We start from the raw sequence: 92438 nt of genomic DNA on the forward strand, positions 1-92438 counted from the left end.
ACCGGTATAATCGCCGCTGCGAAAATACCCCTGTTAATAATGAGAGATACGCCATGGCCCTGCTAATCACACGCAAATGCATCAACTGCGACATGTGCGAGCCGGAATGCCCGAACCAGGCGATTTCGATGGGCGATGAGATCTACCAAATCGATACCGACCGCTGCACCGAGTGCGTTGGCCATTACGATACGCCAACCTGTCAGCAGGTCTGCCCCATCGACAACACCATCATTACCGATCCGCAGCATCGCGAGACTAATGAGCAGCTGTGGGATAAGTTCGTGGTGTTGCACCACGCCGATCGCATTTAACCCGCCGCAGGACTGACAAGGGCGCCATAGGCGCCCTTTCTCTTTTCAGCTTTCGACGATCACCGTCGCGCAGGCATAGCGCCTTTCATCGGCCAGCGAAACGTGGATCGCGGTGACCCCCATCTCCCCCGCCAGCTCGGCGGCGCGGCCGTGCAAACGAATATTCGGTTTGCCCAACGCATCGTTGAACACCTCGAACTGGTTGAACGCCAGGCCGTTGCGAATGCCGGTGCCGAACGCCTTGGCGGCGGCCTCTTTCACGGCGAAACGCTTGGCCAGAAAGCGAATCGGCTGCTGGTGCTGCTGGTACAGCGCCCACTCGGCGTCGCTCAGCACCCGGCGCGCCAGACGATCGCCGCTGCGCTCCACCACCGCTTCGATACGCGCCATCTCGACGATGTCGGTACCCAGCCCGAGCACCGCCATTACCGGCGCGCTTCCCGCATCAGCACTTTCATGTCGGCAACCGCGGCCGGCAGCCCGCTCATCACCGCCTGGCCGATAATCGCATGGCCGATGTTCAGCTCGTGCATTTCCGGCAGCGCGGCGATCGGCTGCACGTTATGGTAGGTCAGGCCGTGGCCGGCGTTGACCTTCAGCCCCTTCTCGGCCGCGTAGACGGCGGCGACCGCGATGCGGCGCAGCTCGGCCTGTACCGCCAGCTCGCCCTGCGCTTCCGCGTAGGCGCCGGTGTGGATTTCGATATAGGGGGCGCCCACCGCCACCGCCGCGTCAATCTGGCGATGATCGGGATCGATGAACAGCGAAACCAGAATGCCCGCCTGAGCCAGGCGCTCGACCGCCACGCTCATTTTGTCCATCTGGCCGGCGACGTCCAGGCCGCCTTCGGTGGTCACTTCCTCGCGTTTTTCAGGCACCAGGCAACAGAAATGCGGCTGCAGCTCAATGGCGATGTCCAGCATCTCGTCGGTCACCGCCATCTCCAGGTTCATGCGCGTCTGGATGGTCTGGCGCAGCAAGCGCACGTCGCGGTCGGTGATGTGGCGGCGATCTTCGCGCAGATGCACGGTAATGCCGTCGGCCCCCGCCTGTTCGGCAATGAATGCCGCCTGAACCGGATCCGGGTATTGGGTTCCGCGCGCGTTACGTAACGTGGCGATGTGATCGATATTGACGCCCAGCAGCAAATCAGCCATGACAACCTCTAAATACGATTTTCAGTGCCAGCAGTTTACACGCGGGCGCAGGGCGGAAAAAGGGGAAAAGGTCAGGCGTCGTCAACCGGCGTATTCGGCTGTTTGCGCACGAACTGGCGGAACAGTTCGCGGCTCTTCAACGGTTTGCCGCCGAGGTAGGGTTTCAGCGCCATGCGGGTGAAACGCTTGGCGGCGCGCAGCGTCTCGGCATCGGGAAACTGCCGCTCCGCCAGCGCGCGCAGTTCACGCCCGGTGAAGCTGTAGTGATCCACCACCAGGCTGGCGATAAAGCCTTTCTCTTCGCGGTAACGGTAGGTCATGGCGTCATCCACCGGCAGGCCGCTGCCGGCGCAGTGCAGAAAATCGAGGCCGTAGCCGAGATGATGCAACAAGGCCAGCTCGAACTGGCGCAGCGCCTGTTCCGGTGAACTGTCTTCCGCCGCCAGCGCCTGCAGGCATTGCAAGTAGTCGAAGAACAGCACCGAGTAGTTGGTTTCCTGCTCCAGCACGCGCGCCAGCAGTTCGTTCACATACAGGCCGCTGTAAAGCATCATGCCGCTGAGGGGTAAACCGAGAGAGACCGCTTCGGCGTTGCGCAGCGTTTTCACTTCGCCGCGGCCGCCCCAGCGCACTAACAGGGGGGTAAAGGGTTGCAGGCAACCCTTCAGATTGGAGCGGCGGCTGCGCGCGCCTTTCGCCAGCAAGCGCACCCGCCCATGACCTTCGGTAAACAGATCCAGCATCAGACTGGTTTCACTGTACGGCCGCCCATGCAGGACGAAAGCGCGCTCCCAGCCGTCCACGGATCGTTACTTCAGATCGTCAACATAGCCCAGGCTGCGCAGCGCACGTTCGTCGTCCGCCCAACCGGATTTCACTTTCACCCACAGCTCGAGATGCACTTTGGCGTCGAACATCTGTTCCATGTCCTGACGCGCTTCGATGCCGATGGTTTTGATCTTGGCGCCCTTGTTGCCGATGACCATTTTCTTCTGGCCTTCGCGCTCAACCAGGATCAGGCCGTGCACATCGTAGCCGCCGCGATCGTTAGCCACGAACTGTTCGATTTCCACCGTCACCGAATACGGCAGCTCTTCGCCCAGGAAACGCATCAACTTCTCGCGAATGATCTCAGACGCCATAAAGCGCTGAGAGCGATCGGTGATGTAATCTTCCGGGAAGTGGTGTTCCGCTTCCGGCAGCAGCTTGCGCACGATGCCGGCGATGGTGTCGACGTTCATCCCTTTCTCGGCGGAAATAGGCACCACGTCGAGGAAGTTCATCTGCTGGCTGAGGAACGCGATGTGCGGCAACAGCTTGGATTTGTCGGTAACGTTATCGACCTTGTTGATCGCCAGCAATACCGGGCAGCGCAGGCTGCGCAGCTTGTTGACCACCATTTCGTCGTCGGCGGTCCAGTTGGTGCCTTCGACCACGAAGATCACCAGCTCAACGTCGCCGATCGAGCTGCTGGCCGCGCGGTTCATCAAACGGTTGATGGCGCGTTTTTCTTCAATGTGCAGCCCTGGGGTATCGACGTAGATCGCCTGATAGGCGCCATCGGTGTCGATGCCCATGATGCGGTGACGGGTCGTCTGCGGCTTACGCGACGTAATGGAAACCTTCTGCCCCAGCAGTTGGTTCAGCAACGTCGATTTGCCCACATTCGGGCGGCCGACGATGGCGATAAACCCGCAGTGTTGTTTTACTTCGCTCATTCAAGCTCCAGCTTTTTCAGCGCTTGTTCCGCTGCCGCCTGCTCGGCTTTACGGCGGCTCGAGCCGGTGCCCACCACGGGCTCGCTCAAACCACTCACCTGGCAGTGGATGGTAAACTCCTGGTCGTGCGCTTCACCGCGAACCTGCACCACCAAATAAGAAGGCAACGGCAGATGACGCCCCTGCAAAAATTCCTGCAAACGGGTTTTCGGGTCTTTCTGCTTATCGCCGGGGCTGATTTCGTCCAACCGGCTGCGATACCAGTCCAAAATCAGACGCTCGACGGTCTGGATGTCGCTGTCCAGGAACACGCCGCCGATCAATGCCTCCACCGTATCCGCCAGGATTGACTCGCGGCGGAACCCACCACTTTTCAATTCGCCCGGCCCAAGCCGCAGACATTCGCCCAGGTCAAACTCGCGCGCCATCTCCGCCAGCGTGTTGCCGCGCACCAGCGTGGCGCGCATGCGGCTCATGTCGCCCTCGTCTACGCGAGGAAAACGGTGATAGAGCGCATTGGCGATGACAAAGCTCAGAATCGAGTCACCCAGAAACTCAAGACGTTCATTGTGTTTACTGCTGGCGCTGCGGTGAGTCAAAGCCTGCAGTAAAAGCTCCTGCTGTTGAAAAGTGTAGCCCAGCTTCCGCTGCAGCCTGTTTATTACGATGGGGTTCATGAGTTACCAATAGATCAAGAATGCGTCAAAAACTTGCAGCACACGGAACAGGCCTGCTTCGCCGAAAGCCGATCCAAAGCTGTTTCGTTTGCAGTGGCTCCCAGCAGGAGCCAACTTTTATCGCTCGAGAAGGTATTCTACAACGAGTGGAAACATAATGCTGTGTTTATATCCTCTTAATCTTTCACGCCGCAGCAGGCTGCGGCGTGAAATTGACAGGGAATAAATCAGCGATTAATGAATGCCGCCGATCCGGCTGAAACGCACGCCGGTAGGCCACTCGCCTTCCTGTTTTTCAAAGCTCATCCAGATGGCCGTGGCTTTGCCCACCAGATTCTTCTCCGGCACAAAGCCCCAGTAACGGCTGTCCGCGCTGTTGTCACGGTTGTCGCCCATCATGAAGTAATGCCCGGCCGGCACCACCCACTCCGCCAACGGTTTGCCCGGCTGTTGGTAGTAAGCGCCCACCCGATCCTGCGCGTCCGGCACGGTCAGGATGCGGTGCGTGACGTTGCCGAGGCTTTCCTGGCGCTCACGCATGCGAATGCCGCCCGACGGCACGTTATCGTTCAGCGGGATCTGGTAGAAGCCGTTGCTGGCCTCGCCCATGCCGCTGCGGCTGAACAGCTGCACGAAGTCGCTCGGCTGCGCATCGGCGTAGGTCACGGCCAGCGCGGTATCACAGGACTGCCCGCTGTTGCAGGACGGCTGCACCGTGACGCGCTTATTCACCGGATCGTAAGTAATACGGTCGCCCGGCAGGCCAATCACGCGCTTGATATAATCCAGTTTCGGATCCAGCGGATATTTAAATACCGCAATATCACCACGCTTCGGATGGCCGGTTTCAATGAGCGTCGTCTGGGTAATCGGATCTTTAATGCCGTAGGCATATTTCTCCACCAGAATGAAATCGCCAATCAACAGCGTCGGCATCATTGAGCCGGACGGGATCTGGAACGGTTCGTAAATAAACGAACGCACCACAAACACCAGCAGCAACACCGGGAAGACCGATGCGCCGGTCTCCACCCAGCCTGGCTGCTTCGCCACTTTCGCCAGCGTTTTATCGTCTACGGCGCCCGCGGTCTGTGCGTTGACCGCCGCAATCTTCGCGCGGCGGGCCGGCGCCCATTTAAAGCGCTCGAAGCACCAGATGATCCCGGTGACCAGGGTGGCCAACGCCAGGATCAGGGCAAACATATTCGCCATGCAAACTCCCTCGTTTCGCGAACTCGTCGCGGTTACTTGCCGTCTTTACCGACGTGCAGAATGGCCAGGAACGCTTCCTGCGGCAGCTCGACGTTGCCGACCTGCTTCATGCGCTTCTTACCGTCTTTCTGTTTCTGCAGCAGCTTTTTCTTACGGCTGACGTCACCGCCGTAGCATTTCGCCAGCACGTTTTTACGCAGCTGCTTCACGGTGGAGCGCGCGATGATGTGCGTGCCGATCGCCGCCTGAATCGCGATGTCGAACTGCTGACGCGGGATCAGATCTTTCATCTTCTCCACCAATTCACGACCGCGGTACTGCGAGTTGTCGCGGTGAGTGATCAGCGCCAGCGCATCCACGCGCTCGTTGTTGATCAGCACGTCCACGCGCACCATGTCAGAGGCCTGGAAGCGCTTGAAGTTGTAATCCAGCGACGCATAACCGCGCGACGTGGACTTCAGGCGGTCGAAGAAGTCGAGCACCACTTCCGCCATCGGGATTTCATAGGTCAGCGCCACCTGGTTGCCGTGGTAGACCATGTTGGTCTGCACGCCGCGCTTCTCAACGCACAGGGTGATGACGTTGCCCAGGTATTCCTGCGGCATCAGCATGTGACATTCGGCGATCGGCTCGCGCAGTTCCTGGATGTTGTTCAACGGCGGCAGCTTGGATGGGCTGTCGACGTAGATCACTTCCTTGCCGGTGGTTTCCACTTCATAGACTACCGTCGGCGCGGTGGTGATCAGATCCAGATCGTATTCACGCTCCAGACGCTCCTGAATGATCTCCATGTGCAGCAGACCGAGGAAGCCGCAGCGGAAGCCGAAGCCCAACGCGGTGGAGCTTTCCGGTTCGTAGAACAGGGAGGCGTCGTTAAGGCTCAGCTTGCCCAGCGCATCGCGGAAAGATTCATAGTCGTCGGAGCTGATCGGGAACAGACCGGCGTACACCTGCGGCTTCACTTTCTTGAAGCCCGGCAACGCTTTATCCGCCGGCTGACGCGCCTGCGTCAGGGTATCGCCCACCGGCGCACCGAGGATGTCTTTGATCGCACAGACCAGCCAGCCCACTTCGCCGCAGTTCAGCACGTCGCGATCGACCTGCTTCGGCGTGAAGATGCCCAAGCGATCGGCGTTATACACCTGGCCGGTGCTCATGACCTTGATCTTGTCGCCCTTGCGCAGCGTGCCGTTCTTGACGCGCACCAGCGACACGACGCCCAGGTAGTTATCGAACCAGGAGTCGATGATCAGCGCCTGCAGCGGCGCATCCGGATCGCCCTGCGGCGGCGGAATGTCGCGCACCAGGCGCTCCAGCACGTCGGGCACGCCGACGCCGGTTTTGGCCGAGCAGCGCACCGCATCGGTGGCGTCGATGCCGACGATGTCTTCGATTTCCTGCGCGGCGCGATCCGGATCTGCGGCCGGCAGGTCGATTTTGTTCAACACCGGCACCACTTCCAGATCCATTTCGATCGCGGTGTAGCAGTTGGCCAGCGTCTGGGCTTCTACGCCCTGGCCGGCGTCCACCACCAGCAGTGCGCCTTCGCAGGCCGCCAGCGAGCGGGACACTTCATAGGAGAAGTCAACGTGGCCGGGAGTGTCGATAAAGTTAAGCTGATAGGTCTGCCCATCCTGCGCTTTATAATCCAGCGTCACGCTCTGCGCCTTGATGGTGATGCCGCGCTCGCGCTCCAGATCCATGGAATCGAGCACCTGCGCAGCCATTTCACGGTCGGTCAAGCCACCGCAGATTTGGATAATGCGGTCAGACAGCGTCGACTTACCGTGGTCAATATGGGCAATAATGGAGAAATTTCGTATATGCTTCATTATAAAAGTTTTTCTGCCTTGGTATTTCTGAATTACTCGCCTATAGAAACCCGCATGGACCTAAAGCGACAGTGAATGGGTGAGGCCGTCTTGCACCTGAATCGCTGCATTCTACATGCCACACCACTGAAAACCTAGCGATCGGTGCAGTGAAGGCACTCTATTATGCGCCGCTAAATGTTACAGGGCGCCCCGGCGGGTGAAAACAGATGTTAACGCGGACGATGCGGCCTGAACCCAAGGCTTGCCGGTGCTTCGTGGCCGTCAAACTTCGGCGCTAATACATAACCGGCCACAGCGCAATAAACCCTCTCCGAAATTATAAAAAAAGAATATTTGGATCAACCTCTTAGAATTCCATTTTGCCTCACTTCCTTTAGGAAAAACCCCATATACGCCACCACCGTCCCTCGGATAGAAAGGGCATGAGCTCCGCGACAAAACATTATTCAGGGCACTACATCGGCAGCCCACCGGGGTTCACCAGCATATCTGCGTACGTTGATTGGAAGGTGCATTATGATCGATAAAGGGCAAATGCTGAGCCGGCACGATTTTTCAAAGGTCAACTGGGGCATACTGGCGGCGGCGGCACTGCTGTTTAGCGTGGGGGCAGCGCTGTTGGTGCTGCCGCTGCTGAGCAGCATTGACGAGAGCCAGGTCATCACGCTGTTGCAAGCCGGCGCGGGCACGATTTTACTCGGCTGTACGCTGCTGGCGCTGCGGCATTATCTGCGTCCGACGCTGACCTATCGTCTGTACGAGCACGGCGTGCGGGTCTTTGACAGCCACCATCACAAAGAGCGTTTTATCCCGTTTGAGAAGATCGGCGACATCTATCGTTTTCGCGGCGGCCAGGCTTTTGGCGGGCTGTTTGACGTTACGGCGTTCCGCGCCGGTGCAGATCAGCCCTGGTGCACGGTTTTCAGCAACGTCGCCCACTCGTGGCGATTGGCGGACGTGATCGTCGACCAACAGCTGCAGCAGCGCGGGCCGCTGGCGCTGAATGCGCTCTATCAGGGGGGAACGGTATCGTTTCACACCATAGAGGGCGACGCGCGCTGGCTGTGGCAGTTGCTGCTCGGCAAGCAGCAAGGCACGCCGACCGAAACGCTGCGGCTGAGCGCCACCCTGCTGACGACGGAACGGGGAAACGTGCCTATCGAACAGATCCGCGCGTTGGAAAATCATCCGCAGCGCGGCATCCGCTTATTCGACGGCCAGGGAAATGTGCTGTTCGCGATTAACTACGATTCGCTGCTCAGCGCCGATCTATTCATCGCGCTGTTGGAGCATATGATCCACAACCGCATCCCCGCCTATCACAACCCGGCGATGACGCGGCCATCGGTTTAAATCAGCGGGGAGTTTTCCGCCTGCATGCGTATCGCGGTAGGCGGCAACCCAATTTGCAGCACCACCGGCTGGTAATCCGCCTGCTCGCCCAGACGTCGGGCCAAGCGGCGAGCCAGCATAAAGGCCGCACCGCCGCCCAACACGGCGCCAACTGCCGCCGAGGCGTCGCTGCCGAAACAATATTGCAGCAACGCGCCGCCCACCATCATGCCCAGCAGCGGCGTCAGGTAAACCAGCATGGCGGAGCGCAGCAGGCTGCCTTCCGCGATGCCGACCTCGACGCGCTGCCCCGGTTCGAGCGGCTGATCGATATGTACCTGCAGCTGATGCTCGGTTTCCGGCACCAGCTCGTTCAGCGCACGCGCGCCACAGCCGGAGCGCGCAGTGCAACTGCCGCAGCCGGCCTTGGGTTCACAGCGCAGCAGCGCTACGCCCTGTTGCCACGAAACCACCGTGGCCCACTCTTTCATCATTACGGCGATACCTTGAAAGAAATGCTGTCGGCGATGCGCTTGGCCGTCGCCGGCGGCAATTCGCCCACAATCGTGATTTCGTTGCCCGCGCGCACTTCGGTCTGAATGGTGCGGCGCCCCTGACGGTAGTACTGCTGCCCGGCGCCGCTGCCCGCCGGGCTGACGTTGACCGAGAAACTGAACAGGCCGTCGCTGTAGAGCCGGGATTCCACCGGCACGGCGACGTTCGGCAATTTGCGGCGATTGCGCGCCACCTCGTCCACGCCGGCCGGCAGCCAGCCGGTGCTCCAGCTGAGCTGGACGTTTTCCACCGCCGGCAGCGACAGCAGCGGCGGCAGGTTGGCCTTGAGCAGCCCCTGCATCGCGCCCTGCACCTCGGCGCCGACCGCAAAGGAGATCACCCGATATTGCTCCAGCGTTTCGCCGTCGCGATCGAGCAAATCCACCCGCAGCGGCAGCTTGGTGTCTTCGTCCATCCAGACGATGTAGCTGTAGCGGGAACCGTCGCGCGCCACCACGCGCAGCACTTCACACGGCCGATCGGCGATGCGGGTGCTGCCCACGGAGATGAAGTCGTAATACTTCGCCAGACGGGTGAAATCGGCATAAACGATCGCCGGCAGCGCATCGACGATGTGATCGCCAGTGAGCGTGAACGGCTCCAGACCGGGTTCGAAGTAGCTGATCCCGCCGCCGCGCTGCAACACTTCGCGGCGCGGGCCATCCATATGCAGCAGCTGGCCGAGCGGCACGTTGCCGATCACCGCATGGCGATAGCGCAACGACTCGATTCCCTGCTTGCTGACGCTGATGTAGGCGAGCTCGTAATTGAGAGAACGGCTGGCGCTGCTCATCTGTTGCAATAACGCCCCGGACGCAGTTGGCTGCGCCGGGGCGATGCTGGAATAGAGCAGGCTGCCCGTCAATAAACAAACGGAGAACCAGATTTGCTTCATTACTGCTGTTGCATTCCTAAAGACTGAGTTCCGGGAACCTGAATGGCAGCCTGTTGCGGGTTGCCTTGCTCAAGCTGCAGCTGATCCGAATGCAGGCGACGTTGCAGTTCATAGTCCTGCAGCATGGCGTTGATACGCTTGCGCTGTTCCTGCACCTGCTGCTGTTGGCCGCTGCCGGTGGAGAAACTGTCGGCAGGAACGCCCAGGCTGACCGGCGAGGCCTGCCCCATGATCGGCAGCGTGGTGAAGGCCGGCGATTCGGACGCGTTCGATGTCGCAGAAGGCTGGTTGTAGTGCTGCACGCCGACGATCACCGCCAGCGACACGCAGGCCGCCATGCCGATTTGCGTAATCTGGCTCGCCCAAGGACGCACTTTGTCCCAGAACGGCATTTTCTGCCAGGTGTGAGGCTGCGGCTGAGATTCCTGAACGGCGGAAGGCACCAGCCGGGCGGGTTCTTTCTCAAGTGCAGCGGCGACGCGATCGGCGATGTCGAGATGCATCACTTGTCCGACATCACCTCGCAGTGTGTCACGTATCAGGTGATAGCTCTGCCAGCTTTGTTGAAGCGTTCGATCTTGCGACAGAGAACTCAACAGCTCGCTGTCGAACGATTCACCATCCATCAGAGCGGAAAGCTTTTCTTTCTGCATGCCTAAGTACCCTTCCTGTGCCCGCCATTGCTAACGCTGGATCAGCGGTTGAACTTTATTATCGATAGCTTCCCGGGCGCGGAAAATACGCGAACGTACGGTTCCGACCGGGCAATCCATGATGGCGGCTATTTCTTCGTAGCTTAGACCATCCAACTCCCGCAGGGTAATCGCCATGCGAAGATCCTCAGGGAGAGACTCTATGGTACGGAAAACTATCTGTCTCAGCTCTTCTGACAACATTAAGTTCTCAGGGTTCGAAATTTCTTTCAGTGCGCCCGCACTTTCGTAATTTTCCGCATCGTTGGCGTCCACATCACTGGATGGCGGACGGCGCCCCTGAGCAACCAGATAATTCTTTGCCGTGTTCACGGCGATTCGATACAACCAGGTATAAAAAGCGCTGTCGCCACGGAACGATTCCAGTGCGCGATAGGCCTTGATAAACGACTCCTGCACCACATCGGGCACATCGCCCTGCGGCACATAGCGGGAAACGAGACTCGCCACCTTATGCTGATAGCGCACTACCAGTAGGTTAAACGACTTCTGGTCGCCCTTTTGGACCCGCTCGACCAGAACTTGATCCGTTAACTGCTCGCTCATCCGAGGTAAACTCTCCCCAAATCCGTCTCCACGCGTAAAATTGTACTGCCAGCCATACATTATTTTCCTGAGCAAGCACTCGCTTGGAGTTCATATAGAACACGAAGTTCCATATCGCCATTGTTTTTTCTGTTGATGTCACCCTATCCGTGGCTTTTGCCCGGACAGTTAGGCTAACATGAAATTCACTCTTCTTCTGCACACATCATACGTTATGCAACCATCATCTGAACATGTTAGCGATGTACTGATCGTCGGCAGCGGCGCTGCGGGCCTGTCACTGGCGCTGCGCCTGGCGCAGCATTGCAAGGTTACCGTTCTCAGCAAGGGGCCGCTCAGCGAGGGAGCCACCTTTTACGCCCAGGGCGGGATCGCCGCGGTGTTCGATGAGACGGACAGCATTGCCTCACACGTTGATGACACTTTGATTGCCGGCGCCGGCCTGTGCGACAAAGAGGCCGTCGAATTCATCGCCGGCAACGCGCGCCACTGCGTGCAATGGCTGATCGATCAGGGCGTGCTGTTCGACACCGAGGTCAACGCGCAGGGCGAGGAGCATTATCACCTCACGCGCGAAGGCGGCCACAGCCATCGCCGCATCCTGCACGCCGCAGACGCTACCGGTAAGGAAGTAGAGACCACGCTGGTAGGGAAAGCAAGCGCTCACCCCAATATTTACGTGATGGAACGCCGCAACGCGGTCGACCTTATTACCTCGAACAAAATCGGCCTGCCGGGCACCCGCCGAGTGGTGGGCGCTTACGTCTGGAACCGCGAGCTGGAGCGGGTGGAAACCTATCGCGCCAAAACGGTGGTACTGGCCACCGGCGGCGCGGCCAAGGTGTACCAATACACCACCAACCCGGACATCTCCTCCGGCGACGGCATCGCCATGGCCTGGCGCGCCGGCTGCCGGGTCGCCAACCTGGAGTTCAACCAGTTCCACCCGACCTGCCTGTTCCACCCGCAGGCGCGCAACTTCCTGCTGACAGAAGCGCTGCGCGGCGAAGGCGCCTACCTGAAACGCCCGGACGGCAGCCGCTTTATGCCGGATTTCGACCCGCGCGGCGAACTGGCCCCGCGCGATATCGTCGCCCGCGCCATCGACCATGAAATGAAGCGCCTGGGCGCCGACTGCATGTACCTGGACATCAGCCACAAGCCAGCGGAATTCATCACCCAGCACTTCCCGATGATCTACGAAAAGCTGCTGACGCTGGGCTTCGATCTGACTCGGCAACCGATCCCTATCGTCCCGGCGGCGCACTACACCTGCGGCGGCGTGATGGTCGATCAGCACGGCCGCACCGATCTCGACGGGCTGTACGCCATCGGCGAGGTCAGCTACACCGGCCTGCACGGTGCCAATCGCATGGCGTCGAATTCACTGCTGGAGTGCCTGGTTTACGGTTGGTCGGCGGCGGAAGACATTCTGCAGCGCCTGCCGTTCATCCAGCAGGCCAAACAGGTGCCGCACTGGGATGAAAGCCGGGTGGACGATGCGGACGAACGGGTGGTGATCCAGCACAACTGGCACGAGCTGCGGCTGTTCATGTGGGATTACGTCGGCATCGTGCGCACCACCAAGCGCCTTGAGCGCGCCCTGCGCCGCATCAATACGCTGCAGGCGGAAATCGACGAGTACTACGCTCACTTCCGCATCTCCAACAACCTGCTGGAGCTGCGCAATCTGGTGCAGGTGGCCGAACTTATCGTGCGCAGCGCCATGGCGCGCAAAGAGAGCCGCGGCCTGCACTACACGCTGGACTACCCGGATTTGCTGCCGGAAGCGCAGCCGACCATTTTGCAGCCTTAAACCATGCGACAGGGCGCCTTATCGGCGCCCTTTTCCTTTCAGTAAAACAGATAGAAGTCGGCGATCAACCGGCGGAAATCGTCGGTATAGCTGCCGTCGGCCTGTTTGATCGCCAGCGCCTGCTCCCGCAGCGGCGTTTCCTTACGCGTCAGCGCCAGCAACATCCGGTGCGGCGGCGTATCGGCCCGATCGCTGACGTTCACTTTCGCCGCCGTGTGCCAACCGCTTTGCTGCGCCAGGCTTTCAAATTCGGCGCCTATGTCGTGCGGCAGCACCACGCAAAACGTTCCTTGCTCCACCAGCAGCTGCGCCGCGCAGGCCAACAGCGCGTCGTGCGTCAGGGTTTCGGTGTAACGCGCGTTGTGGCGCGCCTGGTCGCGGCAGGCCACCGCCGGCTCGAAATACGGCGGGTTGCTGACGATCAGATCATACTCAGCGACATGCTGCTGCGCATAATGATGAATATCCTGCGCATGCACGCGGATGCGCTGCGGCCACGGCGATTCCGCCGCGTTTTCGCGCGCCTGGCCGGCGGCGGCTTCGTCCAGTTCCACCGCGTCGACGGTCACCTCGTCGCCGCTGCGCTGCGCCAGCATCAGCGCGATCAGCCCGCTGCCGCTGCCGATGTCCAGCACCCGGCGCGCCTGCCCCACCGGCGCCCAGGCGCCGAGCAACACCCCGTCGGTGCCCACTTTCATGGCGCAACGATCGTGGGCGACAAAGAATTGTTTAAAGGTAAACCCCCCGCGACGCGGGGTAAAATCGGCTTTCGATCGCTTGCTCACACTCACCACCTGGCTATAAAACTGGCGTAGCATAAGGCAATCTGATCGGCGGGAAAAGAGCGGCTTTCCGCTTAAATAGGTGAAGATCGCGGCCAACCCGTCTATAATCGGCGCCCCAAGTAGAGGTAGACCATGACAGCAACCACTTTTTCCGAACTCGAACTCGATGATCGCCTGATCGACGCGCTGCGCGACAAAGGCTACGATCGCCCCACTGCCATTCAGGCCGCTGCTATCCCGCCGGCGATGGACGGGCGCGACGTCTTAGGTTCGGCTCCGACCGGCACCGGCAAAACCGCCGCCTTCCTGCTGCCCGTGTTGCAGCACCTGCTGGACTTTCCACGCAAGAAATCCGGCCCGCCGCGCGTGCTGATCCTGACGCCAACGCGCGAGCTGGCGATGCAGGTCGCCGACCAGGCGCGTGAATTGGCTGCTCATACCTCGCTGGATATCGCCACCATCACCGGCGGCGTCGCTTACATGAACCATGCGGAAGTGTTCAGCGAAAACCAGGACGTGGTGGTCGCCACCACCGGCCGCTTGCTGCAATACATTAAAGAAGAGAACTTCGACTGCCGCGCGGTGGAAACCCTGATCCTCGACGAAGCCGACCGCATGCTTGACATGGGCTTCGCGCAGGACATCGAAACCATCTCCGCCGAAACCCGCTGGCGCAACCAAACGCTGCTGTTCTCCGCCACGCTGGAAGGCGAAGCGATCCGCGAATTCGCCGAGCGCATCCTGAAAGAGCCGGTGGAAGTGGAAGCCGACCCGTCGCGCCGCGAACGCAAAAAGATCCTGCAGTGGTACTACCGCGCCGATGACGTGCAGCACAAAACCGCGCTGCTGATCCACCTGCTGAAACAGCCGGACGTGCAAAAATCGGTGATCTTCGTGCGCAAGCGCGAGCGCGTGCACGAACTGGCCACCTGGCTGCGCGAAGCGGGCATCAACACCTGCTATCTCGAAGGCGAAATGGTGCAGGCCAAACGCAACGAAGCGGTCAAACGCATGATGGATGGCCGGGTTAACGTGCTGGTGGCCACCGACGTTGCCGCGCGCGGCCTGGATATCCTCGATATCACCCACGTATTCAACTTCGACATGCCGCGCACTGCGGATACCTACCTGCACCGCATCGGCCGTACCGGCCGCGCCGGGCGCAAAGGCACCGCCATTTCGCTGGTGGAAGCGCACGATCATCTGCTGCTGGGTAAAGTGGGCCGTTACCTGAACGAACCGCTGAAAGCGCGCGTGATCGACGAACTGCGGCCGAAAACCAAGGTGCCAAACGAGAAGAGCAACGGTAAACCGTCGAAGAAAGTGCTGGCAAAACGCGCGGAAGAAAAAGCGAAAAGCAAAGAAAAAGCCAACAAGGTGAAAGTGCGCCATCGCGACGCCAAAAACGTCGGCAAACGCCGTCAGGCGAAGGCCAAACCGGCCGGCGACGCGCAATAACCGCCACTGTTCAAGAAAAAACCGCCTGTGCAGGCGGTTTTTTTATGGGCGTTTACTGCTGCGCGTAATGCGTGGCCAGGCGGTGCCCCTGCAGCCATTTATCCAGCTCGCGGAACTGCGCCTTCAGCTCTTCATTCTGCAAATGCGCCGGCGTTTGCGAGAAATAAAACTGGAACGCAAAACCCTGCTGATTGCGCGCCCGGGCATCGGCCCCAGCCTGCAACAGCAACAGCGCCAGATGCGGCGCATTAATCTTCGCCGCCAGATGCAGCGGGGTATCCCCCAGCCGATCGCTCAGGGTGGTGTCCGCCCCGGCCGCCAGCAGCAGCCGCAGTTGCTCCTCACGCCCGGCCAGCACCGCCGCCGCAAGCGGTGTGGCGCCGGTAACGGCATTACGCACGTTCACCTGCTTAACCTTGGCCAGCAGCAACCGCAGGTACTGCGCATCGTGCAATATCGCTGCGGTGTGCAGCGCACTGTTGCCGTCCAGCCCCGCCGCCGCCGCATCGGCGCCGAGATCCAGCAACGCCTGCACGCTGGCCGGCTGCTGAGAAAGCACCGCCCACTGCAACAGCGTGACCTGCCGATCGCCCCGTTCGCGCAAACGATCCTGCGTAGCCTGCGCATGGATACCCTGCGTATCGCCGCGCGCCACCGCCTGAGCCAGCGCCAGATTGCTGCAGCCGTCAAACGGTGAAATCTCCTGCCCCATCTGTTGCTCCTTAGCCATCATCAGTAAACCGGTCACCGCGACCAGCGCCAGTAAGGCTATCGCCAGCGCCCGCCGCAAGCGACGCCCTTCAGGCATTGGCCTTCGCCTCCCACGGCTTTTGTTCCGCCATCGAGCTTATCACCTTGTCGATGCCGTGCGCCGTCAGGCTGCGATCGAGATGTTTGCTCGGCCGCCAGTCATCGATACCGGTCAGGGTATCGCTGTTGGCCAGGGTGATGTTGTGGCCAATGGCGTCCGGGATCAGCGAAGTCGACTCCTGGGTGCTGGTCAGCATGTCATATTGCTCGCTGTAACGACGGATGCCGCCGGCTTCGGCATCTTTCTTCGCCGCCGCCGGATCGATACCCAGGCGATTCAGCGTGTAATCCGACACCCCGGCCGCATTGAAGGTGACCGCGACGGTGCCGGTCGCCAGCGCCGCCGTGGCCGCCAGACCGCCGCCGAGCGAATGACCGGCGATCACCAGCGCATCGCCGAAGGCCGCCTTGGCGCTTTTGGCGGCGGCAACCGCCTGATTGTACTGCACATCGTCATAACCCGTCGCCTGCCGCACGTTGCTCAGCCAGTCGCGCCAGTCGTTGGTGCCGGCGAACGCCAACACATACTGCTTGTCGTTGCTGTAAATCCCGGCCTGGAAACCGCTGCCCGCGTCGTGCAGGCTGGCGGGATCGATGCCGAACCCGAGCAACGCGCTGTCGCTCAGACGGTTGAACCCGGCGGCGCCCTGGCCGTTCAGCGAGTAAACGTCCTTGGCCAACAGCGCCAACGCATAATCGCCCTCTTGCGATTGCTGCCCCCGGGTCACGCCCGGCACTGCCGCCGCCGCCGTCGGCGCCGCTGCGGAGAGATCGCCGACCAACGTATTCAACAGATTCTGCGCATTGAGCGTGTTCTGAGAGGGGGTGGCCACCGGCGCGGGACTTGCCGGCGCGGCTGCGGGCTGCGCCGCCGGTGCCGTCTCGGCGATGGCGCGAGATGTAGGGATCGCGGCCACCGGAGATACTGCAGAGGTAAAACTTAAAGGCATACTCATGCCGACTCCTTGTCGATAGACTTTTTATTGAGCACCTGAATAGGTACTGACTTAGCTATCGGCAGGTCGGATGAGTTCTGTATCAGGAATGCTTAACTTTGTGCAAATTGTGATCCACGTTTGGTTTTCGGCCGCCAAACGCAAAAAGGGAGCCGAAGCTCCCTGATTGACTGCGCCGCCGATTACAGGCTTTCGGTAAAGGTGCGGGCGATAACGTCGCGCTGCTGTTCCGGCGTCAGGGAATTGAAACGCACCGCATAGCCGGACACGCGGATGGTCAGCTGCGGGTATTTTTCCGGATGCTTGACCGCGTCTTCCAGGGTTTCACGGCGCAGCACGTTGACGTTCAGGTGCTGGCCACCTTCCACACGCACGGTCGGCTGCATTTCCAGCGGCACTTCACGGTATTCGATCTGGCCCAGATCGCTCACCGCGACAACCTGATCTTCCGCGTAGTTAGCCTTGGCGCACACGCAGCGAGCTTCCGCTTTTTCATCGTCCAGCAGCCAGAAAGAATTCACCAGCGCCTGGTCGTTCGCTTTGGTAATTTGAATACCGGTAATCATTATGTTGCCTCCGTACAAGGGCGTAAAAATTCACGTCGTGAGAAAACCCAATTCTGGTTTCGGCCATTTGGTAAAACCATTGTTGTCTTGTTGTTCTGTATACCAGCCTGACCGGGCCAGTTCTTTGATTAAAGTCAATTTTTACCGGGTAGGCACAGGGCGTGAAGGGGCAAATTTATGTTTTATATCAATTTTCCCGTCGCGCTAAAAAACAATTATTTTTGTAAATTTTCAAAAATAATTGCATTGCAAACGGCGGCGAGAAATGAAAAGCGGGTTTCGCTGCGCGGGCCGACACGGTAAGCTATAGACCATGAATTGCTAAAGAAAACAAAGGAGAGCGTTTATGGCCACCTCCCTCACCTGGCATGACGTGATCGGCAAAGAGAAAGAGCAGCCCTATTTTGTTGAAACGCTCGCCTTTGTTGCCGCTGAGCGCCAGGCCGGTAAGACCATTTATCCACCGCAGAAAGACGTGTTCAACGCGTTCCGCTTTACCGAGCTGGCGGACGTTAAAGTCGTCATCCTCGGCCAGGATCCGTATCACGGGCCCAATCAGGCGCACGGTCTCTCTTTCTCGGTGCGCCCCGGCGTGCCGGCGCCGCCATCGCTGGTGAACATGTATAAAGAGCTGGCGACCGACATTCCCGGTTTCGAACGCCCGGATCACGGCTACCTGCAAAGCTGGGCCGAACAGGGGGTGCTGCTGCTCAACACCGTGCTGACGGTGGAAGGCGGCCGCGCGCACTCGCACGCCAACCTGGGCTGGGAAACCTTTACCGATAAGGTGATTGCCGCCCTGAACGAGAACCGCGAAGGTGTGGTGTTCCTGCTGTGGGGCTCGCACGCGCAGAAGAAAGGCAACTTTATCGACCGCAACCGCCACCATGTGCTGAAAGCGCCACACCCATCGCCGCTTTCCGCCCACCGCGGTTTCCTCGGCTGCCGCCACTTCTCGCAGGCCAATCAGCTGCTGGAGCAGCAAGGGCTCACGCCGATCGACTGGATGCCGCGCCTGCCGCAGGCGTAGTCCAGAGACAAAAAAGGCACCCTCGGGTGCCTTTCTTTATGCCGTTGCCGGGGCGATTACGCCTTGGCCTTGGAGACCGCGACCATCGCCGGGCGCAGCAGGCGGCCGTTCAGCGTATAGCCTTTCTGCATCACCATCATCACGTGGTTCGGCTGGTGATCGGCGGATTCCATCATGCTCATCGCCTGATGCACTTCCGGGTTGAACGGCACGTTGACGTCGCCGACGATTTCGATGCCATACTTGCGCACCACGTCCAGCAGCGATTTCAGCGTCAGCTCGATGCCTTCAATCATCGCGGCCAGTTCCGGATTGTTTTTATCCGCCAGATCCAGCGCGCGCTCCAGGTTGTCGATCACCGGCAGCAGATCGCCAGAGAATTTCTCCAGGGCGAACTTGTGCGCTTTCTCAACGTCCAGTTCGGCGCGGCGACGGATGTTTTCCGCTTCCGCTTTGGCGCGCAGCAGGCTGTCGCGCTCTTGCTGCTGAGCTTCCGCCAGTTGGGCTTCCAGTTCGGCGATACGCGCATCGCGCAGATCGACGCCTTCCGCCGCTTCCGGCAGCGTATCCTCGTGATGAGCGTGTTGTTCCATTTCTTCCGAGACTTGCTCGTTTGGCGTCTTCTGTTCTTTACTACTCATGAATATCTCCGCGTTTTAGCATTAATCTCGCAACTTGGCTTATTATGGGGATCAAAACCGGGGTTTCAAGTCAACCGGTCACAATGTGGGGCATAAACGGGTCCCGGTGAGGAAAATCACAGCAAATGAATAAAAAATTCGCCTGTATTGGCATTGTTGGCCACCCGCGTCACCCTTCAGCGCTGGCAACCCACGAGATGCTGTTCCACTGGCTGGTCGCCCGCGGCTATTCGGTGATGGTAGAACGCCAAATCGCCCATGATTTGGGGCTGAAAGACGCCGTGACCGGCAGCCTGGCGGATATCGGCCAGCGGGCCGACCTGGCGGTGGTGGTCGGCGGCGACGGCAACATGCTCGGCGCCGCGCGCGTGCTGGCGCGCTACGACATCAAGGTGATCGGAGTCAACCGCGGCAACCTCGGCTTCCTTACCGATCTCGATCCCGACAACGCTCTGCAGCAGCTGGCGGACGTACTGGAAGGCGAGTACATCGACGAACAGCGTTTCCTGTTGGAAACCATCGTGCATAAAGAGCACCAGCAGTGCCGCATCAGCACCGCCATCAACGAGGTGGTGCTGCACCCCGGCAAAGTGGCGCACATGATCGAATTCGAGGTGTACATCGACGATCGCTTCGCCTTCTCACAGCGCTCCGACGGCCTGATCATCGCCACCCCGACCGGTTCCACCGCCTACTCGCTCTCCGCCGGCGGGCCGATCCTCACCCCGTCGCTGGAGGCGATCGCGCTGGTGCCGATGTTCCCGCACACCCTCTCCGCCCGGCCGCTGGTGATCAACGGCGACAGCACCATCCGCCTGAAGTTTTCGCAGATCGGCAGCGATCTGGAGATCAGCTGCGACAGCCAGATCGCGCTGCCGATCCAGGAAGGCGAAGAAGTGCTGATCCGCCGCAGCAACTTCCATCTGAACCTGATTCACCCGAAGGACTACAGCTATTTCAACACGTTAAGCACCAAGTTGGGCTGGTCGAAAAAATTGTTCTAAAATCTGCGTCGGCCACTTTACTGTATATAAAACCAGTTTATACTGTATGAAACTACAGTTATGTGTTTATACACAGGAAGGTTCCCATGCTGGCGCAATTAACCATCAGCAACTTTGCTATCGTTCGTGAGTTGGAAATCGATTTTCAACCGGGCATGACGGCGATCACCGGTGAAACCGGCGCCGGCAAATCCATCGCTATCGATGCGCTGGGGCTGTGCCTCGGCAACCGCGCCGACGGCAACGTGGTGCGCCTGGGAGCCGCCCGCGCCGACATCTGCGCCCGCTTCTCGCTGGCGGACACCCCGTCCGCGCGCGAATGGCTGGAGCAGAACCAGCTGGACGACAGCAACGAATGCCTGCTGCGGCGGGTGATCAACGCCGACGGCCGTTCGCGCGGCTTTATCAACGGCACCGCCGTGCCGCTGTCGCAGCTGCGCGAGCTAGGGCAACGCCTGATTCAAATCCACGGTCAACACGCCCATCAGCTGCTGCTCAAGCCGGAGCACCAAAAAGCGCTGCTCGACGCCTACGCCGACGAACCCGCCCTGCTGGCGGCGATGAGCCAGGCCTACCAACGCTGGCATCAGAGCTGCCGCGAGCTGGCGCACCATCAACAGCAGTCCATCGAGCGCGAAGCGCGCAAGCAGCTGCTGCAATACCAATTGAAAGAGCTGAATGAATTCGCGCCGCAGGCCGGCGAGTTCGAGCAGACCGACGCCGAGTACAAGCGCCTGGCCAACAGCGGTCAGCTGCTGACCCTCAGCCAGCAGACGCTGCAGCTGCTGGCCGACAGCGACGAGAACAACATGCTCAGCCAGCTTTACAGCGCCAAACACCTGCTGCTTGAGCTGGCCGGGTTGGACGATAAGCTCAGCGGCCTGCTGGACATGCTGGAAGAGGCCTCTATCCAGATCAGCGAAGCCAGCGACGAGCTGCGCCATTACGCCGATCGCATGGATCTCGATCCCAACCGCCTGCACGAGCTGGAACAACGCCTGTCGCGCCAAATCAGCCTGGCGCGCAAACACCAGGTCGCGCCGGAGGAGCTGCCGCAGCTGCATCAGCAGTTGCTGGATGAACAGCAGCTGCTGTCGCAGCAGGAAAGCGATCATGAACACCTGAACGAGGCGGTTACCCTGCATCACCAGCAGGCGCTGGCGCTGGCGGAAGAGCTGCACCAGAAACGCCTGCACTACGCCGCCGAGCTGACCACGCTCATTACCGACAGCATGCAGGCGCTCTCCATGCCGCACGGCAAATTCAACATCGACGTGCGCTTCGAACCGCAGCATCTGAGCGCCGAAGGGGCCAGCCGCACCGAGTTCTGCGTCTCCACCAACCCGGGGCAGCCGCTGCAGCCGCTGGCGAAAGTCGCCTCCGGCGGCGAGCTGTCGCGCATCGCGCTGGCCATTCAGGTGATCACCGCCCGCAAGATGGAAACCCCGGCGCTGATCTTCGATGAGGTGGACGTGGGCATCAGCGGCCCAACCGCCGCCATCGTCGGCCGCCTGCTGCGCCAGCTCGGCGAATCCACCCAGGTGATGTGCGTCACCCACCTGCCGCAGGTGGCCGGATGCGGGCATCAGCACCTGTTCGTCAGCAAGCAGACCGACGGCACGGTTACCGAAACCCAGATGGCGCCGCTGGATAAACGCGCCCGGCTGCAGGAGCTGGCGCGCCTGCTCGGCGGCAGCGAAGTCACCCGCAATACGCTGGCCAACGCCAAAGAACTGCTGGCCGCATAAAAAAGCTCAACTTTTTCACTTTCCTGCGGTCTGACAGTGACGCTGTTGGCCCGAGAAATATCTAAAGTGCGGCGCGGCGGTGATCCGAAGCCATCTCAACAGCCTGAAAAAGGCCAAGCGCTTGAGGTGCTAAAGGAAAGCCAATGCGTCGCAACGTGAAAGATGAAGGGTATAAAGGTTTCCAACTGCCGCAAGGTCTATTATCATCGGCATCCTATGCCCTAAAGGAATGTGATTACTATGCGCTGTAAAACGCTGACTGCCGCCGCTGTAGTTCTTGTGATGCTGACTGCAGGCTGTTCTACTTTTGAAAAGGTGGTTTATCGTCCTGACATCAACCAGGGGAACTACCTGACGTCGACCGACGTGGCGAAAATCCAGAAAGGGATGACCCAACAACAGGTCGCTTACACATTGGGCACCCCAATGCTGCAAGACCCGTTCGGGACTCAGACGTGGTTCTATGTGTTCCGTCAGCAGCCTGGCCATGAAGATATCACCCAGCAAACGCTGACGCTGACCTTCGACAGCGCAGGCGTGTTGACCGATATCCAGAACAAACCGGCGCTGACCAAGTAATCGGTGCCGCCCGCTCTTCCGGCCCATGAGGGGGCATGATGTTCCTCATGACAGTCGCAGGCTGCAACGCGGAAGAAAAATCAGCTTCAGATAAAAAAATAAGGCGCTTATAGCGCCTTATTTTTTTGCCTTTTCTGCCCGTTGCCGGCGCAGCTCTTTCGGATCGGCTATCAAGGGCCGGTAGATCTCCACCCGGTCGCCGTCGTTCAGCGTATCGCCCAGCTTGGCCGGGCGGCTGTAGATGCCGATTTTGTTGCTCTTGAGATCGATATCCTGGCGCAGCTCCAGCAGGCCCGAAGCCTGGATCGCCTGCTCGACGCTGCTGCCCTCGGCCAGCTTCACCTTGCGCAGGTACTGCCGCTCCGGCAAGGCGTACACCACCTCGACCTGGATGTCAGACACTGTAGACCTCTTTCGCCCGCTGGGTGAATGCCTGCACCATGCTGCCCGCCAGCTCTTTGAACACCTTGCCGAACGCCAGCTCAATCAGTTTGTTGGTGAACTCGAAGTCCAGGTGCAGCTCCACCTTGCAGGCCTCTTCGCTCAGCGGCGTGAACTGCCAGCCGCCCATCAGCTTGCGGAACGGGCCATCAACCAGCTGCATATTGATGCTCTGGTTATCCAGCAGCGTATTGCGGGTGGTGAAGGTCTTGCTGATACCGGCCTTGGCGACGTCCACCGCGGCGGTCATCTCGTTGGAGGTAGCGTTAAGCACCCGGCTGCCGGTGCAGCCTGGCAGAAAATCGGGGTAAGAATGAACATCGTTAACCAACTGATACATCTGCTCGGCGCTGAACGGCACTAATGCAGACCGACTGATCTGGGGCATATCATTTCCTGTAAGACATAAAACGTACAGATAATACCATTTATCTGGCGGCAAACAAAAAATCTGCTACGGGATGAGGGCACCAAAAATGCGAAAAATTGCGCAGGTGCTGAACGGGAAAGGATTTCTTTCGCTGAAGCATCCAGTATAATGAACGCACTATGACAAAGAAAAAAGCACACAAACCCGGTTCCGCCACCATTGCCCAAAACAAGCGCGCGCGTTTCGAATACTTCATTGAAGAAGAGTTCGAGGCGGGCCTGTCGCTGCAAGGGTGGGAAGTTAAATCGCTGCGTGCAGGCAAAGCCAACCTCAGCGACAGCTACGTGACGTTCCGTGACGGTGAAGCCTACCTGTTTGGCGCCACCATCACCCCGCTCAACGTGGCTTCGTCGCATGTGGTGTGCGATCCAACGCGTACCCGTAAACTGCTGCTGAACCGGCGCGAGCTGGACACCCTGCTCGGCCGCGTCAACCGCGAAGGTTACACCGTGGTGGCCTTGTCTCTGTATTGGAAAAATGCCTGGAGCAAGATCAAGATCGGCGTAGCCAAAGGCAAGAAAGAGCACGACAAACGCGATGACATCAAAGATCGCGAATGGCAGACGGCGAAAGCCCGTATCATGAAGCACGCCAATCGTTAAGCCGCTGGCTTATCGAGGTAAACTTCTGGTATACTGCACAAAGTTACTTGGGGCTGATTCTGGATTCGACGGGATTTGCGAAGCCCTAGGAGCATGCCGAGGGGCGGTTGGCCTCGTAAAAAGCCGCAAAAAAATAGTCGCAAACGACGAAAACTACGCTTTAGCAGCTTAATACCCTGCTTAGAGCCCTCTCTCCCTAGCCTCCGCTCTTAGGACGGGGATCAAGAGAGGTCAAACCCAAAAGAGATCGCGTGGACGTCCTGCCTGGGGCCGAAGCGTTAAACTCAATCAGGCTAGTCTGTCAGTAGCGTGTCCATCCGCAGCTGGCCGGCGAATGTAAAGATTGGACTAAGCATGTAGTGCCGACGGTGTAGTAATTTCGGACGCGGGTTCAACTCCCGCCAGCTCCACCAAATAAAACAAGGGGTTACGTGAAAACGTAGCCCCTTTTTCTATTCCAATGGTGGCAAAATTGCGACAAGCTTTTGGACTGGCGACAAAAGAACCCGCTTTGAAAGCGGGTTCTTTTTAAAAAATCATGTGCCCTTGCCCATCTTTTCCCGGATGTGGGGGCGCAGAAGAAATCACATTAGGCTTAATGATATGCCTAACAAATGTTTCCATGGTCAGCAATGCACATGCGGAGGCGTTTACGTTTGGCGATCCGATCCCCGTTATGGACCGCCGGGAATTATTTGATTACCTGGAGTGCGTACAGGTGGACCGCTAGTACGAACCACCGATCAGCATGGATGGCCTAGCGCGAACTTACCGCGCCGCCGTACATCACTCCAGCGCCATTCAGGTAAAACGCAATATTCTTACCAGTACCTTCATCCCTCACCGCTGGCTGTCTAAACAAGCCTTTTCCCGGTTCGCCCAGGACTTTCTGGTATTTGGTAACGCGTATCTTGAAAAACGCTTGAACCGGTTAGGCCAGATCTTGGAGCTGCGCGCCTCGCTTGCCAAATACACTCGCCGCGGCATTGACCAGGACACCTACTGGTTTGCACAGTATGGTCACAACTCACAGCCCTATCAGTTCGATGAGGGAAGCGTGTTTCATCTAATGGAACCTGACGTTAACCAGGAGCTATACGAAATGCCGGAATACCTCTCTGCCATTCCTTCCGCACTGCTGAATGAATCGGCCACGCTATTTCGCCGTAAGTATTACCTAAACGGTAGCCATGCTGGTTTCATCATGTACATGAGCGACCCCGCAGCAGATCAGAAAGACGTGGACAACATACGCGAAGCACTTAAAAAATCGAAAGGGCCAGGCAACTTCCGCAACCTGTTTATGTACAGCCCGAACGGCAAGAAGGACGGCATTCAGATCATCCCGCTGTCAGAAGTCGCTGCGAAAGATGAATTTCTTAACATCAAGAATGTGAGCCGTGATGACATGCTGGCTGCTCACTGCGTGCCGCCGCAGTTGATGGGGATTATTCCAACGAATACTGGGGATTTGGTGATGTGGAGAAAGCAAGCCGAGTCTTTGTCCGCAACGAATTGATGCCGCTGCAGAAGCGAATGCAGGAGTTAAACGAATGGCTAGGAGAAGAATTGATCCGCTTTGATACCTATACTTTAGAACCCGTAGAAACATAAAAAAAGTGCCTGCATTAGCAGGCACTTTTTTATTCTTTTATCAAAGTATCCCAAACGCCTTCGTCATCAACTTCTTCGACAACAATATTGATGCTGCAGTGTACATGAGTGTCGCTAATCCTCACGTAATTAAACAGTCTTGATTTGACTTTACCGTTAAACTCCTCTCGGCCACCACGATTTGCAATGGCCACATAATCTCCCACGTTAGGAAGCATCAGCAAGGGATTATGGTCTGAATGGCTGCTTACGATATCTCCATCATCAATTGGCCTCTGATGTCCCTTTGGAATGTATTGAAAATCATAGCTGTAGGTAGTTTTCATACTTAGTCCTTTGTTTAGGTTGTAGTTCTTACTAAAACCAAATGTAATTAGTTTTAATACAATGCATTTCAAAAGGCGTCAACCACAGGATGACATCCGTGTGAATGAGGCAGAAATAGAAGAATTTAGAATGTCTGATAAAGGTCAATCATCTCACTATCAATCCCCTTCTGCCTGCTGTACCTGGGATAGATTTCAACATTTACCTCACAAGCGCGCGCTCGTAGCCCCGCCACGCCTGCCCGCTTTACGTAGTGGTTTTCATGCACCTGCATGATATAGGCGAAAACCCGCCAGAACTGGCGGGCTTGGACATAAACGATCCTCTAACGACCATTCATTTTCATGCAGCATAGTCATGCATTCAGCAGATGCTTAAAATTTAATCGTCTAACTTTTTTACAATCTCAGCAATCCGAGCAACGGTGGCTTGCTTCTCGGTGTATTCCCGATACGAATTTTGAGCACTGTTGATTAAACCGTCATAGTAAACAACTCTGCCATTAACAGACTGTAACTGAAGGTTAGTGTATGAAGGGTCGAAAGAATAATCTGAAGGTTCACGACCCAAAACAAAAATGACGTCTATTGATGGCGTTGATGATGGTTCCATAGTTTTAGCGCATTTAATCACAGCTTGTCTGTATTTATTTCCTTGGGCTACCAACGTTGCAACAGAAGTCAATACACTTGCTCTTTTAAGCTCAATGATAATATGCTTACCTGCCGATGAACGATATTTTATATCAATACGTCCTTTTCGCTCATCATCAGTAAGCCCAGCATCAATTTTATCCCACTCTTGGTTAACTCTAGACTCCATAATTTGGGAACCATCAATTCTTTCCCAAGAAGGGTCTAATAACCAAAGGTGCTCAAAAAGATAACGTTGTAAAACCTTTTCCTTTTCATCGTTATCAACCAGCCCCTTGAAGCTTTGAATAACATCCACTCGACTTTTTGCAATTTCATAATATAGCGTAGCCTCTAGATCATCTTGTTTTTCTAGAAGCGGCAACAGTTTTTCAGCATTAAATATAACTGCCTCGGCTAATTCCCGTGACATTTCTTTTATTCGTAAACGCTCAAACGCAAAGATAGCGTGCTTGAATAACTCCTTTTTCTCTTGAGGCTTATCTTCTAGAGGTAAAGACTCAATCTGAGCAATCATTTTTTCCGCATATCCTTGTGAAGCTGGCTTTAATGAGCTAATCCATTCCACAAGAACAGGGTTTGACTCTTTTGCTTCCTTAGCACCTTGCATTTCACGTAAAGCGCTCCATTGACCAGCAACTTTTCGCAATGCAATTTTAACTAATGATTTAAGGTATTGATATCTAGGATCATCCTCAACAACACGTTGTCTATCGCTTGTTGCAATATCTTCATCTTCATCTGTATCTAAAAAATCCGCCTCAAGCTGACCAGTTAGATATTTTGTATATATACCGCCATCATTGATATCATCCAAAATATTTTCTTGGAACAGTCTTCCCCTAGACAAAACAACTATGCTGTTAAGATTCCCTTCTGGGGTATTTAATTGACTAGGTTGTTTAATACTTCCAATCCATCCTTTGATGTTCCATTTTGGATCGAAACGCGGACTCTCTACCAAGGCAGAGGATATATCAGTTACTGTAATTAGCCCTGGACATTCCTTTAAAAAATCTATTCCAGAATTAAGATCCCACACAAACTGAACATGCTTTAAATCTTCACGCTCTTTTGCAGTAACCTCAACCCCATCTACATAAACTTTAAAATCGTTGCTACCAATAATTGAGAATCGTCTGGCTAATTTTTTACGCAGCGCTGATGCAGTTGCAGGTATTCGGGAACGATTTAAATCTCGTAAAGTTACAAGAGTGCCTTGGCTAACAGTAACCTGAGATGCATCAAGCGGCTCCGGGTAATATCTACCTGCGCCACTATTAATAGCATGTTCAATTGCGGGCACTTCCATAATTAAGCCGTGTTGCTCGCCATCTTTAATAGATTCAACGATTACTGTCTTTGCAATCGAAAATAATGATAATTTACCTATACCTTTCCTTCCCATGGGCAAACGCCCCTTGGGAGTTAAAAGTTGGTCTTTATTATTTCTTTTTTGGTAACCAACAGTTAGGTATTTTGAATTCATATCATTAATGGTCATTCCAAAACCATTATCTGATATAGTGATCTCGTCAGGTGTAAGTTTTATATGAACCTCGGAAGCATCAGCATCCCAAGCATTAGCAACAGTTTCAGTAATCACTGCAGCCACATTACTATAGAGGTTGATACCCAGATGCCCTAAGACGCTCAAACTTACCTGCATCTCATAGGTATGCGTAGATAATTCACCCTGCGGTAAAACTTCACTGTGCTCCGCCATCAGCCCTGCTTCCCCTCATAGACTATTAATAAGTGACTTCCCAACTACCTCCCCTAGTTTTACCGGAACTGCATTTCCGATCAAGCGGCCCACAGTAGCAAATGTGATCTTTTCGCCAGGTTCAGAAAAAACATAGTTGCCCGGAAAGCTTTGAAGGATTGCAGCCTCACGTAAAGAGATAGCCCTATCCTGCTGTGGGTGACCAAATCTACCATTACCAAATCCGAAACAAAGTGTGGTCATTGTAGGAGCTGGCTCGTCCCATTTCATACGTCCGTAAACACTAGTATAGGTTTTACCGCTACTTTTTTTATGGCACGCTGCCACCAACTCTGGATCCCAATCCCTCCATGTTCCACCGGGTTTTGATTGGCGTATCCTTTCTAAGTTCAATGGACTCATACCTTGAGCCACATGCAGGGGGTCTTTAGCATCAGACTGACCTGGTTTTATCTCTGGCAAATGCGAAATGACATCTTTAACTGTCACGTAATTGTCTTCTGAATGAGTTGGAGGGATTAACGCAACGTCGTTAATCTTTGAAGCAAGTAAAACTAATCGCTGTCTTTTCTGAGGAACACCGTATTGTTGGCAATCTACAATACCATGCCAAACTTTATACCCACTGGTCTTAAGGTCTTTTACAAACTCAGTGAAAATCTTATGCTTTTGTAACCTTGGAACATTTTCCATAGTTATCAGATCAGGATCGCACTCTTTAACCAAACGACCAAACTCACCTAAAAGCTTCCACTTACCGTCCTCAGACTCAATTTTACCCTTGCGATAGCTCGAGAATGGTTGGCATGGAGCACAACCAGCAAGCAACCTTAGACCATCTGAGGGCCACAAACGCATCAGATCCTGTCCGGTCACATCGCTAATGTCCGAATTTATGTATTTAGTCTTATTGTTATGCTCATAGGCCCACTGGCAATCCGGATCTAAATCAATACCAGCAATTACATTTATCCCAGCTTGTATTAGTCCATGGGTCAAACCACCCGCACCGCAAAAAAGGTCAATTGCATAAATTTTAGACATAACTTCCTCTCCGTTAACGCCTCCTATTTTAGCTAAGAATGGCTAAGACATCGAGCGACTTCAATACCATAAAGCAATCATTCATAAGCTATTGAAATAGTTGATTTATAGATATAAAACGACTACTAAAGGCAGAAATGTATCATCAAAAGCATGTTTATCATAACCTTTCGACTCCAACATCAATGAAGACTGACCTGCCCCCAGGATTAGATACAACCTTCAGTTAGTAATGTCGGTTGGTTTTTCTTCATATTTCCTGTTTCGCCAGTCCGTTGCGAATTCAGCTGGTGTCTGGTAATCCAGCGATGAATGGGGACGGCACTCGTTATAATCCTGCCGCCAGTCATTAATCGTTTTCCGGGCATGAAGAATATCGCTGAACCAGTGTTCATTCAGACACTCATCGCGAAAGCGTCCGTTAAAACTCTCAATAAATCCGTTCTGCGTTGGCTTACCTGGCTGGATAAGCCGTAGTTCCACACTATGCTCAAAGGCCCATTGATCGAGCGCGCGGCAGGTAAATTCCGGGCCCTGATCGGTTCTTATTGTCGTCGGATACCCCCGAAACAACGCGATGCTGTCCAGAATACGCGTGACCTGAACGCCTGAAATACCGAAAGCAGCGGTGATCGTCAGACACTCCTTCGTGAAATCATCCACACAGGTCAGGCACTTGATCCTGCGACCGTTGGCCAGTGCGTCCATAACGAAATCCATCGACCATGTAAGGTTCGGTGCATCCGGGCGCAGAAGCGGAAACCGTTCGATCGCCAGCCCTTTACGGCGTCGTCTGCGTTTTACGCTCAGTCCATTAAGGTGGTAAATACGGTATACCCGCTTGTGATTGACGTGAAGGCCCTCCCTACGCAGCAACTGCCAGATACGCCGATAACCAAAACGTCTGCGTTCAAGCGCCAGCTCAGTAATACGCCCTGATAAATGTGCATCAGCAGCCGGACGCTGAGCATCATAACGGCAGGTCGACAGGGACAAACCTGTAAGTCGGCAGGCACGACGTTGCGACAGACCGGTCGCATCACACATCAACACCACGGCTTCCCGCTCTGGCCTGTCGTCAGCACTTTCGCCCCAGAGCCACCTGAAGCGCCTCCTTATCCAGCATGGCTTCGGCAAGCAGCTTCTTGAGCCTGGCGTTCTCTTCCTCAAGCGACTTTAGGCGCTTAACCTCGGGCACCTCCATACCGCCATACTTCTTGCGCCAGGTGTAAAAGGTGGCGTCGGAAATGGCGTGCTTACGGCAGAGCTCACGGGCAGAAACCCCGGCTTCAGCCTCGCGGAGGATACTGATGATCTGTTCGTCGGAAAAACGCTTCTTCATGGGGATGTCCTCATGTGGCTTATGAAGACATTACTAACATCGGTGTGTATTAATCAACAGGGAGCAGGTCACAAGTAACGAAGACATACGCGTCCCTTATTTTTCTCCTTTTTGACCATGTATTTAGCCAATTGGCCATGATGGATTTTTTGATAAACAGAGCCGCGAGAAATGCCTTCCCATTCCGCGAACTCTGCAGGTGTAGCCATCTCTTTTGGTACTCGAATTGAAATATCTGTGCTCATAGTGCAGTATCTCTTAGTTTGTTTTCGTTTCATCTCGTTTTATGTGGTTTGGTTTTGCTTTTCAAACCATGAGCGGATATTATGGTCACTTTTTATATGCATCAAGGGTTTGATTATGAGTTTAATCAAGGCAGGGAATGACAGTGGTGGCCGTGATGCGATCAACAGGCTTATTAAGGCCTACAATTTCAGCTCACGTCAGCAGCTCTGCGAACATTTGGAAGTATCTAAAAGCACCATGGCTAACAGATACTTAAGAGATAGCTTTCCCGCTGAGTGGGTAATTCAATGCGCCCTAGAAACAGGAATTTCCCTTCTATGGCTGGCTACCGGCCAGGGGGATATGTATGCAAGTGAGAACGAAGAAAAGAATCTCAAAAACTACTCCCCCCTCACGGTAAGACCACTTTCTAAAATCGTTGCTCCCAGTATCAAACATGCTGAGCTGAAGAACGGCGAGCTGCAGCCGTGTGATGAAATCCTTCTCGATAGCAGACTGCTGGATAGTGAATCTTCCAACTCTCTTTTTGTAAAAACAGCTAGTGATAGTTTCGTTGTGGATACGTCTGTGAAACAAATCAGCAACGGTTATTGGCTGGTAGACATTGACGGCGTTAAAAGCTTCGTTAAGATTGCCCGTATTCCTGGCAATAAAATTGTGGTTCATCAGGATGAAGCATCCTTTGAGGGCGCTGTAGATGATGTAGAGGTAGTTGGCCGCGCAGTAAAAGTCATTAAGAGCATCTAACCATGACGATTAGAAAGCAGCCGAACGGAAAATGGTTGTGCGAATGTTACCCGAACGGGCGTGACGGCAAGCGCGTGCGCAAGCAATTTTCGACGAAGGGCGAGGCTATAGTATTCGAAAACTTCACCATGGATGAAGTGAACAAAAAACCGTGGCTGGGTGAAAAGGAAGATCGGCGACATTTGTCAGAATTGATTGAGCAGTGGCATTCACTTTATGGCCAGACGCTCACAGATCCCAAGCGCCTAATGGCGAAACTACAAATTATCTGCCATGGTCTAGGCGATCCCGTGGCCTCTGAGTTAACCGCCGGTGATTTTACTAAATATCGTGAAGCACGATTAAAAGGTGAGATACGTCACGAAGACGGCACGCTAATGTCGCCAGTAAAGCCCCGCACGGTAAACCTGGAACAGCGTAACTTATCATCCGTTTTTGGCACCTTGAAAAAGCTGGGTCACTGGTCAGCGCCTAACCCGCTCGCCGGGCTACCAACATTCAAAATCGCAGAAGGTGAGTTGGCGTTCTTGGCCTCGGACGAAATTAAACGCCTGCTTGATGCCTGCGCTGATTCTCAAAGTCCTAGTCTATTGATGATCGCAAAGGTATGCCTGGCTACCGGCGCGCGGTGGAGTGAAGCCGAAAACCTTCAAGGTCATCAGTTATCAAAATATCGAATCACCTATACCAAAACCAAAGGCAAGAAAAACCGAACTGTACCGATATCTCAGAAGCTGTATGACGAACTCCCCAAAAACAGGGGAAAGCTATTCACGCCATGCAGAAAAGCTTTTGAGCGAGCAGTAAAGCGGGCCGGTATCGACTTACCTGAAGGCCAATGCACACATGTGCTTCGCCATACATTTGCCAGTCACTTTATGATGAACGGCGGAAACATACTGGTACTTCGAGATATTCTGGGTCACGCCGATATAAAAATGACGATGATTTACTCTCATTTTGCACCAGAACATCTTGAAGATGCAGTTACAAAAAATCCACTAACAAACTTGTACAAATAAAATGACCGAAATAAAATTAGCCAGCAAATCATTAACAGAGTTATTAGAGAAGTTATTCTCTGACGAATCTTTAAACCCTCCATTTGAATTAAAAAAAGATATTGTTTCAGACTTCAATGAGCGATGCAATAAATTCATACAACTAATTAAAGAGTACTCAAGCAGTAACAAAACAAAACTCAAAATAGAATTACTTTTAAATAGAGTTCATGAGTTAAAAGACGGTATAGAAACATGTCTTCAAAAATTTTTATCCGGTGATATTAAAGCTGCTTATGAATGTTTTGAATCAATGCTTGAGCCAGATAGAATCAACAAGCACATTCTATATGTTACAGTTCCATTAAAGTCTATTTGCAACGACAAACAACCGTTGTATCGCGTGAGAAAATCAGATACTCCACTATCAACAAGAACTGATATTTTTCATATCCCATTTTCAAAGCGCCATTTAGTTAGTGCTCAGCGATATTCAGTTGCGGGACTACCATGCCTCTACTTAGGAACATCTTTGTACGTTTGCTGGCAAGAAATGAAGAAACCGGATTTTGATAAATTATATATTTCGGCTTTCACAACAGAGGATTCAAACTCCAGAATCCTAAATTTTGCTCCGAGCCTACTAAATAATATTTATAAAGATGATGAATCAGCAATATCTCTCGTTCAAAGAAAGGCTTCCTATCTCACACTTTGGCCGTTAATAATCGCCTGTAGTTTCATTAAAAAACATGACAATTCACACTTCATGCAAGAATACATAATCCCAAACTTACTAATGCAATGGATAAGCCAGCGTATCCAATCCCCTATTGTAGGAATATCCTATTTCTCAACTAGAATGAAAAAAAGCAAAGATTCATTAAGATCGATAAACGTTGTGTTTCCGCCCAAAGCTACTTATAAGCAAACTGAAGAAAATGATTTTAGCCCCCGCCTTTCTTCTTTGTTTGATTTTACACCTCCGATTTCTTGGCAAGTACTTAAAACATTAGATTACCAGAATTTCGGTGATAAAACGGAAGAGCAAATTGAAGCAATGGAGCACTTAAAATTTCGAGAGAAACGGTTTGGAATTACAGACTTCGATGAGGACCTTGTGAAACTGTACCCCTTGACAGATTTTTATAAACTTGAAGTATGCATCGATAGCATTTTCGATTACGACAAAATCGACGCGCTGACCTAGATTCAATGGCGACAATTTGGCGGCAGAGAGTTAAAAACTGATAAACACCGGAAAACACTAAGAAACTGTTTTTAAATGCAAATACATGTTTTCATTATAGTAGAGATGGTATGTAGAAATTTCGGACGCGGGTTCAACTCCCGCCAGCTCCACCAAATACGTCGCCAGTGAACCAGATAGACCCGGCGATAATAGCGAAAAAGCCCACAACTTCGGTTGCGGGCTTTTTTGTTTTTGTCGTATTCCGAAGGCTCGCCCATTGGCCCGGGCTGTTCCGGGCCAATGCGGGCTAGTGATCCAGATAGAGGTAATGCAGCCAGCTGGTCATGCGCAGCAGCACTTTGCGCATCACGGAGACGTGCTCGAAGTGCCCGGTATAGACCGCCGCCTGGGCGCTCACGCCGTCGGGCAGATGATCCAGATCCGGGTTGGCTGCCAGATCGATCATTACGTACACCCCTTCCCGGCCCGGCGTGGCACTCAGGCCCTGCAGTGCGCCACTGGCCTGGTAGCTGCCGTCCGGTATCGCCGGTAGCACCCGGCTCACGGTGCCGCCATAAACCTGTCCCGGCAAGCCGTTGAACACCACTTCAGCCTGATCCCCCTGCGCCAAGCGCAGGATGGCGTTCTGGCGGAATACCGCCACCACCTGGCGCTTTTGCTGCGGGATAAAGATCATCACCGGTTTGAACGGCAAGCGAACCGCCGCCGTGCCCGGCCGCGCCAGCACCTGCGTGACATAGCCATCGCTCGGCGCACGCACCACCGTTTGTTCCAGGTTGTAACGCGCTTCGGCTATTTGCGATTTCAGGCTGGCTATCGTGGCGTCTTCGCCGTCATAGCGTCCGGACAACCGAGCCTGTTCCTGTTGGAACTGGGCTTTCGCCGCCTGCAGTGCGGCGGATTGCGCCTGGTACTGCTGCTGCGCATGGCTGACGTCCTGCTCCGAGAATGGGTTGACCGGCATGGCCGCCCCTTTCGCGTAGCGCTGGTAATCCTTACGGGCACGCTCGTATTCCGCGTTCGCCCGCTGCACGTTGGCGGCGGACTCGCTGAGCGCCGCCCGTCGCGTCCTGATCTCTGCCTCTGCTCCGGCCAAGTCAGCCTCCAGTCTGGTGAGCCGCGCGCGGTAGCGGCTGTCGTCGAGCCGGAACAGCACCTCGCCTTTGCGCAGAAGCACGTTGGTTTTCTGCGTCACTTCAACGATCATGCCCGAGACCTGCGGCACCATCGGCACCGACACGGCAATTTTCTGCGCCCGATCGCTGTACGGATGGTTGTAGTTCATCGTCAGAATCAGCGCGCCGACGATAACGATCCCGCCGAGTACGGCGGTCGGCACGGTCCATTTGTTGACCGGAATGCGGAACAGTTTAAATACGCCGTAGCTCAGCGCCACGTAGCTGAGAATAATGAGCAAATCCATAGGCTACGCTCAACTTACCGTGGGGCCGGGAACCGCCGTCGGCTTTTCCTGCAGGCGTTGTAATTCCGTTTCGAGCAGCGCGATGCGCGCCTGCAGATCCGTTGAGGGTTCCGCCCTTTCACTCATGCCCCAGCCGCGTTCCGGCCGATAGAGCGTTGCCCAGATCCACAGCAGCGGCCAAATGGCGTGTAGCGTAAACAGGCTGACCCAACCGGCAACGTGAATCGCATCCTGATGCGGGTGCCGGCGCTTTTTCGCCAGCAAATAAGGAATGTCATGAATAATAATGACGCCGTAGAATAATATCAGGAATACCGCAATCAGTACGCCTAACGCAAAATAGTTAAGAAACATGTAAAGTCCTGGTTGAGAATAATGGAAATAAATAATCTCTATAGCGTGTTATATTGTCTGATGTCGTTGGCGATGGTATCGATGGCGTTCTTCACGTCGGTGACTTTCAGCTGTGCTTTCTCATTATTAAGATTTTTTCCCGAAGCCTTACGCACCACTTTAATCACTGGCTGGTTGGTCGCGGCATCGATAAACTCGCCTTCCATATAAACCGCACTCTCCATGGTGCGGTGCCCGGTTACGCTTTGCGTGGCGGCGATCAGCAGCGTGATTGGCAAGACTTCATAGACCTGCAGCCCTTTCTTCTGCGTGTCGATCGCCGTGATGGCGCCGCGGAAGATCAGCGTATGCTCGCGCGGCATGTCCACCAGCGTAAAGTGGGTGCCCATCGCCTGTTTAAACTGCTGGTTGGTGTAATTCAGGATATTGTCGAGCGCGCGTTGGCTGACCATTTCGCTCGGTTTCGGCCGCGGGAAATAGATCATCGGTTGATACACCAGATATTGATAACGGGAAAAATCGACGCTCTGATCTTTCCAATATAAAACGTCTTTACCGGACGCGGATTGGCCTTTGTTAATATCGTTATAATTGGTCAGAAAGGTCGAATATTTTTCTTTTTCGGTCACGGCGGACGAGCACGCGGCCAATAATAACAGCGCAGGTAAAATCACCGTTCTTGTTACTTTCATTGACGGATTTCTCTTTATTTTTGTGGATAGCAAATAATCAAATCGAATGATACCTACCCGCCCGTGATAAGTCATATGACAATGCCGCCAAAGATGTATATCATTTTTGATATACATACTCATACGAGCCAGCCAGTGAAAGAGAAAGACTTCCGTATTGAAGAGCTCAGGATTGTAAGCGTCATTGCCGAAACGGCGAGCGTCAGCAAAGCGGCGCAGCTGCTGGATATGCCGCAGTCCAACGTGTCGCGCGCCCTCACCGCGCTGGAGCGGCGGCTGGGTCTGGAGCTGTTCTTGCGCGGCCCGCGCACGTTGTCACTGACCGAGTTCGGCGAACAATTCTTGCGCCGCGCCTCGCAGTTGCTGAACGAGCATAGCGATCTGCTCGATATGGCCGGCACCTATAAGCGCAGTATGAGCGGCGTGGTCACGCTCGGCGCGCCGATAGGCATCCACGCTTTCCTGGCCAGCTATTTGCTGCCGCCACTGCTGCACGCTGCGCCGGCGCTGACTGTCGATCTGGTGACCCGCAACCCCGACGAACGTGAGAAAAAATATGGCGCAGTATTCGACAGCGACTGCGATTTGCTGATCAGCTTTTTCCAGCCGCAAAACGAAAGCCTGATCGCTAGGCCCTTTACCCGTTTTCGCGTTGGGCTGTTCGCCGCGCCGGATTACATCGCCCGCACGCCGCTGAAGGAGCTGGATGAACTGTCGCAGCATCGCTGCATTACCTTGCGCATGCTGGGCGGCATCCGCAATACCTGGAGCGGCTACAATGCGCAGGGGGAGTTGGTGCAGGTCGAGATCAACGGCGCCAGCGTCTGCGATAACATTCTGCCGGCGATCGAGCTGGCCAAACAGGGCCTGGGCATCGTCTACGCCCCGTATTATTCCGTGGCCGCCGAGCTGGATGCCGGCACACTGCAGCCTTGCCTGGCGCGCGAGCGCGGCATCGATATGCAGGCCTACCTGATCTACCGCCGGCGAGGCGTGTTGCCGCACCGCGTGCAGGTGACGATGGACAGCATCATGGAAAGCGTCAAACTGCACGCGCACCGGCTGATGTAACCAAGAAAAACCCCGCCACAGCGGGGTTGAACGCCTCACATCGGCGCAAAATACCTCACCGCCCCTCTTTTTCCCCCAGGAAGAAATACCACAGCGGAATGGAAAGCAGCAGGGTGAACACCAGCGTATACAGCAGCACCATCAGGCTCTGCATGATCACCATCTGGGCGCTCCAGGCGCCGATCGGCAGCTGAAATTGCTCGACGGTACCGCCGAGGATCGCCCGGCCCATCACGCAACCGACCGCTACCGCCACCGTCGCCACCGCCGCGCGGAACTTGCGCACCTCGGCGCGGCGGGCGGCCGCTTCCGGCGTTTCGTCCCGAAGGCCTTGCCGCTGGCCGCGCCAGCGCCACACGTCCACCAGCAGCAACGCCGCGAGGCTCACGCCCATTACCGGCAGGCAATAACCCAGCGCCGCTGCCACCAGCAGCGTGACGGCGCGCGACGGCACGGAAAGCGCCAGCCAGGCGGTGACCAGCGTATGCACCGGATGCTGCGCACCCGCCGCCGGGCGGCGCATCCACCACATGCGGTAACCCAGCACGATCGTCAGGCACAGCCCTAGGCCGAACGCCGCCAGCAGCAGCTGATTCGGCAAGCCGAACAGAATGCCCATGTGGGCGTCGATGCCCCAGCGGGTCAGCTTGGCGATGAGCGGGAAGGTGCCGAACCGCACCTGGTCGACGACGGCGAAGCTTTGCGGCGCGATGGCGACCGCGTCCACCTGCGTTGGCCAACTGCGATCCACTTCGGTCACCGTCCAGGCTTTGCCCTCGCCCTTCGGCTGGCGCAGCTCTATCTTGGCGGCATCGATCCCGGCGGCGCGCGCGGCGTGCAGCGCCCGATCCCAATCGCCGTTCAGCGCATTGGCCTGTGCGGCAGGGTTCATCTTCATGCCCGGCATCATCCCGCGGTGCTCGGCGTGCGGATCGGCCGGCGTCTGCGGCGCATCGGCCTGCAGGCTGGCGTTGACCTGCGGCGTCAGCCAGCCCAGGTTGGCCCGCAGCGCGTCGATGTTGCCGCCGGCCCACTGCGACCAGGTCAACCCGGTAACCGAGAAGAACAGCAGCCCGGCCAGCAGCGCTACGCCCAGCGTGATATGCCAATGGCGGTTAGCGGCGAAGCCCCCTTTCACCCTTTTCAGCTTGCGCTTCGGCCGCGTCGCCAGCCACAGCGCCACGCCGCCCAGCGCGGCCACCCACAGCCAGGATGCCGCCAGCTCACTGTAATTGCGGCCCATATCGCCGAGCAGCAGGCTGCTGTGCAGCTTATCCAGCCAGGTGCGCAGCGGCAGTACGCCGGAGGTGCCGTACACCGTCATGTCGCCCTTGATCGCCAGCGTGTAAGGATCGACAAACAGCGCGCGCGACTCGGAAGCGCCCAGATCGGCTCCCACGAACTGTACGCGCGTGGTATCCGTCGCGCCGGGCGCCGGGCGCACGGCGTAAATGCGCGTCTCGGCACCCGCCACACGGCGGGCGGCGGCGATTTGGTCGGCCAGCGATCTCGCCTGTCCGTGCGGTTCGGTGAAAAGCGCATCGCGATACAGCGCCTCTTCAAGCTGCGGGGTTAGCACATACAGCGTGCCGGTCAGTGCGGCGACCAGAATAAAAGGGGCAACCAGCAGGCCGATATAAAAATGCAGCCGTCTGATCAGGTTCAGCATCGCGCCTCGCGGCGATGCGGCAGGTGGAGTTTTGGTTATTGAAGACATGGCCTTTCTCGTTTTTCAAACTGTGCACGCAGGCAAACCGTCCGCAGCGATACGGACGGCGTTACCCATGATCAAGCAATAAGGAAAAACGGCTGGCCGGGCGGCCCGCGCGGGCTTGGCCGCAGAGCAAGGCGCCGAATGGGCGGGGGGACGATGCGTGGCGCGCAAGGCAGGCGCGCAATACGCGCCATCAGCCACAGCAGCGGGACGAATACCCACAACAGCAGCGGCACGTGGATCAGCAGCTCACAATAGCCGCAGAAAATCATCTCCGCCGGATCCATGCCATGGTGGCCGGCATGCTCGGCGGCGGGCATCGCCATCCCATGCATGTCATGCGGCATGGCGGCTGCCGGCTGCGCCATGCCGCCCATCATCTGATGGTGCATCAGCGATTTCGACACCACCGGCGCAACAAACAGCAACAGCACCGCCATAATGGCGATGCAGGCGGTAAAGCGTTGCGGTAGCTGGCGTGGCACTCTCATCGCGGCGGCGAATTAACCCGGTCGGTGGCGAACAAGCGGCCAGTGTAACCCGCTCTACCTCCGGGGTGAACGAAAAAACGTTTCATTTCTCGCGGCATTCACCATGCCTAACTACATCTCTTGCTTATGCAAGGCGTCTGATTTTCATCCAAATCACTTCACCGTCAGCGTCACCGCATCCTGCTTGAAGCCATAGCGGCTCAGCGGCGTGATGACAACCGACGTCGGCTGCCCTTCCACCGCCAGCGTCTGTGTCTCGCCCGCCATCAGGTAGTAGTTCTCCAGCGTCACCACCTTGCCCGACGGCTGCAACGTCAGCTGCGGCGCCAGCCGCACCACGTGCAACCCGCCGTTGGTGAGCGTCAGCCGACCGGCTCCTGCGCTCAACCGTAGGTCGTCCCACGGCGTCTTGCTCACCGCCACCGCTTTCGGCTGCAGAATCAGCCCGATGCTCTGCCGTACCGGCATCCGCGCGCTGTTGTCCACCGCCTGCCCTATCCCCTCGAACGACGCCTTCAGCATCACCTCGTGCGGCAGCGCCGTACCCGGCTTCAGCACAAAGTTCACCTGCTGGCTCTGCCCCGCCTCGATGCGCGCTATCGGCGGCGACAGCAGCACCGCCTTGCTGAACCCTTTGCCATCCAAATCCTCCACCTTCGTCGCCAGCAATATCGGCTCCGACGAGCTGTTCCTGATGCTGAAGCTCACCCGCCCCGGGTTCTCCTCCAGCACGATGCCCATGCTCTCCAGCTGAAACGACGCCCCGGCGGAATGCGCCAGCCCCAGCGTCAACCACAGCCCGCCCAGCAGTTGCGCCAGTCTCCGTTTTATCGTCATGATTGCTCCTCTCTTCTCATCCATTATCGGACGAGCCGCCCACCGCACGGCAGACGCCATCGCCCTCTTCGTACAACACCGACGGGTCGAACGCCGCCGGCACCGCGTAACTCACCACGCATTCGTTCATGTTCAGACGCCGCACCCGCAGCGCCTTGCCGATATCGTCGTTCACCAGCATCAGGTTGCCTTCGCCTATCAGCGTGCCCAACAATTGGCCCTGTTCATCGTACACCGACGCCCCGGTCGGCAGCGGAGCGCCGCTTTCATCACGCAAAGTCAGCAGCAGCTGGCGCACTTCGGTCACCCGAAAGCGCCTCTCCGCCACGGTGCCGCGCGCCAGCTCAAGCGCCGCATCCGTGCTGTCCAGCCGTAGGTTCAGCGGTAGCGACAACGTATCGACCTGAGCACGCAGCGGCATGTAGGGCATCAGCACCGGCAGCAGCGCGTCACCGGCGAAATCCGTGACGCCATTGCCGCTGCCCGATATTTTCACACCGGACTGTCCTGGCACCTTCATCACCGCGAAGGTGTCGCCGATGCGCTGCGGCGACGTCACCCAGGTGCCGTTGGCCACCCCCAGCCCTCCCGACGACGACAGCGACAGCGATGTGCTACCTTGCCCGCTGCGCGAGGCGCCCAACCCAAGCCGGGTATAGGGCGTCTCGCCGTTCAGGTTGCCGGCGCTCTGATAGTCACCGTCCGCGTCCCGCGTCACGTCCAGATAGCCATTGAGCCGTTCGCTCAACGGCCCCTGCCAACTGCCGCCCAGCGTCATTTGCTTGTTACGCCGCGCCTGCAACCGGCTGCTAACGCTGCCCCCCCCCCAAGGCAGACTCAACCCGGCATAGACCGCAGCACGATCATAAGCGGAAGACTGTAGGTTAACGCTTAACGTCGCCCGGCCCAGGCTCGCACCATATGCCAGTGCATGCGTCCAGCTGCGCCGGCTGCCGCGGTAATAGCGTTCATGCGACAGTGAGTAAGCCAGCACGCCGGCGTTCAGGGCCCGCCAGGAAAGTGCCAGCCCGCCGCTGTAGCGCAACCGTGCCGTCTCTGCCTCTACTGAGGACGGGTTTAGCAGCCCTTCGTCCGCCTCCCGGAAGCCTTCCGTGCGGTACTGTGACGACAGAGACAGCGCCAGACTCCGCCCCATAGCCACCTGCCCTTGGGTCTCCAGCTGCGCGCCAGGCTGCCGGCCACGGGTGAAAATAGCACTGCCCGATAACCAGTTGCCGCCGTCGTCTCCCAAACTGCCCTGCCAGCCCAGTCGTTTATAGGTATGAGCCAACAAACCGCCCACCGTTATCTGCCCCTGGCCGAGACGGAACGCCTTCTCCCCCAGCAGCAACGCTGGCGGCGATGCCCCATAATGGTCGCCCCCGTAGGGCTGATAACGCCCTGCCGCCAAACGATAGCCGCCCGAGCGATCCGCTGGGTCGCCTGTATCGGGCGTGACCGTAAAGCGTTGCCGCCGCCCGTCGGTTTCGATAACGGTGACCTCTGCCTCCACCCCGGCCATCACCGGCCCCAACTCGCTCAGCGAAAACGGCCCGGCTGGTAGCAGGGTGCGGAATATCAGTTGCCCGTGCTGTTTGACCTCTAACGTCGCCGGGTTCACAACGCTGCCCTGCAGCGGCACTGTCAGTGCAGCGTTGTGTCCTCCGATATCCACGGACGCCAGTTGCCCACCGCTCAGCGGCACGTTACCACTTAGTACGCCGCCGGCACTGAATTCGCCGAGCTGCACAAACGCACCCCAGCCAGGAAAATCTTTGCTCGCCGAGGTTTCGTACACCTCGAGCCGGCTACCGTTCTCGTCGTTGCTGTAGCTCGAACGGTTGCGCAGTACCCAGTTGCTGAGGTTGATGCCCGGCTCCAGCATCGCCTGCAGCGTCTGCTGATTGCCGTAGCGCCCCTGGCGGCGGTTGGCGTAAAGATCGTAGTTCAGCAGCAGCGCATGGCCACCTGACTGCTCGGTACGCAATTTATCCGGGTCGAACGCCACCTCCGGCAGGGTTATTTCCACCCGAAAGGCGCCGGGAAATACCCTCACCACCGCCTGCGGCCAATACGTCTCAAGACGTTCGCAGCGGCCTGGAGGCGACGCAACCCGTAAACGCAGCGTCTGTGCTAGCCGTTCATCCAGGCATAACTCACCTTCAGAGTCGAAGCGCACCTCCTCCTGGTAGCGCTGCGCCGCGTTGACCTCCAGCATCACCCGGTGTACGCCCGGCAAAAACCGAGCGGTATTGAAAAAGGCAGCGATGTCCGCGTTATACCCCAGTTGCGCCAGGGTTTTGACATCGAATCCGGAGGCAGCAGTTTTCGTCATCGGCCAGACCAACAGAAACAGCAGTGCCGATGCGCTTTGCCTGATAGACACGTCATCTTCTCTGGGTTAATTCAGGGAGTGATAGATTCAGAAAAAGGGGGAGAGAGCTCCCCCTGCGCTATCTATCCGGTATTACAGCCCGAAGCCGAACTCCAGCGTGGTAGACCCATCCAGACTAACGTCTTCACTCACCCCGCCGTGCATATCGCCGCTTTTGGCCAGGAAGGCTTCAACCAACAGCTGAGCGGTGAAGTTTTTACCGATAGCTAACGTATTGCCTGAAGCTGAGGCCCAACCCACACGCTTACCGTGCTCAAGATTAACCACGGTTTGAGGTGAAGTGATCGACGTGTCTGAAGTAACGAACAATCTGCCAGTCACCCCATCAATCTGAGGGAAATAGGCCTGAATCGAATAGAACCCCAGCTTACCGGTAGTATTGACGTTACCGAGGCCAAAGGTTTTTCCTGTCTCACTGGCGCTGCCCAGACGGTTGTCGATAACGTTAAAAGTCATCGGTGTTTCAGCATCGCATTTCACCTCCATGGTACTGCCGCCTTTAACTCCCAGGCTAACCGGCTTGTCCTTGCTGATTCTCGTATGGCTGATGCTGCCATAATCGAAAATGCCCTCGTTAGGGAGTTTGACCTCACAGGTCGGCGCTATCAGTTCACCCACTACTTTAATTTCCGCGCTCGGGCCGGCGGCCAAACTCCCCCCGGTAACAAGCAGCGTGGCAGCTACCATCATGCGCAACGCAATTTTATTCATTAGTCGACATCCTTATATCGCTACAATCCAAATAACTTTTTCAGGCACTCAGATGCCGTACGCAAAATTAAGGGTGGAAGATCCATCCAGTTTTACGCTATCGGTAATAGGACCGTTCATGTCTTTAGAAGAAGCCAAATAAGGTTCAACCTCCAGCATTACGGAGAAGAGTCTTCCGCTGTTTTGAACATTACCCGACTTTGCCCAACCCGTGACGTTGTTTTTATCGACATAGGCCGAACTGACGGTAGAGAATGTCGTGGCGCCTTTCTGAACGCTGTACAGTGCTGAAGAAACGCCGTTAACTGCGGCATTAAGGGCATTGACTTTATAATAACCGAGTTTGCCGGAGCCATTGACACCACCCAGGCCAAAGTTGGCGCTGCCCGTTACGCTGGCAGTGCCTTCGCGGTTATCGACCACGGTGAAATTCAGAAAGGTTTCGGCTTCACAGTCAACGACCAACTGTTTTTGCGATTTAGCCAGCGCGGTGGCTGTTGTGGAGCTCACCAACGCATTGGACAGCTTGCCAAGATCGAAAACGCCATCGTTAACAATGGATACCTGACAAGACGGTACCGCCATTTGCCCTTTGACCTTCAGCTCTGGTGACATAGATGCCGCAGAAACCTGATTCGCCATCATCAAGACTGCGGCGATGCTTGCAGAGATTACTGTTTTTTTCATCATGAATATCCATACTCATAGTTAATATTATCCTGTTCAAAAAAGATGGCAGGATGTTAAACGAGGATAAATCCCCTCTTGCTCAATCAAATTCGTTGTCTTCACCCGCACAGGCGTAAAAACCAGGTATGAATTTGACACTGCGCATTTATTGCTTTATTCAGAGCCCAAAAACAAAATTCAACGTTACCGAACCGTCCAGCTCCACTTTATCGGCAGTGGGAATGTCGGCAGCCAGAACCGGCGTCACCGAAATATCCATGGTATAAGTACGACCAAAGGCTCGCGTCGAATCCGCCAGCAACCAATCGGTACGCTCACCGGAAATCAACGCCACTTCGCTACCTGGTGAAGTCCCGGCCGCATTATGTGCGCGCAAAGCTGCCGGAACACTGTTCACCGTAGAGCGAGACAGGCCCAACATAAAATACCCAATGGAGTTCCCATCGGACGCATTCCCCAGCCCGAAACGACTCAGGTCCGACCCGTTGCGGCTGGCAGAGCGGTTATCCATCGGAATGAGCGCCAGGTAAGCATCGCCCTCACAGCGCACCTGCCAGGTTTGTTTCAAGGCCGGCAATCTCTGTACCTTCCCCCGGGGGCCTTCCCGCACGGTGCCAAAATCATAAACGCCATCGTTACCGGCAATAACGGTGCATCCTGAATGCTTTATTTTCCCGGACACTTTCAACTCAGCAACAGGCGCGGCAATAAGTTGACCGGGAAAAAACATCAACAGGCTAAATACGCTTATTGGCCATAATTTATTTTGCAACAGTCTCTTTTTCATCACAGTGTGGTTTCCGTTCCCATTAGTCCATACCCTTTTAATCACACAAACCATTGACGAAATAAATACTTATTCATTCCAATGCGGAGGCGAAAAAAACATTCTCTCATTAGAGAGTCATCAATTTATTTTTCGAGGTACAGCTCAGTCGCGTCGTTTTCGCCACCGATACAGTAAGCGCTAATCTAGCGTCCCAGAGCGGGGATTAAAATATAAACCTATACACCATCAACAATTCAGAACATAAGGTAAAAAAAATAGGTAAAAATAGATAAAAAGACATGAGAGCAGAAAAAAAACAACAATACAGCAGACAAACACCCATGATAATTATGCATAATTACCCAGCACAGATGTCAGTTAATGACATAAACAAAGCATTAAACTCAAATGAAATAACCAAGATGAATCTTTTCATTAGTTTCAATACAATAGCGAATAATATACCGTCAGTCAGACGCTCCCAATTCAGATTCAAAGAAAAAACGGCTCGCTTCTCCGCGTGCCGTTTTTTCCGTTGCAGATAATAAGCTGAATCTTGGTAAACAGCGGATCTGTTTACAGCACCCGCGAATAGACCCGCGAGGCCTCGCCCCAGGGGTGATAGCCGAGCCCGTTATAAACGAAACCGCTGCGCTCGTAGTAACCCTCCAGATCGGTGCACAGGTGCAGCTGCGGGAAGCCCAACCGGCGAGTTTCCGCCGCCACATGCTCAATCAGCTTGGCGCCGCAGCCCCGGCCGCGCTGCGTTTCCTCTACGTAGAGCGCACACAGCCAGGGATACAGCTCACCGCGGCTGATAAAGTCGTTGGTAATCAGCCCCGCACAGCCGAGGATCTGGTCATTTTCCATCAGCAGGTACCACTGCGGCAGCGGGTTGGCGGCGCCGAGGCTGCGGTTGATAGCGTCTTCATACATCATCAGCGTCTCTGCCGTGGCCCAGTGCCGCTGAAAATATGCAATGGCGCGCTGCGCCAGCTCGGGCGCTTGCCGCACCGAAATCATGTCCATCGTCATTCCCGTTATTCATGTTGTCAGCGTAGAATTATGCAGCAATATGCAGAGTATGGCAGCGGCATTCCGCCGCCGTCATTCATCCCAAGGAGTCATCATGACGCAAAACATCTATGACAATCAGGCCTTCTTCGACGGCTACGCGCAGCTCAGCCGCTCGCAGCACGGCCTGGACGGCGCGCCGGAATGGCCCGCCATCCGCCGCATCCTGCCGGACTTGCAGGGAAAAAGCGTGGTCGATCTCGGCTGCGGCTACGGCTGGTTTTGCCGCAGCGCGCGCGAACAGGGCGCAGCCAGCGTGCTGGGGCTGGACGTCTCGGAAAAGATGCTGGCCAAGGCGCGGGAGATGACCGCCGACGCGGGCATCGAGTACCGCCGGCAAGATTTGGCGCAGCTGCAGCTGCCGCCGGAAAGTTACGATCTGGTCTACAGCTCGCTGACGCTGCACTACCTCGAGGATCTGGCCGCGCTGTTCGCCACGGTTTACGCCGCGCTGAAACCCGGTGGGCAGTTCATCTTCACCGCCGAGCACCCGATCTACACCGCCCCGGCGCAGCAGGGCTGGCTGACCGACGGCAACGGGCAAAAATCCTGGCCGGTCAACGGCTACCAGCGGGAAGGCCAGCGCGTCTCCAACTGGCTGGCGGAAGGCGTCATCAAGCAGCACCGCACGCTCGGCAGCTATATCAACCCGCTGGCGCAGCAAGGATTTATCATCCAGCATTTGAACGAATGGGGCCCCAGCGCGCAGCAAATCGCCGCTACCCCGGCGCTGGACGAAGAGCAGGAACGCCCGATGATCTTTATTCTCGCCGCCCGCAAACCCGCCTGATTCTGATCTGATTCACCCGCAGTAAACCGTTCACACCACCACAGTTGGGGAGGCCGCCTCCCCCCAACGGCTATTGCGCCGGCAGCGCCTCCCCGTGCGCCGCGAAGTGCGTCAGCGCATCGCCCTCCATGCGATAGCGCACCCACTCGCCCTGCGGCTGCGCGCCGATGCTGAGGTAAAAATCGATGGCCGGCTGGTTCCAGTCCAGCACGCTCCACTCCAGGCGGCCGCACTGCCGCTCGCACGCCAACTGAGCGATGTGCCGCAGCAACTTTTTACCGGCGCCCGCGCCGCGATGCTTCGGCGCCACGTACAGGTCTTCCAGATAGATGCCGTTTTTACCCAGCCAGGTTGAGTAACTCATAAAGAACACCGCATAACCCGCCGGCTCGCCGTTCACCGTACAAATCAGCGCTTCGGAACAGGCGCCAGGCCCAAACAGGCTGCGTTCGATATCTTCCACGCTGGCCAGCACCTGCTCGCGCGCCTTTTCGTACACCGCCAGCTCGATAATCATATCCAGAATCAGTTTGGCGTCGCTTTTTTGCGCCGGGTAAATCTCGATGGTCATGGCAAATCCTGAGTGTGTTGATGACTGTGCTTGCCAGCATATCGCGCCTCAAATACTGTATGAACTGCATTTTCATCAACAGGTAATGAATATCATGCATCTGGATTTGAAGCGCCTCGATCTCAACCTGCTGCTGGTGTTCGAAGCGATCTATCGCCTGCGATCGGTGACGCGCGCCGCGGCGGAGCTGGCCCTCAGCGCGTCGGCGCTGAGCCACGCGCTGATCCGGCTGCGTAAGGCGCTGGCGGACGAGCTGTTCTACCGGGTCGGCAACGACATGCACCCGACGGTGTATGCCGACAGCCTGGCCCCGACCGTCAGCGAAAGTCTGGCGCTGCTGGCCAAAGGGCTGCATCCGCGCCCGCGCTTCGTTCCCGCCGAAAGCCGGGAGAGCTTCACCTTCGCCATTACCGATTACACCGCCTTCGCGGTGTTTCCCGCGCTGATGGCGCAGATGCAGCGCCTGGCGCCGGGGCTGTCGTTCCAGCTGCGCTATTCCGAGCGCAAGGTGGCATTGAACGATCTGTTGGCGGGGCGCATCGACTTCGCGCTGGGCTTTACCGAAACCGACGGCGAAAGCTACCCGGAGATCGACGAGGTGAGCTGGCTGGAGGATGAGTATGTGGCGATTTGTTCACCCGCCTTCAGCGTAAAATACGGCGAACTGACGCTGGAAAACTATCTGCGGGCGCGCCATCTGGTGGTGACGCCGTGGAACGAACAGCGCGGCGTCATTGACTACCAGCTCGATAAGCTGGGGCTGCAGCGCGATATCGCCATCCGCACGCCTTCGCTGCTGGGAGCGCCGTTCATCGTCGCCGACAGCGAACTGGTGATGAGCATACCGCGCTACGCCGCGCAAAAATTGCGGCAGGCGGCGGCGCTGGATATCCACCCCCTGCCGTTTCCGGTGCCGCCGTATCAGATTAAAATCTACCTGCACCGCAAGAACGGCCGGCCGGAGGCCTGCCGCTGGTTGCGGCAACAGCTGCAGGCGCTGGCGGCGTTATAACGCGGGTTCGCCAATCGGCAGATACCCCTGCCACAGCGGCCGGGCCGGTTTGCCGTGCGGGTTAGCCCGCAGATGAACGTGATAACCCTGCAGCGCCTGCAGCAGCAGGCAGTCGTCCACCTCGGCCAGGTCATCCTTGTGCTGCTGCGCGCTGTCGGTCAGCAGCGCCCGTTTGGCTTTGTCTTTCGCCTCGTCGGCGGAGCGCGCCACGAACAGGCCGAACTGGTGCAGTTCCGCCAGCTTATCGCTGCGGTAACCGCCCACGTTAACGAAAAACAGCTTCTCTTCACCGGCGAACGGCGCAGGCTCCAGGCTCACGTCGTAACCGTCCGCCCAGTCGATGCGCGCATAGCCGTCGACATGCACCTTGCGCTTATCGCCGAACCACTTTTCACGCAGCAGCGGATACGCCTCATCCGGCCGATCCGCCGCCGCGAACTGCACGTCGTGCAGCTCAATATTGGCGCCCGGCGCCGTACCGCCCACATAAAACATCAATAATCCCGGCATGTTAGTCTGCTCTCCCTGATGATAATCGCTGTGTAAGTTAATACATAACGAAACATCTGCCAACGGTAGCGCCATTCTGTGTTATCAATAGGTGAGGTTTAATCTGTTGTGGAGGAACGCATGGCATTCAATATCGGTGATTTTGTACAACGCACCACCGGCGGCCCAAAGATGACCGTGGTGGCGATCGACGGCGAAACCCTGGTTTGCAGCTGGAATGAACTGGGTAAAGAGCAGCGCACGGAGGTGCAGGCCAGCGAGGTGGCGCTGTACCACGAAGACGGCGATTTCGGCGTCTGCTGAACGCTCGGGGCGCGCCCCGCGCCCCGTTATCGCCTCAGGCGCGAATGTCCTGATAGGCTGGCGTGGTATCAAACTCATGCTTGGCGAACGGGCACAGCGGAATGATTTTGCGCTGCTCCGCGCGCATTTTCTCCACCACCAGCGCCACCAGCTTTTTGCCGACGCCCTGCCCCTTCAATGACTCATCCACCCAGGTGTGATCGATAATGGTCAGCTTGTCACCGCTCGGCACGAAAGAGATCTCGGCGATCAGCTTGCCGTGCTCGTCATTGATATAAAAACGCTTGTCGTCCGCCAGTATTTTATGATCCATATTATTTCTCCCTATATTTCAGTGCGCCGCTGGGGCAAGTATCGATAACGCGTTTCACTTCGGCCACGTCGGCATTGTCCGGCATAATCCACGGGCGGCGATTCAAGGTAAAAATAGCCGCGTTGCCATGCACGCAGTTGGCGGAATGGCGGCAAACTGCACTGTTAAAATAAACGTCAATCTTATCACCGGAATAACGGCGGTAACCGGCGGCGGTCAATTCCTCATCCATCATGGCCTCACATTGCCTGTTTTATTGTTTTTGCTCCAGAGTCAAGTATAGGCAATACCGCCGGCTTCACCACGCGTCTCGCCCATCGAAAAAAGTGGCGCAACCGCCCGTCGCCGCTAGAAAAAAACGTAAATTGTTCTAATCTTTATACAGTAAGACAACATAATTCCGACAGTGGCTAAGGAGTTCGAAATGGGTGATAGCTCAAAAGACGGCGTAATTCTGCTGTCCCGCATATTGCTGATGATTCTGTTTATCATTTTCGGCTGGATGAAACTGGTCAACTTCGGTGCGACCGTCACGGCGATGGAAGGTTACGGCACGCCGATGCCTTATTTGGCGGCGATCGTTGCCGTGGTGGTGGAGTTTATTTTCGGCATCGCGCTTATTCTCGGCCTGTTTACTCGCCCTATCGCGGTCATTTTCGCCCTCTATGTTTTGGGCACCGCGTTTATCGGCCATCCGTTCTGGAAAATGACCGGTATGGAAATGATGGGCAACGAAATCAACTTCTTTAAAAACATCAGCATCATTGGTGGTTTGCTGTTGCTGGCGGTGACCGGCGCCGGCCGTTATTCGCTGGACTATAAAATATTTAATAAATAATTCATCGATGGCCGGCGTCTATCGCCGGCCATTTTATTTCGGCAATCCTTTCAACGGCTGCGCTTGGCGTGGCGCTCAAAGTTTTCCGCCCTGGCCTGCGCCGATTTACGCAGCGTGACGTAGCAGGCGCCCTCGCCGCCGTCGCGCGGTAAGGCGCGGCAAAACGCCTGCACCTGTTCAAACTGCGCCAGCCATTTGGCGACGTAACTGCGCACGATATTCGGATGGCTGTCGTTCTGCCGCCCGCGGCCATGCACGATCAGCAGCGAACGCAGGTTTTGCGCCTCCGCCTGCACGATGAAGCGAAACAGCGCCTGCCGGCTGGCTTCAACCGGCTGACGCAGCAGGTTCAGCGACGCCTGCGGCGGGTAACGTCCGTTGCGCAGCTTGTCCAGCACGCCCTGCTGAATGCCTTCCCCTTTGAACTCCAGCGGCTGTTCGCAGGGGATCACCTCGAGAAAATCGGTGCTGAGGAAGTTTTCCTGCCGCAGCCGCTGTGCTTCGCGCCGCGCGCTTTTGTCCACCGTCTCCTGCGGCCGGAGGTGCAACGTCTGCCGCCCGTTCGCCAGCGGCACCACGTCCGCCATCGCCTGTTCAAAAAAGTCTTTTTCCTGCTCGCTCATGTTCCACCTCTCTTGAACGGCAGCCTTTACGGCCGGGAATGGGGTCGATTGTAAGACGCCTTGCCACGGTTGCAAGCCGGGAATTGTCAGCGGCATGTGTCTCATTTGTCGTCAACGGGTGAGCTTGCGAACAGTTTTCGCTATACTGCTAAGCCATCATTGAGTGCCGCAAAGGATCGAGCCCATGACAATGCGCGAGCTGGAAATCCAGTTTCAAAATGCGATGAATGAGTTGCAGAGCAGCTTCGAACGGCAACACCGCGAATGGCAGCAGAGCTACCAGGCGCTGCAGCAACTGCTGGAAGAAGCCAAACAGCGCGAAGCCGCGCTGCGGGCGCAGAATGAACAACTGGCGCGCAAACTAAGCACCGCCAGTTCGGTGCCGGAACAACATGCGCTGGTGAAGCAGATCAAAATGCTTGGCGCCCATCTCGACGCGTTGGCCAAAGACGCGGCCACCTTTAACCACCATCTGCGCCAGCAGAGCGCGGTCGGTAATTTCAGCGGCGAACAGCATTGATAGCGGGCGCTGTCGCACAGCGCCTCTCCCTCTTCTGGCGTATTGAGAGTGTAATAAAGCCTAAATGACCTGGATCATCCTCGCCGTCCTGATCGTCGTATTTATTATCGGTTACCGCATTCTGACGTCCGACACCCGCAAAGCCATCGATTCGCTGGCCCATCTGCTGAGGGTCAAACCGATGCTGATCGAATCGATGATCCAGGAAATGGGCGGCCGCCAAAGCCAGACCTTTATCCGCATGCTGAACAATGGCTACACCGAAGAGATGCACCAGGCCGCTTACCTGCTGTTCATCTATCTGACGTTCATCAAACAGGCGGACGACGAACAGATTGCCCTGTGGCGCGACGTGCTGCTGCGCGCCGGGCTGTCGCCGGAGCTGCACGCCGAGCACACCGAAGCGGCGCTGTTTTACTTCGCCGAGCTGGATATCGATGCATTTGAACTGGCGCAGTTCCGCCGCGCCTACAATGAGCGTTTCAACCGCGAAGCGTTGGCCCACGGCTGATCGCGTCCCCCGGGCGGGGGACCGATTACAGGAACATGCTGTAGAGGTAGCGCGACAGCGCTTCGCGCGAGCTGAAGCCGTGTGCGATGCCGTAACGCAGGTTCGGGGCGTCGCTGCTTAAATCCAGGGGAAACTCCAGATACTGCTCGCTGGTGCGCACCGGGGAGGTCGGCGTGGCGAAATGCACGCTTCTCTCTTTCAACGCCGGGTGGATCACCAATGCGGTTCTGCCCATCCGCGCTTCGCGATTCACATACACATAATGCGTACCCTTGCGGTAGCCATAGGCCTGATCGGTGACATAATCACGCTCAAAGCCGGTATTCTCCAACACTTTAGCCACTTCATCCGGCCGTAAATACATCGATTCCTCCTCTCATTCTGGACCGCTGAGCGACCTTACCGTAATCATTCACCGAAACAACGATTTTCTGGGGAGGAATCCGGGTTTCGGACTATTCCTGAATCAGCGCCGGCTGCGCTGCAGCAGGCGCAGGGTGAGCAGCACCCCGAGCGCCACCAGCAGTGCCGCCGCCAGATAGATCGACGGCACGCCCGCCTGCCCAATCAGCAGCCCGGCCAGCGGGCCGGTGATGCCCAACGCCAGGTCGAGGAACGCCGAATAAGTGCCGAGCGCCGTGCCCTGGTTCTGCGGCGGCACCTGTTTCACCGCCTCAACGCCCAGCGCCGGGAACACCAGCGAAAAACCGGCGCCGGCCAGCAACGCGCCGGTTTGCACCATCCAGGGTTCGCCGGCCTGCCAGATCAACAGCAGCCCGACGATCTCGACCAGAAACGATGCCAGCGTCACCTTCAACCCGCCGTGGCGGTTGATGACGTTGCTGAAGATCAGGCGGATGCCGACGAAGGCGCAGCTGAACAGCGTCAGCGAAAACGCCGCGCCGCTCCAGCCCTTGTCGGCGTAGTAAAGGGTGATGAACGTGGCGATGACGCCGAAGCCGACGGTGCCCATCGCCAGCCCGAGACCATAGGCCCAGATGCGGCCGAACACCGCGCGAAAGGCGATGCGCTGCCCGGCGGCGATCGAGACGTCCGGCTTGCCGCTCGCCAACAGCAGCGCCACCGCGACCGCCAGCACGATCAGCGCCGCCACTCCGGCCAAGCCCCACTGCTGATTCAGGTACACGCCGAGCGGCGCGCCGGCCGCCATCGCCCCGTAGGTGGCGACGCCGTTCCAGGAAATCACCCGTGCGGTGTGCATCGCCCCGACCCGGCCGATGCCCCACAGCGTGGAACCGGTGCTGGCGAAGCTTTCGCCGACGCCGAGAAACACCCGCCCCACGCACAGCAGCAGCAGGCTGAGCCACGGATAACCGTCAACGCCAAACGCCAGCGCGTAAAACAGCCCGCTGGCGCCGCAGCACGCCAGGCCGAACAGCACCACCTTCTTCGGCCCCAGCTGATCGGCGTAGCGCCCGGCATGCGGGCGGCTGAACAGCGTGGCGAAGTACTGCGCGCTGATGATAAGGCCCGCCAGCACCGAGTTGTAGCCCAGGTGGTCATGCACAAATCCCGGCAGCACCGCCAGCGGCAGGCCAATGGTCAGGTAGCAGACGAAGGTGAACATCACCACGGACAGAATGCGTCGGTTCAGCTGGAAGTTATTTTCTGCAGTCATCGAAGGTGGCTCGCATCGGACGGGGTAGACGAAGCCCTCCAGCATACCCCGATGAGATTTGATGATAAATGAGAGAGTAATAACGAATTATTATTTCGCTAACGATTTTGCCGCCACCCGCGCGCGCAGAAAATCGATAAACGCCCGCACCTTCTCCGGCACGTGGCGGGTGTTCGGGTAGAGCGCATAGATGCTCTGCTCGGGGAAACGGTGATCCGGCAGCAACCGTTGCAGCCTGCCGGCGTCGATCTCGGGCTGCGCCAGCCACGCCGGCAGCAGCGCCACCCCGGCGCCATGCAGGGCGAACGCCAGCAATGCCGCGGCGCTGTCGCCGGTAAGCGTGGCGGCGTCCGCCACCTTGAAAAGCACCGCTTCGCGCTGCGGCGTAACCACCTGCCAGCTGAGGGGCGAACTGAGCCGGCTGTGGGCGATCCACTGCGCCTGCGCCAGATCCGTCAGCGAATGAATCGGCCGGTCGGCCAGATAATCCGGCGCCGCCACCGGAAAAATGGCGAAGCTGTCGATCAGCGCCGCGCGGTGGCTGGAATCCGCCAACTGACCCAGGCGGATCGCCACGTCGAAGCGCTCCGAAATCAGATCGGCATGATAAGAAGAAGAGACATGCTGGATGCGCAGGCGCGGATGCTGCCGCGAAAACGCCGCCAGCGCCGGCGCCACCACCTGCGCGCCGTACTCCGGCGTGCTGGTGATGCGCAGCACGCCGCTCAGCCCTTGATGATCGCGACGCACGTCGTCGAGCACGTTCTCCGCCTCCTGCAACAGCTGCAGGCTGCGCTGGTAGAAGCGTTCGCCGGCATCGGTCAGCGATAATCGGCGGGTGCTGCGCGCCAGCAGTGAAACCCCCAGTTCGTTCTCCAGCTGCTTGACGTTAAAGCTCACCACCGCCTTGGTTTGCCCCAGCGCCACCGCCGCTGCGGTAAAGCTGCCCGCCTCCACCACCGCCGCGAAGATCGCCAGGCGCTGCAAATTCAGCATTTCACCGCCCTTATTGTCAAAAACATTTTGACAGTGTAATCGCCAGCCGCCGATTTATCCGCACTTTTCCCCCCGATACACTGCTCGCCTTCAACCGGAGGCACCATGTCTTATCGCAGCAAAGTGGCAATCGTCTATCTGCTCGGCTTTTTCGTCGATCTGATCAATATGTTTATCGCCAACGTCGCCTACCCCGCCATCGGCCAGGCGATGCGAGCGTCGGTCAGCCAGCTGGCGTGGGTCAGCAACGGCTATATTCTCGGCCTGACGCTGGTGATCCCGCTCAGCGCCTGGCTGGCGCAGCGTATCGGCGGACGGCGGGTGTTTCTGCTCTCGCTGGCGCTGTTCATGCTGGCCACCCTCGGCGCGGGCAACGCCGACAGCATCGGGACGCTGATCGGCTGGCGCACCCTGCAGGGCATGGGCGGCGGCTTGCTGATCCCCATCGGCCAGACGCTGACCTATCAGCTGTATCGCAGCCATGAACGCGCCGGGCTGTCTGCGGCCATCATGTTAGTCGGGCTGCTGGCGCCGGCGCTGTCACCGGCGCTGGGCGGCTGGCTCGTCGATCGGTTGGACTGGCGCTGGGTGTTTTTCGCCAACCTGCCGCTGGCGGCTCTGGCCCTGGCGCTGGCGGCGCTGTGGCTGCGCGCGGAAGCGCCGACGGCGGCGCGTAAACCGCTCGACGCCACGGGGCTGCTGAGCGGCTGCGCGGCGCTGACGCTGCTGCTGCTCGGCCTGACCCGGCTGAGCGAGGCCGGCCATCAGGTTTCCGGCGCGGCGCTGCTGGCCGCCGGTCTGCTGGTGCTGGCCTATTATTTGCGCCATAGTCTGCGCACCCCGCAGCCGCTGCTGAACCTGCGGCTGGTCGGCGATCCGCTGCTGCGCAACGCCATGACGATTTATTTGTGCATTCCCGGCCTGTTCATCGGCGTCAGCCTGGTGGCAATGCTGTATCTGCAAAACCAGCTGGGGATGCCCGCCGCACAGGTTGGCGGCCTGATGCTGCCCTGGGCGCTGGCATCGTTCCTGGCCATCACGCTGACTGGCAAAACCTTTAACCGCCTCGGCCCACGGCCGCTGCTGATCGTCGGCTGCCTGCTGCAAGGCGCCGGCATGCTGACGCTGGCGCAGATCGATCAGGCCGGGCAGCACGCGTTGCAGATCGCCGCCTTCGCCCTGATGGGGTTCGGCGGCAGCCTGTGCAGCAGCACCGCGCAGAGCAGCGCGTTCCTGCAGATCCCCGACGCTCAGTTGGCGGACGCCAGCGCGCTGTGGAACATCAACCGCCAACTCAGTTTTTGCCTCGGTGTGGCGCTGCTCAGCCTGCTGCTGAATCTGCTGCTGGCCGTGTTGCCGCCCGCGGCGGCTTACCGCACCTGCTTCATTCTGGCGGGCGCCAGCGTACTTATCCCGCTGCTGCTGTGCCTGCGCCTCGCCAACCGCGCCATCGTGCGCCAACTCAACGCTCAACAGGATGCTTTATGAACCCGTATTTTACCGAAGTGATCGACGCCCACATCGCCATTGAACGCTGGCTGGGCAAAGGGGCCGGAGAAGAGCAGGCGCTGCTGGCGCGCTTTACGCCGGATTTCAGCATGATCGCGCTGAACGGCGCCCCGCAGGATTTCACCGCGCTGTGCGCTTTTTTCCGCGCGCATCGCGCCGCCAAACCGGGACTGGAAATCGAGATAGAAGAGATGAAGCTGGTGGCCGAATGGCCGACGGGCGCGGTAGTCAGCTACCGGGAAAAACAGAGTCTGCCGGGACAAAGCGCTACGCTGCGCTACTCCACGGTGGTGTTTGAACGCCAGCTCAACGCGCTCGGCTGGCGGCATTTGCATGAAACCGCCGCGGCGCAATGATCACAGGAAGCTGCCGGCCAAAAACAGTTCCCAACCGACGATCACCCCGCACAGGGTTACCGCGCTGAAAATGACTTCAAACAGATAGCGATTGATCATCGTGCGTCGCCTCAAAAGAAGACACCCGGAAGAACCGGGTGTCTGGAGTACGGACTGGAGCGTGCGGAACCTTTCGGTTCCGCAAACATCACTTAATTATGCTTTTTTACCGGCTTTTTTGTGGTGTTTTTTAGCGGCCTGAGCTTTCTGCACTGGCGCTTTTTTGTGGTGTTTTTTAGCGGCCTGGGCTTTCTGAGCCGGCGCTTTTTTGTGGTGCTTTTTAGCGGCCTGAGCTTTCTGGGCTGGCGCTTTTTTGTGGTGCTTGGCTTTCTTGTGGTGCGTCGCTTTAGCTGGCGCTTTTTCAGCAGCCGCCGCTGGCGCAGCGGTAGTGGTGGTGGTGGTCGCAGCTGGCGCGGTGGTGGTAGCCGGAGCAGTAGCTGCAGTATCAGCAGCGAAAGCAACAGAAGACAGACCCATAGTGGCAGCAACGATCAGCGCTAATACTTTTTTCATCTTTAAATCCTCAGAGTGTTGTTTCGGTAAGCTCCGGTGGAGCCGTTGAAACAGATACTAGTGGAATCAAACCGCCGCTTCCGTGAGTGATTGGTTTCGCCGAGTAACCAAATGTACAAAGCCCAGGCGCCGGCAAACACCTGCGTGACGGCGGTTTTTTTCCGTGATCGGCCACGCAAATCTCGACATGGTCTACACTTAAAAGACATGTGTCGAAATGGAGAGCTGAATGTTTAAGAAAGCGGAAAGAACAGAACGCGACATCGATCAGGACGTCACTCTGTTGGCCGATACGCTGGATGAAGTGTTGCGCGAGTCCGGTGACAAGACCAAAGAGGAACTGAAAGAGCTGCACAGCAAGGCGAAAGGCGTGTTGCGCGACGCCCGGGCGCGGTTCAATGGCTCCACCAGTCTGACACAGCATGCGCGCGACGCGGTCGATCAAGCCGACAGCTATGTGCGTGACAAACCTTGGCAGGGCGTAGGGATCGGTGCCGCCGTCGGCATCGTGCTCGGCGTGCTGCTGGCCCGGCGTTAACACCCCTGCAGTCATAAAGATAAAACAGATGTGCGTCTGGCCCGCGGAAATCGCGGGCCGTTTAATTTGCGTGTTTAAACAGCTGCGCTAGCCCCTGCACCGCCCGCTCCGTCTCCTCTCGCCGGCTGAAATTGGCGAACCCCAACAGTAACCCCTGCCCCGCCGGACTGTCGATGCGCCAGTCTGAGAGCGCCTGCACCGACAGCCCCTGTTGCCACGCCTGCGCCGCCAAGGGCGCATCCGCCATGTCGTCGCACAGCCGGGCCAACAGCTGAATGCCGCCCTGCTGCGGCACCACCGTCAGCCACGCCTCCAGTCGCCGTTCCAGCGCCTGCGTCAGCCACTCGCGCCGCTGGCGGTACAGCGGCCGCATGCGTTTCAGGTGGCGGTAGAAATGCCCTTGGCGGATGAAATCCGCCACGCTTGCCTGCAGCAGCGGTGGGCAGCCGCAGCCGCGCAGCCGGCTGCTGCGCGCGAATGCCGCCGTCAGACCGGCGGGCACCACCAAATAAGCCATGCGCAGCGCCGGGAACAGCGTTTTGCTGAAAGTGCCGGCGTACAGCACCCGCCCCTGAACGTCGAGGCTTTTCAGCGGCGGCAGCGGCCGCCCGTGATAGCGAAACTCGCTGTCGTAGTCATCCTCGAGGATCCAGGCCCCGCGCTGCTGCGCCCAGTCGAGCAGCGCCATCCGCCGCGCCAGGCTGAGCGAGACACCGAGTGGGCTCTGATGAGTCGGCGTGACCACCGCCAGCCGCGCCTCGGGCTCCGTCAGAATACCGGCGGCCACGTCCATGCCCTGTTCATCCACCGGCACGGCGACCGGCCTCACGCCGGCGGCCCGCAGCAGCGGGCGCGTAACCGGATAACCGGGATCTTCAATCCATACCGCGTCACCGGCGTGCAACAGCGTCTCCACCACCCAGTCCAACAGCGCCGGGTAGCCGGCGCAGAGGAAAATCTGCTCCGGCTGGCAGCTGATGCCGCGCGACAAATGCAGATAATGGGCGATCGCCTCACGCAGTTCAGGCAGGCCGCCGGCCGGCGGCAGCGCCAGGGAAGCCACCGTAGAACCGCGCAGCTGGCGGGCGACAATGCGCTGCCACAGCGCACGTGGAAACGCATCCAGCGCCGGCACGCCCAGTTGGAAAGGCTGCAGCATGCCCTGCGGCTGCAGCGGATCGGGCGCCACCGCCGGCAACGGCGGTGCAGCGGACGCCGCCCCCTGCATGGGCGGCAACTGCGGCGAGACATAGGTGCCTGCCTGCCCCCGGCTCTGCAAAAAACCTTCGGCAATAAGTTGCGCGTAGGCGCTTTCCACCGTGGCGCGCGCCACGCCAAGATCGCTCGCCAACCCGCGCACCGAAGGCAGCCGGCTGCCCGCCGCCAGGTTGCCCTGGGCGATGGCGTCTTTGATTCGCAGATAAATCTGCCGGTACAGCGGTTCGGCGAGCCGGCTGTCCAAACGCAGCGAGGTCAGGAAAGTTGGCATCATGGCCCGGTTAAATAATCATTTTATGGCCCTATAGCATAGACCATAAGGCCGCTAAAGTAGCGGCATGATTTCGTTACTATCGATTGAGGTTGACCATGATTAAGCAACGTTTGAATTACGCCGAGCTGGCGCCCGCCCCGTACAAAAATATGGTGAGCGCGCTGATGGCGCTGGAGAAAGGCGCTCTGGACAAAGCGACCATCGAGTTGATGTTTATGCGCGTTTCGCAGATCAACGGCTGCGCCTACTGCCTGGACATGCACGGTAAAGCGCTGCGCGAAAGCGGCTTCAGCCACGCCAAACTCGATACGCTGGCGGGCTGGCGCGTCAGCCATGAGTTCAGCGAGCGCGAACGCGCCGCGCTGGAATGGGCCGAGTCGGTGACGCTGATCGCCGCCACCGGCGCGCCGGACAGCGCTTTTGAGGCGCTGAAAGCGCACTTCAGCGATACCGAGATCGCCGATCTGACCTTCGCCATCAGCATCATGAACGCCTTCAACCGGCTGGCCGTCAGCATGCGCCAATAATGCGTTCGCCTCCCCCTCTTCTCTGAAAGGGGGAATTTCCCACCCGCAAAAAAAATTTTCCCCTCGCCTTCCCAGCTCCGACGCGGTCTGCGCACCCAACCCCACAAAACACCATATATAGCGTGGTTGATAAAGCAAATATCAACATATAGTATTTTATAGGTCAACCGCAGGGAGTGTCGTTCGGTTGATAACGCCGTCAGAAACGCCAGGAACGATGCTCCGTTATCTGACTTGTCCGCCTTTCCTTCAGCCTAAAGGTAAATGCGAATCATGAGCATTATTATTTACAGCAAGCCGGACTGTGTCCAGTGCAACGCCACCTATCGCGCATTTGATAAGCAGGGGATTGATTATCAGGTGATCGATCTCACCCAGGATCAGCAGGCGCTGAACCACGTTAAATCATTAGGTTATCAGCAGGTTCCGGTGATTATCGCCGGTGACGATCACTGGTCCGGTTTCCGGCCGGACAAAATCGGCGCGCTGGCGCTCACCTGCTGAGGCTCGACGATGAATCCGCTGGTCTATTTCTCCAGCAGTTCGGAGAACACCCACCGATTCGTTGAGAAACTGGGCCTGCCGGCGATCCGCATTCCGATCGCCGGCGCCCGCAGCAAATTGCTGATGGAACAACCCTATATCTTGATCGTGCCCAGCTATGGCGGCGGCAGCGCCGTCAGCGCGGTGCCGATCCAGGTGATCCGCTTTCTCAACGTTCCGCAAAACCGTTCATACCTGCGCGGCGTCATCGCCGCCGGGAACACCAACTTCGGCGCAGCGTACGGCATCGCCGGCGACATCATCGCCAAAAAATGCCAGGTGCCTTTTTTGTACCGCTTCGAGCTGCTCGGCACCGCGCAAGACGTTGAAAACGTTCGACAGGGAGTAACCGCATTTTGGCAACGACAGAACTGACCAGGCCCGAGACGGGCGCGCTGGATTACCATTCGCTCAACGCGATGCTCAATCTTTACGATGCGGAAGGCCGGATCCAGTTCGACAAGGATCGGCTGGCGGCGCGGCACTACTTCCTGCAGCACGTCAACCAAAACACCGTGTTCTTCCATAACCTGGAGGAAAAGCTGCGCTATCTGGTGGAAGAAGGCTACTACGAGCCGCAGGTGCTGGCGCAGTACGAGTTCCCGTTTATCAAGCAGCTGTTCCAGCAGGCCTACGCCAAGAAATTCCGCTTCGAGACCTTCCTCGGCGCCTTCAAGTACTACACCAGCTATACGCTTAAAACCTTCGACGGCAAGCGCTATCTGGAACGCTACGAAGATCGGGTGTGCATGGTGGCGATGACGCTGGCGGCGGGCGATACCGCCCTGGCGCAGGATCTGGTGGAGGAGATGATTTCGGGCCGCTTCCAGCCGGCCACGCCGACCTTCCTCAACTGCGGCAAACGCCAGCGCGGTGAGCTGGTCTCCTGCTTCCTGCTGCGCATCGAAGACAATATGGAATCGATCGGCCGGGCGGTGAACTCCGCGCTGCAGCTGTCGAAGCGCGGCGGCGGCGTGGCCTTCCTGCTGAGCAATATTCGCGAGGTGGGCGCGCCGATCAAGCGCATCGAGAACCAGTCTTCCGGCGTCATTCCGATCATGAAAATGCTCGAAGACGCCTTCTCCTACGCTAACCAGCTCGGCGCGCGCCAGGGAGCCGGCGCGGTGTATCTCAACGCCCACCACCCGGATATCCTGCGTTTTCTCGACACCAAGCGGGAAAACGCCGACGAGAAGATCCGTATCAAGACGCTGTCGCTGGGGGTGGTGATCCCGGATATTACCTTTGAGCTGGCGAAGAACAACGAAGAGATGTACCTGTTCTCGCCCTACGACGTCGAGCGGGTGTATGGCATGCCGCTGTCTGAAATCAGCGTCAGTGAAAAATACCGCGAGATGGTGGACGACAAACGCATCCGCAAGTCGCGCATCAATGCGCGCGAATTCTTCCAGGTGCTTGCGGAGATCCAGTTCGAATCCGGCTACCCGTATGTCATGTTCGAGGACACGGTCAACCGGGAGAATCCGATCGCCGGGCGCATCAACATGAGCAACCTGTGTTCGGAGATCCTGCAGGTCAACCGCGCCAGTACGTATCATGAGGATCTGAGCTACGATCGCATCGGCAAGGACATCTCCTGCAACCTCGGCTCGCTGAACATCGCCAAAACCATGGACGCGCCGGACTTCGGCAAAGCGATCGAGACCGCGATCCGTGCGCTGACCGCGGTGGCCGACATGAGCGACATCCGCTCGGTGCCGTCGATCGCCGAAGGCAACCGCAGCGCCCGCGCCATCGGTCTGGGCCAGATGAACCTGCACGGTTACCTGGCGCGCGAGCGCATCTTCTACGGCTCGGAAGAAGGCATCGACTTCACCAATCTCTATTTCTATACCGTGGCCTATCATGCCATCCGCGCCTCGAACCGGCTGGCGATCGAGCGCGGCGGCGCCTTTGACGGCTTTGAGCACTCGCGCTATGCCAGCGGCGAGTACTTCGACAAGTACACCGAGCGCGACTGGCTGCCGCAGACCGAGCGGGTGCGCGAGCTGTTCGCCGCCGCCGGTATCGCCATTCCGGGGCGCGACGAGTGGCGCGCGCTGCGCCAGTCGGTGATGATGCACGGGCTGTACAACCAGAACCTGCAGGCGGTGCCGCCGACCGGCTCCATCTCGTACATCAACAACGCCACCTCCAGCATTCATCCGATCGTTTCGCGCATCGAGATCCGCAAGGAAGGCAAGATCGGCCGCGTTTACTACCCGGCGCCTTACATGACCAACGACAACCTGGCGTATTACCAGGATGCCTACGAGATTGGCCCGGAGAAAATCATCGATACCTATGCCGCCGCCACGCAACACGTCGATCAGGGGCTGTCGCTGACGTTGTTCTTCCGCGATACCGCCACTACCCGCGACATCAACCGCGCGCAGATCTACGCCTGGCGCAAAGGCATCAAGACCATTTACTACATCCGCCTGCGCCAGATGGCGCTGGAAGGCACCGAGGTGCAGGGCTGCGTGTCCTGCGCGCTGTGAGGCAACTTATGACGACCGTAACATCGGCGCCGCTGGTGCGCGCCATCAACTGGAACATCATCGAAGACGACAAGGATCTGGAGGTGTGGAACCGCCTGACCTCCAACTTCTGGCTGCCGGAGAAGGTGCCGCTGTCCAACGATATCCCCTCCTGGGCCACGCTGACGCCGAAGGAGCAGCAGCTGACCATTCGGGTGTTCACCGGGCTGACGCTGCTGGACACCATCCAGAACACCGTCGGCGCGCCGGCCCTGATCGCCGATGCGCTGACGCCGCACGAAGAGGCGGTGTACTCCAACATCAGTTTTATGGAGGCGGTGCACGCCCGCTCTTACAGCTCAATCTTCTCCACCCTGTGCCAAACGCCGGACGTGGATGACGCCTATCGCTGGAGCGAGGAAAACCGCGCGCTGCAGAAGAAAGCCGGCATCATTCTGGCGCACTACCGCAGCGACGATCCGCTGTTGAAAAAAGTCGCTAGCGTGTTCCTCGAGTCGTTCCTGTTCTATTCGGGCTTTTACCTGCCGATGTACTGGTCCAGCCGCGCCAAGCTGACCAACACCGCCGATCTGATCCGTCTGATCATTCGCGACGAGGCGGTGCACGGCTACTATATCGGCTATAAGTTCCAGAAAGGGCTGGAGAAAGTGGACGCTGCACGGCGCCAACAGGTGAAAAACTTCGCCTTCGATCTGCTGCAGGATCTGTACGACAACGAGGTGCGTTACACCGAGGAGCTGTACGACGGCGTCGGCTGGACGGAAGACGTGAAGACCTTCCTGCACTACAACGCCAACAAGGCGCTGATGAACCTCGGGTATGAAGCGCTGTTCCCATCGGCGATGGCGGAGGTCAACCCGGCGATCCTGTCGGCGCTGTCGCCGAACGCCGACGAAAACCACGATTTCTTCTCCGGTTCAGGGTCGTCTTACGTCATCGGCAAGGCGGTCAACACCGAGGATGAGGACTGGGATTTCTGAGGACATGACAACGATACCGGTCTTTCAGGCCGGTATCGTGCATTCAATACCCTTGTTCTTTCTGACTGCGGATCGCCAGAACAAATGCCGTATCGATATCAGGGATATATTTGTAGAGCGCCAAATAACCGCGAGCTTGCTGCCCAATAATCAATTCACGCAGCCCTGCGCCAAGGGACCGTCCGATCAATGGATTATGTTCCAATACCGCAACCGCCTGGATGATTTCCTGAATGCGCCGCCCTGAATCCGCAGCGCCATACTGAGCCAAATGAGCGAGAATACGTTCGATATCATCCCTGACCTCTGGCGCCAACTCGACATTTGCCATCAGCGCCCCAGTTTTTTAACGGCAGGTTTAACCGCGGCGGTGTTACCCGCAGCGTAATTTTCCAAATAACCGCGCATCTCTTTCCAAGAAACCGTCTCTCCCGTCGCAATTATCTTGGCATAGCGTTTTTCCGCTTCATTCTCAAAGTCGCGGCGCAATTCTTCCTGCTGCGTTTTCTCCGTTATTGCCTGCAAAATAAAGCTGTGAGACGTCACGCCAGTCTGCTCGGCGACGGCGGCCACGCGGGCTTTAAGCTCATCTGGAATACGGATGGTCGTCGTAGACATAAGCGCTCCCAACGTCTGTCAGTTACATGTAGCTCAATTGTGCTACACGAAGTCTGACAGCGCAATAACACTGAGGATTATTTCACCCACTGACGCAACTCTAGCCGCCGCCAAATAGCGCGTTTCTCCGTGTCGCTGGCGGTCGGCCAGGCGGCGATCTCCGCCCGCGTGCGCCGGCATCCGCGGCACTGCTGGGTTTCGTCGTCGATCCGGCACAGGCTGACGCAGGGCGATCTGACGCCAGGATAGGATTGCTGAGTGTGGCCCGCCATACGTTGCCCTTGATGTGATATGTTCCGCCACAGGATACCCGATCCGGCGGCGGCGCGTCGCCAATCAGATGATGCCGCCGTTGGCGCGTAAGGTTTGGCCATTGATCCAGCCGCCGTCGGCCCCGGCGAGAAAAGCCACCGCCGCGGCGATATCCTCCGGCGTGCCCAGGCGCTCCAGCGGCGCCATCTTCGCCAGCCGCTCGATAAGCTCCGGGGTTTTGCCGTCGAGGAACAAGCCGGTGGCGGTCGGCCCCGGCGCGACGGCGTTCACCGTGATATTGCGGCCGCGCAGCTCTTTCGCCAGCACGCTGGTCAGCGCTTCGATCGCCGCCTTACTGGCGGCATACATGCCGTAACCCGGCTGCAGCAACCCCACCACGCTGGAGGAGAAGTTGATGATGCGGCCGTTGTCGCGCAGGCGCTTCGCCGCCTCGCGCATCGCATTGAAGCTGCCTTTCAGGTTGATGTCGAGCAGGCGATCCGCGTCTTCATCCTTCATGTCCGCTATCGGCGCCAGCGCGATCACCCCGGCGTTATTGACCAGCACGTCGACGCCGCCAAACGCCTGTTCGGCGCTGTCGAACAGCCGGGTGACCGCAGCCGCATCGCTGACGTCGGCCTTGACGCTCAAGGCGCGGCCGCCGCGCTGTTCTATCTTGCGCACCAGCTCATCGGCCGGCGCCGGGTTGCCTGAATAGTTGATGATGACGGTAAAGCCATCGGCGGCCAGACGCTCGGCGATGGCCGCGCCGATGCCGCGGGATGCGCCGGTGACGATGGCGACGGAGTGAGTTTTCTGGTTCATCGGGAGCTCCTTAAAGAAAACGACAGGCATGACGTTAATCATGCACTGTTTATCACGGCGAATCAGCCCCGATTCTCTGGCATCATAATCCCAAATTATCGAACAATGCCGCTGGGCTCTATTCGATGGCCGCCCAACGGGCGGCCATGTCCATTACAGCGCGCCGTAATTCAGCGGCACCCAGGTGTAACCGTCGCCCTGGCGGTTCAGATACCCCAACCCCGGGAACGACAGGTGTGCGCCGCCGACCAGCTCGCTCTGCCGCGCGCTGTCGCCAAATATCCGCAGCCGCTGAGCGACCGCCGCCTTGGCGTCGCTGTCAAAGCTGATAGCCACCTTAGGATGCGGCAACTGCACCGCCGCCACGTGGATCAGATCCCCCAACAGCAACAGCTTCTTGCCCTGGCTGGTCACCTGATACACGCTGTGCCCCGGCGTATGGCCGTGAGCGGCGAAGGCGGCAATGCCCGGCGACAGTTCGCCATCGCCGCTGAACGGCTTAAAGTGGCCGGTCGCCTGGTACGGCTTGATCGCCGCCTGGGCCCGTTCGAAGTTGCTTTTACTCTCTGCTTTGGCCTGTTTCAGTTGGTCCGCGCTCAGCCAGAAGTCCGCGTCCTGGCTGGCGGCGCGCACCACCGCATTGGGGAATGCCGCCTTGCCGTCGTGCGTCAGGCCTCCGAGGTGATCCGGGTGCATGTGGGTCAGGTAGATTTCATCCACCTGCTCCGGCTGGTAGCCCGCCGCGCGCAGGTTATCCACCAGCTTGCCCAGGCCGTCGCCCAGCAGTTGGCCGGCGCCGCTGTCAATCATCACCAGCTTGTCGCCGGTGTTGATCAGATAGGCATTGACCGAGGTGACCACCGGCAGGCTTTGATGCCGCTCGGCCAACCCGGCGGCGATCTGCTGCGGCGTACTGTTCAGCAACAGCTTGTCCGCCGGCAGGCGAATGATGCCATCGGACAACGCGGTCACTTCAAAACTGCCCAGCATGATGCGGTAGAATCCCGGCGTCGGGGTTTTGGCCTGCGGCGCGGCGGCCCCGGCCTGTAATGACATAACGGCCAGCGCCGCGCCCAGCAGACAACGTTTCCAGAACATGATGACTCCTTGCGAGAATTGAACAGCGCTAAGTATTGACGCAAAAAGCCCGATGCGCCTGTTTAATAAATGCCTTTGATAAATATATAAATAATATATTTATTGTGAATAATTTTGTTTGCCGCCCCACACAACCCCAATCAATATTTTCTCGTTCGCCACTTGGTTATTTTCCTTACTCCCTAAACCACGAGTAAGGAAATAACATGAGCTATCAATTCGAAAACCTGGTCTTTGAAGGCGGCGGCGTAAAAGGCATCGCCTATGGCGGCGCGCTGGAACTGCTGGAAGCCAAAGGCATCATGCCGCAGATCAAGCAAACCTCCGGCGCCTCGGCGGGCGCCATCGCCGCGCTGCTGGTCGGCCTGGGCTGCAGCTCGGCGGACGTCACCAAAATTCTGTCGGCGATGGATTTTAAAAAATTCCTCGATTATAACGGCGGCTTTTTCGGTACGATCCAGGACGCCTATCGCCTGTTCAATCAATACGGCATCGCGCCCGGCGATTATTTCTATCAATGGTCGCGCGATATTATCAAGCAATATACCGGCAACCCGGATATTACCTTCGAGCAGTTCGAAGCGATGAAGGCGGCGAAAGGGTTCAAGTCGATTTACTTTATCGGCGCTAACCTCAACAGCGGCCAACGCGAAGTTTATTCGCACCGCACTACGCCGCGCATGAAAGTAGCGGACGGCCTGCGCATTTCGATGTCGTTCCCGTTCGCCTTCGTAGCGAAGAACAATACCCTGGGCGATCTGTGCATCGACGGCGGCATGATCGACAACTATCCGGTGCGGCTGTTCGACTATGACTTCTCCGCCACGCCGCCTTACATCGACAGCGCCAGCCAGCGCATCAACACCCGCACGCTGGGCATTCGCCTCGACTCCGCCAGCGAAATCGCCCAGGCCGCCGGCCAGGCCGGCCCGCGCACGCCGGTCAACAACCTGTTTGATTTCACCCTGGCGGTGGCCAACGTGATACTGGACATCCAAACCAAGGTGCATCTGGACAGCGATGATTGGAAACGCACCGTGTATGTCGACACGCTCGACGTCGGCACGCTGGAGTTCGGCATCAGCGAGGAGAAGAAACGCGCGCTGATCGAATCCGGCCGCCGCGGCGTAGAGCGCTACTTCGCTTGGTACGACGCCGCCATGAAACAGGCGGCATAACCGGCGTTTCCCCTGCCCGCGCGTCTGGCCGGCGCGCGGGCAAAAAAAATCCCCGCGGGGGCGGGGAAAGGCAAAGTAACGCTAAGGATTTATAGGAGTTATACGAAGAACTTGGCCAACACCAGCAGCGACAGCGAGACGTTGATAGCGCCACCGATACGGGTTGCGATCTGGGCGAACGGCATCAGCGACATGCGATTGCCGGCGGTGAGGATCGCGACGTCGCCGGTGCCACCCTGCCCGCTCTGGCAACAGGAGACGATCGCCACGTCGATAGGGTGCATGCCGATTTTCTTGCCGACGAAGAAACCGGTCGCCACCAGCGCGCTGACGGTCGTGACGATCACGATCAGATTCTGGACGGTGAACGCATCCACCAGCTCCTGCCACGGCGTGATGGCCACCCCGACCGCGAACAGGATCGGATAAGTCACGGCGGTGCGGAAGAATTTGTACACCACCTGCGAACCTTCCTGAATGCGCGGCGACACCCCGTGCGCCAGCTTCACCGCTACGGCGGCGAACAGCATGCCCACCGGCGCCGGCAGGCCGATCAGACGGTGCAGCAGCATGCCCACCATATACAGCAGGATAGCCAGCAACGCGCCGCAGGCGATGGTGCTGACGTCCACCTTGCCGCTGATTTTTTCCACTGCGTTCATGTTGCTGTCGCCCTGCTTGCTCGGCATCAGGTTGCCTTCGCCGGTCAGGTGCGGATAACGCTTGCCCAGCTGGTTGAGCAGGCCGGCGATGACGATAGCGGTCAGGCTGCCGAGCATCACGATCGGCAGAATGCGCCCCAGCGCCACGCCCTGCTCCATGTGCAGGATCGCCGCGTAGCCCATCGATAGCGGGATCGCCCCTTCACCCACGCCGCCGGCCATGATCGGCAAGATCAGGAAGAAGAAGATCTGGAACGGCTCCAGGCCCAGCGCCATGCCGACGCCCATCCCCACCAGCATGCCGACGATCTCGCCGCACAGCATCGGAATGAAGATGCGCAGGAAACCCTGGATCAGCACCTGGCGGTTCATGCTCATGATGCTGCCGACGATGATGCAGCAAATGTAGAGATAAAGAATGTTGGTCGATTTGTAGAACTTGGTGGTCGACTCCACCACCACGTCCGGCAACAGGCCATAGTGCACCAGCGCGGAAGGAATAAAGGTGGCGCAGATCGCCGCCGCGCCCATTTTGCCGATCAACGGCAGGCGTTTGCCGAATTCGCCACAGGCGAAACCGAAGAACGCCAGGGTGGCCACCATCACCACGATATCGCTCGGCAATTTGCCTTCCAGGCAGTCGAGCAGAATCAATACGCCGGCCAGAATAAAGAACGGTAACGGAATAATCCCTACTTTATAATTGTCCAGTATCCGCCACCATTTCTCACGCAGAGGAATATCGGCGGTCTTGTCTTTGGCTACGAGGTAAGAATCATCTGTTGTGCTCATAATCTGGCCTCTTATTAGTTTGTTCAGCCATCATAGAGAAGCGCACGGATTATCTGCTGTGATTATGTTCAAAGTTAAAAAGGGTTTTTAATGGTGGTTATGGTTTCTATGGGGTTAATTAAGATTATGTAAAAACTGGCGTGGTTTTAATGGTGTTAATACCGTTTTTATTTTAAAGCTTATCAATTTTATCGCAGGCGAACAATTCTCGTCCGGTTCACTCTAATCCCGTGTGAAGGATCACAAGTTGATCGGGCGCAATATTACAGACCCCGCTTCTCGTGATAGGGTAAGGCTTCAGGATCTCTTTACGGTGAAGCTCCGCCATGCGCCTCAAACTCTCATTTCAAATCAAGCTGTTTCTGTGCCTGGTGGCCTTCTCCTGCCTGCTGCTGACCTGTATCGGCGCCTACACCTATTACCAGTTGGATGCGCAGCTGCACCGCGATCTCGGCGCCCGCGCCCAGGTGCAGGCGCGGGAAATCGCCCTCATTCCTTCGCTGGTGGACGCAGTGGAAAAACACGACGCAGCCAGAATTGCCGCGCTGATGAAAAAAATCCGCGCCAGCAGCGACGCCAGTTATATCGTCATCGGCGATAGTCATGCCCGCCACCTTTATCATTCCGAATACGAAGGCCGCTTGGGCACGCCGATGATCGGCGGCGATAATAAAGAGGTGCTGGAAGGGAAAAGCATTATTTCCATTCGCAAGGGCGGCATTGGCGTTTCATTGCGCAGCAAGGCGCCGATCCTGGATGAAAATAATCACGTGATCGGCATCGTTTCCGTCGGCTATTTGAAATCGCATATCGATAATTTAAATGCCAGGACGTTGACGCAAATTATCGGCTCCATCGTCCTGCTGCTGATCGCCCTGTTCGTCTTTTCCTGGCTACTGTCGAAAAACCTCAAGCGCCAAATGTTCTGGCTAGAGCCGAAAGAGATCGCGCTGCTGGTGCGCCAGCAAAAAGCGCTGCTGGAAGCCATTTATGAGGGCGTGATCGCCATCGATCCACAGCTGCGGATCATCACCATCAACCATGCGGCGCGCGAGCTATTGGATCTGCACCAGCCCGCCGCCAGTTTGCTGGGCCGGCCGATCGGCGACGTGATCCAGGCGCAGCCGGACTTCTTCGCCGCCGCGCAACTGGGCCAGGATACGCACGACGAGGTGTGCCGCTTCAACCACGTGCGGGTGATCGCCAGCCGGGTGCGCATCATGCAGGAGCAGGAGCTGCAAGGCTGGGTGATCAGCTTCCGCGACAAGAACGATATCAATACCCTGAGCAGCCAGCTCAGTCAGGTGAAACGCTATGCCGACAACCTGCGCATCATGCGCCACGAGCAGCTGAACTGGACCGCCACGCTGGCCGGGCTGTTGCATATGCAACGCTACGACGAGGCCATTCGCTATGTGGAAGCCCAGTCCGAGGGCGCACAGGAGATCCTCGATTTCATCTCGCAGCGCTTCAGTTCGGCGGCGCTGTGCGGCCTGCTGCTGGGCAAATATTCCAGCGCCAGAGAAAAAGGCATCGAGTTGCGCTTCGATCCGGCCTGCCAACTGCGGCAGATCCCGGCGGCGCTGAATGAGACCGAACTGATGTCGATCGTCGGCAACCTGCTGGATAATGCGGTGGAAGCGACGCTGCACTGCCCGGCGCCGCACGACGCGATCGAACTCTATATCAGCGATGGCAGCGACGAGCTGGTGATCGAGGTGGCGGATCGCGGCACCGGCATCGCCGAGGAGATTCGTGATACGCTGTTTGAACAGGGCGTCACCACCAAAGCGGATAAAAGCGACCACGGCATTGGCCTGCATCTGGTCGCCAGCCACGTGGCACAGGCGCACGGCAGCATAGAAGTGTCGGACAACGAGCCGCACGGCGCGATATTCTCTATATTTATCCCTAAATAAAACCCATAACCCGATTTTTTGAGCACCCGATTATGTCACACCTAACACTGGACGTTCTGATCGTGGAAGACGAGCCGCAACTGGCGACGCTGCACGCGGAGTTCATCGAGAAAAATTTCAACCTGCGGGTGGTGGCTTACGCCGCCACGCTGGCCGAAGCGCGGGCCAAAGCCAACGAGCATCAGCCTCGGCTAATCCTGCTGGATAACTTCCTGCCGGACGGCCAGGGCATCGAGCTGATGGAAGAACCGGCGGTGAAGAATCCCGCCTGTTCGGTGATCTTCATCACCGCCGCCAGCGACATGCATACCTGCAGCCAGGCGATCCGCAACGGCGCCTTCGATTACATCATCAAACCGGTGTCCTACAAGCGGCTGCGCAATTCGCTCGAACGCTTCATGCAGTTCGTGCAGACCCAGCGCACCTTCAAGATCATCGATCAGGACAACGTCGATGCGCTGTATAACCTGCAGTCGAAACAGTTCTCCAGCGAGCCGAGCGCCAAAGGCATCGAAACCAACACGCTGGAGCTGGTGCAGGCGCTGTTTATCGCCCAGCCGGCGGTGGCGCATGCGGTGGAAGACGTGGTTGAGCAAGTCGGCATCAGCAAGACCACCGCCCGCCGGTATCTGGAATATTGCGTCGCCACCCAGTTCGTGCGGGTGGAGATGCTGTACGGCAATATAGGCCATCCGCGCAGGCTGTATCGCAAGGCCTGAGGCTGCCATCTGGCTGTCATACTAAGGCGATAACATGACGCCCGACGATATCCCCCTCGATATCGGCACCTGTCGTTAAAACTGATGAAATACTGATGACTTTTACCCGGCCTCTGGTCGGGTTTTTTATTATCCGAACGGCAGGCGCGGCGCCAAAATATCTCTCTGCGCCACACCGTATTATTTTCCCAAAAACCAAACCATTATGCCGAATAATGGCCGTCAATTTTGAGTCACGGGCCAAATTACCATAACTAATTAAAACCTTGATGTAAACCACTAATATCCCATTTAAATGACATTGAGGGTTGTCTCAGATATTCACTGTGTTAGGGTAAAAAGCTCTTTTATTTTGCTAAGGACAGCCCATAACGCGTTAATTAAACCAGAGGAAACAGCAAATTGCATGGCAATTAAACTCGAAGTAAAGAACCTGTATAAGATATTTGGCGAACACCCGGAACGCGCATTCAAACTGCTGGATAAAGGTCTGACAAAAGATCGGCTGTTTGAAAAAACCGGCTTATCGCTCGGCGTAAAAGACGCCACTCTGGCCATTGAAGAAGGCGAGATATTTGTCATCATGGGGCTCTCCGGTTCCGGCAAGTCCACCCTGGTACGCCTTCTCAATCGTCTGATAGAACCCACTCGCGGTCAGGTGCTGATCGACGGTGAGGACATCGCCAAAATATCTGACACCGCGCTGCGCACCGTGCGGCGAAATAAGATCAGCATGGTATTCCAGTCATTCGCGCTAATGCCGCACATGAATGTGCTGAATAACACCGCTTTCGGTATGGAATTAGCCGGCATACCGCTGCAGGAGCGCCAGGAAAAAGCGCTGGATGCGCTGCGCCAGGTCGGGCTGGAGAATTATGCGCTGTCTTATCCGGATGAATTATCCGGCGGTATGCGCCAGCGCGTGGGATTAGCCCGCGCCCTGGCCAATAACCCGGATATATTATTGATGGACGAAGCCTTCTCGGCGCTCGATCCGTTAATTCGTACCGAAATGCAGGATGAGCTGGTGAAATTACAGGCCCGGCATCAGCGCACCATCGTGTTTATTTCCCACGATCTGGACGAAGCGATGCGCATTGGCGATCGCATCGCCATCATGCAGGGCGGTGAGGTGATCCAGGTCGGCACGCCGGACGAGATCCTGAACAACCCGGCCAATGACTATGTGCGCACCTTCTTCCGCGGCGTGGACATCAGTCATGTATTCAGCGCCAAGGATATCGCCCAACGGCGCCCGGTGACGCTGATCCGCAAAACCCCCGGTTTTGGCCCCCGCTCGGCGCTGCAGCTGCTGCGCGATGAGGACCGTGATTATGGTTATGTTGTTGAACGCGGGAAGAAATTTATCGGCGTGGTGTCGATAGAGTCGTTGAAAAAGGCGCTGTCCGCCAATCAAACGCTGGACGATGCCCTGCTCGAGGCCCCCGCCGCCGTGCCGGCCGACACGCCGCTCAGCGATCTGATTTCCCTGGTCGCCCAGGCGCCGTGCGCGGTGCCGGTGGTGGGCGAAGAACATAACTATCTCGGCATCATCTCCAAGGCCATGCTGCTGCAGGCGTTGGACAAGGAGGGCTCAACCAATGAGTGATACCACGCAAACCCAAGATCCCTGGGCTACCGCACCGGCCGATACCGGCGCCGCACCTGCCAGCGATGCCGCCGCCAACGCCGGTGACGCCTGGTCCAGCGCGCCGCCGCCGGCCGCACATGACGCCGCCGGGCAAAGCGCCGATTGGCTCAGCGGCGCCCCGGCGCAGCCGGAGCACTTCAGCCTGCTCGATCCGTTCCACAAAGCCTGGGTGCCGTTCGACACCTGGGTCACGCAAGGCATCGACTGGCTGGTGCTGCACTTCCGCCCGCTGTTCCAGGGCATCCGCGTGCCGGTGGACATGATCCTGAGCGGCTTCCAACAACTGCTGCTGGGCATGCCGGCGCCGATCGCCATTCTGGTGTTCTCGCTGCTCGCCTGGCAGGTCTCAGGCCTCGGCATGGGCGCCGCGACGCTGCTCTCCCTGATCGCCATCGGCGCCATCGGCGCCTGGTCGCAGGCGATGGTCACGCTGGCGCTGGTGCTGACCGCGTTGTTCTTCTGCATCCTTATCGGCCTGCCGCTCGGCATCTGGCTGGCGCGCAGCAAGCATGCCGCCAAGGTGATTAGACCGCTGCTCGACGCCATGCAAACCACTCCGGCCTTCGTCTATCTGGTGCCGATCGTCATGCTGTTCGGCATCGGCAACGTGCCGGGCGTGGTAGTGACCATCATCTTCGCACTGCCGCCGATCGTGCGTCTGACCATTCTCGGCATCAAGCAGGTGCCGGAGGATCTGATCGAGGCCGCCGAATCCTTTGGCGCCAGCCCGCGCCAGCTGCTGTTCAAAGTGCAGCTGCCGCTGGCGATGCCGACCATCATGGCCGGCGTTAACCAGACGCTGATGTTGGCGCTGTCGATGGTGGTCATCGCCTCGATGATCGCCGTCGGCGGCTTGGGCCAGATGGTGCTGCGCGGCATCGGTCGGCTGGACATGGGCCTGGCCGCCGTCGGCGGGGTCGGCATCGTGATCCTGGCGATCATTCTCGATCGCCTCACCCAATCGCTGGGGCGCGATCGCCGCAGTAAAGGCATCGGCCGCTGGTATCGCCGCGGCCCCATCGGGTTACTGACTCGCCCGTTCATCAAGCAAGCCTGACGCTTTTCCCGCCGGCGGCTGCGGCCCCGGCGGGCTATGACACCACCACATCGAAAGAGGGGAAACACTATGCGCACCACGGGCATCTGGGCTCTCGCCCTGACGACGCTGATTGGCTCACAGAGCGTGAGCGCGGCAGATTTACCCGGCAAGGGGATCGCGGTACAGCCGGTGCAAAGCACCATTTCCGAAGAGACTTTCCAGACGCTGCTGGTCAGCAAGGCGCTGGAAAAATTGGGTTACGACGTGAAAGAACCGCGTGAAGTGGATTACAACGTCGCCTACACCTCGATCGCCTCCGGTGACGCGACCTTTATCGCGGTCAACTGGGATCCGCTGCACGCCGATCAATACAAGGCCGCCGGCGGCGACGCCAAGTTCTACCGCGAAGGCGTCTACGTCAACGGCGCCGCGCAGGGCTACCTGATCGACAAGAAAACCGCCGAACAGTACCACATCACCAACGTCGAGCAGCTCAAGGATCCCAAGATCGCCAAGCTGTTCGACACCAACGGCGACGGCAAGGCCGATCTGACCGGCTGCACCCCGGGCTGGGGCTGCGAGGCGGTGATCAACCACCACATCAAGGCCTATGGCCTGAGCAACACCGTCGAGCACAATCAGGGCAACTACGCGGCGATGATCGCCGACACCATCACCCGCTACAAAGAGGGCAAACCGGTGCTGTATTACACCTGGACGCCGTACTGGGTCAGCGATGTGATGGTGCCGGGCCGCGACGTGGTCTGGCTGCAGGTGCCGTTTTCCTCCCTGCCGGGCGAGCAGAAAAACGTTGACACCAAACTGCCTAACGGCGCCAACTACGGCTTCCCGGTCAACACCATGCGCATCGCCGCCAACAAACAGTGGGCCGAAGCCAATCCGGCGGCCGCCAAGCTGTTCGCCATCATGAAGCTGCCGATCGCCGACATCAACGCGCAAAACCTGCGCATGCATGAAGGCCAGGCTTCGGAAGCCGATATCCAGAACCACGTTAACGGTTGGATCAAGGCGCACCAGGCCACCTTCGACGGCTGGGTGAAAACCGCCGCCGCAGCGGCGAAGCCGTAACCGTTCAGGGGCGCCGCCTTTGCCGTGCCCCTACCCCGCCATATCGATGCCACTGAACTGTAAAAAACGTGCGGCGGCGTTCGACAAGGGCTGCGGCCAAATGCAATACACCTGGCGCCGCGGCCCGTCTTCAATCGGAATCGACACCAACGCGCTTAAGCGTTGCGCGGTCGAGACAGGTACGATACCCGCCGCCAACCCGCGCCGCACCAAATTCTCCAGCCATTCGATATGATCGATCTCAAAACTGACGTGCCGGCGGATGCCCGCCGCCAGGAAGGCGCGATCGGTTTGGCGCCGCGCGCCGGTGCCGCTGTAGAAATCCACCAGCGGCACTTCCGCCAGCGCCTGCAGGTTAACCCGCTCGCGGTTGGCCAGCGGGTGCTGCGGCGCCACCAGCGCCACCAGCGGCTCATCGGTCAACTGCCGGTGCGACATCGGCAGCAGATCGACATCGCCGGGCCAGATGCCGACGAACGCCATATCGCACTTCTGCTGACGCACATCCTCCAGCAGGGCTTCGCTCATGCCAACGTAAAGGCGGATGTTCACCGCCGGATAGTGGCGATGAAACTTGTCGAGCTTTTCGGTCAGATCAATCGCGTTTATGGTTGAAATCGTGCCGATGGTCAGGGTGCCGGACACCGCATCGCCGGCGGCGGTCACCTCTTCCACCAGCGCCTGCTGCGCCACCAACAGCCGCTGCGCCGAGGGTATGAAAGCCTGGCCGGCGGGGGTCAACCGCACCCGGCGCGAGGTGCGTTCAAACAGCGTACAGCCCAGCTCTTCTTCCAGTTTGGCGATCTGGTGGCTGAGCGCCGACTGCACCGTATGGCAGCGCTGCGCCGCCCGGGTGAAACTCTGTTCTTCCGCCACCGCCAGCGCATAGCGGATCTGTTTCAGGTTCATGGCATCTATCTTGAAATGAGATAAATAAAATGAAAATTATACATTGGTTTCCGGACACGCGTTGCCGGATACTGCGCGCCATCTTCTTTCCGTGATAAAAAAACCATGAGCCAACAAAACGCCCATCCGGGCCTCAGCCCGGCGCTGACCGTGCTGATCGCCATCGCCACCGGCCTGGCGGTCGCCAGCAATTATTACGCGCAACCGCTGCTGGAAACCATCGCCACCGGTTTCAACCTGTCGGTCAACCAGGCCGGCTTTATCGTCACCGCCGCGCAGCTCGGTTACGCCACCGGCCTGCTGCTGCTGGTGCCGCTCGGCGATATGTTCGAGCGCCGCGGACTGATCGTGTTCATGACGCTGCTGGCCGCCGGCGGCATGCTGATCACCGCCACTTCCGCCACGCTGCCGATGATGATCCTCGGCACCGCGCTCACCGGGCTGTTCTCGGTAGTGGCGCAGATCCTGGTGCCGCTGGCCGCCACGCTGGCCCACCCGGAAAAGCGCGGCAAGACCGTCGGCATCATCATGAGCGGCCTGCTGCTCGGCATCCTGCTGGCGCGCACCGTCGCGGGCGCACTGGCGTCGTTCGGCGGCTGGCGCACCATCTACTGGGCCGCCAGCGTGCTGATGATCCTGATGGCGCTGATCCTGTGGCGCGCGCTGCCGCGCTATAAGCAACACTCCGGGCTAAACTATCCGCAGCTGCTGGCCTCGATCTTCAGCCTGTTCTGCCGCACGCCGCTGCTGCGCACCCGCGCCATCCTCGGCGCCCTGTCGTTCGCCAACTTCAGCGTGCTCTGGACCTCAATGGCCTTTTTGCTCGCCGCGCCGCCGTTCAACTATTCCGAGGGGGTGATTGGGCTGTTCGGCCTGGTGGGCGCCGCCGGGGCGCTGGCCGCTTCGCGCGCCGGGCATCTGGCGGACAAAGGCAAGGCCGGGCTGACCACCACCGTCGGCCTGGTGTTGCTGCTGCTGTCCTGGATCCCTATCGCGTTCGCCAAACAATCGCTGTGGGCGCTGATCGCCGGCATCCTGATCCTCGATCTGGCGGTGCAGGCGGTGCACGTCACTAACCAGAGCGTGATGTACCGCATCATGCCGGACGCGCGCAACCGCCTGACCGCCGGCTACATGACCAGCTACTTTATCGGCGGCGCGCTCGGTTCACTGCTCTCCGCCTCGGCCTATCAACATGCCGGCTGGTACGGCGTGGCCGCCGCCGGCGGGGTGTTATGCCTGCTCAACCTGCTGACCTGGTGGCTCGGCAAGCACCACGATCCGCAGGGGCCGGCGACAATCTGATTATCGTGCAAATAGTCACTAAAGAAATTTATTAGCGGTGCAGGGTATAAACATTACTTACTCTCTGGTAATGTTCTGGGCATAAACTATTGAAGTCCTATCTACCCTGCGATCCACAACCATGCAAAGCCAAGCTGCAGACAGCCTCAACCCGCCCGCCGTCAGCGCCACCTTCGCCAACGGCGTCGTCGACAGTTTGCCGATCGTCATCGGGTATGTCCCGGTGGCGTTCGCCTTCGGCCTCAGCGCCGTCAAACTGGGTTTTTCCCCGCTGGAAAGCATTTTCTTCTCCTGCATCATCTACGCCGGCGCCAGCCAGTTCGTGATCACCGCTCTGCTGAGCGCCGGGATGTCGCTGTGGGTCTCCGCATTGACGGTGATGGCGATGGACGTGCGCCACCTGCTGTACGGCCCGGCGCTGCGTCACCGCATCGTCTCGCGCATGTCGCCCGGCAAAACGGCGATATGGGCCTTTGGCCTGACCGATGAGGTCTTCGCCGCCGCCACCGCCAGGCTGATGCGCAATAACCGCAGCTGGAGCGAAAACTGGATGCTGGGCATCGCGCTCTGTTCCTGGCTCTCCTGGGTGGCCGGCACCGCGCTCGGCGCGCTGTTCGGCAACGGCCCGCTGGAGCAGTTCCCGGTGATCGAGGCCTCGCTGTCCTTCATGCTGCCGGCGCTGTTTCTCAGTTTCCTGCTGGCCGCCTTCCGCCGCCCGCAGAGCCTGACTATCGCCGCCGCGCTGGCCGGCGCGCTGCTCGGCGTGGTGCTGTTCTCCATTCCGGTCGCCATTTTGGCCGGCATCGGCGCCGGCTGCATTGCCGCCCTGTTCCAGCCAGCCCCGGCGGAGGCCAGCCATGAACATTGATGTGCTGGTGATCGGCCTGGTGGTGGGCTGCGCCAATTACCTGTTCCGTTATCTGCCGCTGCGGCTGGCGCCGGCGCGCGCCCAGCCCGGCCTCAAACGCGGTAAAGCCGCCCTGTTGCTCGACAGCATTGGCATCGCCTCGATCTGCGCCCTGCTGGTGGTCTCCAGCACGCCGGTGGTGATGCGCGAGCCGGACAAGCTGCTGCCGACGTTGGTGGGGTTCGCCGCGCTGGCACTGTGCTTCTACCGCAGCAAAAGCATCATTCTGTCGACGCTGCTCGGCGCAACGGCCTTTGGCGTCACATTAAAACTGTTAATGCTTTTCGGTGCAGGCTGACGCCGCTCCCGATCGTTTGGCTTCACACTGGCGTTTTCAGGCGCCACATCTTTACAAACACTGACAAATGACACGAATTGCTAAATTATCCGCACGGCTGAACATTTACATTATTTGTCACCGTCGTTACTATCTCGAACGAAATTAATGAGGCCCTAAATTATGGAAAGCTCGTTTGCCCCCATAGAACAAATGCTGAATTTCCGCGCCACGCGGCAGAAAGATTTCCCTTATCAGGAAATCCTGCTGACCCGCCTGTGCATGCACATGCAAGGCAAGCTGCTGGAAAACCGCAATAAGATGCTGAAAGCGCAGGGGATTAACGAAACACTGTTTATGGCGCTGATTACCCTGGATGCGCAGGAAAGCCACAGCATCCAACCTTCTGAGCTAAGCTCTGCCCTGGGCTCCTCGCGCACCAATGCAACCCGCATCGCCGACGAGCTGGAGAAGCGCGGCTGGATCGAACGCCGGGAAAGCGACAACGATCGCCGCTGCCTGCATCTGCATCTGACGCCGCAGGGGGAAGAATTTCTCAGTCAACTGCTGCCGCCGCAGCACCAATGTCTGCATTTCCTGTGGTCCACGCTGACCGACGATGAGCAAAAACAGCTGGAACAGCTGACGCGCAAATTGCTGGCACGTCTGGATCAAATGGAAATCACAGAACAGTTACCCTAATTCACAATTTCTGTTCAGGTACCTACTTATGCGATCCCCATTTCACTGGAGATTCACCCCGCTGTTCGCCGTGTTGCTGCTGGCCGGGTGTGCTTCGACCGATAATATTGCCCCGCAATCCACGCTGATGGATCCGCAGAGCCTGCAGTTGGCTCAGCCGAAAGTCAGTTCGCTGGCCGTCAGCCCGCAGTGGTGGCGCGCCCTCAAGGATCCGCAGCTGGACGCCTTGATGACGCAGACGCTGCAAAGTTCGCCGACCCTGCGTCAGGCCGCCGCCCGCGTGCGCGAAGCGCAGAGCGTGGTAGGCGAAGCCAGCGCCGCCAACGGGCCGAACCTGGATCTGAACGCCAGCACCCAGCGCCAGCGCGTGCCGCAGAACGTCAATATGGGTTTGGGGTATCCGCATAAGCCGATCTATTCAAGCTCCAACTCGCTGGGGTTGAACCTGGCGTACGAGTTCGACTGGTGGGGCAAATACCGCAACCAGGTGAACGCCGCCAAGGCGCAAGTGAACGCAGCGCGCGCCGAGCAGGAACAGGCGGCGCTGACGCTGACCAGCTCGGTGGCGTCCGCCTACTACCAGCTGCAGAGCAATCTGGCGCTCGAGAAGCTGCTGCAGCAGGAAGTGAACAACAACGAGCGCCTGACCGCGCTGCGCCAACAGCGCTATCAGGCCGGCCTGACCGGCGTCGACGTGCCGCAACAAACCCAGGCGCAGTCCGACGTCGCCAAACAGCAGATTCTGCAGTTGCAGTCGCAAATCGAACAGCTCAGACACCAGCTCGCCGCGCTGGCGGGCCAGGGGCCGAACGCCATGCAACACCTGCGTCAGGTGCCGCTGCCTGCAGACAACCTGATGGCGCCGCAGGGCGAACTGACGGCGGATCTGCTGGGCAAACGCCCGGACATCGCCGCGCAACGCCAGCTGGTGGAGTCTTACAGCCAGCGCGTCAGCGCCGCGCGTAAAGAGTTTTACCCCAGCCTGACCATTTCAGCCTTCGCCGGCCTGATGACCACCAATACCAGTGGCACCAGCCCGAATCTGTTTGAAGCGGCCAGCCAGGCCTGGAACGTGATGCCGGCGATCTCGCTGCCGATCTTCCACGCCGGGGCGCTGCGCAGCAAGCTGGGCGAGGAATCCGCGCTGTATGACGAAGCGGTGGAATCCTACAACCAAACCATCCTGAATGCGGTACAGGAAACCGCCGACGCCATCACCATCCAGCAGAGCTCTGCACAACAGCAGCTGCAGGCGGCGTCCGCGGCCCAGTCGATGCAACAGGTGTATCAGGTCGCCAACGCCCGTTACCAGGCAGGGATTATCGGGCGCGACGATCTGTTGACCAGCCAGACGCAGCTATTGCAGCAGCAACAGGCGGAGTTGAATGCCAGCAGCAATTTACTGCAGGCGAAGATAGGACTGATCCGCGCGTTGGGCGGTGGCTATCAGGCCCCGGCCGCAGCGGATTCGAAAGCATAATAATATAAGGCTTGGAGAACACCATGAGCGCAAGCGCGGAAACCCAAAACCCGCAGCAGCCGAGCGGCAAAAAGAAGCAGCGCAAATTTTGGCTGCTGTTGCTGACGGTTATTTTCATTGTTATAGGGGTGGCTTATTTAGTGTATTGGTTCCTGGTGCTGCGTCATCACCAGGAAACCGACGACGCCTACGTCTCCGGCAACCAGGTGCAGATCATGGCCCAGGTGTCCGGCAGCGTGAACAGCGTCAACTTCGACAACACCGACTACGTCAAGCAGGGCGACGTGCTGCTGACGCTCGACCCGACCGATGCCGAGCAGGCGTTTGAACGCGCCAAAACCGGCCTGGCCAACAGCGTGCGTCAGACCCACCAGCTGATCATCAACAGCAAGCAGTATCAGGCCAACATCGCCCTGCGCAAGACCGATCTGAGCAAGGCCGAGAACGATCTGAAACGCCGCGTGGTGCTGGGCAGCGTTGACGCCATCGGCCGCGAAGAGCTGCAACACGCGCGCGATGCGGTCGACAGCGCCAAAGCCGCGCTGGAAGTGGCGGTACAGCAATACAACGCCAACCAGGCGATGGTGCTGAACACCCCGCTGGAACAGCAGCCGGCGATCCAACAGGCCGCCGCGCAGATGCGCGACGCCTGGCTGGCGCTGCAGCGTACCAAGGTGATCAGCCCGATTACCGGCTATGTCTCGCGCCGCAGCGTGCAGGTCGGCGCGCAGATCGCCGCCGGTTCGCCGCTGATGGCGGTAGTGCCGGCCGATCACATCTGGGTTGACGCCAACTTCAAGGAAACGCAGATCGCCAATATGCGCATCGGCCAGCCGGCGACGGTGGTCAGCGACGTCTACGGCGACGACGTGGTGTATCAGGGCAAAGTGGCCGGTATCGACATGGGCACCGGCAGCGCCTTCTCGCTGCTGCCGGCCCAGAACGCCACCGGCAACTGGATCAAGGTGGTGCAACGCCTGCCGGTGCGTATTGAGCTCGACGCCAAGCAGGTGGCCGATCATCCGCTGCGCATCGGTCTTTCGACGCTGGTGACCGTCGACACCGCCAATCTGGACGGCCGCGTGCTGGCCGACGTGGTGCGCGACAAACCGCTGTATCAGAGCGACGCGCTGGCGTTGAATCTGGCGCCGGTTAACCAGCTGATCGCCGACGTGATCCATGCGAACGCCGGCTAAGCGCGCGGGAGGCCATCTTGCCACAGAAACCGCTTGAAGGTGCCCAGCTTGCCTGGATGACGGTCGCGCTCGCCATGGCGACCTTCATGCAGGTGCTGGACTCCACCATCGCCAACGTGGCGATCCCCACCATTTCCGGTAACCTCGGGTCTTCCAACTCGCAGGGTACCTGGGTGATCACCTCGTTCGGCGTGGCGAACGCCATCTCGATTCCGATCACCGGCTGGCTGGCGAAGCGTTTCGGCGAAGTGCGGCTGTTCCTTTGGTCCACCGCGCTGTTCGCCATCGCCTCCTGGCTGTGCGGCATCTCCAACAGCCTTGGCATGTTGATCTTCTTCCGCGTGATCCAGGGCGTGGTGGCCGGGCCGCTGATCCCGCTGTCGCAGAGTTTGTTGTTGAACAACTACCCGCCCGCCAAGCGAGCGATGGCCCTGGCGCTGTGGTCGATGACCGTTATCGTCGCGCCAATCTTCGGGCCGATCCTCGGCGGCTACATCAGCGACAACTACCATTGGGGCTGGATCTTCTTCATCAACATCCCGATCGGCGTCTTCGTGATCGTGGCGGCGATGGCGACGTTGAAGGGGCGGGAAACCAAAACCGAGATCAAACCGATCGACACCGTCGGCCTGGTATTGCTGATCGTCGGCATCGGTTCTCTGCAGATCATGCTCGATCAGGGCAAGGAGCTGGACTGGTTCAACTCGACCGAGATCATCACGCTCACCGTCGTGGCGGTGGTGGCGCTGCTGTTCCTCGTGGTGTGGGAGCTGACGGACGACCATCCGGTGGTGGATCTGTCGCTGTTCAAGTCGCGCAACTTCACCATCGGCTGCCTGTGCATCAGTCTGGCGTACATGCTGTACTTCGGCGCCATCGTGCTGTTGCCGCAGCTGTTGCAAGAGGTGTACGGCTATACCGCCACCTGGGCGGGGCTGGCGTCGGCGCCGGTCGGGCTGATCCCGGTGTTGCTGTCGCCGATCATCGGCAAGTTCGGCAACCGGCTCGACATGCGCCGGCTGGTGACCTTCAGCTTCATCATGTATGCCGTGTGCTTCTACTGGCGCGCCTATACCTTTGAACCGGGCATGGACTTCGGCGCATCCGCCTGGCCACAGTTCGTTCAGGGCTTCGCCATCGCCTGCTTCTTCATGCCGTTGACCACCATCACGCTGTCCGGCCTGCCGCCGGAACGCATGGCGGCGGCATCGAGCCTGTCGAACTTCACGCGAACGCTGGCGGGTTCGATCGGTACCTCGATCACCACCACCCTGTGGACGCAGCGCGAATCGCAGCACCATTCGCAACTGACGGAGTTCGTCAACCCGTACAACCCGCAGTCGCAGGAGATGTACCGGCAACTGGAGCAGCTCGGCATGAGCAAGCAGCAGGCGTCGGCGTATATCGCCAACGAGATCACCGCGCAGGGCCTGATCATCTCCGCCAACGAGATATTCTGGCTGTCGGCCGGGGTGTTCCTGGTGTTGCTGGTGCTGGTGTGGGTGGCGAAACCGCCATTCAGCTCCGGCGGCGGCGGGGGCGGCGGCGCTCACTAAGCTTCAATAAACGAAACGGGCGCCCTGGGGCGCCCGTTTTTTTATCCGACGTAGAAAATTACGCCTGATTCTGACGCCACCAGTCCGCCAGCAGAATGCCGGTCGCCACGGAAACGTTCAGGCTTTCCACCTTGCCGGTGCCGCCGATGGACACGTTCATATCGCCCTGCTGCCAGGCGCTGTCGCTCAGACCGTCGCGTTCCTGGCCCAGCACCAGCACCATCTTGGCCGGCAGCTTGGCCTGCGCCAGCGCGGTGCCTTTGTGGCTGGAGGTGGTGACGATGGTGTAACCCGCCTTGCGGAAGGTATCCAGCACCGACAGGAAATCATCGGCGTTGATCGCCTTGATGTGCTCCGCGCCGCCTTCTGCGGTGCGCACCGCCGCGCCGGATTCCAGCAGCGCCGGATCCTGCAGCAGCACGCCGTTGACGCCGAAGTGGGCGCAAGAACGGACGATGGCGCCCAGGTTATGCGGGTTGCCCACTTCTTCCAGCGCCAATACGCAGTCGGTCGCCGGCGCGGTTTTCAGGTAGGTCTGCGCATCCAGGCCCTGACGCTTTTTGATCAGGAAGCAGACGCCGCCGTGGTGCTCGGTGCCGGAAGCCTTGGCCAGTTCTTCTTCATCCACCACGTGGTAAGCTTTGCGGTTAGCCGCCATCCAGCGCAGCGCTTCGCGGAAGCGCGGGGTGACCGACTGCACGAACCAGGCGCGCACGATCGCTTCCGGACGGCTGGCGAACAACGCCTGACAGGCGTTTTCACCGTAAACGCGGGTTTCTTCCGCGCGCTGGCGGCGCAGCTGCTCAGGATCGATAAAGCTTTTGCCGCTGATGCCGCCATGATCGAACGCCGGCTCTTCATTCGGCGCGCGCGAGACGGTTCTCCACGGCGACTCATTGCCACCGCGCTCTTCAGAGCGCGCCGGACGGCGAGGACGATCGCTTTCACTGCGGCGGGAGTCGGCGCCGCGGCGATCGTTGCCGCCGCGCGCCTTGTCTTGACCGGTGCGGCCCGATCGCGCACCGTCAGCCGGACGGCCTTTGCCGGCCGGACGTTTATTCTTGTTACGGTCGTCGCCGTTGTCGTCGTCACTGCGGACGTACATCACTTTGACTTTACCGTTCTTGCCACTAAATGAATCGTTCATTGTCTTCTCCACCAACGCGCAGGGCGCGAAGATTACCTGATGTTGGTGCACGAAGCCACCAACTTGCGCTAAAAGCTCCCAACTATCACACCCATTGAACAAACCTCATTGTTCACGCGCCGGGTTTTGCCGATAATTGTCAGCATTAAAGAAACATCTCCGCAACCGCGTTGCGGGGACCATGCTTTCTCTGTACCCGAGGTCAACATGAATACAGTTTGTGCAGCTTGCAATGCCACCAACCGCGTGCCGGAAGAACGTCTGGCGGACAATGCGAAATGCGGCCGCTGCGGCCATGAGCTCTTCGACGGTGAAGTGATCAACGCCACCGCCGCCACGCTGGACCAGTTGCTGCAGGACGATCTGCCGGTCGTGGTCGATTTCTGGGCGCCGTGGTGCGGCCCGTGCCGCAGCTTTGCACCGATCTTTGAAGACGTGGCCGAAGAGCGCGCCGGCAAAGTGCGCTTCGTGAAAGTGAACACCGAAGCCGAGCCGGAGCTGAGCGCCCGTTTCCGCATCCGCAGCATCCCGACCATCATGGTGTTCCGTCAGGGCAAGATGGTCGACATGCTCAACGGCGCGATGCCGAAAGCGCCGTTTGACAACTGGCTCAACGAGTTAGTGTGATTCGGCAAGTATAGGCCGTATCCCGCCATCGCGCGCGAACGCCCCCGATCGAGCCCGCCTCTCCCGGCGGGCTTTTTTCTGCGTTACAATAGCGGTTTTTCCCCAGGATCGTTATGACCGACAACGCCGTACTTCGCCTGCGCCAATTCCGTTTAGACCGCGCCACCCGCCCTTTTTTGGCGCGCGGTTGCCGGGTGGCGCGTTGTCAGGGTTGCCTGCTGCCGCATAAAAACTGCCTGTGCGACACCATTCGCCCACAGCAGGCCGGCAGCCGTTTCTGCCTGATCATGTTCGGCGCCGAGCCGCTCAAGCCCAGCAACACCGGCCGCCTGATCGCCGATATCCTGCCGGACACCCAGGCGTTCCTCTGGTCGCGCACCGAGGTCGATCCCTCCCTGCTGGCGGCCATCAACGATCCGACACGGCAGCCTTATGTGGTGTTCCCCGCGTCCTACGCCGACGCCGAACGGCCGGTGTTCAGCGCGCTGCCCGTCGGCGGCAAACCGCCGCTGTTCATCATGCTGGACGGCACCTGGGCGGAGGCGCGCAAAATGTTCCGTAAAAGCCCGTATCTCAATCAATTCCCGGTGTTTTCCCTCAACGTCGACGCCGCATCAGACTACCAGCTGCGCGAAGCCAGCCGCGCCGAGCAACACTGCACGGCGGAAGTGGCCGCCGCCCTGCTGCAACAGGCGGGCGATCTGCCGGCCGCCGAAGGGTTGAATCAGCATTTTCGCTATTTCCGTCAACAGTATCTGGCGGGAAAACCGACCCGACCGGAGGCACCGGTCACAGCAATGCAGCCATAAAGCGCCTAAAATCAGGCGTAACGTTGCCAAAAGGAGCCGTGCATGAGCCAGCGAGGGTTAGAAGCGCTACTACGTCCCAAATCGATCGCCGTGCTGGGCGCTTCGCAGCAGCCGGGCCGCGCCGGCAACCTGATGATGAGCAACCTGCTGGCCGGCGGTTTCGGCGGCCCCATCCTGCCGGTTACGCCGCGCTACAAGGCGGTATGCGGCGTCATGGCCTATCCCGACGTCGCCAGCCTGCCGCTGACGCCGGATCTGGCGATCATCTGCACCCACGCCAAGCGTAATCTGGCGCTGCTCGACGCGCTGGGGCAGCGCGGCTGTAAAACCGCCATTGTGCTCTCTTCGCCACCGGAACAGTTCACCGAGCTGAAAGCCTGCGCGCAGCGCTACGCCATGCGGCTGCTGGGCCCCAACAGCCTGGGATTGCTGGCGCCGTGGCAGGGCATTAACGCCAGCTTCTCGCCGGTGCCGATCCAAAAAGGCAAGCTGGCGTTTATCTCGCAGTCCGCCGCCGTCGCCAACACTATTCTCGACTGGGCGCAGCAGCGCGAAGTCGGCTTCTCCTATTTCATTGCGCTGGGCGACAGCCTGGATATCGACGTCGACGACCTGCTCGACTTTTTGGCGCGCGACGGCAAGACCAGCGCCATCCTGCTGTATCTGGAAAACATCAGCGACGCACGGCGCTTTCTCTCCGCCTCGCGCAGCGCCTCACGCAATAAGCCCATTCTGGTGATCAAAAGCGGCCGCAGCCAACAGGCGCAATTACTGCTCAACAGCCAGCAAGGGCTGGACGCCGCTTACGACGCCGCCATCCAGCGCGCCGGCCTGCTGCGCGTGCAGGATACCCATGAGCTGTTCTCAGCGGTGGAAACCCTCAGCCATATGCATCCGCTGCGCGGCGAACGGCTGATGATCGTCAGCAACGGGGCGGCGCTGGCGGCGATGGCGCTGGACGAGCTGCTCGGGCGCAACGGCAAGCTGGCGACGCTGAGCGAGGAGAGCCTGGCGAAGCTGAGCGATGCGCTGCCGGATTTCATTCGCGCCGGCAACCCGCTCGATCTGCGCGACGACGCCACGCCGCAGCGCTACCTGGCGGCTCTTGAAGCGCTGCTCGACAGCCACGACTATGACGCGCTGCTGCTGATCCATGCGCCGAGCGCGGCGGCGCCGGGCACCGCCACGGCGCAGCGGCTGATCGACGCGCTGCACCGCCATGCGCGCGGCAAACGCATCACCTTGCTGACCAACTGGTGCGGCGAATACTCTTCTCAAGAGGCGCGCCGGCTGTTTACCGAGGCCGCCATTCCCACCTACCGCACGCCGGAAGGCGCTGTGACCGCTTTTATGCATATGGTGGAATACCGCCGCAACCAAAAGCAGCTGAAAGAGACGCCGGCGCTGCCGGTCGGCCTGACCGCCAATACCGCCGACGCTCACCGCCTGATCCATCAGGCGCTGGCCGAAGGCGCCACCCATTTGGATACCCACGAGGTGCAATCCATTCTGCAGGCTTATGACCTGAGCACCCTGCCGACCTGGATCGCCGAAGACAGCGCCGAAGCGGTACATATCGCCGAACAGATCGGCTACCCGGTGGCGCTGAAGCTGCGCTCGCCGGATATCCCGCACAAGTCGGAAGTTCAGGGCGTCATGCTCTACCTGCGCACCGCGACCGAAGTGCAGCGCGCGGCGGAGGCGATCCTCGACCGCGTGAAACGCACCTACCCTCAGGCGCGCATCCACGGCTTGCTGGTGCAGAGCATGGCCAACCGCGCCGGCGCCCAGGAGCTGCGCATCGCGGTAGAGCAGGATGCGATTTTCGGCCCGCTGATCATGCTGGGCGAAGGCGGTGTGGAATGGCGCCAGGAAAATCAGGTGGCGGTCGCGCTGCCGCCGCTGAACATGGCGCTGGCGCGTTATCTGGTGCTGCAGGCGGTGAAAGGCGGCAAGATCCGCGGGCGCAGCGCGCTGCGGCCTTTAGATATCCCTGGACTAAGCCGTTTGCTGGTGCAGGTCTCCAACCTGATCCTCGACTGCCCGGAGATCGCCCGGCTGGATATCCATCCGGTGCTGGCCTCCGGCAGCGAATTCACCTTGCTGGACGTTTCGATGCAGCTCGCGCCGTTCAGCGGCGATCCGCAGGCGCGGCTGGCGATCCGCCCTTATCCGCATGAGCTGGAAGAGACCATCGCGTTGAAAGACGGCAGCCAGTGCCTGTTCCGCCCGATCCTGCCGGAAGACGAACCGGCGCTGAAGCATTTCATCGACCGGGTGACCAAGGAAGACCTCTATTATCGCTACTTCAGCGAGATCAATGAGTTTACCCATGACGATTTGGCCAACATGACGCAGATCGACTACGATCGAGAAATGGCCTTTGTGGCGCTGCGCGCAGACGAGATCATCGGCGTGACCCGCGCGCTGTCCGATCCGGACAACACCGACGCAGAATTCGCCGTGCTGGTGCGTTCCGACCTGAAAGGCCTGGGCCTGGGCCGTCAGTTGCTGGAGAAAATGATCGCCTATGCGCGCGCGCATGGCCTGACCCGCCTGAGCGGCATCACCATGCCGAATAACCGCGGCATGATCGCACTGGCGCAGCGGCTGGGCTTTGGCATCGAGGTGCAGCTTGAGGACGGCATCGTCAATCTGACGCTGCCGCTGCAGGCCGCCGACGCGCAGTGACCTGCGTCGCAATGCGCTACGAATCCACCACTTAACGCCAAAACATACGCACAATCGGGGCAACTAATGGTATTATCGCCCGATTATTCGGTTTATTGTTTTTATGCCTGTGGCGTTCTGGCCATCAATCATGAGAGAAGAAACGCACTGTGATGTTGTCAAAATTTAAACGTAGCAAACATCAACAACACCTTGCACAACTGCCCAAACTCCCCCAGACGGTTGCTGATGTTCGTACGTTGTACGCGCCGTCCGATTTTCGCACCACGCTGCTGGACGCCATCGCCAACGCCACCCAACGCATCTATCTGGTGGCCCTGTATCTGGAGCATGACGACGCCGGGCGCGAGATCCTCAATGCGTTGTATCAAGCCAAACAGCGACGGCCCGAGCTGGAAATCTGCGTACTGGTCGACTGGCACCGCGCACAGCGTGGGCGCATCGGCGCCGCCGCCGCCAATACCAACGCCGACTGGTACTGCGCCATGGCCAGCCAACATCCGGAACAGTCGGTGCCGATCTACGGCGTGCCGGTCAATACCCGCGAAGCGCTGGGCGTACTGCACCTGAAAGGCTTTGTGGTCGACGATACCGCGATCTACAGCGGCGCCAGCATCAACGACGTTTATCTGCATCAGCATGAGAAATACCGTTACGATCGCTATCAGCTGATCACCAACGGCGTGCTGGCCGATACCTTGATCGATTACATCAAGCAGCATCTGCTCACCGCCGGCGCCGTACAGCGCCTCGATCGCAGCGATCGGCCAAAAAGCCCGGAGATCAAAAACGAGACCCGCCTGTTCCGTTTCGCCCTGCGCCGCGCCGGTTACCACTTCCGCGGCAAGGCCGGCAACGATGAGCTGGCGGTGACGCCGCTGGTTGGGCTTGGCAAGCAAAGCGTGCTGAATAAAACCATTCATCACCTGATGTCGTGCGCCGACCAGAAACTGACGCTCTGTACCCCCTACTTCAACCTGCCGGCGCTGCTGGTGCGCAACATCATTTATCTGCTGCGCCAGGGTAAACAGGTGGAGATCATTGTCGGCGATAAAACCGCCAACGACTTCTATATTCCTGAAGACCAGCCGTTCAAAATCATCGGCGCGCTGCCCTACCTGTATGAGATTAACCTGCGCCGCTTCCTGAGCCGCTTGCAGCGTTACATCGACACCGGGCAGCTGATCGTGCGTTTGTGGAAGGATGGCGATAACAGCTATCACCTGAAAGGCATGTGGGTAGACGAAGAGTGGCAGCTGATCACCGGCAACAACCTCAACCCGCGCGCCTGGCGGCTGGATCTGGAAAACGCCATTCTGATCCACGATCCCAAGCAAGAGATGCGCGAGCAACGGCAGAAAGAGCTGGAATGCATCCGTACTCATACCACTGTAGTCGCCCATTATCAGGAACTGCAAAGCATTCAGCAGTATCCGATCAAGGTGCGTAAGCTGATTCGGCGTCTGCGCCGTATCCGCATCGATCGGCTGATTAGCCGCATCCTGTAAGCGGTACTCTGACCCCGGCCAAGGCCGGGGTTTTTATTACAGCTGTATCTCCTTGCCTTTGCGATGCAACCGAAGCGAAACCAGCAACGCCAGCAGGCACATGCCGGAAACGTACCAGAAGAAGGCATTCTCCACGCCGAATGATTTAAGCGACAACGCGACATATTCTGCCGAACCGCCGAACAGGGCGTTCGCCACCGCATAAGACAAGCCTACCCCTAACGCGCGCACCTCTGGCGGGAACATCTCGGCTTTAAGCAGCCCGCTGATCGCGGTGTAAAAGCTGACAACGAACAACGCCAACACGATCAGACCGAACGCCATAAAGGGGTTGGTCACTTCTTTCAAGGCAAACAGGATCGGCACCGTCAACACCGTGGCGAAGGCTGAGAAGATCAGCATCGAGCTGCGACGGCCGATTTTATCCGAAAACGCGCCTACTGCAGGCTGCAGCAGCATAAAGACGAATAGCGCAACGGTCATGATGGCGCTGGCCAGCTTGGCGTCCATACCGGCGGTGTTCACCAGGTATTTCTGCATGTAGGTGGTGAAGGTGTAAAAGGTCAGTGAACCGGCGGCGGTAAAGCCCAGCACCATCAGGAACGCCTTGCGATTTTTCCACAACCCCGTCAACGAACCGGCATCTTTGTGGTTACGCGTCTTCGCATCGGAGGTTTCATTCAGCGAGCGGCGCAGGTACAGCGCCACCACCGCCAACACGGCCCCCAGGGCAAACGGAATACGCCATCCCCAGGCCTTCAGCTCTTCAGCGGGCAATATCTGCTGCAGGATCACCAAGACCAGCAGCGCCAGCAGTTGCCCGCCGATCAGCGTGACATACTGAAACGAGGCGTAGAAGCCACGCCGCCCCTTGATCGCCACCTCACTCATGTAGGTGGCGCTGGTGCCATACTCGCCGCCCACCGACAACCCCTGGAACAATCGAGCGATCAGCAGCAGCGCCGGCGCCCAGCTGCCGATCGATTCATACGTCGGCAGGCAGGCGATCACCAGCGATCCGGCGCACATCATGCAGACTGAAAGCAGCATTGAGTTTTTTCTGCCATGCTTGTCGGCAATATAGCCGAACAGCCAGCCGCCGATCGGCCGCATAAAGAAGCCGGCGGCGAATACCCCGGCGGTTTGCAACAGCTGCGTGGTGCTGTTGCCAGCCGGAAAGAACGAGGCGGCAAAGTAAATGGAACAGAAGGAGTAAACGTAAAAATCAAACCACTCCACCAGATTGCCTGATGAAGCTCCGACGATAGCGAAAATGCGTTTCTTGTTATCCAGCGCCCCCTGTTCGACGCCGTGCTCATCCCCAAGAGCCGAGGTTGTTTCTGTCATGATATTTTCTCCGAGCCATAGCAATGATGAAATTCGGCTTCCTGCCGCCCTGGTTGTTACTTTATTGTTGCTTATAAGTTAACAGCCAAACTTAATAGCGGACGAAGAATATCTGACATTCAGAGAAACAATGCGTTGGTTTTGTGATGAATATTAAACAGTACGATGAAAGCTGAAGCGGGTTACAACGGGGATTTTCCATTTTTCCCATAGCAAAAAGCCCTGGACGTCCAGTTCAGGGCTTTCGGCTTTATTTGATGCCTGGCAGTTTATGGCGGGCGTCCTGCCCGCCCCCCTTCGGGCCGTTGCTTCGCAACGTTCAAATCCGCTCCCGGCGGATTTGTCCTACACAATTCGTCTCAGGATGCCCATGCTCGGGCAGAACGCCAGATAACAGACAAAACAAAAAGCCCCATGCTTTCGCATGAGGCTTGTTGTTTTATTTGATGCCTGGCAGTGTCCTACTCTCGCATGGGGAGACCCCACACTACCATCGGCGCTACGGCGTTTCACTTCTGAGTTCGGCATGGGGTCAGGTGGGACCACCGCGCTATTGC

98 protein-coding genes, 1 rRNA gene, 1 other RNA gene and 2 pseudogenes (1 of these 102 cut by a window edge) are annotated in these 92438 nt (G+C 58.2%); 47 read left to right on the plus strand and 55 right to left on the minus strand.

Features of this window, described 5'->3' with window-relative positions; translation table 11 throughout:
• Nucleotide 1, plus strand: partial view of a MurR/RpiR family transcriptional regulator gene (locus tag ACJ8OK_RS16290; protein WP_016929788.1) — a 1-nt sliver only. The gene continues 848 nt to the left of window position 1, outside the view; just 1 of its 849 coding nucleotides falls inside the window; the start codon falls outside the window, past its left edge; only part of the stop codon is in view: it crosses the left edge, with 1 base visible at nucleotide 1.
• Between the two features lie 52 nt (nucleotides 2-53).
• Complete coding sequence (locus tag ACJ8OK_RS16295) at nucleotides 54-314, plus strand: YfhL family 4Fe-4S dicluster ferredoxin (RefSeq protein WP_033632309.1); 261 nt, start codon at nucleotides 54-56, stop codon at nucleotides 312-314.
• A gap of 45 nt (nucleotides 315-359) precedes the next feature.
• On the opposite strand, the gene acpS is transcribed toward ACJ8OK_RS16295, so the two are convergent.
• The 7 genes from acpS to lepA form a co-directional block, all read right to left on the minus strand.
• Nucleotides 360-740 (minus strand): holo-ACP synthase, encoded by a 381-nt coding sequence (gene acpS / locus ACJ8OK_RS16300; protein WP_004929169.1) that lies wholly within the window; start codon nucleotides 738-740, stop codon nucleotides 360-362.
• Nucleotides 740-1471 (minus strand): pyridoxine 5'-phosphate synthase, encoded by a 732-nt coding sequence (gene pdxJ, locus ACJ8OK_RS16305; protein ID WP_442530689.1) that lies wholly within the window; start codon nucleotides 1469-1471, stop codon nucleotides 740-742. Before pdxJ ends, acpS begins: the two co-directional genes overlap by 1 nt.
• A 71-nt stretch (nucleotides 1472-1542) precedes the next feature.
• The gene (recO, locus tag ACJ8OK_RS16310) at nucleotides 1543-2274 is read right to left on the minus strand and encodes a DNA repair protein RecO (RefSeq protein WP_004929165.1); all 732 of its coding nucleotides are present in this window, start codon (nucleotides 2272-2274) and stop codon (nucleotides 1543-1545) included.
• A gap of 6 nt (nucleotides 2275-2280) precedes the next feature.
• Nucleotides 2281-3189 carry a GTPase Era gene (gene era, locus ACJ8OK_RS16315; RefSeq protein WP_004929162.1) on the minus strand — a complete coding sequence of 303 codons (909 nt, stop codon included), beginning with the start codon at nucleotides 3187-3189 and terminating at the stop codon, nucleotides 2281-2283.
• Nucleotides 3186-3866 carry a ribonuclease III gene (gene rnc / locus ACJ8OK_RS16320; RefSeq protein ID WP_004929158.1) on the minus strand — a complete coding sequence of 227 codons (681 nt, stop codon included), beginning with the start codon at nucleotides 3864-3866 and terminating at the stop codon, nucleotides 3186-3188. Before rnc ends, era begins: the two co-directional genes overlap by 4 nt.
• Nucleotides 3867-4100: 234 nt before the next feature.
• Complete coding sequence (gene lepB / locus ACJ8OK_RS16325; protein ID WP_004929153.1) at nucleotides 4101-5078, minus strand: signal peptidase I; 978 nt, start codon at nucleotides 5076-5078, stop codon at nucleotides 4101-4103.
• Between the two features lie 32 nt (nucleotides 5079-5110).
• The gene (gene lepA / locus ACJ8OK_RS16330) at nucleotides 5111-6910 is read right to left on the minus strand and encodes a translation elongation factor 4 (protein ID WP_004929150.1); all 1800 of its coding nucleotides are present in this window, start codon (nucleotides 6908-6910) and stop codon (nucleotides 5111-5113) included.
• Nucleotides 6911-7429: 519 nt separating this feature from the next.
• On the opposite strand from lepA, the gene ACJ8OK_RS16335 reads away from it, so the two are divergent.
• Complete coding sequence (locus ACJ8OK_RS16335) at nucleotides 7430-8266, plus strand: hypothetical protein (protein ID WP_015378807.1); 837 nt, start codon at nucleotides 7430-7432, stop codon at nucleotides 8264-8266.
• Here ACJ8OK_RS16335 and rseC read toward each other — a convergent pair.
• From rseC to rpoE, 4 genes are read right to left on the minus strand one after another with little or no spacing between them, the layout of a single operon-like run.
• Nucleotides 8263-8739, minus strand: a complete 477-nt coding sequence (rseC, locus tag ACJ8OK_RS16340) for a SoxR-reducing system protein RseC (RefSeq protein ID WP_085337248.1) — start codon at nucleotides 8737-8739, stop codon at nucleotides 8263-8265. The two genes, ACJ8OK_RS16335 and rseC, sit on opposite strands and share 4 nt — an antisense overlap.
• The gene (gene rseB / locus ACJ8OK_RS16345) at nucleotides 8739-9695 is read right to left on the minus strand and encodes a sigma-E factor regulatory protein RseB (protein WP_004929141.1); all 957 of its coding nucleotides are present in this window, start codon (nucleotides 9693-9695) and stop codon (nucleotides 8739-8741) included. The genes rseC and rseB overlap by 1 nt, the downstream gene beginning before the upstream one ends.
• Nucleotides 9695-10348, minus strand: coding sequence for an anti-sigma-E factor RseA (gene rseA, locus ACJ8OK_RS16350; RefSeq protein ID WP_015378809.1), 654 nt, complete (start codon nucleotides 10346-10348; stop codon nucleotides 9695-9697). The genes rseB and rseA overlap by 1 nt, the downstream gene beginning before the upstream one ends.
• A gap of 30 nt (nucleotides 10349-10378) precedes the next feature.
• Nucleotides 10379-10954 carry an RNA polymerase sigma factor RpoE gene (gene rpoE / locus ACJ8OK_RS16355; protein ID WP_004929136.1) on the minus strand — a complete coding sequence of 192 codons (576 nt, stop codon included), beginning with the start codon at nucleotides 10952-10954 and terminating at the stop codon, nucleotides 10379-10381.
• A 214-nt stretch (nucleotides 10955-11168) separates the two neighbouring features.
• On the opposite strand from rpoE, the gene nadB reads away from it, so the two are divergent.
• Nucleotides 11169-12770: an L-aspartate oxidase gene (gene nadB, locus ACJ8OK_RS16360; RefSeq protein ID WP_442530690.1), complete on the plus strand. Its 1602-nt coding sequence runs from the start codon at nucleotides 11169-11171 to the stop codon at nucleotides 12768-12770.
• 38 nt (nucleotides 12771-12808) lie between these two features.
• Here nadB and trmN read toward each other — a convergent pair whose 3' ends face one another.
• The gene (gene trmN / locus ACJ8OK_RS16365; protein WP_261238714.1) at nucleotides 12809-13588 is read right to left on the minus strand and encodes a tRNA(1)(Val) (adenine(37)-N(6))-methyltransferase TrmN; all 780 of its coding nucleotides are present in this window, start codon (nucleotides 13586-13588) and stop codon (nucleotides 12809-12811) included.
• A 99-nt stretch (nucleotides 13589-13687) separates the two neighbouring features.
• Between trmN and srmB the strand changes: the two genes are divergently transcribed.
• The gene (gene srmB / locus ACJ8OK_RS16370; protein ID WP_015378813.1) at nucleotides 13688-15013 is read left to right on the plus strand and encodes an ATP-dependent RNA helicase SrmB; all 1326 of its coding nucleotides are present in this window, start codon (nucleotides 13688-13690) and stop codon (nucleotides 15011-15013) included.
• Between the two features lie 52 nt (nucleotides 15014-15065).
• On the opposite strand, the gene ACJ8OK_RS16375 is transcribed toward srmB, so the two are convergent.
• The 3 genes from ACJ8OK_RS16375 to grcA form a co-directional block, all read right to left on the minus strand.
• On the minus strand, nucleotides 15066-15821 hold the full coding sequence (locus ACJ8OK_RS16375; protein WP_048325154.1) for an ankyrin repeat domain-containing protein: 756 nt from the start codon (nucleotides 15819-15821) through the stop codon (nucleotides 15066-15068).
• Nucleotides 15814-16779: a phospholipase gene (locus ACJ8OK_RS16380; protein WP_260953694.1), complete on the minus strand. Its 966-nt coding sequence runs from the start codon at nucleotides 16777-16779 to the stop codon at nucleotides 15814-15816. The genes ACJ8OK_RS16375 and ACJ8OK_RS16380 overlap by 8 nt, the downstream gene beginning before the upstream one ends.
• 182 nt (nucleotides 16780-16961) lie before the next feature.
• Nucleotides 16962-17345, minus strand: a complete 384-nt coding sequence (grcA, locus tag ACJ8OK_RS16385; protein ID WP_004929114.1) for an autonomous glycyl radical cofactor GrcA — start codon at nucleotides 17343-17345, stop codon at nucleotides 16962-16964.
• A 346-nt stretch (nucleotides 17346-17691) separates the two neighbouring features.
• Here grcA and ung point away from each other — a divergent pair, with 346 nt between their 5' ends.
• Entirely contained in the window at nucleotides 17692-18375 is a 684-nt protein-coding gene (ung, locus tag ACJ8OK_RS16390) for a uracil-DNA glycosylase (RefSeq protein ID WP_004929112.1), read from the plus strand.
• Nucleotides 18376-18431: 56 nt separating this feature from the next.
• On the opposite strand, the gene grpE is transcribed toward ung, so the two are convergent.
• Nucleotides 18432-19016, minus strand: coding sequence for a nucleotide exchange factor GrpE (gene grpE, locus ACJ8OK_RS16395; RefSeq protein ID WP_016929801.1), 585 nt, complete (start codon nucleotides 19014-19016; stop codon nucleotides 18432-18434).
• Nucleotides 19017-19141: 125 nt separating this feature from the next.
• Between grpE and nadK the strand changes: the two genes are divergently transcribed.
• The 3 genes from nadK (at nucleotide 19142) to bamE (ending at nucleotide 22347) form a co-directional block, all read left to right on the plus strand.
• Complete coding sequence (gene nadK / locus ACJ8OK_RS16400; RefSeq protein ID WP_004929107.1) at nucleotides 19142-20020, plus strand: NAD(+) kinase; 879 nt, start codon at nucleotides 19142-19144, stop codon at nucleotides 20018-20020.
• Between the two features lie 86 nt (nucleotides 20021-20106).
• Complete coding sequence (gene recN / locus ACJ8OK_RS16405; RefSeq protein ID WP_004929104.1) at nucleotides 20107-21768, plus strand: DNA repair protein RecN; 1662 nt, start codon at nucleotides 20107-20109, stop codon at nucleotides 21766-21768.
• Between the two features lie 240 nt (nucleotides 21769-22008).
• Nucleotides 22009-22347, plus strand: a complete 339-nt coding sequence (gene bamE / locus ACJ8OK_RS16410) for an outer membrane protein assembly factor BamE (RefSeq protein ID WP_004929101.1) — start codon at nucleotides 22009-22011, stop codon at nucleotides 22345-22347.
• Between the two features lie 117 nt (nucleotides 22348-22464).
• Here bamE and ACJ8OK_RS16415 read toward each other — a convergent pair whose 3' ends face one another.
• A complete protein-coding gene (locus ACJ8OK_RS16415; RefSeq protein WP_004929098.1) occupies nucleotides 22465-22749 on the minus strand; it encodes an RnfH family protein in 285 nt (94 codons plus the stop codon).
• On the minus strand, nucleotides 22742-23176 hold the full coding sequence (locus tag ACJ8OK_RS16420) for a type II toxin-antitoxin system RatA family toxin (protein WP_004929096.1): 435 nt from the start codon (nucleotides 23174-23176) through the stop codon (nucleotides 22742-22744). The genes ACJ8OK_RS16415 and ACJ8OK_RS16420 overlap by 8 nt, the downstream gene beginning before the upstream one ends.
• A gap of 161 nt (nucleotides 23177-23337) precedes the next feature.
• Between ACJ8OK_RS16420 and smpB the strand changes: the two genes are divergently transcribed.
• Complete coding sequence (gene smpB, locus ACJ8OK_RS16425) at nucleotides 23338-23820, plus strand: SsrA-binding protein SmpB (protein WP_004929094.1); 483 nt, start codon at nucleotides 23338-23340, stop codon at nucleotides 23818-23820.
• A 49-nt stretch (nucleotides 23821-23869) separates the two neighbouring features.
• Nucleotides 23870-24233, plus strand: a transfer-messenger RNA (tmRNA) gene (gene ssrA, locus ACJ8OK_RS16430).
• Between the two features lie 115 nt (nucleotides 24234-24348).
• Here ssrA and ACJ8OK_RS16435 read toward each other — a convergent pair.
• Nucleotides 24349-24450 (minus strand): annotated as a pseudogene (locus ACJ8OK_RS16435) (levansucrase regulator); the annotation flags it as partial.
• A 118-nt stretch (nucleotides 24451-24568) separates the two neighbouring features.
• Between ACJ8OK_RS16435 and ACJ8OK_RS16440 the strand changes: the two are divergent.
• Nucleotides 24569-25434, plus strand: a pseudogene (locus ACJ8OK_RS16440) (phage portal protein).
• A 29-nt stretch (nucleotides 25435-25463) separates the two neighbouring features.
• On the opposite strand, the gene ACJ8OK_RS16445 reads toward ACJ8OK_RS16440, so the two are convergent.
• From ACJ8OK_RS16445 to ACJ8OK_RS16465, 5 genes are all read right to left on the minus strand, one after another.
• Entirely contained in the window at nucleotides 25464-25760 is a 297-nt protein-coding gene (locus ACJ8OK_RS16445) for a hypothetical protein (RefSeq protein ID WP_442530691.1), read from the minus strand.
• 382 nt (nucleotides 25761-26142) lie between these two features.
• Nucleotides 26143-28140: a BbrUII/HgiDII family restriction enzyme gene (locus ACJ8OK_RS16450; protein WP_442530692.1), complete on the minus strand. Its 1998-nt coding sequence runs from the start codon at nucleotides 28138-28140 to the stop codon at nucleotides 26143-26145.
• Nucleotides 28141-28155: 15 nt separating this feature from the next.
• Complete coding sequence (locus ACJ8OK_RS16455; RefSeq protein ID WP_442530693.1) at nucleotides 28156-29184, minus strand: DNA cytosine methyltransferase; 1029 nt, start codon at nucleotides 29182-29184, stop codon at nucleotides 28156-28158.
• Between the two features lie 222 nt (nucleotides 29185-29406).
• A protein-coding gene (locus tag ACJ8OK_RS16460) for an IS3 family transposase (protein WP_442530694.1) occupies nucleotides 29407-30526 on the minus strand; the annotation gives its coding sequence in 2 pieces (ribosomal slippage) (nucleotides 29407-30268 and nucleotides 30267-30526; 1122 coding nt in all).
• Nucleotides 30527-30594: 68 nt separating this feature from the next.
• Entirely contained in the window at nucleotides 30595-30771 is a 177-nt protein-coding gene (locus ACJ8OK_RS16465; RefSeq protein WP_442530695.1) for a hypothetical protein, read from the minus strand.
• Between the two features lie 115 nt (nucleotides 30772-30886).
• Here ACJ8OK_RS16465 and ACJ8OK_RS16470 point away from each other — a divergent pair, with 115 nt between their 5' ends.
• Genes ACJ8OK_RS16470 through ACJ8OK_RS16480 form a run of 3 tightly spaced genes read left to right on the plus strand, consistent with a single transcriptional unit; the run spans nucleotide 30887 to nucleotide 33730 of the window.
• A complete protein-coding gene (locus tag ACJ8OK_RS16470) occupies nucleotides 30887-31519 on the plus strand; it encodes a phage repressor protein CI (protein WP_442530696.1) in 633 nt (210 codons plus the stop codon).
• A 2-nt stretch (nucleotides 31520-31521) separates the two neighbouring features.
• Nucleotides 31522-32541: a site-specific integrase gene (locus ACJ8OK_RS16475; RefSeq protein ID WP_442530697.1), complete on the plus strand. Its 1020-nt coding sequence runs from the start codon at nucleotides 31522-31524 to the stop codon at nucleotides 32539-32541.
• A gap of 1 nt (nucleotide 32542) precedes the next feature.
• A complete protein-coding gene (locus ACJ8OK_RS16480) occupies nucleotides 32543-33730 on the plus strand; it encodes a hypothetical protein (RefSeq protein ID WP_442530698.1) in 1188 nt (395 codons plus the stop codon).
• 289 nt (nucleotides 33731-34019) lie between these two features.
• On the opposite strand, the gene ACJ8OK_RS16485 is transcribed toward ACJ8OK_RS16480, so the two are convergent.
• Genes ACJ8OK_RS16485 through ACJ8OK_RS16495 form a run of 3 tightly spaced genes read right to left on the minus strand, consistent with a single transcriptional unit; the run spans nucleotide 34020 to nucleotide 36202 of the window.
• Nucleotides 34020-35156 (minus strand): HlyD family secretion protein, encoded by a 1137-nt coding sequence (locus ACJ8OK_RS16485; RefSeq protein WP_442530699.1) that lies wholly within the window; start codon nucleotides 35154-35156, stop codon nucleotides 34020-34022.
• A gap of 9 nt (nucleotides 35157-35165) precedes the next feature.
• Nucleotides 35166-35510, minus strand: coding sequence for a DUF3302 domain-containing protein (locus tag ACJ8OK_RS16490; protein WP_049242249.1), 345 nt, complete (start codon nucleotides 35508-35510; stop codon nucleotides 35166-35168).
• A gap of 38 nt (nucleotides 35511-35548) precedes the next feature.
• The gene (locus ACJ8OK_RS16495; RefSeq protein WP_033632296.1) at nucleotides 35549-36202 is read right to left on the minus strand and encodes a DUF3313 domain-containing protein; all 654 of its coding nucleotides are present in this window, start codon (nucleotides 36200-36202) and stop codon (nucleotides 35549-35551) included.
• A gap of 135 nt (nucleotides 36203-36337) precedes the next feature.
• On the opposite strand from ACJ8OK_RS16495, the gene ACJ8OK_RS16500 reads away from it, so the two are divergent.
• Nucleotides 36338-37273, plus strand: a complete 936-nt coding sequence (locus ACJ8OK_RS16500) for a LysR family transcriptional regulator (protein WP_261238709.1) — start codon at nucleotides 36338-36340, stop codon at nucleotides 37271-37273.
• A 55-nt stretch (nucleotides 37274-37328) separates the two neighbouring features.
• On the opposite strand, the gene ACJ8OK_RS16505 is transcribed toward ACJ8OK_RS16500, so the two are convergent.
• The 8 genes from ACJ8OK_RS16505 to ACJ8OK_RS16540 form a co-directional block, all read right to left on the minus strand.
• A complete protein-coding gene (locus tag ACJ8OK_RS16505; protein WP_442530700.1) occupies nucleotides 37329-38942 on the minus strand; it encodes a DUF2534 family protein in 1614 nt (537 codons plus the stop codon).
• Nucleotides 38943-39061: 119 nt separating this feature from the next.
• Nucleotides 39062-39478: a DUF2946 domain-containing protein gene (locus ACJ8OK_RS16510; RefSeq protein ID WP_217904338.1), complete on the minus strand. Its 417-nt coding sequence runs from the start codon at nucleotides 39476-39478 to the stop codon at nucleotides 39062-39064.
• Between the two features lie 153 nt (nucleotides 39479-39631).
• A complete protein-coding gene (locus ACJ8OK_RS16515; RefSeq protein ID WP_021504963.1) occupies nucleotides 39632-40315 on the minus strand; it encodes a fimbria/pilus chaperone family protein in 684 nt (227 codons plus the stop codon).
• A 16-nt stretch (nucleotides 40316-40331) separates the two neighbouring features.
• Nucleotides 40332-42701, minus strand: coding sequence for a fimbria/pilus outer membrane usher protein (locus tag ACJ8OK_RS16520; protein ID WP_442530701.1), 2370 nt, complete (start codon nucleotides 42699-42701; stop codon nucleotides 40332-40334).
• 81 nt (nucleotides 42702-42782) lie between these two features.
• The gene (locus ACJ8OK_RS16525; protein ID WP_021504965.1) at nucleotides 42783-43421 is read right to left on the minus strand and encodes a DUF1120 domain-containing protein; all 639 of its coding nucleotides are present in this window, start codon (nucleotides 43419-43421) and stop codon (nucleotides 42783-42785) included.
• Nucleotides 43422-43469: 48 nt separating this feature from the next.
• The gene (locus ACJ8OK_RS16530; protein ID WP_021504966.1) at nucleotides 43470-44111 is read right to left on the minus strand and encodes a DUF1120 domain-containing protein; all 642 of its coding nucleotides are present in this window, start codon (nucleotides 44109-44111) and stop codon (nucleotides 43470-43472) included.
• 157 nt (nucleotides 44112-44268) lie between these two features.
• Nucleotides 44269-44898: a hypothetical protein gene (locus ACJ8OK_RS16535; RefSeq protein WP_374930106.1), complete on the minus strand. Its 630-nt coding sequence runs from the start codon at nucleotides 44896-44898 to the stop codon at nucleotides 44269-44271.
• A gap of 558 nt (nucleotides 44899-45456) precedes the next feature.
• Complete coding sequence (locus ACJ8OK_RS16540) at nucleotides 45457-45909, minus strand: GNAT family N-acetyltransferase (protein ID WP_442530703.1); 453 nt, start codon at nucleotides 45907-45909, stop codon at nucleotides 45457-45459.
• Nucleotides 45910-46009: 100 nt separating this feature from the next.
• Between ACJ8OK_RS16540 and ACJ8OK_RS16545 the strand changes: the two genes are divergently transcribed.
• Nucleotides 46010-46744, plus strand: a complete 735-nt coding sequence (locus ACJ8OK_RS16545; protein WP_004928990.1) for a class I SAM-dependent methyltransferase — start codon at nucleotides 46010-46012, stop codon at nucleotides 46742-46744.
• A gap of 70 nt (nucleotides 46745-46814) precedes the next feature.
• Here the strand turns inward: ACJ8OK_RS16545 and ACJ8OK_RS16550 are convergent, their stop codons facing one another.
• On the minus strand, nucleotides 46815-47315 hold the full coding sequence (locus tag ACJ8OK_RS16550; RefSeq protein WP_442530704.1) for a GNAT family N-acetyltransferase: 501 nt from the start codon (nucleotides 47313-47315) through the stop codon (nucleotides 46815-46817).
• 85 nt (nucleotides 47316-47400) lie between these two features.
• On the opposite strand from ACJ8OK_RS16550, the gene ACJ8OK_RS16555 reads away from it, so the two are divergent.
• Complete coding sequence (locus ACJ8OK_RS16555; RefSeq protein WP_235363094.1) at nucleotides 47401-48327, plus strand: LysR substrate-binding domain-containing protein; 927 nt, start codon at nucleotides 47401-47403, stop codon at nucleotides 48325-48327.
• Here the strand turns inward: ACJ8OK_RS16555 and ACJ8OK_RS16560 are convergent.
• Nucleotides 48322-48837 carry a DUF1543 domain-containing protein gene (locus ACJ8OK_RS16560; protein WP_235363095.1) on the minus strand — a complete coding sequence of 172 codons (516 nt, stop codon included), beginning with the start codon at nucleotides 48835-48837 and terminating at the stop codon, nucleotides 48322-48324. The genes ACJ8OK_RS16555 and ACJ8OK_RS16560 overlap by 6 nt on opposite strands.
• Nucleotides 48838-48957: 120 nt before the next feature.
• Here ACJ8OK_RS16560 and ACJ8OK_RS16565 point away from each other — a divergent pair, with 120 nt between their 5' ends.
• The gene (locus ACJ8OK_RS16565) at nucleotides 48958-49140 is read left to right on the plus strand and encodes a YodC family protein (protein ID WP_015378856.1); all 183 of its coding nucleotides are present in this window, start codon (nucleotides 48958-48960) and stop codon (nucleotides 49138-49140) included.
• A gap of 34 nt (nucleotides 49141-49174) precedes the next feature.
• On the opposite strand, the gene ACJ8OK_RS16570 is transcribed toward ACJ8OK_RS16565, so the two are convergent.
• Both ACJ8OK_RS16570 and ACJ8OK_RS16575 read right to left on the minus strand, forming a co-directional pair.
• The gene (locus tag ACJ8OK_RS16570; RefSeq protein WP_033632287.1) at nucleotides 49175-49453 is read right to left on the minus strand and encodes a GNAT family N-acetyltransferase; all 279 of its coding nucleotides are present in this window, start codon (nucleotides 49451-49453) and stop codon (nucleotides 49175-49177) included.
• 1 nt (nucleotide 49454) lies between these two features.
• Nucleotides 49455-49685, minus strand: coding sequence for a (4Fe-4S)-binding protein (locus ACJ8OK_RS16575; RefSeq protein ID WP_033633592.1), 231 nt, complete (start codon nucleotides 49683-49685; stop codon nucleotides 49455-49457).
• A 192-nt stretch (nucleotides 49686-49877) separates the two neighbouring features.
• On the opposite strand from ACJ8OK_RS16575, the gene ACJ8OK_RS16580 reads away from it, so the two are divergent.
• The gene (locus ACJ8OK_RS16580; RefSeq protein WP_004928980.1) at nucleotides 49878-50291 is read left to right on the plus strand and encodes a DoxX family protein; all 414 of its coding nucleotides are present in this window, start codon (nucleotides 49878-49880) and stop codon (nucleotides 50289-50291) included.
• 50 nt (nucleotides 50292-50341) lie between these two features.
• Here ACJ8OK_RS16580 and smrA read toward each other — a convergent pair whose 3' ends face one another.
• Entirely contained in the window at nucleotides 50342-50914 is a 573-nt protein-coding gene (smrA, locus tag ACJ8OK_RS16585) for a DNA endonuclease SmrA (protein WP_015378857.1), read from the minus strand.
• 184 nt (nucleotides 50915-51098) lie between these two features.
• On the opposite strand from smrA, the gene ACJ8OK_RS16590 reads away from it, so the two are divergent.
• Both ACJ8OK_RS16590 and ACJ8OK_RS16595 read left to right on the plus strand, forming a co-directional pair.
• Complete coding sequence (locus tag ACJ8OK_RS16590) at nucleotides 51099-51434, plus strand: MbeD/MobD family mobilization/exclusion protein (protein ID WP_004928976.1); 336 nt, start codon at nucleotides 51099-51101, stop codon at nucleotides 51432-51434.
• Between the two features lie 64 nt (nucleotides 51435-51498).
• Nucleotides 51499-51945: a DUF1198 family protein gene (locus ACJ8OK_RS16595; protein ID WP_004928974.1), complete on the plus strand. Its 447-nt coding sequence runs from the start codon at nucleotides 51499-51501 to the stop codon at nucleotides 51943-51945.
• 25 nt (nucleotides 51946-51970) lie between these two features.
• Here the strand turns inward: ACJ8OK_RS16595 and ACJ8OK_RS16600 are convergent, their stop codons facing one another.
• From ACJ8OK_RS16600 to ACJ8OK_RS16610, 3 genes are all read right to left on the minus strand, one after another.
• Nucleotides 51971-52309, minus strand: a complete 339-nt coding sequence (locus ACJ8OK_RS16600) for a DUF2002 family protein (protein WP_004928971.1) — start codon at nucleotides 52307-52309, stop codon at nucleotides 51971-51973.
• Between the two features lie 102 nt (nucleotides 52310-52411).
• Nucleotides 52412-53584, minus strand: a complete 1173-nt coding sequence (locus ACJ8OK_RS16605) for an MFS transporter (protein WP_060560083.1) — start codon at nucleotides 53582-53584, stop codon at nucleotides 52412-52414.
• Between the two features lie 90 nt (nucleotides 53585-53674).
• Nucleotides 53675-54580: a LysR family transcriptional regulator gene (locus tag ACJ8OK_RS16610; protein ID WP_082997519.1), complete on the minus strand. Its 906-nt coding sequence runs from the start codon at nucleotides 54578-54580 to the stop codon at nucleotides 53675-53677.
• 105 nt (nucleotides 54581-54685) lie between these two features.
• Between ACJ8OK_RS16610 and ACJ8OK_RS16615 the strand changes: the two genes are divergently transcribed.
• Together ACJ8OK_RS16615 and ACJ8OK_RS16620 are read left to right on the plus strand one after the other, a co-directional pair.
• Nucleotides 54686-56068, plus strand: a complete 1383-nt coding sequence (locus ACJ8OK_RS16615; RefSeq protein WP_033632282.1) for an MFS transporter — start codon at nucleotides 54686-54688, stop codon at nucleotides 56066-56068.
• Nucleotides 56065-56445: a DUF4440 domain-containing protein gene (locus ACJ8OK_RS16620; protein ID WP_033632281.1), complete on the plus strand. Its 381-nt coding sequence runs from the start codon at nucleotides 56065-56067 to the stop codon at nucleotides 56443-56445. The genes ACJ8OK_RS16615 and ACJ8OK_RS16620 overlap by 4 nt, the downstream gene beginning before the upstream one ends.
• 195 nt (nucleotides 56446-56640) lie before the next feature.
• Here ACJ8OK_RS16620 and asr read toward each other — a convergent pair whose 3' ends face one another.
• The gene (gene asr, locus ACJ8OK_RS16625; protein ID WP_033632280.1) at nucleotides 56641-56997 is read right to left on the minus strand and encodes an acid resistance repetitive basic protein Asr; all 357 of its coding nucleotides are present in this window, start codon (nucleotides 56995-56997) and stop codon (nucleotides 56641-56643) included.
• A 229-nt stretch (nucleotides 56998-57226) separates the two neighbouring features.
• Here asr and ACJ8OK_RS16630 point away from each other — a divergent pair, with 229 nt between their 5' ends.
• Nucleotides 57227-57535 carry a DUF883 family protein gene (locus ACJ8OK_RS16630; protein ID WP_004928950.1) on the plus strand — a complete coding sequence of 103 codons (309 nt, stop codon included), beginning with the start codon at nucleotides 57227-57229 and terminating at the stop codon, nucleotides 57533-57535.
• Between the two features lie 61 nt (nucleotides 57536-57596).
• On the opposite strand, the gene pdxR is transcribed toward ACJ8OK_RS16630, so the two are convergent.
• Nucleotides 57597-59027, minus strand: a complete 1431-nt coding sequence (gene pdxR / locus ACJ8OK_RS16635; RefSeq protein ID WP_442530708.1) for a MocR-like pyridoxine biosynthesis transcription factor PdxR — start codon at nucleotides 59025-59027, stop codon at nucleotides 57597-57599.
• 95 nt (nucleotides 59028-59122) lie between these two features.
• Between pdxR and ACJ8OK_RS16640 the strand changes: the two genes are divergently transcribed.
• The 5 genes from ACJ8OK_RS16640 (at nucleotide 59123) to nrdF (ending at nucleotide 63578) form a co-directional block, all read left to right on the plus strand.
• Nucleotides 59123-59554, plus strand: a complete 432-nt coding sequence (locus ACJ8OK_RS16640; protein WP_015378864.1) for a carboxymuconolactone decarboxylase family protein — start codon at nucleotides 59123-59125, stop codon at nucleotides 59552-59554.
• Between the two features lie 273 nt (nucleotides 59555-59827).
• Nucleotides 59828-60058 carry a glutaredoxin-like protein NrdH gene (gene nrdH, locus ACJ8OK_RS16645; protein ID WP_004928934.1) on the plus strand — a complete coding sequence of 77 codons (231 nt, stop codon included), beginning with the start codon at nucleotides 59828-59830 and terminating at the stop codon, nucleotides 60056-60058.
• Between the two features lie 9 nt (nucleotides 60059-60067).
• Nucleotides 60068-60472: a class Ib ribonucleoside-diphosphate reductase assembly flavoprotein NrdI gene (gene nrdI, locus ACJ8OK_RS16650; protein WP_442530709.1), complete on the plus strand. Its 405-nt coding sequence runs from the start codon at nucleotides 60068-60070 to the stop codon at nucleotides 60470-60472.
• The gene (gene nrdE / locus ACJ8OK_RS16655) at nucleotides 60454-62598 is read left to right on the plus strand and encodes a class 1b ribonucleoside-diphosphate reductase subunit alpha (RefSeq protein WP_074055593.1); all 2145 of its coding nucleotides are present in this window, start codon (nucleotides 60454-60456) and stop codon (nucleotides 62596-62598) included. The genes nrdI and nrdE overlap by 19 nt, the downstream gene beginning before the upstream one ends.
• Before the next feature lie 8 nt (nucleotides 62599-62606).
• Complete coding sequence (gene nrdF, locus ACJ8OK_RS16660) at nucleotides 62607-63578, plus strand: class 1b ribonucleoside-diphosphate reductase subunit beta (protein WP_442530711.1); 972 nt, start codon at nucleotides 62607-62609, stop codon at nucleotides 63576-63578.
• Between the two features lie 43 nt (nucleotides 63579-63621).
• Here nrdF and ACJ8OK_RS16665 read toward each other — a convergent pair whose 3' ends face one another.
• The 5 genes from ACJ8OK_RS16665 to ACJ8OK_RS16685 form a co-directional block, all read right to left on the minus strand.
• The gene (locus tag ACJ8OK_RS16665; protein ID WP_082997517.1) at nucleotides 63622-63909 is read right to left on the minus strand and encodes a type II toxin-antitoxin system RelE/ParE family toxin; all 288 of its coding nucleotides are present in this window, start codon (nucleotides 63907-63909) and stop codon (nucleotides 63622-63624) included.
• Complete coding sequence (locus ACJ8OK_RS16670; RefSeq protein WP_033632276.1) at nucleotides 63909-64196, minus strand: CopG family ribbon-helix-helix protein; 288 nt, start codon at nucleotides 64194-64196, stop codon at nucleotides 63909-63911. Before ACJ8OK_RS16670 ends, ACJ8OK_RS16665 begins: the two co-directional genes overlap by 1 nt.
• A 77-nt stretch (nucleotides 64197-64273) precedes the next feature.
• On the minus strand, nucleotides 64274-64468 hold the full coding sequence (locus tag ACJ8OK_RS16675; protein WP_072010089.1) for a DUF1289 domain-containing protein: 195 nt from the start codon (nucleotides 64466-64468) through the stop codon (nucleotides 64274-64276).
• Between the two features lie 64 nt (nucleotides 64469-64532).
• The gene (locus ACJ8OK_RS16680; protein WP_048325111.1) at nucleotides 64533-65273 is read right to left on the minus strand and encodes an SDR family oxidoreductase; all 741 of its coding nucleotides are present in this window, start codon (nucleotides 65271-65273) and stop codon (nucleotides 64533-64535) included.
• Between the two features lie 153 nt (nucleotides 65274-65426).
• On the minus strand, nucleotides 65427-66371 hold the full coding sequence (locus tag ACJ8OK_RS16685) for an MBL fold metallo-hydrolase (RefSeq protein WP_082997515.1): 945 nt from the start codon (nucleotides 66369-66371) through the stop codon (nucleotides 65427-65429).
• 206 nt (nucleotides 66372-66577) lie between these two features.
• Here ACJ8OK_RS16685 and ACJ8OK_RS16690 point away from each other — a divergent pair, with 206 nt between their 5' ends.
• Nucleotides 66578-67549: a patatin-like phospholipase family protein gene (locus ACJ8OK_RS16690; RefSeq protein WP_442530715.1), complete on the plus strand. Its 972-nt coding sequence runs from the start codon at nucleotides 66578-66580 to the stop codon at nucleotides 67547-67549.
• 98 nt (nucleotides 67550-67647) lie between these two features.
• Here ACJ8OK_RS16690 and ACJ8OK_RS16695 read toward each other — a convergent pair whose 3' ends face one another.
• Nucleotides 67648-69003: a 2-hydroxycarboxylate transporter family protein gene (locus ACJ8OK_RS16695; RefSeq protein ID WP_048325105.1), complete on the minus strand. Its 1356-nt coding sequence runs from the start codon at nucleotides 69001-69003 to the stop codon at nucleotides 67648-67650.
• Between the two features lie 326 nt (nucleotides 69004-69329).
• On the opposite strand from ACJ8OK_RS16695, the gene ACJ8OK_RS16700 reads away from it, so the two are divergent.
• From ACJ8OK_RS16700 to proX, 5 genes are all read left to right on the plus strand, one after another.
• Entirely contained in the window at nucleotides 69330-70922 is a 1593-nt protein-coding gene (locus ACJ8OK_RS16700) for an ATP-binding protein (RefSeq protein ID WP_085337230.1), read from the plus strand.
• Nucleotides 70923-70954: 32 nt separating this feature from the next.
• Nucleotides 70955-71641: a response regulator gene (locus tag ACJ8OK_RS16705; RefSeq protein WP_033632270.1), complete on the plus strand. Its 687-nt coding sequence runs from the start codon at nucleotides 70955-70957 to the stop codon at nucleotides 71639-71641.
• Between the two features lie 406 nt (nucleotides 71642-72047).
• Complete coding sequence (gene proV / locus ACJ8OK_RS16710; protein WP_085337228.1) at nucleotides 72048-73250, plus strand: glycine betaine/L-proline ABC transporter ATP-binding protein ProV; 1203 nt, start codon at nucleotides 72048-72050, stop codon at nucleotides 73248-73250.
• Nucleotides 73243-74349: a glycine betaine/L-proline ABC transporter permease ProW gene (proW, locus tag ACJ8OK_RS16715; protein WP_004928897.1), complete on the plus strand. Its 1107-nt coding sequence runs from the start codon at nucleotides 73243-73245 to the stop codon at nucleotides 74347-74349. The genes proV and proW overlap by 8 nt, the downstream gene beginning before the upstream one ends.
• Before the next feature lie 69 nt (nucleotides 74350-74418).
• A complete protein-coding gene (proX, locus tag ACJ8OK_RS16720; protein ID WP_044030618.1) occupies nucleotides 74419-75420 on the plus strand; it encodes a glycine betaine/L-proline ABC transporter substrate-binding protein ProX in 1002 nt (333 codons plus the stop codon).
• A gap of 30 nt (nucleotides 75421-75450) precedes the next feature.
• Here the strand turns inward: proX and ACJ8OK_RS16725 are convergent, their stop codons facing one another.
• A complete protein-coding gene (locus ACJ8OK_RS16725) occupies nucleotides 75451-76329 on the minus strand; it encodes a LysR family transcriptional regulator (protein ID WP_442530719.1) in 879 nt (292 codons plus the stop codon).
• A 105-nt stretch (nucleotides 76330-76434) separates the two neighbouring features.
• Here ACJ8OK_RS16725 and ACJ8OK_RS16730 point away from each other — a divergent pair, with 105 nt between their 5' ends.
• The 7 genes from ACJ8OK_RS16730 (at nucleotide 76435) to emrB (ending at nucleotide 83752) form a co-directional block, all read left to right on the plus strand.
• Nucleotides 76435-77634, plus strand: coding sequence for an MFS transporter (locus tag ACJ8OK_RS16730; protein ID WP_213929500.1), 1200 nt, complete (start codon nucleotides 76435-76437; stop codon nucleotides 77632-77634).
• A 121-nt stretch (nucleotides 77635-77755) separates the two neighbouring features.
• Nucleotides 77756-78502, plus strand: coding sequence for an AzlC family ABC transporter permease (locus tag ACJ8OK_RS16735; RefSeq protein ID WP_033632266.1), 747 nt, complete (start codon nucleotides 77756-77758; stop codon nucleotides 78500-78502).
• Nucleotides 78492-78839: an L-valine transporter subunit YgaH gene (gene ygaH, locus ACJ8OK_RS16740; protein WP_004928882.1), complete on the plus strand. Its 348-nt coding sequence runs from the start codon at nucleotides 78492-78494 to the stop codon at nucleotides 78837-78839. The genes ACJ8OK_RS16735 and ygaH overlap by 11 nt, the downstream gene beginning before the upstream one ends.
• 162 nt (nucleotides 78840-79001) lie before the next feature.
• Complete coding sequence (gene mprA / locus ACJ8OK_RS16745; protein WP_004928879.1) at nucleotides 79002-79520, plus strand: transcriptional repressor MprA; 519 nt, start codon at nucleotides 79002-79004, stop codon at nucleotides 79518-79520.
• Nucleotides 79521-79548: 28 nt separating this feature from the next.
• On the plus strand, nucleotides 79549-81000 hold the full coding sequence (locus tag ACJ8OK_RS16750; protein ID WP_004928878.1) for an efflux transporter outer membrane subunit: 1452 nt from the start codon (nucleotides 79549-79551) through the stop codon (nucleotides 80998-81000).
• 23 nt (nucleotides 81001-81023) lie between these two features.
• A complete protein-coding gene (emrA, locus tag ACJ8OK_RS16755) occupies nucleotides 81024-82196 on the plus strand; it encodes a multidrug efflux MFS transporter periplasmic adaptor subunit EmrA (RefSeq protein ID WP_015378875.1) in 1173 nt (390 codons plus the stop codon).
• A 14-nt stretch (nucleotides 82197-82210) separates the two neighbouring features.
• Nucleotides 82211-83752, plus strand: a complete 1542-nt coding sequence (gene emrB, locus ACJ8OK_RS16760) for a multidrug efflux MFS transporter permease subunit EmrB (protein ID WP_161800767.1) — start codon at nucleotides 82211-82213, stop codon at nucleotides 83750-83752.
• Between the two features lie 58 nt (nucleotides 83753-83810).
• Here the strand turns inward: emrB and ACJ8OK_RS16765 are convergent, their stop codons facing one another.
• The gene (locus ACJ8OK_RS16765; protein WP_033632265.1) at nucleotides 83811-84899 is read right to left on the minus strand and encodes a tRNA/rRNA methyltransferase; all 1089 of its coding nucleotides are present in this window, start codon (nucleotides 84897-84899) and stop codon (nucleotides 83811-83813) included.
• 207 nt (nucleotides 84900-85106) lie between these two features.
• Between ACJ8OK_RS16765 and trxC the strand changes: the two genes are divergently transcribed.
• The 4 genes from trxC to pssA all read left to right on the plus strand — a co-directional run bounded on the left by trxC (nucleotide 85107) and on the right by pssA (nucleotide 90534).
• Nucleotides 85107-85526: a thioredoxin TrxC gene (gene trxC, locus ACJ8OK_RS16770; RefSeq protein WP_004928868.1), complete on the plus strand. Its 420-nt coding sequence runs from the start codon at nucleotides 85107-85109 to the stop codon at nucleotides 85524-85526.
• 113 nt (nucleotides 85527-85639) lie between these two features.
• A complete protein-coding gene (locus ACJ8OK_RS16775; RefSeq protein WP_135638574.1) occupies nucleotides 85640-86335 on the plus strand; it encodes a tRNA-uridine aminocarboxypropyltransferase in 696 nt (231 codons plus the stop codon).
• 42 nt (nucleotides 86336-86377) lie between these two features.
• On the plus strand, nucleotides 86378-89026 hold the full coding sequence (locus tag ACJ8OK_RS16780) for a bifunctional acetate--CoA ligase family protein/GNAT family N-acetyltransferase (RefSeq protein ID WP_442530724.1): 2649 nt from the start codon (nucleotides 86378-86380) through the stop codon (nucleotides 89024-89026).
• A gap of 152 nt (nucleotides 89027-89178) precedes the next feature.
• Nucleotides 89179-90534, plus strand: coding sequence for a CDP-diacylglycerol--serine O-phosphatidyltransferase (gene pssA / locus ACJ8OK_RS16785; protein WP_033632263.1), 1356 nt, complete (start codon nucleotides 89179-89181; stop codon nucleotides 90532-90534).
• A 36-nt stretch (nucleotides 90535-90570) separates the two neighbouring features.
• Here the strand turns inward: pssA and ACJ8OK_RS16790 are convergent, their stop codons facing one another.
• Together ACJ8OK_RS16790 and rrf are read right to left on the minus strand one after the other, a co-directional pair.
• Nucleotides 90571-91881, minus strand: a complete 1311-nt coding sequence (locus tag ACJ8OK_RS16790) for an MFS family transporter (protein ID WP_033632262.1) — start codon at nucleotides 91879-91881, stop codon at nucleotides 90571-90573.
• Between the two features lie 448 nt (nucleotides 91882-92329).
• A 5S ribosomal RNA gene (gene rrf / locus ACJ8OK_RS16795) occupies nucleotides 92330-92438 on the minus strand; the annotation flags it as partial.

The sequence above is a fragment of the Serratia sp. CY71090 genome (assembly GCF_052166845.1).
Taxonomy (GTDB): domain Bacteria; phylum Pseudomonadota; class Gammaproteobacteria; order Enterobacterales; family Enterobacteriaceae; genus Serratia; species Serratia nematodiphila.

What these genes read in the sequence shown, in the direction of transcription:
- grpE (WP_016929801.1), bottom strand. Translation starts at nt 19,016, where the DNA reads ATGAGTAGTAAAGAACAGAAGACGCCAAACGAGCAAGTCTCGGAAGAA.
- nadB (WP_442530690.1), top strand. Translation starts at nt 11,169, where the DNA reads ATGCAACCATCATCTGAACATGTTAGCGATGTACTGATCGTCGGCAGC.
- ACJ8OK_RS16690 (WP_442530715.1), top strand. Translation starts at nt 66,578, where the DNA reads ATGAGCTATCAATTCGAAAACCTGGTCTTTGAAGGCGGCGGCGTAAAA.
- proV (WP_085337228.1), top strand. Translation starts at nt 72,048, where the DNA reads ATGGCAATTAAACTCGAAGTAAAGAACCTGTATAAGATATTTGGCGAA.
- ACJ8OK_RS16295 (WP_033632309.1), top strand. Translation starts at nt 54, where the DNA reads ATGGCCCTGCTAATCACACGCAAATGCATCAACTGCGACATGTGCGAG.
- era (WP_004929162.1), bottom strand. Translation starts at nt 3,189, where the DNA reads ATGAGCGAAGTAAAACAACACTGCGGGTTTATCGCCATCGTCGGCCGC.
- ACJ8OK_RS16735 (WP_033632266.1), top strand. Translation starts at nt 77,756, where the DNA reads ATGCAAAGCCAAGCTGCAGACAGCCTCAACCCGCCCGCCGTCAGCGCC.
- mprA (WP_004928879.1), top strand. Translation starts at nt 79,002, where the DNA reads ATGGAAAGCTCGTTTGCCCCCATAGAACAAATGCTGAATTTCCGCGCC.
- rseA (WP_015378809.1), bottom strand. Translation starts at nt 10,348, where the DNA reads ATGCAGAAAGAAAAGCTTTCCGCTCTGATGGATGGTGAATCGTTCGAC.
- nrdF (WP_442530711.1), top strand. Translation starts at nt 62,607, where the DNA reads ATGACGACCGTAACATCGGCGCCGCTGGTGCGCGCCATCAACTGGAAC.
- pdxJ (WP_442530689.1), bottom strand. Translation starts at nt 1,471, where the DNA reads ATGGCTGATTTGCTGCTGGGCGTCAATATCGATCACATCGCCACGTTA.
- ACJ8OK_RS16525 (WP_021504965.1), bottom strand. Translation starts at nt 43,421, where the DNA reads ATGAATAAAATTGCGTTGCGCATGATGGTAGCTGCCACGCTGCTTGTT.
- ACJ8OK_RS16680 (WP_048325111.1), bottom strand. Translation starts at nt 65,273, where the DNA reads ATGAACCAGAAAACTCACTCCGTCGCCATCGTCACCGGCGCATCCCGC.
- ACJ8OK_RS16665 (WP_082997517.1), bottom strand. Translation starts at nt 63,909, where the DNA reads ATGGCAAATGTCGAGTTGGCGCCAGAGGTCAGGGATGATATCGAACGT.
- ACJ8OK_RS16505 (WP_442530700.1), bottom strand. Translation starts at nt 38,942, where the DNA reads ATGCTGAACCTGATCAGACGGCTGCATTTTTATATCGGCCTGCTGGTT.
- proW (WP_004928897.1), top strand. Translation starts at nt 73,243, where the DNA reads ATGAGTGATACCACGCAAACCCAAGATCCCTGGGCTACCGCACCGGCC.
- ACJ8OK_RS16480 (WP_442530698.1), top strand. Translation starts at nt 32,543, where the DNA reads ATGACCGAAATAAAATTAGCCAGCAAATCATTAACAGAGTTATTAGAG.
- rseB (WP_004929141.1), bottom strand. Translation starts at nt 9,695, where the DNA reads ATGAAGCAAATCTGGTTCTCCGTTTGTTTATTGACGGGCAGCCTGCTC.
- ACJ8OK_RS16445 (WP_442530691.1), bottom strand. Translation starts at nt 25,760, where the DNA reads ATGAAAACTACCTACAGCTATGATTTTCAATACATTCCAAAGGGACAT.
- ACJ8OK_RS16750 (WP_004928878.1), top strand. Translation starts at nt 79,549, where the DNA reads ATGCGATCCCCATTTCACTGGAGATTCACCCCGCTGTTCGCCGTGTTG.
- ACJ8OK_RS16705 (WP_033632270.1), top strand. Translation starts at nt 70,955, where the DNA reads ATGTCACACCTAACACTGGACGTTCTGATCGTGGAAGACGAGCCGCAA.
- rseC (WP_085337248.1), bottom strand. Translation starts at nt 8,739, where the DNA reads ATGATGAAAGAGTGGGCCACGGTGGTTTCGTGGCAACAGGGCGTAGCG.
- ACJ8OK_RS16775 (WP_135638574.1), top strand. Translation starts at nt 85,640, where the DNA reads ATGACCGACAACGCCGTACTTCGCCTGCGCCAATTCCGTTTAGACCGC.
- ACJ8OK_RS16335 (WP_015378807.1), top strand. Translation starts at nt 7,430, where the DNA reads ATGATCGATAAAGGGCAAATGCTGAGCCGGCACGATTTTTCAAAGGTC.
- ygaH (WP_004928882.1), top strand. Translation starts at nt 78,492, where the DNA reads ATGAACATTGATGTGCTGGTGATCGGCCTGGTGGTGGGCTGCGCCAAT.
- ACJ8OK_RS16510 (WP_217904338.1), bottom strand. Translation starts at nt 39,478, where the DNA reads ATGAGAGTGCCACGCCAGCTACCGCAACGCTTTACCGCCTGCATCGCC.
- ACJ8OK_RS16575 (WP_033633592.1), bottom strand. Translation starts at nt 49,685, where the DNA reads ATGGATGAGGAATTGACCGCCGCCGGTTACCGCCGTTATTCCGGTGAT.
- rnc (WP_004929158.1), bottom strand. Translation starts at nt 3,866, where the DNA reads ATGAACCCCATCGTAATAAACAGGCTGCAGCGGAAGCTGGGCTACACT.
- ACJ8OK_RS16375 (WP_048325154.1), bottom strand. Translation starts at nt 15,821, where the DNA reads ATGCCTGAAGGGCGTCGCTTGCGGCGGGCGCTGGCGATAGCCTTACTG.
- ACJ8OK_RS16530 (WP_021504966.1), bottom strand. Translation starts at nt 44,111, where the DNA reads ATGATGAAAAAAACAGTAATCTCTGCAAGCATCGCCGCAGTCTTGATG.
- ACJ8OK_RS16485 (WP_442530699.1), bottom strand. Translation starts at nt 35,156, where the DNA reads ATGGATTTGCTCATTATTCTCAGCTACGTGGCGCTGAGCTACGGCGTA.
- ACJ8OK_RS16580 (WP_004928980.1), top strand. Translation starts at nt 49,878, where the DNA reads ATGGGTGATAGCTCAAAAGACGGCGTAATTCTGCTGTCCCGCATATTG.
- lepA (WP_004929150.1), bottom strand. Translation starts at nt 6,910, where the DNA reads ATGAAGCATATACGAAATTTCTCCATTATTGCCCATATTGACCACGGT.
- ACJ8OK_RS16380 (WP_260953694.1), bottom strand. Translation starts at nt 16,779, where the DNA reads ATGAGTATGCCTTTAAGTTTTACCTCTGCAGTATCTCCGGTGGCCGCG.
- ACJ8OK_RS16725 (WP_442530719.1), bottom strand. Translation starts at nt 76,329, where the DNA reads ATGAACCTGAAACAGATCCGCTATGCGCTGGCGGTGGCGGAAGAACAG.
- proX (WP_044030618.1), top strand. Translation starts at nt 74,419, where the DNA reads ATGCGCACCACGGGCATCTGGGCTCTCGCCCTGACGACGCTGATTGGC.
- ACJ8OK_RS16610 (WP_082997519.1), bottom strand. Translation starts at nt 54,580, where the DNA reads ATGCTGAATTTGCAGCGCCTGGCGATCTTCGCGGCGGTGGTGGAGGCG.
- ACJ8OK_RS16515 (WP_021504963.1), bottom strand. Translation starts at nt 40,315, where the DNA reads ATGACGATAAAACGGAGACTGGCGCAACTGCTGGGCGGGCTGTGGTTG.
- ACJ8OK_RS16465 (WP_442530695.1), bottom strand. Translation starts at nt 30,771, where the DNA reads ATGAGCACAGATATTTCAATTCGAGTACCAAAAGAGATGGCTACACCT.
- nrdH (WP_004928934.1), top strand. Translation starts at nt 59,828, where the DNA reads ATGAGCATTATTATTTACAGCAAGCCGGACTGTGTCCAGTGCAACGCC.
- ACJ8OK_RS16765 (WP_033632265.1), bottom strand. Translation starts at nt 84,899, where the DNA reads ATGAACGATTCATTTAGTGGCAAGAACGGTAAAGTCAAAGTGATGTAC.
- ung (WP_004929112.1), top strand. Translation starts at nt 17,692, where the DNA reads ATGGCCACCTCCCTCACCTGGCATGACGTGATCGGCAAAGAGAAAGAG.
- ACJ8OK_RS16560 (WP_235363095.1), bottom strand. Translation starts at nt 48,837, where the DNA reads ATGCCGGGATTATTGATGTTTTATGTGGGCGGTACGGCGCCGGGCGCC.
- asr (WP_033632280.1), bottom strand. Translation starts at nt 56,997, where the DNA reads ATGAAAAAAGTATTAGCGCTGATCGTTGCTGCCACTATGGGTCTGTCT.
- ACJ8OK_RS16470 (WP_442530696.1), top strand. Translation starts at nt 30,887, where the DNA reads ATGAGTTTAATCAAGGCAGGGAATGACAGTGGTGGCCGTGATGCGATC.
- ACJ8OK_RS16535 (WP_374930106.1), bottom strand. Translation starts at nt 44,898, where the DNA reads ATGAAAAAGAGACTGTTGCAAAATAAATTATGGCCAATAAGCGTATTT.
- ACJ8OK_RS16685 (WP_082997515.1), bottom strand. Translation starts at nt 66,371, where the DNA reads ATGTTCTGGAAACGTTGTCTGCTGGGCGCGGCGCTGGCCGTTATGTCA.
- ACJ8OK_RS16550 (WP_442530704.1), bottom strand. Translation starts at nt 47,315, where the DNA reads ATGACCATCGAGATTTACCCGGCGCAAAAAAGCGACGCCAAACTGATT.
- ACJ8OK_RS16420 (WP_004929096.1), bottom strand. Translation starts at nt 23,176, where the DNA reads ATGCCCCAGATCAGTCGGTCTGCATTAGTGCCGTTCAGCGCCGAGCAG.
- smrA (WP_015378857.1), bottom strand. Translation starts at nt 50,914, where the DNA reads ATGAGCGAGCAGGAAAAAGACTTTTTTGAACAGGCGATGGCGGACGTG.
- ACJ8OK_RS16590 (WP_004928976.1), top strand. Translation starts at nt 51,099, where the DNA reads ATGACAATGCGCGAGCTGGAAATCCAGTTTCAAAATGCGATGAATGAG.
- smpB (WP_004929094.1), top strand. Translation starts at nt 23,338, where the DNA reads ATGACAAAGAAAAAAGCACACAAACCCGGTTCCGCCACCATTGCCCAA.
- pdxR (WP_442530708.1), bottom strand. Translation starts at nt 59,027, where the DNA reads ATGATGCCAACTTTCCTGACCTCGCTGCGTTTGGACAGCCGGCTCGCC.
- ACJ8OK_RS16495 (WP_033632296.1), bottom strand. Translation starts at nt 36,202, where the DNA reads ATGAAAGTAACAAGAACGGTGATTTTACCTGCGCTGTTATTATTGGCC.
- nadK (WP_004929107.1), top strand. Translation starts at nt 19,142, where the DNA reads ATGAATAAAAAATTCGCCTGTATTGGCATTGTTGGCCACCCGCGTCAC.
- ACJ8OK_RS16605 (WP_060560083.1), bottom strand. Translation starts at nt 53,584, where the DNA reads ATGACTGCAGAAAATAACTTCCAGCTGAACCGACGCATTCTGTCCGTG.
- lepB (WP_004929153.1), bottom strand. Translation starts at nt 5,078, where the DNA reads ATGGCGAATATGTTTGCCCTGATCCTGGCGTTGGCCACCCTGGTCACC.
- ACJ8OK_RS16555 (WP_235363094.1), top strand. Translation starts at nt 47,401, where the DNA reads ATGAATATCATGCATCTGGATTTGAAGCGCCTCGATCTCAACCTGCTG.
- ACJ8OK_RS16780 (WP_442530724.1), top strand. Translation starts at nt 86,378, where the DNA reads ATGAGCCAGCGAGGGTTAGAAGCGCTACTACGTCCCAAATCGATCGCC.
- ACJ8OK_RS16670 (WP_033632276.1), bottom strand. Translation starts at nt 64,196, where the DNA reads ATGTCTACGACGACCATCCGTATTCCAGATGAGCTTAAAGCCCGCGTG.
- rpoE (WP_004929136.1), bottom strand. Translation starts at nt 10,954, where the DNA reads ATGAGCGAGCAGTTAACGGATCAAGTTCTGGTCGAGCGGGTCCAAAAG.
- ACJ8OK_RS16490 (WP_049242249.1), bottom strand. Translation starts at nt 35,510, where the DNA reads ATGTTTCTTAACTATTTTGCGTTAGGCGTACTGATTGCGGTATTCCTG.
- ACJ8OK_RS16675 (WP_072010089.1), bottom strand. Translation starts at nt 64,468, where the DNA reads ATGGCGGGCCACACTCAGCAATCCTATCCTGGCGTCAGATCGCCCTGC.
- ACJ8OK_RS16695 (WP_048325105.1), bottom strand. Translation starts at nt 69,003, where the DNA reads ATGAGCACAACAGATGATTCTTACCTCGTAGCCAAAGACAAGACCGCC.
- ACJ8OK_RS16640 (WP_015378864.1), top strand. Translation starts at nt 59,123, where the DNA reads ATGATTAAGCAACGTTTGAATTACGCCGAGCTGGCGCCCGCCCCGTAC.
- ACJ8OK_RS16615 (WP_033632282.1), top strand. Translation starts at nt 54,686, where the DNA reads ATGTCTTATCGCAGCAAAGTGGCAATCGTCTATCTGCTCGGCTTTTTC.
- grcA (WP_004929114.1), bottom strand. Translation starts at nt 17,345, where the DNA reads ATGATTACCGGTATTCAAATTACCAAAGCGAACGACCAGGCGCTGGTG.
- recN (WP_004929104.1), top strand. Translation starts at nt 20,107, where the DNA reads ATGCTGGCGCAATTAACCATCAGCAACTTTGCTATCGTTCGTGAGTTG.
- ACJ8OK_RS16790 (WP_033632262.1), bottom strand. Translation starts at nt 91,881, where the DNA reads ATGACAGAAACAACCTCGGCTCTTGGGGATGAGCACGGCGTCGAACAG.
- ACJ8OK_RS16540 (WP_442530703.1), bottom strand. Translation starts at nt 45,909, where the DNA reads ATGGACATGATTTCGGTGCGGCAAGCGCCCGAGCTGGCGCAGCGCGCC.
- ACJ8OK_RS16630 (WP_004928950.1), top strand. Translation starts at nt 57,227, where the DNA reads ATGTTTAAGAAAGCGGAAAGAACAGAACGCGACATCGATCAGGACGTC.
- ACJ8OK_RS16475 (WP_442530697.1), top strand. Translation starts at nt 31,522, where the DNA reads ATGACGATTAGAAAGCAGCCGAACGGAAAATGGTTGTGCGAATGTTAC.
- emrA (WP_015378875.1), top strand. Translation starts at nt 81,024, where the DNA reads ATGAGCGCAAGCGCGGAAACCCAAAACCCGCAGCAGCCGAGCGGCAAA.
- ACJ8OK_RS16450 (WP_442530692.1), bottom strand. Translation starts at nt 28,140, where the DNA reads ATGGCGGAGCACAGTGAAGTTTTACCGCAGGGTGAATTATCTACGCAT.
- bamE (WP_004929101.1), top strand. Translation starts at nt 22,009, where the DNA reads ATGCGCTGTAAAACGCTGACTGCCGCCGCTGTAGTTCTTGTGATGCTG.
- ACJ8OK_RS16595 (WP_004928974.1), top strand. Translation starts at nt 51,499, where the DNA reads ATGACCTGGATCATCCTCGCCGTCCTGATCGTCGTATTTATTATCGGT.
- acpS (WP_004929169.1), bottom strand. Translation starts at nt 740, where the DNA reads ATGGCGGTGCTCGGGCTGGGTACCGACATCGTCGAGATGGCGCGTATC.
- ACJ8OK_RS16600 (WP_004928971.1), bottom strand. Translation starts at nt 52,309, where the DNA reads ATGTATTTACGGCCGGATGAAGTGGCTAAAGTGTTGGAGAATACCGGC.
- trmN (WP_261238714.1), bottom strand. Translation starts at nt 13,588, where the DNA reads ATGCTACGCCAGTTTTATAGCCAGGTGGTGAGTGTGAGCAAGCGATCG.
- ACJ8OK_RS16620 (WP_033632281.1), top strand. Translation starts at nt 56,065, where the DNA reads ATGAACCCGTATTTTACCGAAGTGATCGACGCCCACATCGCCATTGAA.
- ACJ8OK_RS16545 (WP_004928990.1), top strand. Translation starts at nt 46,010, where the DNA reads ATGACGCAAAACATCTATGACAATCAGGCCTTCTTCGACGGCTACGCG.
- pssA (WP_033632263.1), top strand. Translation starts at nt 89,179, where the DNA reads ATGTTGTCAAAATTTAAACGTAGCAAACATCAACAACACCTTGCACAA.
- trxC (WP_004928868.1), top strand. Translation starts at nt 85,107, where the DNA reads ATGAATACAGTTTGTGCAGCTTGCAATGCCACCAACCGCGTGCCGGAA.
- ACJ8OK_RS16570 (WP_033632287.1), bottom strand. Translation starts at nt 49,453, where the DNA reads ATGGATCATAAAATACTGGCGGACGACAAGCGTTTTTATATCAATGAC.
- srmB (WP_015378813.1), top strand. Translation starts at nt 13,688, where the DNA reads ATGACAGCAACCACTTTTTCCGAACTCGAACTCGATGATCGCCTGATC.
- ACJ8OK_RS16730 (WP_213929500.1), top strand. Translation starts at nt 76,435, where the DNA reads ATGAGCCAACAAAACGCCCATCCGGGCCTCAGCCCGGCGCTGACCGTG.
- ACJ8OK_RS16700 (WP_085337230.1), top strand. Translation starts at nt 69,330, where the DNA reads ATGCGCCTCAAACTCTCATTTCAAATCAAGCTGTTTCTGTGCCTGGTG.
- ACJ8OK_RS16565 (WP_015378856.1), top strand. Translation starts at nt 48,958, where the DNA reads ATGGCATTCAATATCGGTGATTTTGTACAACGCACCACCGGCGGCCCA.
- ACJ8OK_RS16455 (WP_442530693.1), bottom strand. Translation starts at nt 29,184, where the DNA reads ATGTCTAAAATTTATGCAATTGACCTTTTTTGCGGTGCGGGTGGTTTG.
- nrdI (WP_442530709.1), top strand. Translation starts at nt 60,068, where the DNA reads ATGAATCCGCTGGTCTATTTCTCCAGCAGTTCGGAGAACACCCACCGA.